Consider the following 115343-nt stretch of genomic DNA (forward strand, 5'->3'; position numbering starts at 1 on the left):
TGATGCTTGTTACAGTAGACGACAAAGAACAAGTCATAGATAGCATGACATGCTATTATTTCGTATACTTTTTATATGAATCTGCCGAACGCTATTTCCAAATAAAGAACAATACGACCATTAATATATATGATTTTTATATCGATGAAATAAAAGCGCAATTTAAAGGGAAATATACATATAAAATCAGCAAAGAAGGCAAGTTCGTATTAACAAACATCTATCCACCACATGATCTTTAGCAAAGATAACATCGCTGAATTGTGAGGGGGACTTTGATGCCTATGTACAAACTTCAATAATTCTGAAATACAACTTAAATTATGGTTTTCAGCATCATTATAGCATAGTGTTCCACGTAGCAAGCCATTGTTCCATTGTTCAAAAGAATAGTGACTTGGTAATAGAGCACGGCTCACGTTGATATCAGCAAAGGTTTGGCGATGGTTGAGGATAATCCCAGATAGGCAGAACATTATCAAGAAGAACGTAATGATAATTCCAACCCATTTATGATATTTACGCCATGTTTTGCGTTTCATATCTTGTTGTTTGTGATATGTCGTTTCTACTCAGTTCTAAAACGGGAGTACAAACTTATATAAAAATGCTGTATTTAGGGACTTTCTGAAGCATTATTTTAGTTTATAGGTTAACGAGTGGACAAGTAAGCAAGTTGTGTTTTTATCATAAACAACGTGTTTACTTGTCTATTCGTTCACGGAAAGCTGGTAAGTAATCTCGCACAGATGTTATAAAGGTACAGGTTTATGTGAAGATAAGTGTAATTTACAAAGACCTAAAGGTTAAAGAATCCACAGAATTTACCAAAAAAGAAGAGGAGCATATAGATACTCCTCTTTATTTTTTCTTTTATATTAATTCTTTACTGGCTTGTAGTAAATATACTTCTCTAAAACAATGCCTTTGAGAGGGAAGGTGTTGAAGTCTGTTTCTTTGAACTCCAAAGTATAGCCATCGTTTCTCATTACTTCAATTTTACGAATCACATTTCCAAAGTATAAGGTTAGCATACCTTTTAATGTATAGGTATATTCGCCTTTAGATTCTAAAATCCAATCACCTTCAGCATCCTTCTTTAATAACTGTATATTAGAACGGTCCAAGATGTAAAAGTGGTGTTCCTTATCCCCTAAATCAGTTGCATTATAGTTTAGGTTTTGCAGTAAATTAAAGTCTTTGCCTGTATTAGGATCAATAGGAATCCATCTTCCATCCTTCGCATTTACACGGAACTTTACCGTATATGTTTTTTTTGTATCAGGATTTCTAACAATAGCATAACTACCATTAGTAGTTGCTGCCCATTCACCTACTGGCATGTGAAGTTCTGATAGTTCATGATCTACGTGGAAGCCGCCATTGTTCTTGTTGTCGTTATTGTCATCACTTTTGCTACAACCTGTGAAGACAACCACTCCAAATAACATCAAACCAGCCCATAAGGCAGATTTCAAGGTACACAATTTTTCCATAATTTGTTTTTTATAAGTATAACATGAAGGTTCGTGAATTTTCAATTATGTTTTAAGTACATTTATTCATCATCTTTTTCTACATCAAAAGAACCGATCTTTCAGATGATTATCATCTGTGTATGATTTCTTTTCGTGAAAAGAAATATTTTTGTTCATGAAAATAAATATTTTTTCCATGAGAACAAATATTTTTATTCATGAAAATAATTCTCCAAAGATACTTAGACGTTATAAAAGTGACAATTTAGTGCTTATTTCTCATTCGCTGAACCTACCTTAATTTATATGTAACAAAGATAAGAAAAAGTGATAAATAAGTGAGAAGTTGTGTTTTTATTTTAAGTGATTTTATCTATAATGTTTAAAAAAGAAGCCCCAATTAACAGAGCTTTACGTAAGATTCAACTACTGTTAATTGGGGTAAATGTTATCTGTTTGGATTATGGTATGTCTTACTTTCTTGTAACACGAACATATCTCATCACCTTCTTGACCACTACTCTTCGCAAGTCACTGTCATTAAATTTTGTCTGAGTTAGTTCAAATTCATTGTTGTTCAAGAATCTAATCTGAAGTTGCTTGCGCATCTTACCGTCTATCTTCATAAAGAAGCCATCGCGGCGGAAACCATATACTCCCATATCGTCATCGCGTTTCCATCTGCCGTTGTCTTCTCTTTCTATAACACTCATCGTACCATCACGGTAAAAGTCAAAACGATGCAGCTCATCATCGAGATCGTCATCGTCATGACCAACAAGCAAACGCAAGTCAACACTTTCACCTGTCCTGAAGTCAACTGGGAGGAACTTGTAGTCATCATATCTGTCAATCATGAAGCCTACCTTATACTCTTTACGTGTTCTCGGATTGCGCACAATGGCGTAACTTCCCTTGTTGGTCAGTTCCCATGTACCTACAATCTGAGCATTGTTGGCAGGTGCAGCAGCTACTACTTTATTATTATCATTTACTTCATTATTGACAGCACTTGAACTGGAAAATGCAAACAGTCCACTAAGTACTAAACCAGCACATACTGTACGGTTAGGAAAAAACAATCTTTTCATTGCTAAACACTCATTTTTGGATTAATATGCAGCAAATATAAATAAAAATATTATAATAGCAATGGGGAAAACATTTCGTTTTAATTGAATTTATAGATATTGATGAAATCGCAACATCCAATTAACATATTTGCTCAAAAAGAAACAAATTCCCTTAATTGGGTGCTGACAACATAGGACCACGTTCTATCTCGCAGGCTTACTGCCCATCGTAAAGTATATATCTGAACCTGAAAGCAATGTTTCATGCTCAAGATAATAATGTGGATAAGGCTGCCCGTTTATGGCCATACGCAGGATGAAACGGTTATCAGCATCACTTTTGTCAGCACAAATCGTAACAGTCTTGCCATTCTCAAGCTGTATCTTGACCTTGCGGAAATAGGGTGTCCCTATCATATACTGCGTACTGCCGGGGCAAACGGGATAGAAACCAAGGGCAGAAAAAACATACCAGGCTGAAGTCTGACCATTATCCTCGTCGCCACAATAACCGTCGGGCTGTGCAGTATAGAGACGGTCCATAACCTCACGCACCCAAAATTGCGCCTTCCAAGGCTGTCCGCTGTAATCATAGAGATAAATCATGTGCTGTATCGGCTGGTTTCCATGTGCATAATTTCCCATGTTCATGATTTGCATCTCACGTATCTCGTGAATCGTGAAGCCGTAATAACTGTCGTCGAAAACAGGAGGAAGATGGAAGACACTGTCCAGCATCGCATTGAATCTGTCGTTTCCTCCCATCAGCTGCGCCAGTCCGACTGGGTCGTGGAAAACACTCCAGGTATAATGCCAGCTGTTTCCCTCCGTGAAGGCATCGCCCCACTTGAACGGATTGAAAGGTGACTGGAAACTTCCATCCTCATTACGTCCACGCATAAGTCCTGTCTCCTTGTCGAAAACCTTCTGATAGTTCATTGCACGTAGTTTGAAAGGCTTGAGCTCCTTGGCACTCTTTCCGAGTTTCAAACCCAGCTGATAGATACACCAGTCATCGTAAGCATACTCCAATGTGCGGGCAACACTCTCGTTAATACCTACATTGTAAGGCACATAACCTAAACGGTTATAATAGTCGAAGCCCCTGCGTCCTGTGGAACTGATCGTAGAATGCACTGCATTAGCACCATGCACGACGGCTTTCCAAAGCGTTTCAATATCATAGCCACGCAGCCCCTTGATATAAGCATCAGCAACGACTGAGGCAGAGTTATTGCCCACCATGCAGTCGCGATGCCCCGGACTTGCCCACTCCGGTAGAAATCCACTCTCCTTATAGGCATTGACCAAGCCGGCTTGTATCTTCTCATTCATTGACGGATAGACGAGGTTGAGCAATGGGAAGAGCGAACGGAAGGTGTCCCAAAAACCTGTGTCTGTAAAGAGATAGCCTGGTAGCACTTGACCATTATAAGGGCTATAATGAATAGGATTACCCTGTTCATCAAACTCATAGAACGAGCGTGGGAACAGTACAGAGCGATAGAGGCAACTATAGAAAGTACGAAGATGGTCAATATTCTCATCTTCTACCTCTATACGTCCTAACACATCGTTCCACTCCTTTCTACCTTCTGCCTTCACTTCTTCAAATGATTTCCCCTCAACTTCCTTGAGATTACGCTGTGCCTGCTCATCACTGATAAATGAAGAAGCTACCTGTACATTGACTCGTTCGCCCCGCTTGGTGCGAAATCCCACAACAGCCATAGCGTGATTGCAGGTAGAAGAGGTTAAACCCTCTGACAATTTACCATCCTCAATACTACCAATGTATGTAAAGTCATGGTCGAATCGAAGAACAAAAAAGTTCTTGAAACCTACGGGAACGCCTCCGCTGTTCTTCGTTGTATAGCCAATGATGGTGCGCTTATCAGGCATAATTGTCACAGAAGAACCCTTGTCAAACGCATCCACAACGAAGTACGCTTCCTCTGCCTGCGGATAGGTAATGCGCATCGCAGCAGCCCGACTGGTAGGACTTATCTCTGCCGTGACGTCATAGTCAGCCAGATAAACCTTGTAGTAATAAGGCGTAACGGTCTCAGCTTTATGAGAGAACCAGCTGGCACGACCTTCCTCATCAAAGACCTTCTTACCCACAACTGGCATGATTGAGAACTGTCCGTAGTCATTTATCCACGGACTGGGCTGATGAGTCTGCTTGAGTCCACGAATCTTATCAGCTCCGTAAGTGTAAGTCCAGCCATCTCCCATCTTTCCTGTCTGTGGTGTCCAGAAGTTCATACCCCACGGCAAGGCAATAGCGGGATAAGTATTACCCGTCGACAGCTCCGACTTTGATGCCGAACCAACCAGTGGATTCACGTAATCAACAGGGTTATGTACTGTGACAGAATGGCTGTTTAACACCATAGTCAACAGCAGGGAAACAACAAAAAGACTTCTTTTCATATACCAGTTTTATGTTTAGGTGTTTTATATATCAGGCTTAAAACCAGACTTTTAATAATGACAGGGTGATGTTTGAAAGCATGGAACAGCTTATACTGACACAGATAGTATAATGAAAATTACTTTGTTGCCGACTTCCATATCCATAGTTCTCCTATCTGAAATCTAACCAACAGTTTTGCCCCAGTATCCGTCAGCATGATACCTTTTGTTCCAGGCTGCAACAAGAACACCTCTCCCCTATTCAGCTGTTCAATGACAGTAGAGTCTTTCCGGCTTGTCTCATCAGGACGAGGTAAGACGTCAAGTTCATCCATATTGACTACTCCGAAACAAGAGAGCGTCAGCGTCACCTCACTGCTTCTGTTACTGATAAAACCAGCATCCCTCTTGTTCACGTTCTGAACAGATTGATTGCCTTTTTCAACAAACTCTGTTTGAGCCGTCTTAATGCCTTGTTCGTCATATTTTGGCTGTTCCTGCTTACCCTTATTACATCCACAAAGGGTTAAAGACGCTGACACAAGTAAAACAAACACTTTTCCTATCATTTACTTCAAGTCTTAATATGCAAATACAAAAGTACACTTTTCTGTGCATAACAGCAAGAGATGTGAAATAAAAAGGACGGATAACATATATAGAGCAGCTATAACTGCATATTAATCTATCCCTTTTTCATCACAACAAAATATTGGTATCTGACAAACTTTTCCATATAAGTTGGTCATTAGTGGCTTACTATAATGACCCTAAAAAGGTTCATCCGTTAAATGCGTGGACACTTTTCGTATAGCTTTAGCGGAAGAACCGAAGTTATTTATTAAATAAAACATAGCCAAGACGGTCTTGTCTACCTACTTTATTATCATTCTCCGACGCAGAAAACCTTTTCATGTTAATACTTTGAAAACCGCAGACAACAGATTGAAAAATCATGACATAATTTCGGATAAAATATCTACAGATAAAGGCAAAAACACGTGTAAAAAAACAAGTTTGCAACCAACAGTAAATCAGTCAGTTATAAGGTAGTACAAGAAAAGGTGCTTAATTGGACTTCAAAAGGGCGTCAGTTAGACCTCAAAAGGGCATCTATTGCAAGTCAATTGGGCGTCTTTTAGAAGCCAAGAGACCATGTATTGGCTTTGAGCTGCATGAAAATAGTTTACAAACATTGGTCGGTATGAGAATAAAACGTTTGTAGAACTATGACCTTCTCGAAACAGGAAAGAACTGCTACTACCTTCTCATGAACCGTGGTGAGATGAACAGGTTTATCGTCCTGTTAAGTATGACCTGCCGCTTCCGTGCGATAGTCCGCAAGTATAATGCTGGGAAACAGCCAGGCATCCAATGCTACATCGTTGGCGACACCATGGGCGACTTATTCCGACAAAAAAGAGAATCGCTACTTATGATAACCTTACGGAAAAAGAATCCTCTCAATAATGGAAAGGCTGTTGGGTGTCCTGCCTGAACACCTGATGATTGACATCTTCGGAACGATGGCTAACATTACAGGGACAATACGGACATGGAGAAGACGATAGCTATCGTAAATCTGCTGACGGAAAAATCCACAAAAGCGGATAGAGTCATTTTTTGACCCCATATTAAACCAACGATTCCAGAGCATATATGCTTAATACGATATGCACGGGATGGCGAATACCACAAGTGGGAAAGATCAGCGATTAATCAAATGACAACTTCTTCAAGCGAGTACGCAGTTCTTCTGCCAGACTCTTCCTTATGGAAAGGGTTATTTCACAGGTGTTGTCAAATTCTTGATCAATGATGCGAGGATTCATTTCCTTTATTATCCGCATAACATCATTCATCATTGGGTAAGTAAATGTATATTTTATTTCTTCTTCTATGAACTTTTCCTCTATAACACTGTTTGCTAAAGCATCTGCAGCTGCTTCACGATAAGCAACAATCAAACCGCCAGAACCAAGGTTTATACCTCCATAATAGCGAATAACACAAACAAGCGTGTTTGTCAAGCCATTACTGTCAATCTGTCCGAGAATCGGCTTACCTGCTGTTGAGGAAGGCTCCCCGTCATCATTTGCACGAAATTCCGTTCCTTCAAAACCTACTCTATAGGCATAGCAGCAATGGCGTGCATCATAATACTTCTTCCTGTACTCCTTTACGATTTCCAAAGCCTCTTCTACAGAGTCAACATGATGCACAAAAGCGAGGAACTTACTCCGCTTTTCAGAGTAATATCCCTCGCTAATTGTCTTCTCTTTTATTGTTTTGTATTTATCGCTATCCATTCAAAAAACATTAATCTTGTATCAATCCAGCTTATGGATTACAAGACCAGAACGTAGTTTAGGCTCAAACCATGTTGCCTTAGGTGGCATAATCTTACCACTATCAGCAATGTCCATAATCTGCTGCATAGATACAGGATAGAGTGCTAATGCCCAACGCATCTCACCACTGTCAACACGACGCTTCAACTCTCCAAGACCACGCAGACCACCAACGAAGTCAATGCGCTTGTCAGAACGGAGATCCTTTATACCCATCAGTTCGTCCAGAATCAGTCGGCTTGAGATGTCAACATCAAGAACACCAATCGGATCATTATCATCGTATGTTCCAGGCTTAGCAACCAGGCTATACCAGTTGCCATCAAGATACATTGAGAATTCATGCAGCTTCGTTGGACGATATTCATTCTGACCTTTCAACTCAACAGTGAAGTTCTTCTCCAAAGCCTTCAAGAACTCTGCAACTTCCATGCCATTTAAGTCCTTAACAACACGGTTATAGTCGAGAATCGTCAATTGACTTGCCTGGAAACATACTGCCATGAAGTAATTATACTCCTCATCACCCTTGTGGTTTGGATTGTTCTTGGCTTTCTCAGCACCTACCAGAGCAGCCGCAGCAGAACGATGGTGACCATCAGCAATGTAAAGGCTTGGCATCTTCTTGAATTCTTCAGTCACAGTCTTGATGTCAGCTTCATCTGTGATAACCCAGAACTGATGTCTGAATCCATCATCAGGTGCTACAAAGTCATATTCTGGCTTAGTTGCGGCATAACGTGTCAGCAACGTATCCAGCACCTTGTTGTCTGGATAAGCAAAGAATACTGGCTCAACATTGGCATTGCAGATGCGCACATGCTTCATGCGATCCTCTTCCTTATCTCTACGTGTCAGTTCATGCTTCTTGATATTACCCTTCAAATAGTCATCAACATAAGCTCCAACAACAAGACCATACTGCGTCTTACCGTTCATCGTCTGCGCATAGATATAGTAATGCTCTTTATCATCCTGTACTAACCACCCCTTGTCCTGGAACATCTGGAACTGCTCAACAGCACTGTTGTATGCTCTTGGGTCATATTCACTTGTACCAACTTCAAAGTTGATTTCCGGCTTGATAATATGATATAAACTCTTTTCATTATCACCAGCCTCAACACGAGCCTCTTCAGAATCCAAGACATCGTATGGACGACTGGCAACAGATTCAACTAAGTCCTTCGGAGGGCGGATACCTTTAAAAGGTTTGATTACAGCCATAGTGTATATTTTTAAAATCAGAAAAGGGCTGACTGCCACAATCTCTCATTGAAGATTAAGTCAATCAACCCTAATGTACTAATAATTTATTTATTTACCTGGAATGTTGTATCACCAGTTGCAAAGAAAGCATTAATCTGCTTTGCAGCTGCTATACCAGCATTTGTATTGGCTTCAGCAGTCTGAGCACCCATCTTCTTCGGTGTGGAGAAGTAGCGACCTTCAAACTTCTTGAACTCCTCATCAGCATCAGGCTTGATGTCGGTAACGAACTTCAAGTCCTCACGCTCAGCCATCAACTTCAACAATTCTTCCTCATTGATAACCTCCTTACGAGCTGTATTCACGAGAATAGCCTTCTTTGGAAGCTGATTAACCACACGGTAATCAATACTCTTTACTGTCTGTGGGGTTGCCGGGATGTGAAGTGACAGCACATCACAACTCTGGAACAACTCATCCTGCGTCTTGCAAGCATGAACGCCAGCAGCCTCGATAGCTTCCGCCGGGCAGAATGCATCGTACGCATATACTTCCATGCCAAAGCCCTTTGCGATGCGTGCAACATTTCTACCAACATTTCCAAAAGCAAGAATACCAAGTTTCTTACCCATCAATTCCGTACCAGCCTTGCCATTATAGAAATTACGTACTGCATATACCAACATACCGAATACAAGTTCAGCAACGGCATTGGAGTTCTGACCAGGAGTATTTTCTACAACAACGTTCTTTCCCTTTGCATAGGCTGTGTCGATAGAGTCGTAACCAGCACCTGCACGAACAACAATCTTCAACTGTTTGGCAGCATCAAGTACTTCAGGTGTAACCTTATCAGAGCGTACTATCATTGCATCGGCGTCTTTCACAGCCTCAAGCAATTCGGCAGTTTCTGTGTATTTCTCAAGCAGAACGACTTCATGTCCTGCACCTTTAAGTTCTGTCGTAATACCTTGCACAGCAGCTGGTGCAAATGGTTTTTCAGTTGCAATTAAAACCTTCATAGCCTTAATGTTTTGGTTAGATATAGTAAAGTTATCGTTTAGACTTAGCAATGGTATGATTATCACTGCCAAGTCTAATCATTGTTAATTTAATGCTTAGCTTCGAATTCCTTCATTGTTTCAACAAGAGCCTTGCAGCCTTCAACTGTCATTGCATTGTAGCAGCTTGCACGGAAACCACCAACGTCACGGTGACCCTTGATACCAACCATACCTCTTTCTGTAGCAAACTTAAAGAACTCATCCTGAAGTTCAGCATACTCATCGTTGAGAACGAAGCAGATATTCATGTAAGAACGATCCTCCTCACACTTAACTGTACCACGGAACAACTTATTGCGATCAATTTCACCATAAACAATATCAGCACGTTCCTTAGCAAGTTTCTCCATTGCTACTACGCCGCCATTAGCCTTGATCCAACGAAGATTCTCCAAAGCTGTGTAGACTGGCACTACAGGAGGAGTATTGAACATAGAACCCTTCTTGATATGTGTACGATAATCCAGCATTGTTGGGATTTCACGCTGTACACGACCAAGGACTTCATCCTTAATGATGATGAATGTAACACCTGCCATAGAGAGGTTCTTCTGTGCACCACCATAGATACAGTCGTACTTAGAGACATCTACCGGGCGGCTGAAGATATCTGAAGACATATCAGCAATCATACGAACTGGTACGTCCAAGTCTTTGTGGTACTCTGTACCATAAATTGTGTTATTGGTAGTTATGTGCAAGTAATCCAAATCTGTAGGAACGTCGAAGTTCTTTGGAAGATATGTATAGTTTTCATCTGCTGATGAAGCAACCTCAACAACTTCTCCAAACAACTTAGCTTCCTTTATTGCCTTCTTTGCCCAAACACCAGTATTCAAATAACCAGCCTTCTTTACCAAGAAGTTGAAAGGAATCATGCAGAACTCAAGTGATGCACCACCACCCAAGAAAAGCACAGAATAGCCTTCAGGAACATTTAACACTTCCTTTACCAAAGCCATTGCTTCATCCATAACCGGTTGGAAATCCTTTGAACGGTGGCTGATTTCTGCAATTGAGAGACCAATCCCGTTAAAATCTAAAATCGCACTTGCTGTTTTTTCGATTACTTCGCGTGGAAGGATACATGGTCCAGCACCAAAATTGTACTTTTTCATCTGATTGTTTAGTTTAAGTTCGACTTATGTTTTATAGTAATTATCAGTATTAAATGCTGTTAGATCTTTCTATGGTCTACGGTGCGAAGATACACTTTTATTTTTATACCTCCAAATAAAATCACATAATTTTTACATGACAAAAACAAGCAATTTCTATACATGTGAACGGACACAACAAGGTAAGGGGTGACACTTTGTCTATAGTGTCACCTAACCTCTTCCACAACGGTACGAATACCCTTGATTTTTTCGCCTTTAGTCAGTGAAATTATTTCTTTTATCTTTGTGCGTGATACCGCAACATAAGTAAAACGGTCCTTGACATCAATCTTTCCAATCTCGGAGGACTTCAACCCACCCTTTTTACAAAGGAAACCAACGATGTCCATTTTGGAAATCTTATCTTTCTTTCCCTTGCCAATATATATTGTTGCCATACGAGGCTGCGCAGGCTTCGGCAAAGAGGCTGGAATCTGATATTCTTCGTGTTCATTGCTGACATATTCCGGCAGGTATTCTCCAGGACCAAGTACAAAGAATGTTCTTCCCTCCTTGTCCCATCGTGCTGTACGCCCTACCCTATGCACATAGCTGTCTTCTGTTTCAGGCAGATGGTAGTGAATGATGTTGTCAACATCAGGAATATCCAATCCACGTGAAGCCAGGTCGGTACTGACGAGTATCGGTGCTGAGCCGTTTGAGAAGCGATAAAGGGCAGCCTCACGCTCACGCTGTTCCAAACCACCATGGAACCAACTAAGAGCAAAGCCATTCTCTTTCAAGAACAAGGCTGTACGCTCTACAGAATCACGATAATTCAAGAACACGATACTGCTCTTGTCACCCAAAGAGAGTAAAAGGTTCTTCAGCACTTCAAGTTTGTCCTTTTCCGGACTTATAACCGTATAGAGACGGATGCGGTCGGGAATGTTCTCTTCATCTGTACGGTAATCCAAATGAACGGTTCTACCCATAGATACAAAATTCGGAATAGACTCCGATTCTGTAGCCGACAGCAGGATTCTTCTTTCTATATTAGGCAGTTTACAGAGAACACTCATCATTTCATCTTGAAAACCAAATTCCAGACACTTGTCGAACTCATCTATCACAAGCCACTTGACCGTTTCTGCATTGACATTCGACTTATCAAGATGATCATTCAAACGACCAGGAGTGGCAAAGACTATCTGTGGCTTTACATCCCGAAGTACACGATGCTCTTCCATTGTAGGACGACCACCATACAGTGGCATGGAACGTAAGCCACTACCCATATCCTTGAGAACATTGGCAGACTGCAGTGCCAGCTCACGTCCAGGCACCAATACAACTGCCTGCAAATCATCAGAGGAAGCATCCAACCGTTGTATCAGCGGCAGAAGGTAAGCATAGGTCTTACCCGAGCCTGTCGGCGACATCACTACAACATCTTTACCTGTATGCAGCACAGCATCAGCCGTAGCCTCCTGCATAGCATTGAGTGTTATGCCAAGTTTATCAAGAACATCATTACGCATATTTACTTTTCCTTTCTTATCCTGTCAATTTCATCAAACTCCTTGCCCATATTCAAATTGAGATAAATAGTGTACAAAGGAGCTAACCATTTACTCTTAGCTTCTGGCGCAAGCTCTCTGTACTTCTCCATATAAGGCTTGGAACGCTGATACAATGTGATTATCTTTTCCCTATTTGAGCGGTACTTCTGCCTGTCCTTGTTTAGTTCTATCGCCTGATTGAAATAAGCAAGACCAATATTATAATAGGCATCCGCAAAAGAATCATTCTCTTTAATCAACTGAGTACAAAGCTGGATACATTCACCATATCTGCCAAGATTCAATAAAGCAGTGCTTTTGGCAAAACGAAACAAAAGACTCGTTGAGTCAGCTTTCAAGGCTCGCTCTGTTATCCCCAATGCTTTCTCATGTTCACTCTTCCTGGCGTAATACTCCACCAGACGGGGAAAGAAGAAAGCAAAATTCGGGTATTGCTCAAAGCCTGCCTGCAACGATTTCACATACATTGCAGTATCTTTCTTCACCAGATAAGCCTCTGCTTCATACTGTCTTACAAAATTAAGCATTGACGTATCACGCTCTGCCAAATCCTTGAAGCGCATAATTCTATCAGCATCGCTGAGCTTATATCCACAGAACATTGCCCAATAAGCCGCATGCGGAATCAGGGCATCGTGCTGCATATAATCATACCCTGTGAAGAGAGGATAACTGACCGACTGCAGGTAATCGCTATAATAATCAAAAGCTGTCTGATAGTCTTTTCTATGAACAAAATATGCACCGCCATTGAAAAGATTGGGGCGTATTGAATTCAGAAAAGCTGCATGCTTGACTCTATACTTTGGACGTACCCTACCCTTCGCATCCGGCTGGGCTTCGAGTGAATCAAAACGTGACATCGTATCACACAGTCTTCTTGTAACCGAAAAGAAAGCAGCCGTATCATACTTCTGCTTTAGATATAGTTTTTCGTTTCCCTGCTCATACTGCTTTACCAACGCATCGCAGAGTAGAAGCCATATCTTGCTGTTCTTCCTGGATACAGAGTCCACAAGCAGCCCACGGAGCGTATTCTCTGCCCTCGCAAGCTCTTTCCCCGCCTTAATCTGATCACGCACAGCCTGTAACTGCTTCTTCTGCGCAAAGCCAGAGAGAGAGGACAGCAGACAAATGCAGATTAAAAAAAACTTTATAGACTTCACTTTTTAAATTCTGTTACAAGAGGTTCAAGTTCTTCAGCCTTTACTTTGTCATTCAATATCGTGTAATCCAAATAGAGAGGACCTACCCAATCGACCCTGTTTCTACGTGGATCCCTTGCCCTCACACGTTCCAGATAAGTACGCGCTTCAGCAAAATACCTCATATATTCATCGTCAGATACGGTTTCCTTATTCTTTCTACGTGCAGCAACAGCATCACGTGCAGCCATTCCCAAGGTATTCAAACACACACCAATGTTATAGGCGACAGGAATGCTGCTCGGGTCAATCTCGTCAGCCTGCTTATAGGCATCAATAGCTTCTTCCCATCTCTCTGCGTGCATAGCTATTTCTCCCTTCAATATCCATGGCACTGTGGAATTTGTGTTTTCTTCCAGTATTCTATCTATAAAATCCTCGATATTGAACTTACGTGTAGGATTCTGATAGAATTTCATAATCCACGAGAAGTAAGTCTCATTCGTAGGGTCAGTGCGGTAAAGTCGTTGTATCACTGACAGATAGCGTAATGAATCCTCCTCATTCACCATCTTACCATACATACACTGAGCCTTGATTTCAGCTGCTGCCTGTGCCGATTCATCATACCGCATTGCTATATCAGCATATTCATCGGCTTTCTGCAAGTCACGTGCTTTCAAGTAATAATAAGCAATATAGTAAGCTGCTACACCCGACTCGTCTACATTATCTTTCACCAGCGATGATTTACGGGCTTTCAGATACAGTTTCAAGGCATCCAGCCCTTCTTGTCTCGTATAATTTCCTTTACTGAAATATTTACCCGCATCTATCAGCATCGGGTGCAGAAACGCAAGACGTTTCCTGTTTTCCTCCTCAAATTTAAGATTAACTTTTCCCTTTCGGTTAGGCATTCTGTCAAACTCATCACATTTCAATGAATACTCCACTCCATCAACAACAGATTTGAAGATGGCTACAGAGTCCCTATCCGAACGTTTCTCTACACGGGTAAAAGCCTCTTTGGCAAGGCGGTCAAAAGATTCAGCCTGCTTATGTACATCCTGTGCCTCAGCAACATCCCAACTTATGAAAGCTGAAATAACCAGTATCAGTAATCGTTTCATCAACAACAATTTAGTAAAACAAAATCCCCCCTTATATGACTTGACTAAAGACATTGTCATACAAGAGGGGCTATATTAAGAAGATTTACTGCTGAATACCAGCATCTGCTGCTGCAGCAAGTGTCTCAGGAGCCTGTACACCCTTTACGAAATAGTAGCATCCGTAAAGAGGATAAGCCCATGCTGCCTTCTGCTCTTTCATAACATCAAGACCCTTTGCTGTCTCAAGGTAAGAAATAGCCTTGTTATAAACATCGTTGAACTGTGCACGCGCAGCTGGTGACAACACACCCTTTACAGCTGCCACACGCTCCTGCGCCTTGTAGAACCAGCACTGACCGATTGAGGCATTGATAGCAATCTTTGCATTGTCATCCTTTGCCAGAGCCAAAGCCTTTGAAAGGTAATCAGCAGCTTTCTCATACTCCTTCTTCTGGCTTGCAAACTGACCGAGCATTACCAATGCTCCATAGCTGTTAGGATTCTTTGCCAAGGCTGCATTTACAATTTCCTCAGCCTTGTCCTGCATACCAAGTGAGCTGTAGATTGAAGTCAGCGTGGTCAGCACGGCGTCATTCTCCGGATCCTGTGCATAAATACCTGCAAGTTTCTCAGCATAGCTTACAGAGTCCTGGCGAGTCTTGAGCTGTGCACCCAGAATAGCCAGCTGCAACTGCTGAGCATCCTTTGCACGTTCCTTACTCTTCATTGCGTATGAAACGTACTTTTCAGCCTTCTGATACTCCTTGTTCTGATAAGCATAGTAAGTTGCGAAATAAGCAATCTCATTCAGGTTATCATCCTTGGACTTGTCAAACTTAGCAAACATCGGATCGTCAGCAGAATCAACATAACGAGAAAGATACTTGTAGGCATTGGCATCATCCTTGGCACCCTGGTAGAAGATACCGCCGTTGATGAGCTGTCCACGAAGTGGATAAAGCTGGTCAGCAAGACCTGTGTACTTTGGCTTAATCTTACCCTTGGCGTTAGGCATGTTGTCATACTTGACAATCTCTGCAGCAGCATCGAAAGCCTGACCTACAGCCTCATAGAGACCTTTCTCGTCCACAGGCTTATTGCCATCCTTACCCATCTGCTGGTTTGTCTGGTTCTCAAGCTGGACACCCTGCTCTGCGCTTACCTTCTTCATAGCAAGTTGATAGAGCTTGTCGTAAGCCTTTGCCTTTTCAGCATTGTCAGTAAGCTGTGCGAGGTTTGCCTTCAGGAGGTCTGCTGCCTCAGCATAGGTCTGCGCCTTCAGGATTGCCTTCAGTGGCTCGCTGTCGCCAGCGAATGCAGCAGATGTACTTAGTAACATCAATGCTGCGATCATTAACTTTTTCATTTCAGTTATCATTTTAAAAGGTTTGAATTCTTTTCTCTTTATTGATGAGTGGAAATTATGGAGTCTGGGAAGTCAAGCCAAAAACTGCCCGTATATGTGAATAAAGTCATACCTTCACTCCCTGACTTCTGAAACTTCATATCTTCCTTAGACTTAAAATGCCCGCAAAAGATTAATCGAAATCTGCCGGAGCCGTATCAGAATCCTTATCAGCATCGTCAACGGATTCCTCCGTTACTGCGGTTCTGTCGTTCTTGATTTCCCCATTCGTCTTTGCCCACTGCTCACGGCTTTCTTCCTCAACCTGCGACTCCATTTCAGAGCTCATCACCTTGCAGACAGATGCAATGACATCATTCTTCTTGGCGAGGTTAATCAGTCGGACACCCTGTGTTGCACGCCCCATGACACGGCACTCGGCAACGGACATACGAATGACGATACCACTCTTATTGATAATCATCAGGTCGTTCTCATCGGTAACGTTCTTGATGGCAACGAGCTTACCCGTCTTGTCCGTAACATTCAGTGTCTTTACACCCTTTCCGCCACGGTTGGTCAATCGGTAATCCTCAACCTGTGAGCGTTTGCCATAGCCTTCTTCCGACACGACCATAACCGTCTCATTGACAGGGTCGTTGACAACAATCATTCCGATAACCTCATCCTGACCATCATCGTCCAGACGCATACCACGTACACCTGTTGAGACACGTCCCATTGTACGGATATTTGACTCGTCAAAGCGGCATGCACGACCATTGCGGTCAGCAATAATCAGCTCGTTCTTGCCATTCGTCAGACGAACGTCTACAACCTCATCGCCTTCATTGATATTGATGGCTATCACACCGTTTGTACGAGGACGTGAGTAGGCACGGAGGGAAGTCTTCTTAACGATACCCTGCTTTGTAGCAAACACCACGTAGTGCGAATCGAGGAACTCATCATTGTCAAGACCACGGATGCGCAGGAAAGCATTTACAGAGTCGCCCGGCTCAAGTGAGAGCATATTCTGGATGGCACGTCCCTTTGAGTTCTTATCCCCCTCCGGGATGTCATAACACTTCATCCAGTAGCAACGTCCCTTACGGGTGAAGAACAGCATCGTCTGGTGCATTGTAGCCGGATAGATATATTCGGTGAAGTCCTTTTCACGTGTGCGGGCTCCCTTAGAACCGACACCACCGCGAGCCTGCTCCTTGAAGTCAGTAAGCGGGGTACGCTTGATGTAGCCAAGGTGGCTGATGGTAATGACAACAGGGTCATTAGGATAGAAGTCCTCAGCATTGAACTCATGCTCATCGGGGATAATCTCGGTACGGCGGTCATCGCCATACTTCTCCTTAACCTCCTGCAGTTCTTCCTTCATAACCTCCTTGCAACGTTCTGGATTATTGAGAATCTCCTGCAGGTCCTTGATTGTCTGCATAAGTTCCTCAAACTCCTGATGCAACTGATCGAGGCGCAGACCTGTAAGCTGTGACAGGCGCATATCAACGATAGCCTTTGACTGAAGCTCATCGAAATCAAAACGCTTCTCGAGATTCTTCTGAGCCTCTGAAGGAGTCTTGCTGGCACGGATGATACGTACAACCTCGTCGATATTGTCACAAGCCTTAATCAATGCCTCTAAGATGTGTGCACGTTCCTGCGCTTTCTTCAAGTCAAACTGAGCACGGCGAATCGTTACATCATGGCGATGCTCAACGAAGTACTTGATGCACTCACGAAGGCTCAACAGCCGTGGACGACCAGCAACCAATGCGATACAGTTTACAGAGAACGAGCTCTGCAATGCTGTCATCTTGAAGAGCTTGTTCAAAATGACATTCGCATTCGCATCACGCTTCACATCAACGACGATGCGCATACCCTGACGGCCAGTCTCGTCATTCACATTTGAGATACCCTCAAGTTTGCCTTCCTTTACAAGGTCGGCAATATATTCGATAAGCTGCTGCTTGTTGACACCATATGGAATTTCCGTCACGACAATCTTGTCATGGCTCTCATCGCTCTCAATCTCAGCCTTGGCACGCATAACAACACGACCACGACCAGTCTCGTAAGCATCCTTGACACCCTGAAGCCCATAAATATAAGCACCTGTAGGGAAGTCCGGAGCAGGAATAAACTCCATCAATCCGTCGGTAGAGATCTCCGGATTATCGATATAAGCACAGCAACCATCAATAACCTCACCGAGGTTGTGCGTAGGAATATTCGTTGCCATACCCACGGCGATACCGTTACCACCATTCACGAGTAGGTTAGGAATCTTCGTAGGCATCACGGCTGGTTCACGCAGCGTATCGTCGAAGTTGTTGACCATGTCAACCGTGTCCTTCTCGATATCATCCATGACGTGCTCACCCATCTTTGAGAGGCGGCACTCCGTGTAACGCATCGCAGCAGCAGAGTCACCATCGACAGAACCAAAGTTTCCCTGCCCGTCAACCAGCTTGTAGCGCATATTCCACTCCTGTCCCATACGCACGAGCGCACCGTAGACTGAAGAGTCACCATGTGGGTGATACTTACCGAGTACCTCACCGACGACGCGGGCGCACTTCTTGTAAGGCTGGTTGCTAAAGTTACCGATACCGCGCATACCGAAGAGGATACGGCGGTGAACAGGCTTGAAACCGTCACGGACATCTGGGAGGGCACGTGCCACAATCACCGACATGGAATAGTCGATGTAGGAGCTTTTCATCTCCTCCTCGATGTTGATCTTCATAATTCTGTCTTGATCAATTGTCTGATTTTCGTCCATTATATATTTTTTCTGTTATAAAATTCTATCATGCTAACAAGCCCCTCCCCATAAGGCTAAAATTGCCCACAATAGCCTTTATTTCTCCTCTGAGCCGTTTTCATTCTTTTTCAAGGTGTAAAGATACGAACATTTTTCCATACCACAAAGGGCTTAAAGCGAAAAAAAATGTCAATGACAAATTATTGCTTATACCACAACTTCGGATATATGAAAAATATAAACTTACCAACACCGTAGCTCCCGTACTTTTTGCAAAACATTTCAACATACATTCTGCCTTTACTTGACTTTCCATAAAATCACAATCACACGAATCACAAATCACATTAAGACTTATTCCACTATTTTAAAAAAGCACGTTAATAAAAGAATACATTATATATTATTATTTATTAATAAGGTATTATATTATATGGATTCTCTTTTCTTTGCATTGGAATTCCTTATTATGATTTTGTGATTTATGATTTGTGTGATAACAGAGCCTTATAAGATGTTTTTTCAGCCTATCTACTCACCAGTCAAAGCATATCTGAACATAGTACAGATATGGCTTTTAGCAGGCTTAGAAAGGGCTTCTACGCATAGGAAAGACAAATGATGACAGTAGTGTTCTCAGCGTAGGGAAGGGCTGCCAATAATAACGTAACATGCTTATGAGCAACGGATTACAACCGACAAAACGTTTTTTAACACACCCCTTTCTTGCAATCTTGAAGATTAATGATTATCTTTGCATTGTCAAAATGAAAGACCGCGGAAGAAATGAAAAACAACACAAACCGTCATCAGCTGTGAAGCTAAAAAAGACACGTCATCAGCTGTGAAGCTCCAAGACATACATATCTGCCCACACCGTCACATCAGCAATAACAGAACTGCCCTCACGCTGGAAACGAAGAACATTGTTCGCTGGCCTGACTTGCTGCAACTGATAGCCATGCGACTGAAGACCAGACACAAAAGCACGATAATACCCCTTATTCCAGAAGACAATCTGCAACGTCCCTCCCCTATCGTCAATGATGGCAAGGCTTGAATTATCCTTCTTGGCAAAGAGCCGATAAAAAGGCTGTTTTGACTGGTCAAAATCCGTATTAGGACTGACATGCCATCCCCATAGCTGACGAGAGCCATCAACCACAAACTCTGTCGGTATCCGCCTAAGCCCATACTTACTGAAAAGACAAGGCGCAACAGCCCGCTTCCCCTTCTGAACCTGATACTGCAGGAGTTCGAGCACAGGCATCTGAAGCAAAGGCAGATTCCCCTGCGCACGAAGACACAGAGGAATCGACAGAAGTACTGAAAATATGATTTTCCGCATTATGACAGTTCTTCCAACTCATTGAGCCAGTTGGTCGACATCGCATCTGAAGGCATACGCCAGTCGCCACGTGGAGAGAGGCTCACGCTGCCCACCTTCGGACCGTCAGGCAGGCACGAACGCTTGAACTGCTGCGAGAAGAACCTGCGGAAGAAGAGGCGCATCCAATGAAGAATAACTCCGTCGGCATAGACACCACGGAAAGCATTTTGTGCCATCCAATAGATTTTCGATGGGCGGAAACCGCAACGCAGGACATAATAGAGGAAGAAGTCGTGGAGCTCGTATGGACCGACAAGGTCTTCCGTCTTCTGGGCAATATCCCCCTTGTCGTCAGCAGGCTTCAGTTCTGGCGAGATAGGTGTCTCCACGATGTCGTTCAACGTCTGGCGTACCGTTTCATCTTCAGCAGTCTCGGCAGCATAGCTTACAAGATACTGTATAAGCGTTTTCGGAACACTGGCATTCACGGCATACATGCTCATGTGGTCACCGTTATAGGTACACCAGCCCAGCGCAAGCTCGCTGAGGTCGCCCGTACCGATGACAAGTCCGCCCAGCTGATTACTCAGATCCATCAGGATCTGCGTGCGTTCACGAGCCTGTGCATTCTCATACGTAGCGTCATGTACACTCGCATCGTGACCTATATCCTTGAAATGCTGCAATACGGAAGCCGTAATATCAATTTCACGGATTGTCACTCCAAGATTCTCCATGAGTGTCATGGCATTCTTATAGGTACGGTCAGTGGTGCCGAACCCTGGCATGGTGACACCTACAATGCCCTTACGGTCGAGTCCCAGCTTGTCAAAAGTCTTGGTCACAACGAGCAGGGCAAGTGTGGAGTCAAGTCCACCGCTGATACCGATAATAGCAGTCTTACAGTTGGTATGAACAAGTCTTTTAGCCAATCCGCTGACCTGTATATTGAAGATTTCATCACAGGCATCCTGCATGTTCTCCGTCTTGGGAATGAATGGATGCTGGTCGAAATGGCGTGTCAGCGTGAACTCACGCATAAGATTGAGTGGCAGCAGACAATCTACCCTTATACCCAACTCGCCAATCTGCCCCGTAATACCTGCCAGTCCTGCAGCAACAGGACGCTGTGCATTGACAAAGGTACTGTTTGTCCGACGTTCGCCACGTAATCTTTCCACATCAATTTCTGAAATAACCAGCTGTGGGTCAAGCTGGAAACGCTCCGACTGTTCTATCAGTGAGCCGTTCTCAAATATCAGCGCATTACCTCCATAGACAACATCCTGCGTACTCTCGCCAAAACCACTGCTGCTGTAGACGTATCCGCTGATAGTGCGTGCGCTCTGCTGGGCAATGAGTGACTTCAGATAGGCATGCTTGCCGATAAGCTCGTCACTGGTGGAGAGATTGAAGATAATCTCAGCACCAGCCAGCGCAAGATGATTGCTTGGCGGTGTAGGCGCCCATACATCCTCGCAGATTTCAATGGCAAACTTTGCTCCCTGTGACGTGCGGAAAATCTGCATCTCTGGCGTTACGAGAATACGATGACCGGCAAAGTGAATACGCTGAGGGCGCAGGTCCTGTGAGGAAGCAAACCATCGTTTCTCATAGAACTCGCTGTAATTCGGGAGAAATGTCTTGGAGACAATACCCAACAGCTTGCCCTGCTGGATGACCAGCGCACAATTCAGCAGCAATGGTCCGACGGCAACTGGTGCACCGACAATGGCAATAATATCAAGCTGACGGGTGAAATCAAGCAGGGACAAGACCGCCTGCTCGGCATCATCCAACAGCAGTTGTTGTTGGAAGAGGTCCTGACAAGTATAGCCCGTCAGAGAAAGCTCTGGGAAGACGATAATCTCAACGCCCTTGCCTTCGGCAATGGCAATCTGCTTCTCTGTTTCTACAAGATTGAATTTTGTATCTGCTACTTTTACTGCAGGAATAGCTGCAGCAACCTTTATAAGTCCATGTTTCATAAGACTGCGTTTTTTTATTTGATTGTTACCTGTGTGGCTCCATAGCCGTATTCACGGAAAGAAGCATCCTGATAAGGATAATGCTTATACTTGTAGTTCAGCTCATGTATGATGGCATGGCGCAACACACCCTCACCTTTTCCATGAATGAAGATAAGTTTCTTGCCACGATGAGCCTTATATTGCTCCAACGTGCGGCGGAAGACATCCAGTTGATATTCAAGAATATCTGCTGCAGACATGCCAGCAGTCGTTTCAAGAAGTTCATCGGCATGGAGATCAATGATAATCTTATCATCCTTGAGAATCTGCTTTGCAGGCTTCTTGTGTTCTACTTTATAACGTCTGGCAAGTTCGTCTGTCTTCTTGTCAATCTCTTCTTCTGAAAGACGGCTTGGGGAAGAATAGCCCACCTTCAGCTTCTCTGTGGGCTCGTCCTCGTCTTTCCTTGTTAAAGGTTCAAACATCGGGTGTTGAACCATTTTATCTTTCTCAATCAACGTATATATTAACGCTGGCTGTTCAAAGAAGTCGCTCTCATGGAAAGTATTGAGCCTGTAGAACTTCACGGCATCGATGTCCACCTGTATGTCACAAGTGGGCTTGAGCATGAAAGGCTTGTCTTTCTTATAGGCATGAAGCTGGACGCAGCCATGCAGCATTTCGTTGAGGTCGGCAAGCGTGAAATCTTCAATGAGCAGCTTCATATTCGGCTCTAACTCGCCCGCAGCCTTCAAAACCCATTTATCTTCCTGCTTTAAGGCGTATGAGAAATGAACGTAATAATTAGAGTCGTTGACAAGATAAGACTTGAAGCGGGTAGTCGTAAGATTTTTTATATCTGTCGGCGTAAAAGCAAGATAAACCGACAATTCATCACCTCCGACACGCTCTCTGACAGGAGCTTCAAAATTGACGGAAGGATCATCACCGGGGGCTATCTCGGCATCAACATCACGCCAGTTCTCATCCAAACCCTCCTCATCTGCATTTGCAGATGTAAGACGCTGCTTGATACTGCGGTTATCATCTCCTTTCTCCATCTTGCGCTGTTGCTGGTCGATACGCAGCTTCGCACGGTCAGTAGCAGCATCTTCAACAACAACAATCTCGTTGGCAGGTGTCGGAATCTGAAAACCATCCTCATCTTCTACCAACACTATCTTTCCTTTGAAACCGGCAATGACTCCACCGCCGGTATCGCTCAGAAATCTGACTTTATCGCCTATTTTCATCTTTTCTATACTTGAAGTTTATGAGGGAATGCACTATTGTTTTATCAATCAACTGCATTTCCTCCCTAATAAGGAATCGAACCTTGATTCCCAATCATTTTTTTCCAAGATATGAAGTTCAATTCTCCAACACTTAGGAAATAATAATATTATGGAATCAACAACGAAGAATCACCATAGCTAAGGAAACGGAATCCGTGACTAAGTGCATAATCATAAATCTTATGCCAGTTGCCGCCCTTTACAAACGCACTCACCAAAAGCAGCAGCGTGGATTGTGGCTGATGGAAATTAGTTACGAGTGCCTTGATAATCTTGTAGGAATAACCTGGGGCTATGATAATCTGAGTGCTTGAGTGCAGCATTTCAAATCCGTCTTTATCCAGATAGGCAAGCAGATGACGGATAGATTCTTCCGCTGTTATCACTCTTCCATCCACTTCTACCAATCCATCTGCATTATGCGGCAAGTCGTACGGCTCCCACTGATTGACATGAAGGTCTTTCTCTGTACTTTCAGGGTCCAACACAAGTTTGACACCCATGTAATAGAGGCTTTCCAATGTTCTGACACTCGTTGTACCCACAGCAATCGCACGGCAATCATGAGCCAGCAGTTTCTCCAAGGTCTGACGACGAACAACGATAAACTCCGTATGCATACTGTGCCCCTCTATCTCACGGCTCTTCACAGGCTTAAAAGTTCCTGCACCAACATGTAAAGTCAGCTCCTCACGGTCAATCCCATGTTCGTCCAAGGCTTTCAACACCCTATCGGTAAAGTGAAGCCCAGCTGTTGGAGCTGCCACAGAACCTTTGATTTTTGAATAAACCGTCTGATAGGTTTTCTTGTCGCTTTCCTCAGTTGCACGGTTGAGATAAGGAGGAATTGGGAGTTCTCCCACAGCTTCGAGGATTTCAGCAAATGATACGTTCGTATTATCCCACTCAAAGTTAATCCAGTGATTGGTACCGCCAGCCTGCTCCTGCATCTTACTGCGATTCATTGTTGCAGTAAGGGTCAGCCTATTTCCTTTGATTTCAAATGCACGTTTCAAAGTCCCTTCCTTCCACTTCTTGAGGTTGCCGACCATACAAAGCCAAGCACATTCATGATTCGTCTGGAACATGAGTTCATAGTCTGTCGGCTCTGCAGGTTCCATAAGAAACACCTCTATGAGCGCACCTGTTTCCTTACGGAAATGCATACGTGCCTGTATAACTTTCGTGTTATTAAAAACCATCAAAGCTCCCAGTGGCAGGTGCTCGGGAAGATTATAGAATGTGTCCTCCGACACTTCACCATGCTTATAGAGCAACAGCTTGCTTTGGTCGCGCTCAGCCAAAGGAAACTTGGCGATACGCTCATCGGGGAGAGAGTAATTATAATCAGAAATGCAAATATGCTTTGTATCTTTGGACATACTTTTTATTTATATAGATAAGACGGCACGGAAAGCCGCATAAATGAAAGTCAATATAAGTACGCTGATAACCACATCTATGTCAGCGAAACTATATCCCGTTCTCGTGTATCTTGTGGAGATATAGTGCAGTTTGTCGCTGCATCTAATATAGATGCGAAGGTATAAAAAATAAATGAAAACGGCGACTGTTGAACCGAATATCATTCCGAAAAACACATCGGAAGGATAATGAACCCCAAGATAAGGGCGCGTGAAGGAAACCATGAAGCTCCAACCTATCATCAAGACAGAGAAGATGCGGTCACGGACTAATAAGCTGAAAAATACTGCCAGCACAAAGGAATTGGCGGTATGGGATGAGAAAAAGCTGTATCCATCAGCCATATAATGGTTCGTTGCCATGATAAGTCCCTGTAACTCCGGGTTATTCAACGGACGTGGTCGGGCTACAAGCGGCTTGACAACACCAAGGTTAACTCCATTGACTATAAGCAGCCCCAATCCTACAACGCCGACAACAAGCAGAATCTTCTGCCAATTCTCATTGTTTTTGATAACCATGTAAAGTAAAGACGCATAGAGGGCTATCCACGTGTAAGCAGAAGTCAAAGTAAGAACAAAATAATCAACAAAGAGGTTGTCGCTTCCATTGAAAGCGAGCAGAATTGATTTATCAAGTTCTCGTAAAACGTCTAAATTCATCGTTTGATTATTATAATGAGAAACTATTTGTCTGACAAATACTTAAATTGCTTCAATATTCTCTGCCTTAACCCACCCCTGACGACCGTCACTTAACTGTATCTCTGTCCAGTGGCTCATGCTATGATCTGTTATTCTGACCTTAGAACCCTCATGGAGAATAAAGGCTTCTGCTGATTTCTGGTCTGGCGTCTTCCTGACGATAGCAGATGATGACATGATAATACCATGGTCTTCCGAATCCAGCAAGTAAACCTGCTGTATCGCAAAGAATGTATTGATAAGGAAGAAAAAGAAAAAAACGGGTAATACCACCTTCGATAACTTTCGAAGAACATCAATCTCAACAAAAAGATAGCCCAAGAGAGCAACAAGAGAAAGAAACAGACAGGCAAGGCTGAGAAATGCCCACCAATCTGAACTTAAGAAATTTACCAATGTCTTATACCATGTGACAAAGAACATTTCGGATTCTGGGGTCAGATTGTCAATCGTCTTTGATTGTGCCAACTGAAGATTGAAGCGAATATCCTCGTCACTGGGAGCAAGGCGTTGTGCACGCTCGTAGGAAAGAACGGCATGAGGGATTTTGTCAAGACGATAGTAGCTGTTGCCGAGATTATAATACAAAGCAGCAGACTCTCCTTGCTTCAACAACTTTTCATATCCCTTGACAGCCTGCATGTAATTCCCTTTCTGATACAGCTTGTCAACATCAGCCTTTGTCTGTGCAGACAGCTGCAAAGAAAATGCAGACATACAGATAATAAAAAACAGGAGGGAAAATGATTTCTTGGAAGATGTTTTCATACCCTTAATTGTTTCTTCCATATCAGCTATCGCCTTCATTGCAGCATCAAGTGTTCGCTTCATATTACCTTTCTCGTCTCCGGGAGCATAACGTTCAAATTCACATTCATCAATAGCTGAAATATACTTGTCAATCACTTCTATTGGCACATTAATTTTACTAAATTGTTCACTGATGTTATCACGTGACAACTGCTCTACAGGCAGATTCAGCTTATCACTTGCATAGCCCCATAATGTCTGCAGAACCTCATCGTAAAACTCAAGGTTCTTTTTCTTCAGCATCAAGAGTTCAGCTGCATGTAAACGGCTGGAAGCTATACGGTTTGCATTCTTTCCTCGTTTCAGAACCATATCTACATGGTGTGCAAAACGATCACGATAGTAGAAAGAAAGACAACCACCTGCACCCAAAAGTAAAATAAGAATGATATAGTATACTGCAGAACCGAAGAAGAAGTTACCAACCTTATCAAGTGACCTTTCACCAGTCTTCAAAGGTAATATATCTTCATTCGGTAAATCAACAGACAAAATATCTTTTGTCGTTCCGTCACCCCTTGACACTTTCAATTCCATAGGAGTCGTTTGAAGGGTGATATATTTCTTCTGCGATAAATCATAATAGCAGAACTTTACAGGAGGAATGGAAACAAGTCCCTCTTGATGAGGTACTACAACCTGATCAAAAATCATGTTACCCTCTGCGCCCTTCGTCGTTAGCTGAGTCTTGTCAGTTGCCTTGACATCATGCGCTTCAAAACCCTTAGGAAGCTGAATGACAGGCTGCTTAATCAACTTCAGGTTACCAGCTCCGCTGACAACAACACGGATTTTAATAGGGTCACCAGCCTTCACCTCTTTCTTATTTAACTGGGCTGAGAGATTAAAATGCCCTACACCACCAGAGAAGTCTGCCGGTCGTTTAGGCAATGGCAGCACCTTGACTGATAAGCCTGGCGCTACAATATCTTTCTTGAGATTTGTGCTTCCCCCATCAATACCAAAGGCTTCAAACGGATTGAAACTGTTTGATACTTGTACAATGCCGTGGAATGTCAATGGCGGGACTTTCAGGGTTCCCGTCATCTGTGGATACATTACATACTCGCTCCAGGTCACACAATTATATATGCGCTTGCCAATACGCTCTTTGTGGAAAGTCTTTTGTTGTGGCAAGTCAATTTCCTGTACATGAAAACCAGCCAGATCAGGCATCTTACCCATCAGCTGACGCAGATTCTTTGTCGTATAGACTTTATAGGTTAGCAATACCGGTTCTTGTTCATAGACGGTTGTCTTATTGGCAATGACCTTGATAAAAAGGTCCTTAGATGATATTGTTGTAGATGACGCACGAGGATCACCTTGCGAGCCATAACGACCACCATTTGATGAAGTACGAGAATTGTTCGTATTACCAGAAACCATAATCCTGACAGGTGTCGAAGCAAGTTCCTGATCATTTACAATTATATGTGCAGGCCCAATACTTATATTTCCTTTCTTTGTTGCTAAAAAGACATAGGTAAAAGATACAGAAGAAGAGCTGCTCGCATGACCATCAATAAATTGATAATTAGATTGTGAAGAAGTCGCAGGACCAAACACTTTCTCAAGACCACTTGACAATCTACCCAACTGAAATCTACGTACATCCTGTGTATATACAGTGTACTCAACTTGAAACTCCTCACCTACAGTCACATGCTTCGGAGCAGCCACCCGAACACGCTGTGCCTGCAAGACACAAACACTCAACAGCGAAAGTAACAAAATTATATATCGTTTCATATCTTCAATATTACCAGTTTTTATCAAGTTTTCTATCAGAAGGCTGGCGCATCGCCTTGGACAAACGTTCTTGCGTTTCCTTCTCCTGTTGCTTGACGGCATTGAGAAGCTGTTCTGCATTATCTTTGCTCATCCCCTGATTATCTTTCTGCTGATTATTCTTCTGATTATTATCTTTATTCTTATTCTGAGGCTGATTCTTTTTCTTGTCTTTGTCTTTGTCAGGTTTATTCTTACCACCAGACGATTGATTCTGTTGCTGTTTCTTCTGCTGGCGTTTGCACAATTCAAGATTGTATCTTGCATTCCTGTGGTCAGAATTACGACGCAAAGCATTCTTATAGGCTTCTATTGCTTTAGCATAATCTTTTTCATCTTGAAGAATAGTCCCCAGATTGCTATAGCTGCTTGACTTACGGACAGGATTTTTCTCTAACTCTGCAGCTTTCTCATAGAACTTTTTCGCTTCATCATTCTTCTTCTGGGTCTGCAGGCTTCTTCCCAGGTTATAATTGGCTATCGCATTGTTGGCTTCTTTGTCAACAGCCTTGCGATAAAGCACCTCTGCCTGCGCATAGTTCTTTGAGGAGAAAAGTTTATTACCTTCTCTTATAAGCTGGTTAGCTGTCTGTCCTTTGGCAGAAACAAACAGAAGTATCAGGCACATAATGAAATAAAGTCGTTTTACCATATTCTTACCAACGTTTCTTTCTTTCAAGTACCAAGACATCCACAATGAGTAGAATGGCTACAAGTAGAGCCAATGCCTGGAACTGTTCGTCAAAGTCACTGTAAATAACATTATTGATTTTACCTTTCTGTAGTTTACCAAGTTCTCTGCCGAGGACAGCATCTGCAACATTACTGTTACTTACATGAACATATACACCATGTCCGGCTGCAGCAATTTGTTTACACATATCCTCATTAAGACGTGTCTTCACAATTTCACCACTTGATTTCTTCAATTCTTCTCCGTCAGACATAGGAATAGTAGCTCCCTCTTTAGAGCCGACACCAAGGACAAACACCTTGATACCTTTACTTTGCGCCTGCCTTGCCATTTCCTCAGCACCTCCTTCATTGTCTTCGCCATCCGTTATCAAGATGATAGCCTTACCCACCTTTGATTTAGGTGTAAAGCTGTTAATGGAAAGTTGAAGAGCCTTACCAATATCAGTTCCCTGTGTGCCGATTAATGAGGGGTTAATATTATCCAGAAACATCTTGGCTGACACATAATCACTTGTAATCGGGAGCTGTACAAAAGCATCGCCGGCAAAGACAATCAGTCCAATTTTGTCCTCACTGAACTTGTCCATCAGATTCTCGACCAACAGCTTGCTCTTCTCCAGACGCGAAGGTACTACATCTTCTGCAAGCATTGAATTGCTTATATCAAGTGCTATAATTGTTTCAATACCTTCTCGCTGCCTATTAGTAGCAAGTTTACTACCCACCTGTGGACGTGCTATAATAAGCACAAGCAAGAACAACACCAGTTCTGCCAATGCAAATTTAACCCAGCCTCTCCTCTGACTTATCATCGGAGAAAGCTGACGCATAAGTTCAGTATTCCCAAACTTCTTCATCCGTTGCTTACACTTGCGGACTGAATATGAGTAGATTATTGCTGATAATGGGATCAGCAATAACAGCCACAAATATATGGGATTATCAAATCTAAACATTCTTCAATCAATCTTGTTAAACAAGCCTGTGACTTCTGTTTGAACGATTATCAGAAAGCCTTACGGCAAGCGTTTGAAAACTGTCCAACGAAGCAACAACTCAAAACAGAAGACTATCAATGCCAACCAGGCAAAAGGCATGTAAGCCTCATACAGATGGTCGTATGACTTAATGTTCATTTTCGTCTTCTCAAGTTTGTCTATATCCTGATAGATTCTCGACAACTCCGCCTGACTTTGCGCCCTATAGAATTCACCATCTGTTGACACCGCAATATCCTGCAATGTATTATAATCTATGGCTCCAATATCCTCTCCCGTCTCTCTGCCAAAGCCTATCGTATAAACTCTGATACCGAACTTCTTTGCAATCGTAGCAGCTGTCATTGGTGATATGGAACCAACATTATTGCTGCCATCAGTCAACAGGATGATGATCTTACTTTTTGCCTTTGAATCTTTCAACCGGCTAACGGCATTTGCCAAACCCATGCCAATAGCTGTTCCATCCTGCATCAAACCACTCGTAACCAAATCTGTACGAATGTGATGAAGAAGATTCAAGAGTGCAGCATGGTCAAGAGTCATGGGACATTGTGTAAAAGCTTCACCTGCAAAAATAGTAAGCCCGATATTATCACTGGGACGACTGCTGATAAATTCCGAGGCAACCTCCTTCGCCACCTCCATACGGTTAGGAAAAATATCATCTGTCAACATACTTGCCGAAACATCCATCGTCAGCATAATGTCAATTCCTTCCGTATCTTTATTATCCCAGGCATTATAAGTCTGAGGACGTGCCAATACAATGACTACCAAAACATAGACAATGCAACGCAAAGCCATAGGAAGATGAATCATCTTCACCTTCCAGTTTCTGGGAGCATGCTGATAAGCGAATGTATCGCTCATCCTCATTGTTGGTTCTTTTCCTTTACCGCGAAAGAAATACCATAATAAATAAGGTATCAGCAAAAGAAGCAAAAGAAGATATCCACTATTGGCAAATTCCATTTCTACATTCTATATATATCACATCAAAAGTGCATAAACTTCAGACGCAACGTAAACTAACAATGTTACAGAGACCACAACAAGCAAGCCCATCACCAGTTTGAGTATCTTGCGCAAACGAGTTTCTTTTACATCTTCCAGTGGTTCTACAACTACTTCTACAGGATTGTCAACCTTTGTACTATCAACAAAGTGCGTTATACTATCAAGGTAGAAATCCATATCGTTCACACTCGTTGAATACTTGGCAAACTTCACAAGATCAGCTGTATTGAAGACTTCCTGCAACTCTGCAACATCAGTCTCTTCACATAATCCAGACATACTTCCCAAAATCTCATGGGTAGTCATTTCCAACGCATTGAGTTTAAAACGTTGAGAGATATACGTCCTTAGAACATTGGTAACATCCGTATAGTATGTCTTCTGTTCACTATACGAATTCTTATTTGCAGCTATTTCTGCAAGGTCTGCTTTAGCTTGCTCATAAAACGACAACACACGTGCCTTCTTAGGAGTCCACCCACTCTTCTTATTACGAAGAACCATATAAAGATAGAAAGCAATACCAAGGAGCAGAAGTACAAGAACAGCTAACAATATCACTGGCAACCATTCACTCCAAGAGAAGGGTACCTTCTGCACATCATCAGGCGGCATTGGCATATTCTTCACTGTATCAACAGCTACTGATTGAATCTCTAAAGCAACTGTACCTGTCATCTTTGTCGTTCCACCAACAACCACCTTCTGTGCAGGAATCGTACAGCGTTTAGCATCCCATGCCGTCAATGTATATATTCGCCGGATTTTCAATCCATTATTTACTTCTGCCGTATCAGATTCTTCACTGAGTACTTCAACATTTGGAAATATCTCTTTCTTGCGAGCATATTCTGGAAAAGAAATCCTTGTCCCTTTAGGCGCACATACGGTAATACTATAGTGTGAGCGTCCACCGATTAATATCCGGGAGGAATCCACACTTGCCGTCACCTGTACCTGTGCATGACTAACAACCGCCAGAACAAGTAATGTTATTATGACTATATATTTTCTCATCGGCTTCTCTTTGAAAACAATGTCATCAACATCTTCACATAATCATCATCCGTTGCCACATCTATACTGTCCACATGGCTTTGATTCAACATTTCATGCAGACGCTGTTCACGCTCTTCCCAATACACATTATGTACCTTCCGCAAGCGGGCATCATGCGTATCAATATACATCTCGTGTCCGGTCTCAGCATCCACGACTTTCATCAAACCGACATCCGGCATTTCCTTCGCACGACGGTCATATACCTGAATCGCCACAACATCGTGTTTCTTATTGGCTATACGAAGTTCCTGACTGAAATCCTTTCTAGTATAGAAATCACTGATTAAAAAGGCTGTACAACGCCGTTTCATCACCTTGTTGAGGTATTCAAGACTTACACCGACATCCGTTTTCTTGCTATCAGGAGTGAAAGTAAGCATCTCACGAATAAGATAAAGAATGTGCTTACGCCCTTTCTTCGGGGCTATATACTTCTCAATATGGTCAGAGAAGAATATGACACCAATCTTGTCGTTGTTCTGAATGGCTGAGAATGCCAATGTAGCTGCTATTTCCGTCACACACTCCCGCTTCAGCTGCCCCGCAGTTCCAAAGTCGAGTGAACCGCTGACATCGACAAGCAACATCACAGTAAGCTCACGTTCCTCTTCAAAGACCTTGACATAAGGACGATGAAAACGACCAGTCACATTCCAGTCTATGTCTCGCACATCATCACCATACTGATACTCCCGCACTTCCGAAAAAGCCATACCACGTCCCTTGAAGGCAGAATGATACTGCCCAGCAAAGATGTTCTGGCTCAGTCCCAAGGTCTTTATTTCAATCTTACGGACTTTCTTTAGTAACTCTGTAGTATCCATATACAACGATAATTGCACTTCTTCTTAAACTCTGCTTACCATACTGAGATTAAGGAACCTGCACCTTGTTGATAATCTCACTGACAATATTCTCAGTTGTAAGGTCAGTTGCTTCCGCCTCATATGACAAACCAATTCTGTGACGAAGCACGTCATGCGCAACAGCACGCACATCTTCAGGAACAACATAACCACGGTGCTTGATGAAAGCATAGGCACGACTTGCCTTTGCAAGGTTGATACTTGCACGGGGACTTCCACCGAAAGTTATCATCTGCTTCAGCTCCGGCAACTGATAACGTTCTGGATAACGTGTTGCAAAAACGATATCAGTAATATACTGCATAATCTTATCATCAATATACACATCCTTGACCACCCGGCGTGCTTCAAGAATCTCCCCGGCGCTGACTACAGGATAAACCTCTGGCATACTCTCCTGAAGATTCTCACGAATAACGAGTTTCTCTTCCTCTAAAGTCGGATAATCAATAACAACTTTCAGCATGAAACGGTCTACCTGTGCCTCTGGCAACATATAGGTACCCTCCTGCTCTATCGGATTCTGAGTAGCCATTACGAGAAAAGGGTTGGGAAGAGCAAAAGTAGAATCACCAATTGTTACCTGATGTTCCTGCATGGCTTCCAGCAATGCACTCTGGACTTTAGCTGGAGCACGGTTAATCTCATCTGCAAGTACAAAGTTTGCAAATACAGGACCTTTCTTCACATGGAAAGCCTCATCCTTCTGTGAATAAATCTGCGTACCAATAACGTCTGCAGGCAAAAGGTCTGGAGTAAACTGAATACGGCTGTAACGTGCATCAACAAGCTGCGAAAGCGTCTTGATGGCAAGAGTCTTTGCCAGTCCCGGCACACCTTCAAGAAGGATATGACCATCGCTAAGCAATGAGATAAGTAATGAATCTATCAGATGCCTCTGACCAACTATCACTTGGTTCATACCCGTCGTGAGATTGGTTACAAAAGAACTCTGACTTTCTATCCGCTCGTTCAACTCTCTAATATCAATTGATTCTGACATTATCTTACAATTTATATTGTACTATTATTTCTAATTTCAACGATTCACAAAAGTACAACATAAAAGCCTATGAGGCGAAGAATAGTGTCTAAATTATATTAAAAAAGTCCTTAAATCATAATTTAAAGACTTTTTTAATACATGATTACACCTGCATAACTCTGATGTAATTTTTTATATCCGTTGAAAAAGATAAATAAATGCTTACTTTCTATACTCTGGTCTTAACTCTACCTTTGGAACTTTCATCGTGTCACCAGCCTGCATCGTCTTGCGCCCATTGAGCACCTGGAAATAGCCTATCATATCTGCACCAAGGGTCTTACGACTGTACTTCTCCATCGTCTGTCCTTTCTTCAAAACGACAACACGGTCTATCCCGATGATATTATAGGCACCATAACGGATACGGGGGTCACTGTTCATTGCCGCAAAGGAATCAACTGTCTCTTTCTTACGGTCGGATGCAGTCTGTCGGGCTTTTGCAGCAGTCGTAACAGTGTCCGCAGGAACTGTCTTGGATCCAAGTTCTAATTTATCATCAGAAGAATTTACCTGCTCTGCTACAACTGAACCTTTCCGTGATTTCGTTCCACCAAATCTTACCCAAAGAAAGACTCCAAGGCAGGCAATCACAATAACAGCAATCAAAGCAACCCGCTTCAACATACCGTTTGCAGAGCCGTCAATATCGCCGTCTTCATCATTTATCGTATCAATCGTTTCAGAAAGACTTGGACTTTCCTCTTCCTTATGAGTTTCAACTTCTACAGGTTCTACACTATCTTGCACAACAGAAGTTGCAGTCTTCAGAGACTCAGGCTCAACCATGACAGGTTCTTCCTTCTTCTCTGCAACAAATTCCTGTACGCCTTCTTTATCTTCACCGTGAACCTGAGACCTCACGTTTAAAGCCAAAGCCTCTTCTTTCCCGACATCAGAAAATTCAACATCCTCGTCTATAGGTTCATTATTTGAACCAGCAACGGCATCATCCTCAACGGCTGATATATTATTTGAAGTAGCTCCAGGATCATCCCCAACAGCAGGTTCTTCTTCCACAGCTGGAACATCATTTTGCAGATTCTGAACAGGTCCTGCAGGTTTCACCTTAACATTTTCAGTCTTTTCAACATCATCGGCAACGTCTTCAGCAGCACCTTCGAATGGAAAATCATCAGCCAATTCAGTCTTTCCCCCCTCTGTTGTTTCCTCTGCAGGGACACGTTCCAATTCTTCTGTATTGACACCATCATTGATGACAACCGTCTCAAACTGCGAGAAAGGCTTGTTTACAAGTTCCTTCATCGCTGTGTCCGGGGTAAAAGTTATCTTGTCATGACCTTTAATTAGAACCCGCTCACCCGTATTGACATTGACACTCTCACGAGGCTTGACGGATTGAACCTTGAAAGTACCAAGTCCCTTGATTTTTACCTGCTTGCCATTCTTGAGCTCAGAACTGACAATAGTAAAAATAGCATCAACAAAAGCCGTAGCATCAGCCACTGACAGTTTATACTGCTTAGCCAATGCACTTGTTATCATCTGTATTGCCGTCTTAGCCATTCTCCATTCCTCCCTTTCTTACATGTCCTTTTATCGTAGCTGCGGGCTTGAAGTTCAGCACCAATTTTGGAGGAACAAGCATGCGCAAACCTGTTGAAGGATTTACCATTACACGCTCCAGACGTTTCTTAACCTCAAACGTACCGAAACCAGAGACAGGAACAGCGTCACCCGTCTCGAAGGATTTGCCCATCAGTTCTACAACGGTCTTCACCATCTTCTGGCTTTCCTCCTGCGTATAGCCGGTTTTTGCTGCCAATGCTGCTATGAATTCCTTATTATTCATCCGTCTTTTCCTTATTAATTCAAAAAATCAGAAATCAAGATTCATTATCATGATTTATTCTTTCCCAATAACCTATACTCAAAGTTTTGAACCCTACCTGATACATTTTCGTGCTGACAATCGAAGAACATCTCAAAGGCAACCGTAATCGTCTTAGATTTCAGTAATCATAACTTTGAGCAATGAATTATAACTTAACGACCTCACCGTAAAGGTCAAACTCATCAGAGTCTGTTATACGGACATCATAGAATTTTCCCACACGCAACGACTTCCCTCCCGATGAGACCAGGACTTCCGGGTCAACCTCTGGTGAACAGAATTCTGTACGCCCGATATAATATTCACCTTCCTTACGGTCGATGATGACCTTGAAAGTCTTGCCAATCTTCTCCCCCTCCAGTTCTTCTGAGATACCCTGCTGGATAGCCATCAGTTCGTCAAGGCGAGCCTGCTTTACCTCCTCAGGAACATCATCTTCATAATGTCTGGCACTGTAGGTTCCTTCTTCTTCTGAGTAGGCGAAGGCACCCATACGCTCAAACCTGGCTTCGGTGACAAACTCTTTCAGCTCTTCAAAATCCTCATCAGTCTCACCAGGGAAACCTACGAGCAACGTTGTGCGAAGATGAATGCCAGGCACACGGCGGCGTATCTCTGCTATCAATTCAAGTGTTTCCTGCTTAGTCACATGGCGACGCATACGGTCGAGCATGTGGTCGGAAACATGCTGGAAAGCAATGTCCAAATACTTGCAGACATTCGGTTTTTCAGCGATTACATCGAGAAGGTCAAGTGGGAACTGATTAGGATAGGCGTAATGGAGACGTATCCACTCAACACCTTCTATATCCGCCATACGGGAAATTAACTCGGTAATATGGTGCTTGCCGTCAAGGTCAACACCATAGTAAGTCAATTCCTGTTCAATAATCTGGAATTCCTTTACACCTTGTGAAACAAGGTTCTTAACCTCACCCAGCACATCCTCCAAAGGACGTGAATGATGACGTCCTGTAATCAGAGGAATAGCACAATAAGCACAATGGCGGTCGCATCCCTCAGCAATCTTCACGTAAGCATAATGGCGGGGAGTTGTAAGATGGCGAACACCATTGCACGCCGGCACATCAGCCTTGCCAAGTTCCGTCAGCAGCTGCTTGTAGTTGAACTTTCCATAGAACTTGTCAACCTCAGGAAGTTCTGCCTCAAGTTCATCCTTATAACGCTGTGAAAGACAGCCCATGACATATAGTTTATTGAGCTGTCCGTTCTTCTTCCTGTTTATGAATTCAAGAATCGTATTGATGCTCTCCTCCTTTGCTGCCTCGATGAAACCGCACGTATTGATAACGGCTATCTCACCTTGGGGACGTTTCGAGTCGTGTGTACAATGATAACCATTAGCCTCAAACTGCTTCATGATAAGCTCAGAATCCACAAGATTCTTCGAGCAGCCCATGGTTATAATATCTATCTGATTTTTTTTCATTCGTTTACGTGTGATGGGTGGTGGGGGTTAGGTGATGGGTGGTGATGGGTGGTGATGAATAGTAGATGGATATGGAGGATTTAATGGAGGATTTAATGGAGGATTTAATGGAGGATTTAATGGAGGATTTAATGGAGGATTTAATGGAGGATTTAATGGAGGATTTAATGGAGGATTTAATGGAGGATTTAATGGAGGATTTAATGAAGGATTTAATGGAGGATTGGTGATGACCGATGATGAATTGATGGAGATGAATCTCAAATTATAAGAGTTGTCAACAGAGTATTCCTCAGCGATTTAACATCAGAATTCATCAACACCCAACATTCAACACCCAACATTCAACACCCAACACCCAACACTCTACTTGAACAGACTATCAACAAACTGCACCTTATCAAAGAGCTGCAGGTCTTCCATTCCTTCTCCCAATCCGATATACTTGACAGGAACTTTCAACTGGTCACTGATACCTATCACAACGCCACCCTTTGCCGTTCCGTCAAGTTTCGTGATGGCAAGCGAAGTAATCTGTGTCACGGCAGCAAACTGGCGTGCCTGCTCAAAGGCGTTCTGCCCTGTACTTCCGTCAAGAACCAACAGAACTTCATGCGGAGCCTCTGGGACAACTTTCTTCATTACATCCTTGATTTTCTTCAGCTCGTTCATCAAGCCTACCTTATTATGCAGACGACCCGCTGTATCAATAATCACAACATCTGCACCATTTGCCTTGGCACTCTGCAACGTATCAAAAGCCACGCTTGCGGGGTCAGCACCCATCTGCTGCTTTACGACAGGTACACCGACACGGTCACCCCATATCTGAATCTGCTCGACAGCTGCGGCACGGAAGGTATCGGCAGCACCAAGATAAACTTTCTTGCCAGCCTGCTTGAACTGCCAGGCGAGCTTGCCGATAGTTGTGGTCTTTCCCACACCATTGACACCAACAACGAGAATTACATACGGATGTGCTCCCTCTGGCAGCGTCCATTCACCATTGTCACCCGTGTTGTTTTCGGTGAGCAATGCCGTAATCTCACTCTTGAGAATATCATTCAGTTCGCTTGTCGACACATACTTGTCACGTGCAACACGTTCTTCAATACGGCGGATAATCTTGATGGTTGTATCTACACCCACGTCAGATGTAACGAGAATTTCTTCAAGGTCATCCAAAACCTCATCATCAACTTTTGACTTTCCAGCCACTGCGCGTGCCAGTTTTGAAAAGACATTCTGCTTTGTCTTCTCAAGACCCTTGTCAAGCGTTTCCTTCTTCTTTTTTCCGAATAAACCGAATAATCCCATATAATTAGCTAATTTGATGCAAAGATAATAAAAAGTTGACGAAATAACAAATTTGCATCACTTCAATGCTATTAACCACTAATTGCGGACTGACTAATGCTTACCCTCGATGCAACTAATGCCTGATTTAATTCCAACTAACGCCCCTTTTAATCACTTAGCATCTCTTTAACATTTCTGACAATGATTTGAAGATAAAACTTTAGGTTCTTCCGTTAAATGCGTAGATTGGAAACAAAACAAAGACTTATACACCTGCATGGTAATGACTATCCAAAAGCAGACGGTCTCACAAAAAGGGATAAAACACAAGATAAAAAGGTAGAAAAGGCAAACAGATACCATGTCTTTCCGTCTTCTACAAATGACTTATTCCCACAGCAACCAACGTTTGTAAATTATTTTCATGCGGTTCGAAGCTAACACATGGTCTTTTGGCTTCTAAAAGACGCCCAATTGACTTGCAATAGATGCCCTTTTGAGGTCTAACTGACGCCCTTTTGAAGTCCAATTAAGCACCTTTTCTTGCACGACTCCATAACCAACTGATTTACTGTTGGTTATGAACTTGCTTTTTACACGTGTTTTTACCTTTATCTGTAGGTACTTTACCCGAAATTATGTCATGATTTTTCAAACTGTTGTCTGCAATTTTCAAGGTATTAACATGAAAAGGTTTTCTGTGTCGGAGGATGATAATAAAGTAGGAAGCCAAGACCGTCTTGGCTATGTTTTTATTTATTAATAAGGTATTATATTATATGGGATTCTCTTTTCTTATGCTGCAAATCCTTGTTGTGATTTATGATTCGTGTGATTGCCTCCCTTATATGTCACTTGCCCGAAAGTTTCTTTTTTTATTTTTTGGACATTGTCTCTTACAGAGGCAGATGGAAGGCTGACCAGCTTTTCTCATGCATCCGTTTGCCTATCTTTCTGCAGGACAGCCTGTTGCAAGATGATTTGCAGAACTTGTACCCCCTTGTGCCCGAAAAACATTGCTTTTTCTGGTAAATCATGGTTAACTTTGCAAACAGAAGAAAAGAAGCTCCAAGCCCCTCCCCCTTGCCCTCCCCCAAAAGGAGGGAGTAGATAGCGAGACACCCCTAATGTTATGGTTACATTTCTCAAACGCAAAGACAAGCTCTGCCAAACTTATAACATAGCGTTCTTGAATAATCACCTTTCACCTCCCCAAAAAATAAAGCAAACGAGGGTAAACTGAAACGTTAGCAGAGATGACAGGAGGATATCTACCAGACACTAACAAGCATTATCGATGTTTATGTTTTACATACCAGCCATGAACAAATGCAACATAGAGTATCAGTGCAACAGCCAACAAGACAAGGCACAGCCACAATACATAAGAAGGCTCACATCCGAGAAGACCGAATGAAATCACCAAGCCCACTCCGATACCTGTTTCCCAGGCAAGAAGGAACGTACTCTGACTTGTCCCACGCTGGCAGTGGTCGGACATCTTGATAAAAAAGAGCAGGAAACGACTACCTATTATTCCCACACCAAAACCAATGAGAATAGGCGCAATGTAGCTGACACTCGCCTGGTTTCGTGTAAGCAACAACAGAACAGCTATCCCCATTGTTATCATCCCTGTTGTTGCCTCACTGCGGAGATCGGCATCAGCAAAGGCGAAACGCTCAGCAAGAATGGCAACGAAAAAACCCAACATGATAAGTCCGTAAAAACGGGGGGATTGTTCTATAGTCATCAGAAGTCCTACCGCAGAAGTAACAAGAGCTATGTTTATGAAAAGCCAATGACTGCCTTTCAGTAAGAACCGATCAAAGGAAAAGCGAGAGAACTCCTCACTCGGCATACGGAAAGGGAAGTTTATCAAACTGACAAAAACGAAAGAAACAAGCAAACAGACACACGACAGGAGAAGCACTGTGCCAAAGTTCATGTAATGATAGACAAGAATACCTGCCAACGGACCAAGAGAGAGAGCAAAACGGCCGAACCATGTCGCTGCATGATTAGCTTCTGTCCTGTGAACAGCCTCAACGGTATCAATAATCAGCGTACTGAGCAATACGAGTTGTGAAAGTCCAAAGAAAGCTCCCTGTAAAAAACGTAGTCCTACGAGCAGCATATAATCGAAGGAGTTATAAGGCTGTTTGCTCAGTTCATAGAGCACAGCCGTTACTGCCAACAAGAACAGTATTGAAATACTAAATACCCTCTTACGACGATAACGTTGCACCAGATAGCCCGAAAGGCAGCCAAAAAGATATATCCCGACAAAGAAAACACCCAGCACCAATGCTATCTGCGACATGGAATATCCTCTGCTCATCATCCGCAAAGGAATAACAGGGATAAGCATATAAGAGGACATGACCAGCAGGAGGTTTGCCATAGCCAATAACCAAAAGTGCTTATTCCACAAACGAACGTGAACAGGTATGTTTTGAGTATCCATAATTCTATATTTTATTCCGAATCCAAAATCTGTAATTTATGATTACTGATATTTATCAGGATGTAGTATTCATAAAGACATTCCAAATATAAAAAGCCACTGTTAATATGGCTGTTTAACGAAAAAAATACTGTTCGCATGCTTTGTACATCACCATGAAACATTACTTACAAAAGCACTGACTGTGCCTTCCAATATCCTAATACAACCTCACATTTATTTTAAAAACTATTTTATTCTATCAAAATCAGCAAGGAAGACGATTCATATTTCCGAAATAAAACTATAAATACTGAATTGCCGATAATATCAATACGCCTCCGCATCCGATGGGAAAGTACTCTCCTTCACACATTTAATATACTCCTGTACACCCTCTGTCATACATTTGTTGACATTGGCAAAATGGCGCAGGAACTTAGGCTTGAAACCCTGAGTCATACCAAGCGCATCGGCATAAACGAGAACCTGACCATCCGTGCCATTACCAGCACCGATACCAATCGTGGCAGCTTTGACCATTGACGTAACCTTCGTCGCCAAGGCTGCAGGAACCTTCTCAAGGGTAATTGCACTTACTCCAGCGGCATCAAGCGCAAGGGCATCTTCTATGAGTTTCTCAGCCTCAGCCTCATCTTTAGCACGAAGACCGTATCCCCCAAACTTATGGATGCTCTGAGGAGTAAGACCAAGGTGACCGACAACAGGAACACCCGCCTCTACAATTCCTTTAACTGTATCGACAATTTCCTTGCCCCCTTCCATCTTGAGAGCACCTGCACCAGTTTCCTTTATGATGCGTATAGCATTACGGATACCCTCCTCACGGCTTATCTGATAAGAACCGAACGGCATGTCGCAGACAACAAGACAACGCTGGCATGCACGCACAACAGAACGTGCATGATAAATCATCTGTTCAACGGTAATCGGTGTCGTATCTTGATTACCTGCCATCACATTCGATGCAGAGTCACCAACGAGAATACTGTCAATTCCCGCAGCATCAATAATTCCTGCCGTTGTAAAATCATAGGCGGTCATCTGGCTAATCTTCTCACCTGCCGCCTTCATTTCCAAGAGTGTCTTTGCAGTTACCTTCTTCTTATCTGTTGTTAAGTATCCCATATTCTCCAGTCTTGAATTCAAAACTATGACACACTCTGTCTGTTAACAGTTTGGAACATAATCCTTCGTATGCCTTACCATGCACTGTCACCGGGCTACGTTTGTTTCAATATACGAAACATGACACCCTCCAACAGGACACAACTTTCAGTTTCGAACTTTAAATTTTAACTTTTCTTTTCGGGCTGCAAAGTTACTCCTTTTTAATCGTCTGACAAAGTAAAACCTTCATAATTGCTAATTACCTCCTTCGTATAAGCCTCTATTTCTGCCACAGAATTGGTAGTTGCAAGACCTATAACACGTGCACCAGAGGCAATCCCGGAGCGTAATCCATTGAAACTGTCCTCAAAAACGACGCACTCCTCTGGTAAGACTCCAAAATAGGCTGCTGCCTTGAGATAACAATCAGGTGAAGGTTTACTCTCAGTAAAGTCTTCTGAGGTGAGAATCTCATCAAAATATCCTTTGAACTCTGGATGCCTTTTATAAACATTCTGCATCTTCTCAAGATTAGAACTTGTGACAACCGCAGTCTTTAAACCTTTATTTCTAAGTTCCTTTACAAAGTGCTCGAAACCAACTATATAATCATACGACATGTTATGCTCGTATTCGTTCAGAAGATCTGTAATCTCCTTTTGCATGGTTTCTTCCCCAGCAAAATACTTATCATAAATCTGCACCAATGTCTGTCCCTTTATTACATACTCAAAATCAGGAACATCAGGACGATACTTATTACCCATATCATGCCAGAACAAAGTATATAAAGGCTCTGTATCCAATACAACTCCATCCAAATCAAACAAACACGCTTTTATCATTCTTTCCTTTTTATTATATGTGTATAATGCAAAGTTACAAAAACTTTTCGTAACTTTGTCGCCTATATATGACAAAGAAGTTATTTACAATATTCGTGTTTTCCGCAATCCTGATGTTCCTGATGACAAGTTGTGGACGCAAATCATCAACACCGAAGAAACTGGAGATTCCAACGGCTGTGGTATCTATTGACACCATAGCACACTTTTCGGATGCTATTCAATGTCACGTTCATATTGAATTCACTTATCTTAAAGACAACAAATATGCAGCTGTCAATGATTCTTTATTGAGAATGGGGCTTCTGCAGCCAGATTATTTCTCCTTATCTTACGACAGACTTTCTCCCCAAACAGCTATCCCTGCCTTTGCTCGTCAGTATGTAAAGGAATATATGGAGATTGCCCAGCTTGTTCGTCAGAGAGAGAAGGGAAAGAGCCAGCTCATCGGTGAACTGACCATCAAGACTGAACTGAAAGCTGCTGCGGATGATTATATTACCGCCCTATCACATATCGCCATCAACAATGGTAACGGACAGCTTACGAAGTACATGATTGTACGCAACTTCAGTTCTAAAGACGGACATCTTATCACACTGCAGGAGCAGTTCGGCAAGGACTATAAAGAGAAACTGACAAAGGAAATCATCGAACGTCTGACCGACCGTGAGTATCTTGACAAGGATGATATTGCAGGACTACAGGCAAAAGGTTATTTCACAGGTATAGCCCCCTATCCTGCTGACAATTTTATCCTCACCGATGACTCTACGGTATTCATCTATACCCCCGGTGAAATCAGCCAGAAGGAAGTGAGAGTAGCTATTGACAACTAATCCGCCCTTTGGGTTTACACCCCAGCTTATCTTCACTCCAACAACTCCTATCCTATTTGAAAAGATTATGATAGAAATAATTAAGAAATACTTTCCACAACTCACCCCAAAACAGGGAGAACAATTTGCAGCACTCGATGCACTGTACCACGATTGGAATGCCAAGATTAATGTCATTTCACGCAAAGACATTGACAATCTCTACGAGCACCATATCCTTCACTCACTGGCGATAGCCAAGCGTATTAACTTCCGTGAAGGCACAAACATCCTTGACTTCGGTACAGGAGGCGGTTTCCCCGGTATTCCGCTCGCCATCTTCTTCCCCGAAGCCAACTTCAAACTTATTGACGGAACAGGCAAGAAAGTGAAAGTTGCACAGGAGGTTGCCGATGCTATCGGGCTTGACAATGTCCTACCGGCCCACTTACGTGGAGAAGAGGAGAAAGGCAAGTTTGATTTCATCGTATCACGTGCTGTCATGCCACTGCCTGACCTGATGAAGATTGTCAAGAAAAACATTGCACATGACCAGCACAATGTCCTACCGAACGGTGTCATTGCCCTGAAAGGTGGAAACCTTGATGAAGAACTGAAACCATACAAGAACATTGCCGAAAAGACAGAACTTTCGCAATGGTTTGATGAAGAGTGGTTCAAGGAGAAATACCTTATTTACGTACCGGGATAATTCTTTCCTCACGCATGAACGTACATCACCGCTCTATTTCACCCATTTTACCCACAATAATCACTTATGCTTAAAATCCAGACTTTTGAGGTTAATCCACTCCAGGAGAACTGCTACGTTGTCAGTGACGAGACAAAGGAATGTGTCATCATTGACTGTGGTGCGCTTACTGAGAGTGAACAGAACGCTATCATAGATTATGTCAAAGAAGAAGGGCTTACCCCTGTACATAATCTTGGCACACATGGGCATCTTGACCATCACTTTGGCGATGCCGCCCTCCTTGCCGCCTTCAATCTTCAACCAGAGGTTGCGGAAGGCGATGCCGTATTTATGAACAACCCCAAACAGGCTGCTGCTCAGATGCTCGGAATGGAACTGGAGCATAATCTGCCTGCCGGAAACTTGAAACTTGCTGAAAGTCAAACCATACCCTTCGGCTCTCATATCTTCAAGATCATCCGCACTCCGGGACATTCAGGCGGTTCAGTATGCTTCTATTGTGCAGAAGAAAACGTCCTCTTCACTGGCGACACATTGTTTAAAGGAAGTATTGGCAGAACCGATTTTCCCGGTGGCAGCATGTTCCAGATTATCAGCAGTCTCCGTGAACTCGCACAGCTCCCTGACACAACCGTGGTTTGTCCGGGGCATGGACCGCAGACATCCATAGGATTCGAGCTTGCCCATAACCCTTATATGGACCGATAAAAAAACAAATCATACAACCCATAAGAATGAAAACAAGAAGCTCACAACCCGAAAAGATACTTCTCGGCATCGACCCCGGCACTAATGTCATGGGCTATGGCGTGCTGCGTGTCTGCGGGAACAAAGCCGAACTTGTTGTCATGGGAGTCATTGATATGCGCAAGGAAAAGGATGTATATCTCCGATTAGGCAGGATTTTCGAGCGTGTGACAGGTATTATCAATGAATACCTGCCTGACGAAGTGGCCGTCGAAGCCCCTTTCTTCGGAAAGAACGTGCAGTCTATGCTTAAACTCGGACGTGCACAAGGGGTTGTCATAGCTGCAGCCATCCAGCACGACGTACCCATTCAGGAGTACGCTCCATTGAAAATCAAAATGGCAATCACGGGAAACGGCTCTGCCTCCAAGGAACAGGTGGCAGGTATGCTACAGAAACTCCTGCACCTACGTGACGACCAGATGCCTCATTTCATGGATGCAACCGATGCCGTTGCTGCTGCCTACTGCCATTTCCTACAGATGAACCGACCTGAAACAGATGCCAAACATTATGGTTCATGGAAAGACTTCGCACGTAAGAATTCTGACAGAATAAGATAAACAGGAAGGCTCATTCACCTGCTTATAACAAACAGAGCTGGTCATATTACTTAATCCAAGAAGACGCACATAGCATCAAAGATATAATTTAGGATAACACAAGTATTTAAATTTGGAGCATATGAAAAATAAAATCATAGCCCTTTCATTCCTTTTCGCATCTGTACTTACGGTGAATGCCCAGCAGGAGCGTGTATCGAAACAATTATATTCAAGTGCCTACAAGATTGCTGTCGATACAAAAGAAGACGTGAACGTTCGTAAGGTAGCTTCGTTCAAAGTTGATGCAATCACCTATCTTAACACACGCACTTTATCAGCCATTGCTGACACCACAAAACAATTATCCAGCAAGGAAATTGCTCATCTCAACGCCCAGCTTGATTCTATGGCTTATTACATGCACGAGTATATCAATCTGTTTACAAAGGAATATGCACGTACTGACAAACAACGGAGCAAAGACCGTATTATCAAGATATTCCGTGATGCGAGTATCAATCATCCTCTCTATAATGACCCGGACAAGAGCCTTGTCTTAGCTTACTTCAACAGCGAGGATTATCTTACCCAGTTCTCCCTCGATACAAACTGGATTGCAGCACTCGCAGAGGTAAAGAAGAAGCTGGCTGAATAAAACTGAAAGAAGACAAAGGAGTGAGTGGTAACTAACTCTGGAATTAAAGCACATAACAATGCAAGACAAACAATTGAGATATCCGTTTGAGGAGAAATTCAAAGAAGACCTGACAACTTATCTACAAGGTAAAAAACTTGTAGACATGATACTGCCCGACACGACTGACATTGAAGAGAAATGGTTGGGTATTGCCGAGACATACCTACCCGATGGCATGCGGGAGTTTGCAGCCTACCCCACTGTTTCCCTTGGCTGGATGATGTACGTCGGTATGGCAATCGCAAAATACTGGGACGAAGACTGGGAACTATATAATAAGGTGGAAAATCTATACACCTATCTGCGTGACCGCATTGATTACGACCACATGGATGACTATATCTGCGAGAAAGTCCTGCTCCTTTCAACCGACGAGCACAATGAGCTCGCTTCCGTTGTTGGCGAATGTGCAGCCCGAACAAACAGTCTGCTTCGCCATCTGCCCATTGCCCCCAGCAGCAGTGATGCATTTCATGCCTATGTCGCTGCACTACATCAGCTTTACTTCATGGGGGCAGCCCTGCAATTAAGGCGCATGGGCTATCACATGACGAAGATTTAACCCTAAGCAATCATGTACCCTATAGGACTAATCAAGACAGCTTACAGTTGCATCTTGATACGCTCTCATGAAGTAAATTAAAGGAATTAACCACCAACAATGTCAAAATAATTTCAACAAAGAAACCGATGCTGAATTGCATTCAGATCAAGCCTTGATAGCCCTTCAATAGGTGCTTAATTGAAGCCTAACTAAGCCTTAATTGAAGTCCTATCAAGCACCTTTTCTTCCACCACCTCATAACACACTGATTACCTAATAGTTACAAACGAGGGCAAAAAGCATCTTTTCCTCGCATTCTAAATAAAAGCAACAAAGAATAATGTAAAGATAATTCACAATCATAAATGCGAAAAAACATTTCAACACTTTACCTAAAAGACGAAAGACTTTACCTCAACCATTATCCCTTCTTTCACTCATTCCAATTCAGCCGACAGCACTGACATCAGCTATAAAAGACGCACCAAATCCCTGTTAATCAATGGCAGATGACAGGCTTACAAACACCTCCTGTCCTATCTGGATTAAATTTCTTTAAGATAACAGTTCTATCCGTAGGCACGAAGTTGTCCGGGAAGTAAGTTTGAAATGGTCGTTGATGCGAAGACCAGCTACCCAGAGAAGGGTGCCGGTAGCATCAAGAAGAACAAGCTGGCTACGCTTCTCAAAGCGATTGCGCTTGAGATTGGTAAGGAAATCACTCACAAGCTGGCTACCCCGCATACCAAGCGGTACGAAGCGGTCGCCCTCTTCGGCACGACGTAAGGTCAAAGGAAAACGGATGGAGGCTGCATCAAGGTCGGCAACATTGCAATCCTTTGAAAAAGATGGCGTGAGAGATGGCGACAGACTACGCTCTGTCAGTCGGACAGCAAGACTGTCATCATAGACATAACGCCCCGTTTCGGGAATGAGAAGTGTGCGAGGTTCTTCCGTTTCAATAGGCGAAACAAGGAAGAAATCACGGTCGTGCGTAAGCTCATAGGTCGAGGAAGTCCACAGCTGTCCCGTCTGTCCATCAAGATGCGAAGCCATCTCCGTAATCTGAGAAGAAGTAAAACCAAGTGGTTTCAACACGTGGAAAAGAAGATAAGAGGGGGACGCAAAAGAACGGACTACAGACAAATCAAGTTTGAAAGGATGGCTTATGGGACTAATCAACCCCATCTGATTCTTCTTACTCATTGGTCCAACAAAGCTGACCGCCTTCTCCAAAGCCCCTTTGAGTGCCTCCTGCACGATAGCATCCACTGCTGATAGATGGCTTGCAGTAGTAAGGACAGCATCAGTGACCGAGGGATTTATCTCCGCCAGTTGCGGCAGGATATTCAACCGCAGCTTGTTACGTACAACGTCATCAACAAGGTTGGTGCTGTCGGTTACAAAGGAGACGGAATGTTGACGGAGGTAATCTTCTATCTCCTGACGTGTCACACAGAGCAGTGGACGGATGATGTCATTCTTCCGTGGACGGATACCCAGCAGTCCGTTAAGCCCTGTCCCACGGACAAGATTAATGAGAATCGTCTCCACAGAGTCCTCCTTATGATGCCCCACACAGATACCATCAGCCCCCAAAGCCTCTTTCAACTGATAGAAATAAGTATAACGCAGCTCACGGGCTGCCATCTCAATGCTCACCTTATGCAGTTCAGAATAGGCATAAGTATCAAAATGAGCCCTGTGAAACGGGACACCCTCACGCTGGCAAAGTTCCTGACAGAAGGCTTCATCACGCTGACTCTCTTCTCCACGCAGGTGGAAATTGCAGTGAACTGCCTCAACACGATAGCCTAATTCCTTGAGACACAGCAGCAAGGCAACACTGTCAGCACCGCCAGACAGGGCTACCAAATAAAGAGCATCTGCCCGCAGCAGATGCTCAGAAACTATGAATCGCTTAATTTTATTCAACATAAAGGACCAGTCCCTTCAAGTATTCGCCTTCGGGATGATAGATATTGATTGGGTGATCAGCAGGCTGATGAATCTGATGCAGGATGCGCACCTTGCGTCCTGCCTGTGCAGCAGCCGTGAAGACAGCCTGCCTGAAGTTATCCTTTGTCACCACCTGCGAACAGCTGAAGGTGAAGAGGATACCGCCCGGCTTAATCCTTTCAAATCCCTTGACGTTCAGTCGTGTATATCCTCGCAGTCCGTTCTTCAATGCGTTACGGTGCTTTGCAAAGGCAGGAGGGTCGAGAATGATAAGGTCATACTTACCATCATGATCGTCAAGATACTTGAAAGCATCCTCACAGATAGCCTCATGGCGTGAATCATTAGGGAAGTTGAGTTCGACATTCTTGTTAGTCAACTCAATAGCCTTGGCAGAACTGTCCACAGAATGCACCACTTCCGCTCCGCCACGCATAGCATAAACAGAGAAGCCTCCAGTGTAACAGAACATATTAAGCACACTTCTGCCTTTGGCATAATACTCCAGAAGAGAGCGGTTCTCACGCTGGTCGATGAAGAAACCCGTCTTCTGACCCTTGAGCCAGTCAATGTGGAACTTCAATCCGTTCTCAATTGCGATATTATTGTCGGTCTCACCATAGATAAAACCATTCTCCCGTCCAAGTTCAGCCTTATAAGGAAGGGTTGTCTCACTCTTGTAATAGATGCTGTCCAACTTGTCCCCCATCACCTTCACAAGTGCTTTCGCAATCAGCTCACGGCACACGTGCATACCTACAGAATGAGCCTGCATGACAGCAGTCTTGCCATATACGTCGACAATCAGTCCCGGAAGATTGTCGCCTTCACCATGAACAAGACGGTAGGTTGTATTCGGGAACACACGCAGCCCATCCCCTTCTTCACGGACGACACCGACGGACTGGCGCACATGCAATGCTGCCTTCAGGCGGCTTTCCCAAAACCTATCGTCAATCTCAACGTCATGGAAAGAAAGAACCCGGATGGCTATGGAACCGATCTGGAAATGTCCAACGGCAATGAACCTGTCGTCATGCGTCATGACACGCACAATATCGCCCTCCTCAAGTCCCTCTTCAATCCTGCTGATAGCACCTGAGAAAATCCAAGGATGGAAACGGAGAAGACTGTCCTCCTTGCCCTTTTTCAAATATACTTGCTTATACATAAAAGTTCTTTTTTTGATTTCATTACTTTCAACAGTCCGCAGATTCGGAATTATTTTCATGAAAAAAATTATTTATTTACATGAAGAAAAATATTTATTTTCATGAAAATAAATTCTTATCACCATGACAATAACTTGTACAGAACCGTCAGACGGCTGTCACCTCTGTCTCTTTTCCCGTTCCGGCAGGTACTGGTTTCACCTTTGGAGGGACTACAACGAGTTCATAATTACCCGTATGCTTCAATTCATGCAGACGTTCATAGAGCTTGATACACGTCCAGGCATCCGTAGAGGCATAGAGTTTCTGCTTGTCATTCAGTATCTGGTTCTCCCAGTTCGACAACTGCTCACGTTTCGTGATGCGCTCATGGAAAACGTTGGCATAGAGCTTCTGAAGACTCATATCCTCAATCCCCAACGACTTCACATAATCCTGAAGGTCAATAAAATAGCCGGGCTTGAAGTCAACACGCTGGTGCAGCATCAGCATATCATCACCCAGTGAGAGTCCCACCTTCGGCACCGTTGTATCTTCAAGAAAACGTTTAACACAGTCAGGCACGCCAATAAGGTTCAAACGAAAGAGGAAACAGACTTCACGGTCGCACGCCTGCAGGAGAGCAACCTTGCGGCGCTGCCCTTTCTTAAAGACAGGGCGTGTCTCGGTATCGATGCCGATGATGTCCTTTGACAACAGGTAACTGACAGCCTTCTCAGCCTCAGCTTCATTCAGGACAACGACAATCTTCCCCGGGAAAGTAACCCTTGGCAACTGTGATATTTTACTTTTGTCGAATCGATTGTATAATACTGTACTCATTTCGGATTGCATACTAACTTGCAAAATTAAAAAAAAAGTTTGAAAACCTGTACTTATGTGGCACGAATTTATTACTTTTGCAAGGATAAACGAATAACGATAAATGGCAAAGAAGAAAACAGAACGTAAAAGCAAGACATTCACCGAGGCTATCGGACTAAATAATATCATTAACGACAAGACAGGATTTGTTGCCGGACTCATCCTCTTAGGTGTTGCTGTCTTTATCTGCGTCGCCTTCTTCAGCTACTTCAGCACAGGTGCAGCCGACCAGAGTCTGGTTACTGACCTTCGTCCGGGCGAGGTGGAGAACTCGGGCAGAGTGTTCCAGAACGCATGCGGTTCGCTCGGCGCATTGCTTTCATACGGACTTATTTCCCGCTGTTTTGGTATCCCAGCCTTTATTATCCCAGCCTTTATTGCACTGTGTGGCATCCGCATGATGGGAGCCTACAAGAAACTGAGCCTTGCCAAATGGTTCATGGGAATGGCGTTGGTAATGGTATGGCTTTCGGTTACATTTGCCAAAACTCTCACACCACTGATGGGTGACCGCGTGTATAATCCGGGCGGTGACCACGGTGCTTTCTGCGTGCAATACATGGAAAACCTTATCGGTGCACCAGGTTTGATAGCTATACTGATTATCGTCATGCTGGCATACCTCACCTATCTCACCTCTGAAACCATCACCGTGGTGCGCAAGATGATGAACCCGTTTGGCTACATCCGTGACAAAGTGAAGTTCACGGTAGTACATGACAGCAAAGGACAGGATGACGATGATATTTACAACAACGAGACTGTAATAGATGATGAGCCTGTAGAGCCGATAGAACACGTTGACCCTACACTCGCCGAACCTATTGACCTGCCGACAGAACCGACAACTGTTCTGAGGGAGGCAGACTCGCTTTATTCGCCAAACGGTGACATCAAGGGGAAGAAACCCAGCCCTGCAACAGCCCCGGACTTCAAAGTAGATGAGCAGAAAGGCGATGAAAAGGCAAGCGGAAAGACTGTTGCCAACAACAACCTACCGCTGACTCCGATTAATCCTCGTGAACCCTTCACCAACTGGAAGTTCCCGACGCTGGACCTGTTAAAGGAATATGCGTCTGACTCCAAGACCAACTACGTCAGTCAAGAGGAGCTGGAAGCAAACAAAGACCGCATCATCAAGGTACTGAACGACTTTGGCGTACAAATCCGCAGCATCCGTGCAACAGTCGGCCCTACCATCACCCTTTATGAAATCACCCCTGCACAGGGTGTCCGCATCTCCAAAATCAAGAATCTTGAGGATGACATTGCACTGAGTCTGGCGGCTATCGGCATCCGTATCATAGCTCCGATGCCGGGCAAGGGTACGATTGGTATTGAGGTACCGAATGCCAAGCCGAACATTGTGTCGATGTTCTCCATCCTCAACTCCCGTAAGTTTCAGGAGTCTACGATGGAATTACCTATCGCATTGGGCAAGACCATCACCAATGAAGTGTATATGGTCGACCTCGCCAAGATACCCCATCTGCTCGTTGCAGGTGCTACCGGACAGGGAAAGTCTGTAGGTCTGAATGCCATCATCACTTCCCTACTCTACAAGAAACACCCGAATGAACTGAAGATAGTGCTCGTTGACCCTAAAAAGGTGGAGTTCAGCGTTTACTCTCCGATAGCAAAACCATTCATGGCGGCCGTCGAGGAGAACGAGGAAGAGCCTATCATCACTGACGTACAGAAGGTTGTAAAGACACTGAAAGGTCTATGTGTGCTCATGGACGAGCGTTACGACATGCTGAAGGCAGCCCGGGTAAGAAACATAAAGGAATATAACCAGAAGTTCCTCAGACATGAACTGAACCCGGAAGAAGGGCATGAGTTCATGCCATATATCGTCGTCATCATTGATGAGTTCGGTGACCTGATCCTCACAGCGGGCAAGGAAGTGGAGATGCCTATCACACGTATCGCTCAGCTGGCACGTGCCATCGGTATCCACATGATTATTGCAACACAGCGACCTACCACGACGATTATCACAGGTAACATCAAGGCAAACTTCCCGGGACGCATTGCTTTCCGCGTCGGAGCCATGATGGACTCCCGAATCATCCTCGACCGACCGGGTGCACAACAGCTTGTAGGACGTGGCGACATGCTCTATCTCAACGGTGCTGACCCTGTCCGTGTGCAGTGTGCCTTTGTGGATACTCCTGAAGTCGAGAACATCACAAAGTTCATTGCCAACCAGTTAGGTCCTGTCCGTCCGCTGGAGATACCAGAACCATTGTCTGAAGACGACGTAAGCGGCGGTGGCTCATTGGATGCACACAGCCTTGACCCACTCTTCGAGGAGGCAGCCCGCGCCATTGTTGTCAGCCAGCAGGGTTCGACGAGTATGATACAGCGTCGCTTGTCTATCGGTTACAACCGTGCCGGACGTCTGATGGACCAGATGGAAAAGGCGGGCATCGTGGGTGCAGCAAAGGGATCAAAGCCACGTGAGGTACTGGTAAGCGATGAGGTAAGTCTCGACAACCTGCTTACACTTCTTCGTGGATAACCTCTGGAGCAAGAAGACTGCAAAGCCACATACAGGGCAGAAAGCACCCCCATGCACCTGCCTGCAAGCATTAATCACAGATTAACAGGCGCTGTATTCCTACTCACAAAACCCTATACAGAAAGATATTAGAATCATTAAAACGATAAGATCATGAAGCAGATTAAATATTTATTATTGTTTGTTGCCATCTTCATGGCACACGGTGTTTTCGCCCAGAACGCCAATCAGGCTAAGACCTGCCTTGACAAGGCTACAGCCATTGTATCCAATCAAGGAGGTATTACCGCCCGTTTCACACTTTCCAACCAAGGTGCTGTAGGCAGAACATCCGGCACTATATCTGTGAAAGGTGCCAAATTTGTTGCCACCACCCCACAGTCAACCGTATGGTTCAACGGCACGACACAATGGTCTTACATGAAGTCTACCAACGAGGTGAACATTTCAACACCTACTGAAGCCCAGCGCCTGTCAATGAATCCCTATTCACTGATGACAATGTATCGACAGGGTTACAACCTGTCTATGACCAATGAAAGCGGTGCTTACGTAGTTCACATGAAGGCTACCAACGGAAAACGCAGTGTGTCAGAGGCGTATGTTACTGTCAGCAAGGGCTATCAGCTGCAGAAAATCAGAATGAAGCAGGGCAAAAAATGGACAACCATCACCATCTCCAGCATCCAGCGTAAGAACCTGTCGGACAACATCTTCACCTTTAACAAGAAGAGCCATCCATCAGCAGAGATTATAGACTTGAGGTAAATGACTTACTGGGAAGCCATACTAACCCTGCATACACACTTCCGCCTCTCGAACAAGAGGGCGAAGACATGGCAAGCCAACAATGTAGCAAAGTATCTTTACTACGTGTTGGCTGTTTTCCTTTATGGCTATATGGCTTGGATAGGAACAGAACTTGCAAGGCTCACAGCCATGGAGAATCTCGGCGGATATCGCTTCATCTATGCTTTGCTGCCGCTTCTGCTTTTCTTTGACTATATCTTCAGATACACAACAGACCACCGGCTGCTGATGTACATCCGCCCTTACCAACTCCTACCCCTTCCCAAACACACCTATACAGATTACCTGATTATCCGCCAGCTCGTACACATCAAGAACACTTATCTGCTCTTCCTCTGCGTTCCTTTCGGTATCAAGACCATCGTTCCCGAACTGGGTGCACTCGCAATGACAGGCTACACCATCGGGCTCTATCTTCTCCTGCTTGTCAACGGACAGTTCTTCCAGTTGACCCAAGTGCTCACAGCACGCAGACTATACTATTGGCTGATACCGATTCTTGTATATCTTTCCATCGCAGCAACAGCCTTTTTCTTCCCGTCAGCACAAGATTACATCCATCGTTGTGCCCGGATTGGCAATGCAATGATGAAAGGAGACGTGTGGATATATGTAATGGTTATCCTGCTTCTGGTTCTCTTGATATTATTGAACCGTAAAATTCTGTATCGCCACATCTATAAGGAACTTTATGCCACAAGCCAGACGACAGGCAGCCAGAACAGTTTAAGCCTTTCCTTCTTTGAGCGTTTCAACCAGATAGGCGAATATCTGAAGCTCGAAACATGGGCTATCCTTCGCAATAAAAGACTACGCCTCGTCTTCATCCTCGACACGGTTTCCATTGCGCTCTTCTGTGTGCTTATCCTCATCAACCCCGAAAACGACCCGATAGAGACCCATTCCTTTCTATACTATTGCTTCATCATCTATGGATTGGCATTCCTCACAAGAATCATGTGCTACGAAGGCAACTACTTCGAGTGTCTGCTGATGCAGAGGCACAGCATCCAAACACTCCTACTGGCAAAGTATTACTTCTACTCTGCCCTATTGCTTATTCCGCTGCTTATCTTTCTTCCTGCAGTCATCCTTGGGAAGATAAGCATGTGGGAAATCCTCGCCTATACACTGTTCTCTGCCGGAGTATGCTACCGTATTCTCTTTCAGATGGCGATATATAATAAAGTGACATTCTCCATGAATACTACACACACGGGGAAAACCTCAAGTTCTCCTCATCTTCATATTATCGTCACAGCCGTTGTTATCTTGAGTGCATTACCTATTATTTCACTGGGTACATGGTGGTTAAAACTACCAGCTCTGTCAAATACTATTCTTTCTATTCTCGGCATTATCTTCATCGTCACGCATCGTCGATGGATAACAGGGATCAGCAGACAAATGAAAGAGAAACAACACGAACAACTGGAGGGATTCAAGAAAAGCAGATGAGGTAAACCCAAATAGGTTCATCAGAGAACAAATACATCTCTGAAAGACTTGCAAGGATATCAAGATGTTTATGCCCATGCCTATGAAAACAGAGAAGGAGGAGGCATCTTCTGTCTTGTTTTTTCATACCCATGTTTTTTACAGCTTGAAACTGAATAGGTTTTCAGTGTCAGCGGAATGAAAGTAAAAGAGTTTTTGCTATTTTAACTTAACTTATTTACAGCATCACCTGTTAAGAAGTGTTTTTCCTTTTTAACGAATAATAAAAACCTCCCAGTTCTTGAAGTAAAAAGCTAACTTTGCTTGTAATTATTATATATATAGATATTTATAAAAACTAAAAGCATAAAACTATAGTTACAATGAAAAGTTTAAAAGATATTCTGCCTTGGGAAGAACGTCCTGAAGGATGCAAGGATGTGATGTGGCGTTATTCAAAGAACCCAATCATCGATCGTTATCATATTCCAACATCAAACAGTATCTTCAATAGTGCTGTTGTTCCTTTTGAGGATGGCTTCGCTGGAGTGTTCCGTTGTGACAACAAGGCGGTGCAGATGAACATTTTTGCTGGTTTCAGTAAGGATGGTGTGAACTGGGAAATCAATCACGAGCCTATCAAGTTTGAGGCTGGTAACACCGAGATGATTGAGTCAGAATACAAGTATGACCCACGTGTTACATGGATTGAGGACCGTTATTGGATTACATGGTGTAACGGTTATCACGGTCCAACCATCGGTATTGCCTACACTTTCGACTTCAAGAAGTTCTATCAGTGTGAGAATGCTTTCCTTCCATTCAACCGCAATGGCGTACTCTTCCCAGAGAAGATTAACGGAAAGTATGCGATGTTGAGCCGTCCAAGCGACAATGGTCACACACCTTTCGGTGACATCTACATCAGCTTCAGCCCAGATATGAAGTATTGGGGCGAGCATCGTTGCGTGATGAAGGTTACTCCTTTCCCAGAGAGTGCATGGCAGTGTACAAAGATTGGTGCTGGTTCAGTTCCTTTCTTGACAGACGAGGGTTGGTTGCTTTTCTATCATGGTGTAATCACTACTTGTAACGGTTTCCGTTATTCAATGGGTGCAGCTATCCTTGATAAGGACAATCCAGAGAAGGTTCTCTATCGCACTCGTCCATATCTTCTTGCACCAAACGCACCTTACGAGTTGCAGGGTGACGTGCCAAACGTTGTCTTCCCATGTGCTGCTTTGCAGGATGGCGAGCGCGTAGCAGTTTACTATGGTGCAGCTGACACAGTAGTTGGTATGGCATTCGGCTATATCAAGGACATCATAGAGTTCACAAAGAACAATAGTATTTTGTAGGTGATGGTTGATGGGTGTTGGGTGTTAAATGTTAGGTGGTGATGATTTGTTAGGTGATAGGTGTTGAATATTGAGTGGTAATGAATTGTTTAGAAGTAAATAATGATACCCTCATCACTATTCATCATCACCCATCACCTAACAAATCATCACCACCTAACATTTAACACCCATCACCTATCACCCTCCCCCATCATTCCCTCAACACCCAACATCCATCACCCAACACCCAAATGAAGCATAAATTCTTATTAGTACTACTTCTTTCCTTGTCTTTCCTTTCGCTGAAAGCGGCTGTCAAGGGTGAGGAAGAGCCTGTCGACCTTGTCAATCCTTTTATTGGAACATCTAATTTTGGTACTACCAATCCGGGAGCAGTATGCCCTAACGGATTGATGTCAGTTGTACCATTCAACGTAATGGGTTCCGATTTGAACAAATTTGACAAGGACGCACGTTGGTGGTCAACTCCTTACGAATATCATAACGTCTTTTTCACGGGTTATTCTCACGTCAATCTCAGTGGTGTGGGCTGCCCGGAGGTAGGCTCGTTGCTGCTTATGCCAACGACGGGAAAGCTGAACGTTAATTATAAGGAGTACGGAAGTACATACGACAAGGAGGTTGCTCATCCCGGTTATTATTCCAATCACTTGGTAAAGTATAATGTGAAGACAGAGGTGACAGCCACTCCTCGCAGTTCTGTTGCACGTTTCACATTCCCGAAAGGAGAAAGTCATATCTTGTTAAACCTCGGTGAGGGTTTGACAAATGAGACAGGTGCAACGGTGAAGAAGGTGAGCGACACAGAGTATGAGGGTATGAAGCTGCAGGGTACATTCTGTTATAACCCACAGGCAGTATTCCCAATCTACTTCGTGATGCGCATCAGCAAGAAACCAACGGAGACTGGCTACTGGAAGAAGCAGCGTCCGATGACAGGCGTTGAGGCTGAATGGGATGTTGACAATGGCAAGTATAAGCTCTACAAGACCTACCACAAGGAACTCTCAGGCGATGACATCGGTGTGTGGATGAACTTCGATACCGAGGCTGATGAGCAGGTGGAGGTACAGATGGGTGTGTCATTCGTAAGTATGGCAAACGCCCGTGAGAATCTTGAGGCCGAACAGCGTGGAAAGAACTTCGACGCCATTCATGCAGAGGCTCGTAAGAAGTGGAATGATGACCTGTCTCGCATCCTCGTTGAGGGTGGCTCAAAGACAGAGCGCACGATCTTCTATACTGCTCTTTATCATGTTCTTATCCACCCGAATATCCTGCAGGATGTCAACGGACAGTACCCTGCTATGGAGAGCAATGAAATCCGCACGGTAAAGGAGGGCAATCGTTATACAGTCTTCTCTCTCTGGGATACCTATCGCAATGTGCATCAGTTGCTTACGTTGGTTTATCCAAATCGTCAGCGTGATATGATTCGCTCGATGATTGGAATGTACGAGGAGCATGGCTGGATGCCAAAGTGGGAACTCTTCAGTCGTGAGACTTACACGATGGAAGGCGACCCAGCTATTCCTGTTATCACTGACTCTTGGTTGAAAGGTCTGCGTGGTTACGACATCAACAAGGCTTACGAGGCCTTCCGCAAGTCGGCGCTGACAAAGGGAAGTGAGAACCCTCTGCGCCCAGATAACGATGAATATATGGAGAAAGGATATGTTGCCTTGCACGAGCAGTTCGACAATTCCGTTTCTCATGCACTCGAATACTATATCGCTGACAATGCCCTCTCACGTTTGGCTACGGCCTTGGGCAAGAAAGATGATGCTCGCCTGTTCCACAATCGTTCCTTGGGCTATCGCCATTACTTCAGCAAGGAGTTCGGTTTGTTGCGCCCACTGATGTCAGACGGCACCTTCTATAAGCCTTTCGATCCAAAGCAGGGCGAGAACTTTGAACCATCTCCAGGCTTCCACGAAGGCAATGCTTGGAACTATACTTTCTATGTTCCGCATGATGTCATGGGACTTGCAAAGTTGATGGGAGGACAGAAAAACTTTGTCAACAAGCTCCAGAGCGTGTTTGACAAGGGTTATTACGATCCGGCAAATGAGCCTGATATTGCTTATCCTCACCTCTTCTCTTATTTCAAGGGTGATGAGTGGCGTACACAGGTACAGACCCGCAGACTCTTGAAGGAGTATTTCAAGAACGCACCAGAGGGTATCCCTGGTAATGATGACACCGGAACCATGTCTGCTTGGGCGGTGTTCAATATGATTGGTTTCTATCCTGACTGTCCGGGCGACCCATCTTACACGCTCACCTCACCCGTCTTTGACAAGGTGACAATCCGTTTGGATAAGGCACAGTGGGGCAGAGATAACCTCGTGATAGAGACTGTTCGTCCAAATGACGAGGCTGTTATCGTAAAGAAGATGGAATTAGGTGGTAAGCCATTAAACCGCTATCGCATCACGAATGATGAGCTGTTGAAGGGCGGAGCATTGAAATTCTATCTGAAGTAAAATAGTGCTATCGGACGAGGCTACCACGCATCTGTAAGTCATTAATGTCTTATTACATTATATATAATGACAATAATGGACTTCTCTTGCCGTTTTTAACTATTGTGCGGAGGCTTAGCACGAGTTGTGCGGATGCTTAGCACACATGGTGCGGACGCTTGGCACGATGCAAGAAGATGCTGATGTGGAAGGCGGTCTACTATTAGGAAGATATTGATTGACCATAGGTAAGAGGACAGACTGCCGACAACTATCGAGGTAAGAAATATTAAGTATAATCAAATAATAAATATAAAACCGACATTTATACTCACGTTATGAGAAAAAAAGTTCTTTTGAGTGCAGTTTCCCTGTTGTTTGCAACAGCTGTTTCTTTGCCTGTTGCAGCTCAAAACATCATCCCACAACCTGAGAATATCAGCCTTATGAAGGGTCTGTTCAAGCTGAATAAGGGTACGAAGATTGTGACTAATCTAAGAGGTAATGACTTTAAGGTGCTTAATCAGTACACTTCCGAGGTGCTGAAGCATCCTTTGGCTTACGCAAAGTTCCCTTCTAAGCAGGGCACTTTCCGCCTGATTTGTAAGGGAACAGCCCAGCAGGCAGCGCAGGCAATGGACAGTGTTCGCCTGCAAGGATATGAGTTGGAGGTTACACCAAAGGGTATCACCATTCAGGCACTGACTCCAACGGGCTTGTTCTATGGTTTGCAAACTGTTCGCCAGCTCGAAAAGGATGGTCAGATAGCTTGTGTAAAGGTGAAGGATACGCCACGTTTTGCTTATCGTGGTTTGATGATTGACTGCTCTCGCCACTTCTGGACAAAGGACTTCTTGAAAAAGCAGATTGATGCGATGGCTTATTTCAAGCTCGACCGCTTCCACTGGCACCTCACTGATGGTGGTGGATGGCGCATGGAGGTGAAGAAATACCCCCGCCTGACAGACGAAGGCTCTTATCGCACACAGTCGGGTTGGACAAAGTGGTGGATGGATAACGACCGCAAGTATTGCCATAAGAATACACCGGGAGCCTACGGTGGCTATTACACACAGGAAGATATCAAGGAAATTGTGCGCTATGCTGCATCACGCCACATTGAGGTAATCCCTGAGATTGAGATGCCTGGCCATAGCGATGAGGTAGTTTATGCTTACCCAGAGTTGTCATGTACAGGTAAGCCTTACACACAGTCAGACCTCTGTGTAGGCAAGGAGGCAACCTATACCTTCATGGAGAACGTGCTGAAAGAGACAATGGCACTCTTCCCTTCTAAGTATATCCACATCGGAGGTGATGAGGCAGAACGCCGCACATGGAAGACTTGTCCTGATTGTCAGAAGATAATGAAGGAGAATAACTTGAAGGATGTAGCCGAGTTGCAGAGCCATTTCACCCATCGTATGGAAGTATTCTTGAACAACCATGGTCGTAAGCTCCTTGGCTGGGATGAGATTATGGAAGGTAAGTTGGCTCCTAACGCAGCTGTGATGTCATGGCGTGGCACAGAGGCTGGTATTGAGGCTGCAACAAGCAAGCATCATGTCGTGATGGCTCCACAGCAGTTCTATTATCTGAATATGTATCAGGACAATCCGATGGAACAGCCAAAGGCGCAGGGAGGTTATACTCGTTTGGATAAGACCTATAACTATGAACCAATCCCTGCAGAGTATAAAGGAAGCAATCTTGAGAAATATATGGATGGCGTTCAGGCGTGTGTATGGACCGAGTTCATTGCTGAGCCAAGCCATTTAGAGTATATGCTTTATCCTCGTCTGTTAGCTTTGGCAGAGACAGGTTGGACAAAGAAGCGCACAGGTTATGACAACTTCCGTAAGAGAGCAGTCGTAAATGTTGAGCGTCTGAAGCGTGCGGGCTACAATGCCTTTGACCTCTCAAAGGAGAAGGGTTCACGTATGGAGAGCCGCAGTGTGACACTGCACGAGGCATTGAATAAGCCAGTGACTTATCTTGGACGCTATGCAGGGAAGTATCGTGCCGAAGGTGACAGTACGCTGACCAATGGTTTGCGTGGTGACTGGGGCTATCTTGAGGGTCGTTGGCAGGGCTTCATCGATAGTACCGGTGTGGATGTAGTGGTTGATATGGGTCAGGTTACGGACATCCGTGACGTACGTGTTGACTTTATGCACCTCTATGAGTCTGTTATCTATACGCCAGTAACTATCGAACTGATGGTATCTGACAATGGTAAGGACTTTAAGACGATTGACACTGTAAGCCCAGGTATTAAGTCGTCAGAGGACTATCTCGTTTATCCTTACAAGTGGAAGGGTGACGCTAAGGGACGTTATGTGCGTGTGAAGGCACTCTCTCGTGAGAAGGATGCATGGATCTTCACAGACGAAATCATTGTCAACAAGATTGAAAGAAGCTGTGGAAAGGGATAGAAAGGATGTACTTCTCTCTTAGTATCATGGGTGTGATACTCCAGTATCATCCTGATGAAACTTCAGTTTCAAACTGGTGAAACTCCGCCTTATGCACTGAGAAAGGGAGAGAAAACAACAATAAAAATAAAACAACTTAGTATATGAAAAAAAGGTTCTTAACTTTAATGGCGTTTGCTGTGACCAGTCTTTTTGCCTTTGCGCAGGACTATACGCAGTATGTAGACCCATTTATTGGAACGGGCGGACACGGACATGTATTCCTTGGTGCTAATGTTCCATTCGGTAATATTCAGGCTGGTCCTACACAGAAGAAGCAGGGTTGGGACTGGTGTTCAGGTTATCATTACAGCGACTCAACGGTCATCGGTTTCGGACAGATGCACCTTAGCGGTACGGGTATTGGTGACTTGGGGGACGTTTCGCTCCTTCCTGTTACCAATTCAGCACAGCGTGAGGTGAAATTCTCGCATCGTGCTGAGCATGTTCGTCCTGGCTATTATTCAGTGATGTTGGCTTCTGGGGTTCGTGTAGAGCTTACCGCAACCCAGCGTGTAGCTTTCCATCGTTACTCTTTCCCTGCTGATGCAGCGAAGGGTTACGTTGTTCTGAACCTCTCTCAGGGTATCGGATGGGACAAGATGACTTCTTGCAACTTCAAGCAGGAGTCTGCTAAGACCGTTAGCGGTTACCGTATGTCAGAAGGATGGGCTAAGGATCAGCGCGTTTACTTTGTTGCTGAGTTCTCACAGCCTGTGAAGTTGGAATCAAATGAGCGTGATACAATTGGTGTCTTTGCTGTTGACAATGTTGAGCAGCCAGTTCTCGTGAAGGTAGGTATCTCTGCTGTGAGTGTTGAGAATGCTCGATTGAATATGCAGAAGGAGCTTTCAGGCTGGGATTTCCGCAATACCGTTGCTTTGGCGAAGGATGAGTGGAACCGGGAATTGAGTAAGATTGCTATCAAGACAGAGGATGAGCGTGCAAGAAAGATATTCTATACAGCAATGTATCATTCAATGATTGCACCATCAGTGTTTGGTGATGTAAACGGTGAATACCGTGGTGCAGATGGCAAGACCTATAAGGGTGACTTCACTGACTATACTACCTTTTCACTTTGGGATACCTATCGTGCAGCACATCCTTTGATGACAATCATCCATCCAGAGAAGCAGAGAGACATCACACAGACTATGCTTAACATCTTCAAGCAGCAGGGTAAGTTGCCAGTATGGCATCTTATGGGTAATGAGACTGACTGTATGATTGGTAATCCAGGCATTCCTGTGCTTGTTGACATTGCACTGAAAGGCTATGATGTAGATAAGAATGCTGTCTTTGAGGCTGCTAAGGCTTCTGCTATGCTTGATGAGCGTGGCATGGGATTGTTGAAGAAATATGGTTATATTCCTTGTAATCTCGACCCAGAGCATGAGACAGTTGCAAAGGGATTGGAGTATGCCTTGGCTGATGCTTGTATAGCAAAACTTGCAAAGCAATTGGGCAAGACCGCTGATTATAAGTACTTCACCAAGCGTAGCCAGTCATATCGTGACTTCTATTTTGATAAGAAGACGAAGTTTATGCGTGGTGTAACATCTGATCGTAAGTTCCGTGAACCATTCAATCCATTCAGCACTGTACACCGTCAGGACGATTATGCAGAGGGTAATGCATGGCAGTATGTATGGTTGGTACCACACGATGTGCATGGTCTTGTATCTGCTTTCGGTGGTGAAAAGCCATTTATTTCAAAGCTCGATTCCCTCTTCATCGTTAGTGGTGATATGGGAGCAGAGGCTTCACCAGACATTACTGGTCTGATTGGTCAGTACGCACACGGTAATGAGCCAAGTCATCATATCCTTTATATGTACAACTATGTGGGTCAGCCTTGGAAGGGAGCGGACAAGATTCGCTATGTACTCAAGAACTTGTATCACGACGACTTCGATGGTTTGAGTGGTAACGAGGATGTAGGTCAGATGTCTGCATGGTACATTCTTTCCGCTCTTGGTATCTATCAGGTAGAGCCAGCAGGTGGCAAGTACATCTTCGGTACACCGCTCTTCGATGAGGCTTCGGTGAACGTTGGTGATGGTAAGACCTTCCGTGTTGTGGCACATAACAACAGCGAAGAGAATATCTATATTCAGAGTGCTAAGTTGAACGGTAAGCCTTATACCCGTTCTTACATTGACTTCAAGGACATCAAACGTGGTGGAACACTTGAGTTTGTGATGGGTAGCAAGCCTTCTCAGTTCGGTGCTAAGCCTGCTGACAGACCATAAGAAAAGGAGATTTGATGTAAGGAGTTAAAGGAGTTAAGACAAATGTGTCGTAGATTTATATTGTTTATGGATCTACGATGATAGTAAAACAATCTTGTTATGACTAATATAGCATTTGTATTAACTCCTCTTTCACTTCTTTAATTCTCTAAACTCCTCTCTTTTAAGAATAAATCTTTAATACTAATAAATAACTATGCCTAATTTCAATGATGTTGTTTCTCAGTTCCGTATTGAGGGAACTGTTGAGAGTGTAAATCCTATTGGGAACGGACTTATCAATGAAACACTGCGTGTATCAACTGTAGATGCCAACACCCCTGATTATATTCTGCAGCGTATAAATAACGCCATATTCACCGATGTGGATTTGTTGCAGCACAATATCGAGGCTGTAACGGCTCATATCCGCCATAAGCTGGAAGCACAGGGAGAAAAGGATATTGACCGTAAGTGTCTGCGTTTTGTTCAGGCTACAGACGGTAAGACCTATTACAAGGATGCTGATGACCGCTACTGGCGTATGAGTGTGTTCATTCCAAACGCTATTACGAAAGAGGAAATAAACCCAGAGAGCGCATTCTGCTGTGGTGAAACCTTCGGTAACTTCCAGAATATGTTGGTTGACTTGAAGGAACCATTGGGAGAAACCATCCCTGACTTCCATAACATGGAACTTCGTCTGCGCCAGTTGCGTGAGGCTGTTAGTGCTGACAAGGCTGGCAGAGTGGCTTCTGTGAAGGATATCCTTGCTGAGTTAGAGCGTGATGCTGACGAGATGTGTCTCGCTGAGTGTCTCTATCGTGAGGGAACACTACCTAAGCGCATCTGTCACTGCGACACAAAGGTGAACAACATGATGTTTGATGCAGATGGTAAGGTGCTCTGTGTTATCGACCTCGATACCGTAATGCCAAGTTTTATCTTCTCTGATTATGGCGACTTCTTGCGCACTGGTGCTAATCACGTGGCTGAGGATAGCGACAATTACGATGCCGTTGGGCTGAAGGAGGATATATTCTGTTCGTTCACAGAGGGTTATCTCAGCACTGCAGGCAACTTCCTTACACCTGTAGAAACCACTCATCTGCCATACGCTGTGGCACTCTTCCCATATATGCAGTGCGTTCGTTTCCTTGCTGATTACATCAATGGGGACATCTATTACAAGACAAAGTACGCTGAGCACAACCTCGTTCGCTCACGCAATCAGCTCTTGCTCTATCGTGACGTACGTCGTCATGACCAGATGATGGCTGATTTTGTGAAGAAAACATTGAAGCAATGAAACAACTCGAAGTAAAACTTTTGGAGTGTCAACAGGTTAAGGCTGTTGACATTCCAGCCCTTTTCAAGGATAATGGCGTATCTTACAATAAGATAGATACCGTAGACTGGGCAGCAGAATATCCTTATTGTCCAAGTGTAGAGTTTGCCATTGCCCATAAAGGTGATGCCATTCTGCTGCATTATCGGGTAGAGGAAGACTGCGTGCGTGCTGAGGCAGGCACCGACTTAGGACCAGTTTGGCAGGATTCCTGCTGTGAGTTCTTCTGCAGCCCTGATGAAGAAGGAGGTTATTACAACCTTGAAAGCAACTGTATCGGTACAGTATTGCTTTGCAATGGTAAGGGACGTGAGAATCGTACTCACGCACCAGCAGCTGCCTTAGAGCAGATTGACCGCTGGGCATCTTTGGGTCGTGAACCTTTCGAGATGAGAAAGGGACGACAGACATGGGAGCTTGCGCTTGTTGTTCCTGTTAGTTCTTACTTCCGTCATACATTAGAGAATCTCTCAGGAAAGACCATCAGAGCCAATTTCTATAAGTGTGGTGACAAGACATCTCAACCTCATTTCCTCTCATGGAATCCAATCGCCTTGCCTTCTCCAGACTTCCATTGCCCTGCTTTCTTCGGTGAATTGAAGTTTCTGTAATTAAGATAAACAGAAAATGTGTACTATAATATAGGAATGCAAGTGTATTCCTATATTATAGTACACATTTTTTATTGCTACCAGACAAACGCTTTCTTTATAAGTTTTTACTTGTATCTTACGATGATTTATAAGAATAATAACGAACGGCTTTACCTCCTTCTACCAATGTGTTGATGCCTAACACATGTGGTGCGGATGGTAAACACAAATGGTGCTGAGGGCTAACACCAATCTATAAATTGCGGATGAAGGGAGCAAGTGGGGCTAATGTGACCTGTTCGGACTTATGGTTTGCAAGACAGCAATAAGTTTTAATGTCTTGTATAACAAATAAGGGGAACTACTCATTCCCCTTTTCTTTTTCCAACAACCATGCTTTTCGGGCTATTCCACCAGCATATCCGCCCATTTTTCCATTGCTTGCCACAATCCTATGGCAGGGAATGATAATCATTAGTGGATTATGATGATTGGCATTACCTACAGCGCGGGCTGCCTTATGACGACCAATCTGACGTGCTAAATCAGCGTAGGAGAGTATTTCTCCGTAAGGGATTTGCTGCAAACCCTTCCATACAATTTGCTGAAAGGGAGTGCCGTTTAAGCGTATGGGCAGGTCGAAAACCTTTCGCTTTCCAGCGAAATACTCGGTCAGCTGACGGCAAGCCACAGTCAACAATGCGTTTTGCTGTTCTTTGTCTTCCTCCCATGTGGCAATGATTCGTTCATCGACGGAATCTTCCCATTGACAATAAACGACAGCATCTCCTTCCTCGGCAATCAACAGGTTACCAAGGGGTGATGGGTAACGACAGAAGCGCATAGGTTATTCCTCCACAATCTCAGCATCCTCAATGTCGTCTGTAACCAACTTGTTGCCAGTTACAATCTTCGCTTCTTCAGCTTTCTCGAAAGCTCTGCGGACAAGATACATACGGATAATCAAGGCGAATTCCAAGACTCCATAGTACATGAATGCCCATCCAATCACCAACAGCGGAAGTGCTGCTGCCTCCATTGGTTTGCTAATCAGCAGAATGGCTACTACCAAGATGACTGTAGGGAAGAGCCATAGATAGAAAGGAACGCGAGCGTACTGGCGTGAACGAGCGAGGTTCATAAACTGGTTGATAGCACCGAGGATTAGCAGTGCAGCAAGGATATAAACCACTCCAGTCATGAACGTGTTAGGTATGACGGCAAGGATGATACCTAAGATGATACTGCCAACACCTGCGATAGGGAAAGAAGGCGACTTGAGGCTTTCCTCTGTTTGCTCGCTTTCTTGCTGTTCTGCTTTTGCAGCTTTCTTAGCCACTTTCTCCTTTTCAAAATAGTAAGCGATGCAAGAAATGAGTCCTGAGAGCAGGAAGAGTACACCCACAGTGATGGTCATCCACGTCATGGTTTCCTCACGATACTTAACGAGAAGGAAACCTGTCACGAACACGATAATAGCCCTTATGGCTGAGATTTGAAGTATTTTCATAAGTGCAAAAATACAAAATAATCTCTATTCCAATGTGATAGTCCTTGACTTTTTACTATTTTTGCATTAAGAAACGATGAAGTTATGACATTATTATATCTTGTAAGGCATGGTGAAACAGTGGATAATGCACATCACATCATGCAGGGACAAACACCCGGACAGCTCAACGAGAACGGTATCAGACAGGCTGAAGAAGTTGCTGACAAGCTGAAAGATGAAGCGATTGACGCTTTTGTTTCAAGCGATTTGAGGCGCAGCATTCATACCTGTGAACTGATTGCCCGACCGCATGGAATGCCCGTTACGACAACTCCTTTGCTGCGTGAACGCGACTGGGGGTCGTTTACAGGGAAGTATATCCCGGAACTGGCAAATCTCAATGACCCCTCTTTATGGCCGGATGACATAGAGAGCCTGGATGCTTTGAAGCGTCGTGCCAAGGATTTTATGGTATGGCTGAAAGAACAATATCCCGGTCAGAAGGTGCTTGCCGTCGGCCATGGCATCATCAACAAGGCTATCCAGAGTGTTTACTACAATAAGCCAATGAACGAAATCAAGCCAATGAGCAATGCCGAGATTAGGATGATTGAGCTATAAGGCTTATTAGCCCTATTAGGCTAATAAGGCTAATAAGCCCAAAACCAAAAGCGAAAAGGAGCTTCACATCACGTGAAACCCCTTCCCTTCATTTAAATAACTCTCTTTTTGTTACATCTCTAATTTGGTCTGAATGCAGCTTTTACTCATAGGTTTGCCTGCTGCGTTACAATCTTAACACCTTAACTGCTTAACTTTTTCTTCTATTGAAATTTAGTGCTTAGTATTTAAACCTGCTTGAATAATTATATTTTTTCTTTAATATTCCATGTTTCTTTTATCGGTGTCCGCCGAAGGAACTATTTCCGTTCGACACATTTCCGCCACCTGAACGGCTGCCACCGAATGTCGATCCGCCACCAAAGCTCTGGTTAGGTGCGCTGAACGAGCGGCTTGGCTCGCCAAAGGAGCTACTTGGCTCATAACTTCTTGTTGCATTGCCGAAGTTCCTGCTGCCCCCGAAGTTGCTGTCGTAGTTAGGACGGGTAACCGTTGTACGGGTTGAACTCTTGCGAGGCGCATAGTACTGGTTGCTGCGTGGTCCGTCAAAGTTACCGCGCTGCTGGTTGCCGAAACTACGCGAATAGTCGTTCTGATAGCTGTTGCCATGGCGATAGTAGTTGTAGCCACCTCTGTTGAAATCGCCACGTAAGTAGCCGTCTCTCATACCGTAGCGGTGCCTGTCAGTCCTGCCATAGAAAATATCCCTGCCATTATACCAGCTCCTGCCTCCGTTCCTGCGCCAGCTGTGTGCACCGTTGTATACACTGTAGAAGCCCGGGCGTCCGAAGTAATAATAGTCGCGGCGAGGATAGCGGGCATAAATACCGAATCGCCAGTAGCCAGCATCCCATCTCAGCGGACGGTAGAAGTAAGCTGCCTCAACGTATGCACGGTATTGCCAGTCGAAGAGGATATAGCTCAAGTCCAAGTTACGATGTGACCAGTAAGTTCCATAGAGGTCGTCCACCGTGTTGACACTCATGAGGTAGTCGAGGTTAATCTCGTAGGCAGCCTCATACTGTTCCTCTGTCAGATTCAGCTCGTAAGCCATCTTGTCGGTCAGAAAGAGTGCCTGTGCTCGAGCCTGCTCATAACTCATTGCGCTTGTTGATGCGCTTAGAATGAGCGATGCGATGAGGGTTAGTACTATCTTTCTCATAATCGTTACCTTTAATTATGTTCTTATTCAAGTCGCAGGATATGCTTTGGGAAGCATTATCCTTGCTTTCATGTTGCAAAGGAACAAAGAAAAAAAGAGTTGGTGAAAGGATTTTCCCTATATAGGGGGAGGATTTTCCCTAAAGGTGTGGAACGTTTCCCGTATATGTGAATAAAGATGTAGCTGACGGACGACTTAAATCGGTTTAAGTCAGAGATTTATACAGAATGATGTATTAATATGAATTTCTTTTCATGAAAATAAGAAATTATTTTCGTGAAGAAAAATATTTCTTTTCATGTAAATAATTCGACAGGATGTAGTTTCTGTTGCAGACAAATGTGTATATACGGATGAATCAAGTTGAGACTTATGGAATAATGGACATCATACCATATCTGTTTAGTGGATGAAGCAAGCGACTCAGTCTACCTGTTAATCCTGTTTCTTGAACTATGCCTGTAGTATGGAATGATTACCTGCGGTTCAATTGCGTCTTTAGCTTTGTTTTCTTATAATGTGTAAGCAGTTGCATGGACATAAGTTTGTTGATAAACTTTTTTTTATTATCTTTGTAGCTGATATTAACTTTACGATGATGAAGAAGTTTCTTTCAACCTTGGTTGTATTGTTAGTCACATCGACATTACAGGCGCAGTATCAGGAACCTGTGCGACGTGACACGTCAAGGTTGCAGCCGTTGCATGGCTTGGAATATAAGGTGGAAATGCAGGGGAGCCTCTCGAAAGGCAGGACTCCGCTCTGGCTGAATGCCAATAAATATGGATTAAGTTCGTTGGAAACGGCGAATGGTTATGTCCGTGGTGGGATAGAACGTCCATTGAGTACGGATGAAGGACGGAAGTTCGGCTTAGGCTACGGATTAGATGTTGCCATTCCTATCAACTATACCAGCAAGGCTATTATTCAGCAGGCATACGTAGAAGGACGATGGCTGCACGGAACGCTGACTGTTGGAGCTAAGGAAGAACCGATGGAACTGAAGAACAATGAACTCAGTTCGGGCTCGCAGACATTGGGAATCAATGCCCGTCCTGTTCCGCAGGTGCGATTGGCATTGTCAGATTATTGGACCTTGCCATTTGGTAATGGCTGGATGCACCTGAAAGGACACGTTGCTTACGGAATGGTGACCGACCAGAATTGGCAACATGACTTCACGCAGCAGCAGTCGAAGTTCACCGACCGGATGCTTTATCATTCAAAGGCAGGTTATCTGAAGATAGGAAATGAGGAGGTTTTCTGTCCGTGGTCGCTCGAGATGGGACTTGAGATGGTCAGTCTCTTCGGTGGAACTTCTTATCTGCCTGACGGACATGGTGGAATGAAAGTTTCGGAGAATGGTAAGGGAGTGCGTGACTTTTGGCACGCCTTTCTTCCCGGTGGTGCCGACAATGGCGAGACAACCTATCAGAATGTGCAGGGCGACCAGTTGGGTAGCTGGGTGATGCGTCTCAACTATGACGGCGACTGGCATGGCATTTCGCTCTATGCCGATAAGTTCTTTGAGGACCATTCTTCCATGCTTCAGCTTGATTATGATGGTTATGGTGAGGGTGATGAGTGGCAGATGAAGAAGGAACGTCGTTACTTGATTTACGACTTCAAGGACTGGATGTTGGGTTTTGAGTATCGCTACAAGCCCGATAACTGGTTGAATAACATCGTTTTTGAATATCTCTACTCTAAGTATCAGAGCGGTCCTATCTATCATGACCACACTAAGACAGTGGGCGATCATATCGGCGGAAAGGATAATTTCTACAACCATTATATCTTGCCAGGTTATCAACATTGGGGACAGGCGATGGGTAATCCGCTCTATCGTTCGCCTATTTATAATGAGGATGGAACTATCTTCTTTAAGGATAACCGCTTCGTTGCATTTCATTTAGGATTGGGCGGTCACCCTACTGAGAACTTCAAGTGGCGTTTCCTCGGTACATGGCAGGAGGGATTGGGCACCTACGAAATGCCTTATACAAAAAAACGACATAACGTAAGTCTGATGGGAGAGGCTACCTATACGCTGCAGGGGACAAAGATGCCTGAATGGATGAGGGGTATTGATGTGCGGATGGGAGTCGGTGCCGACTTCGGTTCAATCCTCCGTGGCAATAATTATGGTATGCAGTTGACAATTACGAAACGAGGTTTGTTGGGAAAGAAATAGCCTCTTTATTAAGAATATAGAAAGAAACTGAATATGAATAGAATAAAGATGTTATCCTTTGTCTTGCCATTGATGGCACTACTATTCTCCTCTTGTTCGTTGGAAACCGACAACGAAGCAGGAAAGCTGGAGGGAATGTGGCATCTTGTAAGGGTTGAGACGTTGGCTACAGGTACGAGTGAGGATTTAAGTAATCAGGTTATCTTCTGGTCGTTTCAAGCAAAACTCCTCGAGTTGGACGACAAGACAGGTATGCACAACAGCTATCTCTATCGCTTTAGTATTGACAACAACCAGCTGACTTTGTCCTCTCCCTATCAGTTTGACCGTGAGAACGGTGACCGTCCGCTAACGGCTTATGAGGCAACGCTGAACCTCTATGGTATTAAAAGTCTTACCCCAGTGTTCAGAATTGAGAAAACCGGAAAACGGAAGATGATACTCAACGATGGAAGTGTAAGACTCTACTTTGACAAGTTCTAAATGATTCTCACAGCCTTTACGGCTATAAAACAATAAAAGGCAGGCTTGCGCCTGCCTTGTGTGTATGTATAATAAACTTTCCCTTCCTCTTTATTATTCCCCTTTTTACTCTTGCACTGTAAACGGAAGTAAACCCTTTCTTCTTATAAATATGTTGAGTGTATAATGAAAGGCTGCATAGATAATAATATCTATTGCGATAATCCAAGTGACAAGAAGATGATTCAGCAGCGAGATGTTGATTATTATGAAGATTGCTGACAATGAGATGACGGAAAGCAATGTCTGATGCTGTGACAGTCCTGCACGGATCAGCTTGTGATGGATGTGGTTCTTGTCAGCCTTGAAGAGTGGTTTGCGATGTAGCAGACGCACGATGATTATTCTGAAAACATCGAATGTCGGTACGAGAAGCAGGGTTACGGAAAGCAGCATGGCTCCCCTCTGGTAGGGCATAACGTTAGGGTTGTACATACAGAACTTAATCATTAGTACACCAAGAATATAGCCAAGTGTCAGACTGCCGGAGTCTCCCATGAAAATCTTTTGGTTCTTTTCTTCTTTTCCCCAGATATTATGGTAGAGGAAAGGAATTAATACGCCCATCAAGCCCGCAATAAGGATGCAGTAGACCCATATCTGTTCACGTTGAAAGATATAGAAAAGACCAGATAAAGCAATGAGGGTAAGACTGGCCGAAAGTCCGTCAATACCATCAATCAAGTTGATAGCATTCATGATAAATACCAGAACACCAACCGTTAATATCATTCCTATAATAGCAGGAATCTCATAGATACCTAAGAAGCCATAGAAGTTGTTGATGTAAAGATAGGACATCGGTAACAAGCTGGCAACGATAATCTGCATGAGTAGTTTTACTCTTGCTTTCACTCCGAAGATGTCGTCAAGGACTCCCGTGATATAGATAATGGTGATGCCCACGCCAAAAAAGATACTCCATGGGCTGACACCGATCTTATTTCCTTTGCTTGTATAGACCCAGACCAATAAGGCTACGATGGTAGCAATCAGCATGCTGGGCATAAAAGAGACGCCTCCTAAGCGAGGAATAGCATTCTTGTGTACTTTTCTATCATCTGGTGTATCATATAGTTTCCTCTTCTTGCAGAACGAGAGGATTTGCGGAATCATAATGAATCCGCAAACAGCACTCATGGCAAATGCAAAAAGACTTATCAAAGTATATGTCAACATTTTGCTTGTATTCTTGTGCTTAATAAAACTCAATAATTGTAATTATATTGTATCTGGGTGTCAAAAAAGTGTAATAGCCATGTTTTAATGGTTGTATTGCAAAATAATCTTACAACAAGAAGTAGATTGTGTGTGTTTTTTTGTATCTTTGTTGTCATTAAGTTTGGTAAGTATTACCATCTCTTTTTTATATGAAGATATCCATTATAACGGCAACTTATAATAGTGAGAAAACATTGCAAGACACCTTAGACTCTGTTTTGCGTCAGGATTGTAGTGATATAGAACATATCCTTGTGGATGGTGCTTCGACTGATTCGACAGTTGATATCATTCGCAACTATGCTTCTACGACAGATAGATATACTGTAAGATGGGTTTCGGAGAAGGACCATGGAATCTATGATGCTATGAATAAAGGAATAGCAATGGCGACGGGCGATGTCATAGGAGTTCTTAATTCTGATGATTATTTTACGTCAGATGATGTTTTGTCAAGATTAATAAAGCCTTTTTCTGACGCAGCAGTTGAGGCTGTGTATGGCGATATACATTTTATTCATGATAAGAAGCCAGAAAAGATAACTCGCTATTATTCTTCTAAGATGTTTTCTCCCTTCTGGCTTCGTTTTGGCTTTATGCCAGCCCATCCGTCATTATACGTGCGCAAAGCGGTATATGAATGGGTCGGTTTTTATAAACTTGATTATAAAATAGGAGCCGACTTTGAAATGGTAGTCCGAATGTTTCATGTGCATAAAATCAAGGCACATTATATTAATATGGACTTTGTCACGATGCGTAATGGTGGTGCAAGTACGAGTGGTGTTCAAAGTCATAAGCTCCTATTGAAGGAGGATGTCCGAGCTTGTCGCGAGAATGGTATCTATTCTAATACATTCTTAATCGCTTTAAAGTATTTCTATAAGATATTTGAGTTTAGAATTTAAAAACTTTTCTTATAGAGAATAGCTCCTTTGGTAGAATCTTATTGAAAGGACAGAAAGTCCGTTCTTTAAGGACGATAGAAGAAGAATTTTGCCTTGATTTTGTAAAGATATTTCGATAGAAAATCAATAAAAGTTGTTTTGCGTTGCGAAAGCGGCTCTTTTACAACGCAAAACCTACGCTTTTACCGTGCAACTAATCAACGAAAATGAAGAAATATCGAAGTTGGTGTAAACTGACTGATAATGAGCAGGAAACGAAATAATTTGCATAGAAGTGCTCTTTTCAAAAAGAGTTATAATATGCAGATTTAGGCAGAAGTTCAGTTACCAGAGCGTTACCCGATTTTGCCATAGGTAACGATGGAGTAATATTCGGTAACTGAATTATTTTTACTCGTGTGGCTGTTGCTGCGGTCGGCAGTTTTCTGCATAAGAGAGAAACGCTTTGAAATTGGTAATTTTGCCACAAAACATCAAAGCGTATGAAAACAGAAAAAATGAAGGTGTTGCTCTACCTCAAAAAGAGCGGTCTGGACAAGTCGGGCAAGGCTCCGATTATGGGACGGATAACCATTGGGCGTTCCATCGCACAGTTCAGTTGCAAGCTCTCCTGCAATCCTGACTTGTGGAATCCCCGTGAGAGCAGAATGGACGGAAAAAGTCGTGAGGCGGTGGAAGTGAATGGCAGGTTGGAGAATTTGCTGCTGTCCATTCAGTCAGCCTATCAGTCTTTGCTTGCAAGAGGTTGCCCATTTGACGCAACCGATGTGAAGAAACAGTTTCAAGGAAGTGTGCAGACACGGTGCATGCTCATCGAAAGACTTGATATGCTCATAAAGGAGAAAGAAAGTCATGTCGGTGTAGACATCAGAAAAGAGTCAATGGCAAGCTATCACTCCACGAGAATCCACTTGCAGGAGTTCATCCAAAAGAAGTATAAGGTTTCTGACTTAGCCCTCTCACAACTGACAGAGAACTTCATCCATGAGTTTCAGCAGTACTTCTTAGGGGAGTGTGGATTTCAGGAAAGCTCATTCTACAATGTCGCCACCCATTTGAAGACGGTATGCAGGCTGGCTTACCGTGAGGGATTGGCAGACATCCTGCTTTTCGACAAAGTCAAAATCAGCAAGGGTAACAAGAAACTCCCCAAAGCACTTGACAGAGGGGCATTTGAGAAGTTAAAGACTCTCCACTTTGAGGACTTGGAGGAGGAAATGGAAACGGCAAGGGATATTTTCCTCTTTGCCTGTTATACGGGTGCTGCATATTGTGATTTGATGGAACTGGACAAGTCCCATCTTGTGCGTGATGACGAGGGTAGCCTTTGGCTGAAGTTCAACCGCCAAAAAACAGGTGTGCCTTGTCGTGTCAAACTGCTGCCTGAAGCCATATGGCTGATGGAGAAGCTCCACAGCGATGAAAGGGAAACATTGCTCCCTTTCATGGGATATGCCACTTACCAATCTTATTTGAAAGCCCTGCGGCTTCGTGCTGGCATCTCGTTTCCTTTTACCACACATACGGCAAGGCACACATTTGCCACGCTCATCACGCTTGAACAGGGTGTGCCTATTGAAACGGTAAGCAAGATGCTGGGGCATTCCAACGTGAGCATGACCGAGCGTTATGCAAAGGTAACACCGCGGAAACTCTTTGAGGAATTTGACCGTTTCCTTTCTTTCACTGAAGATATGCAGTTGGCTATCTGACCATTTCTTTCATTCAACATTGTTTTATCGTTAAATAAAACATGAACAATTCAATCAAGACCATTATGAGAAGTACATTCAAGATACTGTTCTATATTAACAGACAGAAAACAAAGGCAGACGGCAATACCGCCATTCTCTGCCGTATCACCATCGACGGAAAGAACACAGCCATTACCACAGGCGAAGAGTGCCATCCTGTCGAGTGGAACACCAAGCAGGGTTTGACAACCAACAAGAAGACAAACCAAAGAATCAAAGAATTCAGGGATTTGGTGGAAAAGACCTATCGGGACATTCTTGTAAAGGATGGAGTGGTAAGTGTGGAGCTTATCAAGAACCGCTTACAGGGTATTGCCACCAATCCGACCACGCTCCTTGCCATGAGCTGGGCGGAACTCCAAACAGTCAAGGAAAGTGTTGGCAGATCAAGGGCAGAGGGAACTTACCTGAATTTGTTTTATTCTGACAGAAATCTCCGTGAATTTGTAGAAAACAAAGGAGTACAAGACATATCCATCGGAACAATTACAGAGGACTTGTTCGAGGAATACCGTTTCTTTCTCAAAAAGCGTGGACTGAAAGCATCCACCATCAACAGCAACCTCTGCTGGCTGAGCCGACTGATGTTCCGTGCGGTCAGCAAGAGGATTATCCGCTGCAATCCGTTTGAGAATACCAAGTATGAGAAAGAGGAAAAGAAGATACGCTTTCTGCAAAAGAGCGATGTGATGAAACTTATGGCAATGAAGATGAACGACAAGGAAGCGGAGCTGGCAAGACTGATGTTTGTCTTTTCATGCTTCACAGGCTTGGCTATCTCAGACATGGAGAATTTAGAAAACAAGCATATCCAAACGACAGCGGACGAACAGATGTATATAAGAAAGGAACGTCAGAAGACCAAGGTTGAGTTCATCGTGCCGTTACATCCCATAGCGGAAGCCATCATCAGTCATTGCCAGAAAGAGCAGGAAAGAAGTGAAGAATATCTGCTGGTGAAAGAAAAAGGGGATCACCTTGTCTTTCACCGTGATTGCAGCCGCAGTGTCATGGATGCCAAACTGAGTATTGTGGGAAAGGCTTGCGGTATCTGCCAAAGACTTTCCTTCCACATGGCAAGACATACATTCGGCACGATGAGCCTAAGCGCAGGTATTCCCATTGAGAGCATAGCCAAGATGATGGGGCATGCCTCCATATCAAGCACTCAAGTTTATGCGCAGGTGACGGACAAAAAGATATCAGAGGATATGGACAGACTCATCGCCAAACATCAGGAAAAGAACAAAGAGGATGATAAGGTAACGGTAAAGGAAACTATTACCATAGGTACAATGGCTATTGCCAACACAGGCAGAAACAAAAGCATGGAGGAAACGGCATGAATACGGAAGATGGAATAAAGACCAAGGCTGCAATCCGTCTGGACACGGGGCGCAGCTACTTCGAGTGGGGAAATGGTATGCAGGTTATCCGCAGGGGAAAAGGCGAAGTAGCCATGACCGAGGGCGAGCTTGCAAGGTTCTTCGGAGTTACATGGAGAAAAGTCAATGGCAGACTTCGGACGATAACCGAAGAATCCGTCCTGCATCCAGAAGAAAGGGACGCAGACGAAAGGAAAATAGTCACGGATAAGGAGGTAAGGGGCTACGCACCGCTCTACCCATTACCTACAATTATCGCCCTTTCCTTCTTGCTTGACAGCGTAGAAGCCCACCTGTTCAGAAAGCATGTGTGCAGTGAGTTGATGCATCCAAGGAGTTCTGTCATTCCTATCATCATATATGACAGGGGTGTCAATAGCTGAATATGTACCAATCCTTTTTCTTTCACTGTTATCTTACTACATTACTACAAAACAAGGTAACACAGTGAAAGAGAAGGTATTACGTTGTAGTTGGTAGATGACTATATGTGCAACTACGGTATGACTACATACTACCAATCCATGAACGGAAAGGATATGTTTTTTAGCCGTGGAATGCGGTCAGAGGGGATTGTGAACTTTCGGATATGGCTATGTAGATAAGATTGACAAATACAAGAAGGTTTTTCTTAGCTGTCGTGCATATTCCTTGAAGGCAACAATTCTATTGCCACAAATAGTCGTAATTATGGTTACTAAACATCTCATTTTCCCCTCGCTCAAAATATATTGTCTTAATAATGAAACCTTCCCTTGCTTTGGACATCGAATACGGAAAGAGAGATTGGTCAACAAATCCTATAGAGTTTACATATCTGCCCAGCGGAGTGTCTATGTATTTGTATTCCTGATGAAGCGACAACTTTTCTCTGCTGATTTGCCTGATGGTATCAATTATATGGAAACTTCTGTCATCAACCAAAAATGCTGAAACAGGCTTGCCTATTTTCCATTCAAAATCATAGACAAGTAAGGGTTTGGGAATGAACTTGTCGTAATAAAAAATTTGTTTTCCCTGCTCGTGGAGGTAGAAAACGGCATTTTTCTTGCCATTTACATAAACTTTCCTGTATTCGTCTCCCTTAATGATGGTGTCTTCCCTGACAGTATATAGATAAATCTGATAGAAAAAAGGACGGAAAGGGTCTGTCACTATTTCTTTCCATGAAGTGCCTTCAGGGTAATAGATGTACTCATATTCTTCCCTGTCGTTTCCACACCCGGAGAGACAAAGAAATTCCACGAGTCCCAAAAGCAATTCCAAAATAAGCAACATGACAGAGAGTCCCTTAGTCCTTATCATCGTCCCTAATTATTTTATGCGGAAACTATCTTTTATCGTATCCACCATGTCTAATTTCTCCCATGTAAACAATTCCACCTGAATGTTTTTTATTCCATGATACCTGCTTGTAAATGTTTTGTTCACAACTTCATTTTTCCGTCCCATGTGACCATAGGCTGCCGTTTCCGTGTACATCGGCTGGTTTAGTTTAAGCTGCCTTTCAATGGCTTTAGGGCGCAGGTCGAACATTTCAAAAATCTTCTGTGCAATTTCTCCGTCCGACATTCCGACATTATTGTGTCCATATGTATCAACCGATACGCTGACAGGAGCAGCCACACCGATGGCATAAGCCAGCTGCACAAGAATTTCGTCCGCAACCCCTGCTGCTACCATATTTTTGGCAATATATCGTGTCATATAAGCAGCACTGCGATCTACCTTGCTTGGATCCTTTCCAGAGAAAGCACCTCCGCCATGTGCTCCTCGTCCCCCATATGTATCCACAATTATTTTTCGCCCAGTAAGCCCCGTATCCCCATGCGGACCTCCTATAACAAATTTTCCTGTTGGATTTACAAGATACTTTATGTTACTGTTGAACAGCTTTTGTATTTTGGAATCACATTGGGAAATGACACGAGGCATAAGAATGTTAATCACATCGTTCTTAATCTTGTCCAGCATCTTCTTGTCGTCCACGTCAAAATCGTCATGCTGAGTACTTACCACTATTGTGTCAATGCGCAGAGGTTTTTTGTTCTCGGTGTATTCTATTGTTACCTGACTTTTTGCATCGGGGCGTAAATAAGTCATTTCCTTGCCCTCCTTGCGTATGTCGGAGAGTGTTCTCATAATGAGATGTGCCAAATCAAGAGAAACTGGCATATAATTTTCGGTTTCATTGGTAGCATAGCCGAACATCATACCTTGGTCTCCTGCACCCTGTTCGTCCGTATCTTTATTGGAAACGCCTCTGTTTATATCATCGCTCTGCTCGTGAATAGCCGTGAGGATACCGCATGAATCACCGTCAAACTGATATTCAGCTTTTGTGTAACCAGCCTTGTTTATTGTTTCGCGGGCAACATTCTGAAGGTCGATGTATGTACTGGAACGCACTTCACCCATAATGACCACCTGCCCCGTCGTTACGAATGTTTCTATTGCACAGTGAGCATTTCTGTCATAAGCAAGGAAATAGTCAAGCAACGCATCTGAAATCTGGTCTGAAATCTTATCGGGATGTCCTTCTGAAACGGACTCCGATGTAAATAAATGTCTCATCTTTTTATCTTATATTGTTTAATTCTTCTAATATAGCGTATGTGGAACGCAGCGTCATGAAATCCGTATATTCTTCTGCTGTACCATTTTTCATTTCCGTCATTTCCACGAACATCTTTATCTCGTTAAAATATCCCTGTGTGTAAATCTGATTGTTTGCCAAAATGGGATTGAAGTTGTTTCTTGATAAAAGACACTCGTTGGATAATTTGGTGGGGAGCACTTTTTCGATTGGTACTCCACCTATGGTACATACTGATGGCACAAATGACAGTCGCTCCATCTGGTCTATTTCATACGTTCCGTCCTGCGTGTTCACTCTGACATTTTCACTAGCATCTTTCCAAGAATAAAGTGTGGATAATTCCAAAGTACCAATAATATTGTCATGTTCCAGCATCAGCAGGTAGGTCACACCACCTTTTTTTGTACTTTTGACTTTATGCATCGCCAGTATCTTAGCCCCTCCAAAAAGAAAAACGACCAAGTCGATAGGGTGTATAAACAAATCGTATATCTCATTGCCTTCGGGGTACAATCCCGTTTGGTAACGTAGGCTGTAACTATTTAATTCCCTGCCTTTTATTTCCTTTCTCAATCTGGAAACAAGCGGAGAATGTCTTTTTTGCATTCCGACAACTGTGGTATTAAATCCAAATAACCTTTGCTTGTCAATAAGGCTGTTTAGTTCCTTTAAACACATACAGGGAGGTTTTTCTATAAAAAGAGATTTCCCCGATTTTATAACTTCTGATGCAATTTCAAAATGTGACGCAGGTGTGGCTGACACAAACACTCCTGCGACTGTCTCGTCATTGAGAATATCCTTTATAGATGTTGTCCCTATTATGCCCTTGAATTTTTTCCCTATCAGTTCTGCCTTTTTCGTGGAAGAACAGCACACATACTTCACGTTGACTTGTAGAAATTGGATGACGGGGAAAAGGTTGTGGATGGTGTGGTTTCCAAAACCAATTATAGCATAGTTCTTCTCATAACAGTCGGAGAGATATTTATTATCCCTTCTGCGCTTGTAAAGTCTGATGATTTTCTGAATGTCTGTCATTTAGGCTATATTAATCCTTTGAAATATTTGCGGTACGTGCATTTTTCATCAGCAGTCCACTGATATTTCCCGTAAAACGCTTCGATAAGTTTTTTAGGGAAAAACCTCTCGGCTGCACGGAGAAGTATTATGTCAAATTTACGATGGTAGTTAATCCAGCATTTGTTGCAGTCATGGGAATACTCACATTGAATCTTAGCAGTCCTTTGTGAATTGAAGATTTCGTCAAGAGTATTGTTGTGAACATTGCCGAGAATCACATCCAGATTTTGGCACAGGGGAACATTCCCATTGGAATGGATTACCAGTTCATTGTATATACTGTGGCATCTTAGGCGCAGATTTCCTTTTTTCCATTCATCGTACAGAGCCACAAAGTCAAAATTTTCCTGTGTTTTATGGATAGATTGCGGAATCTTTTTTATGTAGTCATTTCCGACCTCCATTAGGTCCTCGGTGGTATCAAAGAAATCCATCGTATTGTAAATGCCTATTCTGACATCAATGTTATAGTGTTTGGCAAGCTGAATAACATAGTCCATGTCCTCAAACGTGTTCCATGGAGTAAGGCAGAACATGAACGATATGGGAACAAAGTCCTTACAGCTTTCCACCACCTGAATGACCTTGTCATATCCGTCACGCCCTCTTAGAGTTTTATATGTTTCCTTGTTCCCATCTAAGGAAATATACAGATGTTTGGGCTTGTATTTCTTTACAGCTTCGATAACTTTAGAGGGTGCAAGGCAATTTGATAGCAGGGTGTAGTTTGTATGGTTGTTGTGAAACCAGTTCAGTATTGCATCAGCTTCAGGATGTAAAATAAATTCCCCCCCCTCCAGACCGACGGTTGTCCGTTTTGTTACGCACTTGCTCGACATTATCCGAATGATGTCCGATAATGACAAATGCTCTATTGGCTTTTTCCAAATAGAGCAATGTTTACACCGTGACTGACAAAGTGATGTGGAATAAATCATCAAGGATGATAAAGTCTTATGTGTAGGTACTGTTATGTTTTTTACAAATGCACCTCCAGTTACGAGATAGTCTAAAACGTTATACATTGATTATGTTTATAGTATTCTCCGCATACCAAGTTAACTTGGTATGCGGAGAAAAAGAATTATTCAACGATTATCTTTTGCTGTTTTGTCTTGTTATTTTCACTATAACTTATAACGTATGTACCGCTATGAGGCAATGTCGCCTTGTATGAATAAGAACCCTTGTACTTATTCTGTTTATAAGAGGTAACAACATGCCCATAAACATCTGTTATAGTCATCGAGAATTGACAATCATTCTCAAGGGTGTAGCTTATGCTAAGAGTGTTCCCTGAGACCTCTACACCAAAGCTGCTGCCATTTTTTGTAGGATTGGCTGAATCCTCTTGAACCACAGGAGTTAAATCCATACCGCTGAGCAATCCTTTCACATATAGCATCGTGTTTGCATAAGGAGAAACCAGCTCGCTTTCCGTAATGACCACAGGAGCGGTCAGCACAGGCTTAGCCCCAAATTTTGTCTCTTTTTTGATTGTTGGAATTTGTGGTACCAAATCTTCCAACAGTTTAGTCATAAAGATGTTGCCTTCTCCCAGTTCCTTATATACCAAGAATTGACTGGACGGAACAGATGCGCAATAAGATTTAAGCTGACGATAACTGTCATATTCTCCTAATTGTTCAAAACTGCTATAAGGAGATTGGTTTATATCCTTATCCCAAAGTGCAACTAAACTCTTGAACTTGCTTTCTGTTCCAGCAGGCAGCAAGGCAATTCTGCTTTCAATGAGACCTTGCTCCAAATCGGTAAACGAAACCTGTGCTACTTTTGCATCGGCACTTAACTGTGGTTTTGTTCCCAACGAAGTGTCTTTACGGTAATATTCTACGATTTCCCCATAGGAATTACCTCTCACTCCGTTTCTAGGATGGAAAGTTCGTGCCAAAGCACCAGGCTTACTTTCCCAGTCATATCCATGCAAATTGCCATCAGCCCCATCCCGAACAGAAGCATGTGTATATTCTCTTTTTCCATTCCGCACGATAGCCCATAAAGCAACTGTCCCGTTTTCAGCATTTGCACCAACCCTTGTAAGTCCTCTTGACGCATAGAATTTGTCAAAAGCCCTCAACGGGTCAGGGTCGTAGAAGTTAGAATGCGTCGAAGGAGGCCATTCCCAATAGGATGTTATTCCTCCAGACCAGCTTATACAGTTATAGGTTCGAGACTCGGGAGCGGACATAATCGCATCGTCTTCCTTCAAGTAAGGAAAAGAGCCAGCATATGTAACGTTATTTACGCTGCTTTTTTTACATTTTATGTAAACATTGCAAAGAACTTCTGGCTGATAAGAGCTGTACTGCGACAACAAAACGGCATTGCCTGCTACTGAGTACTTTTTGTTAATTCGCGCCCATCTTCCCCAATCAAAGTCTCCATTCCCTTGATAATCATCATTGTAAGCGATAATTCCAGATGGATTTCCGTAAGATTCTATCCAAACCATCGGATCACCTCCCTTGGAGCATACAAAAGTGTTATATACTTGATCTGTTCCTTGATTACATACTATTCCCAAACTAAACAAAGGGACATTGCTGTAATAATTTTCTCCGTTGATATTGACATTAGCAAGTCCGCTTGTGGCATTGAGCCATGAACGTACTCTGACGTAGTAAAGTCCCGTCTCAGGAATGTTGACATTCAAGGAAGCAAGGCATTGATTGTTGGAATGTGCATTCCATGTGTATCGCTCAGGATTGTTTGCACTGAACAACTCAAGAACATGGTCATAGTTGTCAATTCCGTTTGTCGCTATAAATATTTGCTGTCCTCTCTGGAAAGAAACTGTCTTGAAAAAAGAGTACTTTATTTTGCAATTTCTAATGTATTCAAAATCATACAAAGGAGAGTCGTAGGAAACACTTCTTGCTTTTGCAAACAAAGGTATAGCCAATGTGTCTCTGCCACAGAAATTCAAAGACGGTTCTGCATTACTGAGTGCATTCTCATGAGATAAGGTCTTAAGTTCTACCTTATAGTCATTGTAATTTTGAGACGAAATGGTAGAATTTCCCAAATCCTTAGAAAGTCTGACAAATTCAACCTCTGGAACGTCAGGAGCAGTCCCAACAATAGAGATGGTGTTCTTGCCTTTTCTCAGGAACACCTTTGAAGACTTCTTCAAGCCTATCGCCTGCCAGTCGTTTGACACAGGGGCTAAGACATCATCTTGCAACTCGTTGTTTACCATTACTTTGTAAACAGATAGTGTGCCATCTGCTTTCTTCGTCCCTAACACCCAGAAGTTGGCATAATGAAGCCCCGAAACTGGAGCTTCGACTTCAAAGGTGGTGAAAGTCTGAGCCTCTGTAATTGATTTTGTACACTTGAGAATCTTCACATCGCCACCTAAGCTTGGATTCTTCTCGTAATAACTAATGCTCTCCACACTTTGTGAGAAAGCAGTAACTGTTGTTGCAAATAAAATTAACAATGTAGTAATACCTTTTTTCATAAGTTCTTTATTAAAAGGGTTTATACTAAATTAGACGGTGTAAATTTAGGGAATTTGTGTGACATTTCCAAGTTTTTAGTATGATTTCTGAGAAAAATACTGCGTTTTAGGCACATATAAACAGAATTACGAAGAAAGAAGTTTGTTAATGCGTTTGATGGCACTGTGTTTCATTCCTATAAAAAAAGAAAAGGTCAAGGAGAAATACCTCCTGACCCAAACATTATGTTACAAAATATTTCTATAATTAAGGCTGTATCTTTCCCTTAAATATTTCATAACATCTACGCAATGGAATTTTCTTCTAATAACTTCTCCAAATCCGAAGCCTTGTATAGTATTTTCCCTGCGAATTGCGTGTAGGGGATAACTTTCCTGTCCCGATAGTCCTGCAAGGTACGAGGGCTGATATACAGCCGTTCGCATACTTCCTTGCCTGTCAGGAAATGCTCACCGCCAAACAGCGGTTTGTGTGTCTGTGCCACTTCCTTTATCCGTCTGTTCATTCCTTCAAGTGCGGACAGCACCACCTGCATATCATCCGCTTCCATATTCAAGTCCTTTACTGATTCCATAATACCCTTGTCTTATTTGTTATTCTTTAATCTGTCTGTTTTTGTCTTCTCCGATTTAGTCTGCAACAGCCGCTCCACGTCCTCACGCCTGTAATAGCACTTATGCCCTATTTGCGTAAACGGCAGCACACCTGTATCCCGATAGTGCTGCAATGTACGCTTGCTGATATTAAGCAACCTGCATACATCGCCGTTGTGCAGCCAATCGGTGTGTCTGCTCTGTTCTCCGAATGCCTTGTGGCAGGTCTCGGCAAGACTGAGTATCTCGTTTCTCAACCTTGCCCAATTTGAATCCGTAATGATAAAATATCCCATAGTTTTATTGTTATTTTGTTTGTAATTCTGTCTTATTGGTATTGACAACACCTTTGTCTGTTCTACGTTTCACTGCACGTTTATGCCTGCAAAGGTATGATGAGTTTGTCACACTTCAAAGCAGCAGGGAACAGCAGGGAAATATCGGGAACTTCAAGGAAAAACTAACGCATTTTATCGGCAGCCGTTTGCGCATTCTTTCCCTGTTTTCTTCTTTCGCCGTCTGTTTGGCGCAAAGATAGGGCGGTGCATGTCCTATTCTATCATACTTCTTTTAAGTGGCACCTTGTAGCACTCTTGGTGTGGACAAAAGCTACCCTATTTCTGTGCTGATTCTTATTGTTTGCAATATCGGTGCAGAATACCGCAAACGTGTGCAAAAGGGTACACTTCTACCTCTATCTTTCCTTGCTATTTTATCCCCTGTTTTGATTTAATTCGGGCTTAAATCAGTTATTTCTTTTCCTGTCTCTTCAAAAATCCGTGCGAACTTTATTGCGAATGAACGCAACATTATGCAAGCACTCTCCGAATGCTTGGAACTTTCCAGTTCTCTTCATAACTTCACTCTCGGAAACCAAACCAAGCATATAATGAAAAGGAATGCAGATAAAGGCAATTCAGTGGACGAAAATAATACGCCCAAGCAAAGGAAGACTTCCTCCAAAAATGGTGAGATAGAAACCTATCTCTCCTCTTATTATGAGTTTAGGTACAACACGGTGTTGGGGCGAACCGAATACCGAAGTAAGGAAGATGCTCACTTCTCAAAAGTGGGTCGCTATGAAAGCAACACGCTCCGCAGGGAACTTGACAACGATGTGGGGATTATCACATCTTCCGACAACCTCTATTCCATTATAGAGAGCAGCTTCTCTCCACGTGTCAATCCCATACAGGAGTATTTCAATGGATTGCCCTTGGTGGATATTGGTAATAGCAGAGGTAATTATAGTGGCAATAGCGATAGTTGTAGTCATGGCAGTAGTGGTAATGGTAATAATGAACACAATAACCATTGTGATATTTCTTCCCTTTCACTGAAAGCCATTCCCGAATTGGCAAGTTGCGTAGTTGTGCGCAACTCTGACAAGTGGCTGCCATACCTTACCAAATGGCTCGTGGCAGTGGTCGCCAACGCCATGGACGACCGTGAATGCCGTAACCATACCTGTCTTGTACTGACAGGCGAGCAGGGCAAGTTCAAGACAACTTTCCTTGACTTGCTCTGCCCACCTGCCCTGCATGGTTACAGCTACACGGGAAAGATATATCCGCAAGAGAAGGACACGCTTACCTATATAGGGCAAAACCTCATCGTAAACATTGACGACCAGCTCAAAGCCCTCAACAAGCGTGACGAGAACGAACTGAAAAACCTCATCACCTGTCCGATGGTCAAGTACCGTATGCCTTACGACAAGTATGTGGAGGAACACCCACACTTGGCGAGTTTCGTTGCATCGGTAAATGGTAACGATTTCCTTACCGACCCCACAGGCAGCAGACGGTTTCTGCCCTTTGAAGTGCTTTCCATAGATATTGAGAGAGCAAAGGCTGTTTCTATGGATAATGTCTATGCGGAAGCGAAAGCCTTGCTGAGCATAGGTTTCCGCTATTGGTTTGACGATGAAGAGATAACGGAACTATACAGGGAGAGTGAGGATTTCCAAGTACAGACGGCAGAAATGGAACTACTGTTGCGCTGTTTTGAGAAACCTACGGAGGATAGTCCCAACTGTACCTATATGACTACCACAGAGATAATCACCTACTTGGGACTTTACACGCATCATCCCTTGTCCTTAAAGCACATGGGCGAAGCCCTGAAAAGGGCAGGCTTTGAGAAAGTGAGCAAGAGGCGAGAGGGTGGCAGTCCCATCTATGTATATAAGGTAAGGAAGATATTGCCTTGTCCTTTATTAGGCAGTTGCAACTATCAGATGTAGTAGGCACATGTAGTAGGTTGGTAGTATAACTTGGGACTAAAAAATAATATTGGAAATCAACTACTTATGTCAAAATAGTATGTAGTAAGAAGAAAGATGAAAAAGTTTGGAGGGGAAAAACTTCTGAAAAAAGATTTTCTTTCAATAAGCATTCACCTACCATTCAAATATCATTCAAATACACCATTGTCATTCAAACACAAATTATTCAATCCATTCAATTAAAACATATCACAATGAAAGAAGAAGATTTATCACGCATCAAGCAATACCCCATCGTGGAGTATCTTGAAAGTAAAGGCATCAAGCCTGTACGCAGAACATCAGTCTATGCGTTGTACCGCTCACCGCTGCGTGCAGAAACACATCCGAGTTTCAAAGTGGACACAGAGAAGAACCTTTGGATAGACTATGCCGAATGCAGGGGCGGAAGTATCATCGACCTCTGTATGCGTTTGGAGGGCTGCACGCTATCGGAAGCCATCCACCACTTGGGGCAGAACGCTCCCGATAATACAGTATATAGTTCTCACAAAGACTTCTCACAAAACAATCTCCAACCAACGATGGCTGCAAACGAGACAAGGAAACTGATAAGTATATCAGACACCCTACCGCCACATTTGCAGGAGTATCTTACAAAGGTACGCTGCATTGATTTGGAAAAGGCAAAGCCTTTCCTTAAATGTATCAGCTATGAGGTAAGGGGCAGGCGCTATCAATCCATCGGCTTTGCCAATCAATCAGGAGGGCATGAACTTCGGGACAATGGCACGTTCAAGGGAACGATAGCTCCGAAGGACATTACTCCTATATTCACCGACAAGATAATAAACCAAATACAGCCAACTTGTGTGTTCGAGGGATTTATGGATTTTCTTTCTTTTCTTTCAATGAAAGAAGAAGTAACAAGTGCCTGCCTTGTGCTAAACTCCGTGAGCAATACCGCCAAAGCAATTCGGTATATGAATGCGCAGGGAATATCTTCCATTCGTACCTTCCTTGATAATGACGATGCTGGGCGGAGGGCTGTTCAAGATTTCATAAAGGCAGGCTTCCATGTTGAGGACATGAACATACATTACAAAGACTTCAAGGATCTCAACGATTTTCATGTCAGTCGTGTCCGTGAGCGACAGAATCATAAAGAGCAGATACTGGCACACATGTCGGTTACAGAACAAAATCAAAGCAATAAATCAAAACAAGTCAAACATAAAATGAGATAGAGAAATGAAAAAGAAAACAATGATGAATGACAAAGACCTTTCATGGTTCTTGGAATGCCAAGATGATAAAATGGACAATGAGGTAATCCCACAGACGGAAGCACAACCCGTTCCTGTGGAGGAAATAACAACGGACGTAGAAATAAATGAGGACAGTGTTACTCAAGGAGAAGCGGATATCACTTCTGGGAAATCCGAGCATACACGGCATACTGAGAATATGGCTGTTCAAAGACGCATCAGCTCCAAAATGAGGAAGAAAACACTCGAAGCCTACAAGCAAGCCTATCTTGTGCCAACCAAACTGTGCAACCGAAAGGCGGTCTATCTGAGCCGAGAAACGCAGGAGCATGCCGACTTCATCGTGCGCAGGTTAGGCGACAGGGGCAGCAACCTTTCAAGTTTCGTGGAGAACATCGTGCGTCTCCATTTGGAAGAGTACGGTGAGGACATAGATAAATGGAGGAGATTATAAATCACAGGAAAAGGGTCGAGGACTTTTGGGAAAAGGGGCTATTATTCCACTCAAAACTCTCAACCCTTTTTTAGAGAACATAGCAACAGAAATTTGTCAAACATACTGAATGATGAGAACACCACGAACACAGTTAAACACGGAATGCACAGCATTCACTTTCAAGCAGCAAAACGCCTTGTGCGTAAACGTTTCGTTAGCTGATATTGCAAGACGTCAGTTTGTACCCACAAACTGCCCTTGCTCCCCTCGTCAGACTATCGGGGAGATAAGACCGTAATCACTCCGTTCTCATCGGTCAGTATTTAGGAATTAAGGTAATAAATCATCTACAATGATAAACTTTCAAGGAAACTTATATGAACAGATATAAAGGAAAAGCTGCCCGATGGCAGCAACAGGATAAAGAAGAACAGCGGATGAACAAAACGGAGTTCATCAAGGTAAGATGTACCAGTGAAGAGAAGAAACGTATCAAATCAAGGGCGGAAAGCACGGGACGGAAATTCTCCGATTATTGTCGGGAAATACTCCTTAACGGAGAAGTAACAGCCGTTCCCAAGATGACAGACAATGAGAGGGAAGCCATTGCCATTCTCCAACATACAGGAAGGTTCTATGGGCAGATTTCCAATCTCATCAAGCTCAAGGACGAGGATTGGCTACATATCACCAAGAACCTTTCGCTATGTGCCAAAGAGGCATTTAAGCGGTTTTACGACCCGCATTTTCGGGTGGATGATGAAATATATAAGGTCTTAAATCTAACAAGAAATGATAGGTAAATGCAAGGCGATAGCGCACGGAAGCACAGCTTTGGACTATATTTTCAGGGAAGGCAAACTCGGTAGTCGGCTTGCATTCCACAATCTTTGCAGCAGAGATCCAAAGACTATCTATGAGGAAATGAAAGTGGTCAGTAACTACAACAGCCGTTGCAGGAACAAGTTTCTCCGTATCGAAATTGGCATCGCACCGCAGGACGAGAAAAAGCTGTCTGTGTCCGAATATATGTGGATAGCACATTTGTTTGCCAAGCAAATGGGACTTGACAACCACCAATGGGTGGCAGTAACGCACAAGGACACCGATAATAGACACATTCACATAATTGCTAACCGTATCAGTCTGTATGGAGAAGTCTATGATACCACCTTTGTGAGCAATAGGGCTGCAAGGGTGGCAGAGGAAATCAGCAGGGAGAAAGGCTTGACCATTGCAAAAGAGGTCAAGGCAGAAAGGAAACACCAAAAGGAAAAAGCCAGCCCTACAAGAGAGCAAACAAAGCAGCAGGTGCAGAAGATTTGCTACACCTTGCTTGACAAGTACAAAGGAACAGGTGTCACGGGGCATTCCATGTTCCTTTATGAATTGAACAAAAACGGCATTACCATAAAGCGTATGAAGAACAAGCAGGGCAAGGTATATGGCTTGAAGTTCTCATACGCAGGGCAATCCTTCAAGGCTTCCGAAATCGGCAGGGAGTTCGGCTACCATTCCTTGCAGAAGAACTTTGAAACAACCAACAAGGAAGAATCAAGGAAACCACATCTAACAGTACAAGAGCCTACAGAAAAGAAAGAACAATCTGATACAGGCTACCAACTTGTACCTCCAAGCCGCTCCTCTATCTCACGAGACAATGATACCTCACAAGTGCAGAATCCCATTGGTGCAGTGGCAGACACCATCGTTAGCGCAGCCGATGAAGTGGTGGAAGGGTTAGGCGATTTAATTACACCAAGTACACAAGGCAATGACTTAACCGAAGCTGCATGGCAGCGCAAACTCAGATACCAAGCTAACAGAAAGAAGAAACGTGGAAGGGGAATATAAACATAGCATACAAAAAGTGCATAATAAAGAATATCTCATCAAAAACGCTTGCTATTCGGTAACAAAGTATTATCTTTGCAAACAGAATAACAAGCGTTCTTTGTTAGGCAGAAAACAGCGAAGCCAAGTAGTTCGCTCGTTTCCAAATCGTTACCAGTTTAGTTGTACAAACAAGGTAACTTCTTTATTTTCAGACAGATATATTTTTATAATTATCTTGGAATGCAAAAGAGCCGCTTTTGGAATGTGAAAACATAGGTTTTGCAATGTGTTGATAGATAGTGAATTATACGATATACGCTTGTGAAAAATATTTATAATTTATTGACAGATTCGGCTTATATCAAAGCTGCTTGCAAGTATCGAAACGCTATTATTCACAAAAAGCTAAAACCTTTTCTTCAAATAATTCGTAGTCGGAATAGAAGTCTTTAAGAAGTTTTTTTCTGTTTTCTTCATACTCCTCTTTGTCGAAAGTGTTTAAGTACGTCGTTATTTCTTCCGCAAGGTTAGTTGTGTCTGTGATTGCTAATCCCAATTTGTAGTTCTTGGTATATTCGCCTTGTATCGTGTCGGCGGTTGTTATCATAGGCTTTCGGAAGAATATGGAATTGTAGAAACGGTTTGATAATGCCGTATCGTGCGACAACTTGCGAGGATAGAAAATATTCATCATCGTGCTCTTGTTGATAATTGAAGATTCGTCTTTCTTATCATAATAGCCCGAGAATATTACATTCTTATAGTTTCCTTTCTTTGTAAATTCCTCTAACCGAGGAGCGTCTATACCTCTGCCGACAAAAGATACCAAGAAGTTTTCTCGGTTGCCCAATGCTTCAATAACAGCGGCATTCTGTTCGTAATCCCTGATACCACCTATTGTTAAAACGTTGATTTCCTTGTTATTAATGGTGTATGACAAATCATTATCATTGATAGCTTGCTTCAATATGTTTATATCAAGGTTGTGACTTAACACGGAATCGCAGACGTTGGGTAAGCATTTTATGAAGCCTGGCGATGAAACAACGTGCAATGCTGCCAACTCCATAAGTTCTCCGTATATACCTTTGAAGTTTTGCTCAATAGATAAATCGCGATAATCCAGTATGAATTTATTCTTGTAATGCTTCTTTAAGAATGACTTTAAGAAGATTGCTACTTGAGGACCAAAGACAATTAGCTTGTCGTATTGCTCTTTTTTGATAGTCTTACGCAAAAACCTAGAATAGTCCCAATAGTATAATAGCTTGGCAATTTTATTTGCCTTGTCGTCTATCTTGCGTGTGTATCTGTATGCAGCTTCTTCTTTGAGTCTTCTCTTGTCGGGGTATATGATGTCGTATTGAATATTGTTCTTGTCTAATACGTCAGTATAAATCTTGACGTAAGGACAAAAATAAATATTAGTTGCTAACAGTAGTCCAATCTTCATAATAGATTCTGTTTATAGATTTAACAGGATATTGACAATTCTTTCACAGGCTTTTCCGTCTCCATAAGGATTAATAGCCTTTGCCATTTGTTGGTAGTGGTTGTGCTCTGTCAATAGTTTGCTTACGTTGCTAACAATCTTTTCTTTGTCAGTTCCAACAAGAATGACGGTTCCTGCCTCAACTGCTTCTGGGCGTTCGGTAGTATCTCGCATTACCAACACGGGCTTTTTAAGACTCGGAGCTTCTTCTTGTATTCCGCCACTGTCTGTTAGAACAATGTCTGCCTTCTCCATCATATATATGAAACTAAGGTATTCCAAAGGCTCTATGAAGAACATATTGGAGAAGTGGGATAGGTCGTTGCCCAAGACTTCATATATGGACTTGCGCACATTAGGGTTGAGGTGCATAGGATATACGAAGTCTACATCAGGGAATTGAGTTGAAAGTGCTTGAATAGCTTGTGCGATATGAATGAAGCCATTGCCAAGATTTTCGCGTCGATGCCCAGTTATTAAGACCATACGTCTGTTGCCTTGCAGTCTGTCAATGTCGTAACCAAAAGTCTTTATTTCTTCTTTTAGCTTAATGTTCAGCTGTTCGTCAGACTTTATTTTATTAACAACCCAATACAAACTGTCGATGACTGTATTTCCTGTAATATGAATTGAAGTTTCGTTTACTCCTTCTTTTATCAAGTTGGTAGAACTTGTTGAAGTAGGGGAGAAGTTGTAGTTTGAAATTCTACCTATCAGCTGGCGGTTTATTTCTTCAGGCCATGGGCTATATATATTATAGGTACGCAATCCTGCCTCAACGTGCCCAACGGGTATCTGCTGGTAGTATGCAGCTAAAGCGGCAGCCATAGAGGTAGTTGTATCGCCGTGAACCAATATTAAATCGGGTTGGGTTTGTTTGAAAATATCTCGTAATCCCAACAGCACCTTACTTGTAATATCATATAGGTCTTGACCCTTCTTCATGATATTCAAGTCGTAATCGGGTTTTATCTTGAATATAGATAACACTTGGTCAAGCATTTCGCGGTGCTGACCAGTTACACACACGATTGTTTCTACTTTATCGCGGTGTTTGTTTAATTCTAAAATAAGCGGTGCCATCTTTATGGCTTCCGGGCGTGTTCCAAATGTTAGAAGTATTTTTTTCATAATATATTCTCCTTTATAGCATCCAAATAAGCATGGCCATATTTTAAATCTGGCTCAACATAATTGCCTTCTCCCCATTCATTCCAAGACTTCAAGAACAGGATTTTATGTTCTTGTGTTTTTGATTCAATTATATTCAATGCTTGTGCGATATGTTTTTTGAAGTTCTCTGGTGTTGAGTTTACATAAATTCCTTCGCTGTTTCCTGCGCGTGGTGTTCTGTCCCAGCCCGGTATAATCATTGGATATACATTATCCCATTTATCTTCAGGAGCAAAGAAGTTACTTACGACCTTTGGATATTCTAATTTGAGCGAAGGTAAGAATGGCAGCTTCTTGTGCAAAAGTTGTTTAACGATGCGCATGGTTTTGCCTTGATAGCACATTTCGCCTCGCGATTTTCCATAAGAATTGATACCATCAAACCCTAAGGCAAGTATATTGTTATACACTTCTTTGCTATCCTTTAAATTTGGTATGACACGAGTTAAAGTTCCGTCAGCATTGCGTTTGATAGTCGATGTGTTAGCTATCTGTGCAACAAAGTAAATCCCAGGCAATCCATTTTCTTCTGCCAACTTTCTCCATATCTCCATAAAGATGCTTATATCTTTAAAGTGATAGGGGTCATAGATTACGAAAATAGGCTTTCCGTCAATCGTAATATACCTTTTATCTTTAAAGGCAGGAAGTACATAATTAAAATGTTCAGTGTAGTCTTTCTCTCCGCCGTACTCCATTGGAGCTATAACCTTGTTCTTTCCGTCTTTCTGCCACGTTTTTGTTGTCCATTCATGGTTTGCCCAGCAAAGGCAGAAAGGAAAGTCTGGCTTACCCGATTCCAATACTTCTTGGAAAGGACGTTGAAGCAGTAGTTTGTCTCTTCCCATCCAATAATGATAATAGCAAAAGCCTTCAATGCCATATTCCCTTGCTAAAGCTGCTTGCTGCTCCCTGATTTCAGGCAGGCGTAAATCGTAGAAACCAAGGTCTGCAGGTATATGGGGTTGATAATGTCCTCTGAATTGTGGTTTTGCTTTTGCAACATTTGTCCACTCAGTAAAGCCTTTACCCCATGCCTCGTCGTTTTCAGGAATAGGGTGAAACTGTGGTAAATAATATGCTATAACTCTTACTTTCATTATTTATTTTGTTTTTTAAGAGGAAACTTCTCGAGTAATGCTTCGTGATATTTCAAGTAATAATAAAGTAAAGCGAGCACAATTATGTTTAAGTTTCTTGTGTCTGAGTACGAAAACAGATACATTCCGCCTTGCGCACTTATGCAGACTGTGAAATATAAAAGTAATAGTTGGTGCAGTTTTATCTTATTATTATTTGTCTTGTTTTTCTGAAAAGAATAGATAACGAAAAAGTTGAAAACTATAAATATTATCACTGCGAAGAAGGGACCAAAGTCAATGGTGAAGTCGCCTACAAACGTAGAAAAGACTTCATCGTTTATTTTTAGTTTTGAATAGATTTCTCGACGTTCAACGTAGTTCATAGAAGTCTTGGAATCTACTAACCTTTTAAATAGATTTAAAGTTCTGTCTCCATATCTAAGTCCGTTATCGTCTAAAGCATGGTTGTTGAAGTATATATTTCCTTGTCCAATATACCAGTTGATAAAAGTTGCTACTCCGGCTTTTTCAGAGCCAAAGCGACTGATGGTAATTGCTGCTACAGGCAATGTAATAATGGCTATAAATACGATTCCTATTTTCTTTATAACCTTATTAAGTCTTTTTGAAAGGTATTGTTTGAATAGGAAATATCCACAGATTATGGTTAGAAAGGCTAAGGCAACTCCACTTCTCTGCCCTCGCATAACAGGCATAATTAAATTAATAACATTCGCAAAGAGTAAGCCATAGATGATTTTATGGTTTTTCTTATTCATCGTCATAAAGTAGAATAACAGAAAAATACCAATGTCAGAGAAAGAATTAAAGAGGATTGCAGGTATATTGCGAATAGCTCCACCTACGTTCGAGGCATTGTCTATTTGTTCCATATAGGCTTTTTTTCCTGCTTCTGCATCTGTAAATATAGACATTAGCCCATTACGGAAATCAGACACGATACCTGGTAGGTTCAAAATAGCAACGACAATGATAATGGTTGCTATTATTCGTAAGATGTTTGACTGCGGATATTCTATGCTGTCGGTTGAATTGGTATGGTGGTAGATAGCCGGTGTTAGTGCTATCATCATCATCACGTATAAATATAAATAAGGGAAAAGCGTTAATGGTTCATAGTTTGTAAGTTGTGGAATAGAATCATCGTTAATGGTCATAATGGAAAAGACAGCATAGATGATGTACATTACAATAATAAAGCTACCAGCGTCAAAGTTCTTGTTTTTGCGTTGATACCAAATAAAGGTTATAACCCATAAGATTATGAGAAATAAGGATAGTATATAATTATTTTCAATTACCGACATAAGCGCTTTGTTATAAATGAATGAACATAACTATATATAACCTTCTTTTCCGATTTGTTCGTTCCTAATAGTAAAGCAGATACTATAAAGAAAGTAGGGGAGTAAAGGAAAATAAAAAGTACTCGTAGAAAATTGCTATCAATATTTTGTTGTAGTAGGTGACTACTCCCAACTCCAAGTATCAATATTGTGATTCCTGGAAGTAATAAAGTTGTAACATAAGAATTTATAGAGAAACTGCGATAATATTTGCGTAGACAAAACAATCTTATAGTATGTGCGACTACTGATACAGCAATCATAGAAATTAGGGCAAAATAAGAAGGCAAATGGAATGTGAAGAAAAGCCACGAAATAGGTAAGCATAGTAGAGTAATACTTTCTACTTTTAGGTGGTATTCTTTAACTTTACCTGTTGCTTGAATAATTGCTGTAATCGGATTATTCATCGAAAGGCAAACTATATAAATAATGATAAGGCGCGCAAATAAAATAAAGCTCTCATCTGTAATATTCAGCCACCAATTCAAAATGTTTGGCATTTCTAAGATAATGGGTGTGCCAATAGCTAAAAGAGCATAGAGTATAAGTTTGTTGCCAACAGAAAAGAGCTTGTTAAGGTAGCTGAAGTTTTCTTCAGCATACGCTTTTATCATTGCAGGGCGCAAAGGAATGATGATACTGTTGCACAATGCTCCAAAAGCATTATTAATTTGTAAGGCAACACCAAATGCAGCATTTATTGTTGCACCAAAGAATATATTCAACAAGATAATATTTCCTTGCTGCATTCCTATATTAGCAACATTGCCAAATAATGTCCAACCAGAGAAAGAAAGTAACTCTTTATATAGTTTTCGGTCTGTGGTTTTGTGGTAATGACATTCTTTATAGTGTGCTTTTCCATACCACATATATATCGTGAAAATAATGATACTGCTAATTAACAGGCACATACCATAAAAAGAAAGATTATCTATCATAAACTTTCCAATAAGTATGGCTGCTCCTAATCTAAGTAAACATTCGACAGTGGATACGACAGCATAGACACCTATATCTTCGTGAGCAAAGATAGCTGCAGTATATGGAATTTGAAATAAAGAAAAAATAAATGTGAATATGGTAAATTGATACAACCATATAACAGCTGTCATTCTTGCAGCTGGAATTACTAATTGAGTATTAACGAACCACAATCCAATCGTTTCAAATAGTAGGATAATGAGAATAGAAAGTATTGCAATGATGTTAATACACGAAGAATAAATCTCAGTTTGTTTTTGAATATCGTTTTTCCCAATATAAAAAGAGAAAAATCTTTGAACTGAAAGTGAAAGTACACCTGTTAAAAAAGAAGCAACTGTTACTACACCTGCTATCGTGTTGAAAATTCCATAATCTTCAACTCCTAACCCTTTGATGATAACACGTACAATATAAAGGTTTAGAAATGTAATAACCAACATACGAACAAACAAAAATAGTGTGTTCGATGCTATATTTTTGGTTTTTGCTGATTCTTTTATATAGGGCATATTAAAGTTAATGTAGTATATCCCTTATTACGTAAACTGACAAAATAATAAACGCAGATATAAACATTTCGAGCACAAATAACATTCTTTTAGGCCCTGAAGGCTTTACAGGAACTTCTGCGCCTTGTATCGTTGTAAAGACAGGAGTGTGCTCTTGCAGCTTCGCATCGGCAGCTTTAAGTTGTGCCATAAGAGTTGTGTAAGTATTGTATTTCAGCTGCATATCGTTTTCCAAATCGTTTTGTTTTAGTTTTACACTTTCCAATACAACATCTATGTCGGCATCACTTATTTGCCCATATTCCTTACGAACCTTTTCGTATTCTTGCTTAGCTTGATTTACAAGGCTTTGATAATGTTCGACATCATTTCTTAATTTTTTTGTTCTGTATTCAATAATATATTCTTGCAGTTGTTTTCTTGTAGCATCTGCAAGCATTTTTGCTACCATAGGGTCTTGTGCTATCGTGGCAATACTTATAATACCAGTTTTTTTGTCTGTGCTTATTTTTATATTATCTCTCATTCCCTTTACAAGCTCATCATCGATTTTAGATAATTGATACGGGTCAAATTTATCTGGTACTATATTTAAGGTGTTATTCTTAGGTGCTAATTTTACTAACAACCATGAATAAAATTTATTCCACCAAGCTGTTTCTGTATGAAGTTTAAGATAATTATAATAGTCTGTTTTGATTTTCTTGTCAATAGTTTGTACTTTTACCTTAAATAGAGTTGTTGCAAAACCATTATCTTTCATTAAGTCTGGATAGAGCAAAGGAGAAATTGCGTCAATATTTTTCCCTGTTGGCAAATCAAAACCAAATGAAGAAGCAATATCACTTAAACCACTTGCGTCTACATTCGAACTTGTTTCTGGTGCCATAGCCGTTTCGCTTGTGTATGTTCTTGGTACACAAAGGATAATATAAGATGACAATACAATTGTAATTGGCAAAATTATAAGGAAAAGTTTTTTATGTTCTCTAATCCTTTTTAATACCAATCGTAAATCTATTTGTTTTACATTCTCTTCGTTTTCCATTAGCTTGAAGCTTTAAATATATGGTAGTATTAAACTAAATGACTTTTCTCCTTACTTCAGCAAGTTTGCAATCGTGGCAATGACGGCTGCGATGCTGGCTGCACTTGAACCGACGCTGAGGGTTTCAGCAAGGCTCATCTTGCTCTGTACCTTTGTCGGAACAATGATTTCGCAACCAGGGCGTACCTTGGCATTATGTCCTACCTTCGCTAACATGCCGTTCATATAAAGGATATAAGTGTTGCTCTTCTTGGCATCACTGGCAAAGCCACCTGCCTGATCAATGTAATAAGCTACATTCTTGCCTTCAACATAGCCGACAGAGTTAGGGAACATAACAGCACCATTGATCTTGACTGTTCCGTTATATTGTGGGATAACGATACGGTCGCCCTCACGCAGAACGATGTCGGCATCACTTCCTGGATTAGCAATCGCCTTATCTAACTCGATACCAACAGGATATACGTCAGGGATTTGGAATTTCTCCTCTAACTTCTTATTATTCTGCTCTACTGCCTGAAGCACACCAGCATCCTTGGTCTTCACGGCTAAGTTGACCATATTCTTACGTTGCTGTTCCAACTGCATCTTGTAAGCATTCTCCATGCGTATACGTTCGCTTGGCGTGGGGCGACGCTCTAAGCGTGCACCTTTAATATAGCCGAGGTCAGTTGCACCGCCTGCTGCCTTATATATGTCGCTCAGACGCATCTTTCTTGAGGTCAGTGTATAGTTTCCTGCGAATAACACTTCCCCCTCAATGCTAACATTCTGTTGGTTAGTCGTACCCGGACTCTTGCGGACATACACTTCATCGAAAGGCTCAAGTACGAATCCCGGTGCACCATCAATGACGAATCCGTCACGCAACGAGAAGGAATAAGTGCGTGCAATGATGGAATCTGGGGCAAGTGCCTGCGGATTGGTGATGCGACGTGACACATCCACCCTTACCGTTGATGCCGTCTGTTTCAATCCTCCTGCCTGCAAGATAAAGTCTTCCAACGACTCATTGTCAGCGTATTGGTAGATACCTGGATAGAGTACCTCACCATGAATGGTTATTGTTCGCTGTTCCTGGGCATCCGTGCGAGTAGGAATAAAGAGCACATCCTCATTCTGCATTGGTATGTCAGCAACACGCCCTGTAAGGATACCATCCACATCAACAGAAATCACTTCCAGCGTGCGGTCAGCCTTCTTACGATGCAATACGGCATGTGGAGCGAATGCCACTTCAGTCAGTCCGTCCGCTGCTTCAATCAATCCACGCACGCTGTTGATACGTCCACCAACCTCGTACATACCCGGACGGAACACAGCTCCCTTGATTTCAACCATGTTCTCATATCTCGGAATAACAGAATCTACGCTGATAGAGTCCTCATCTGACACACGGAAGTTTCGCATATCAAACTCGTTGACATTGAAGATAGAGTATTGGCGACCTGTCTTTCTACGTACACGAACCGAACGGGTATAGGCATCACCAGAGAAACCACCAGCATAACCGATAAGCGTACCAAGACTTTCGCCACGTTTCATTTCATAGAACATCGGACGTTTCACCTTACCACTAATCTGTGCAAGCATTTCGTAAGGACCAACAACGATAACATCGTTATCTGCCAGACGCACGTTGCCGCTCAGATGTCCCCGTCGAAGGAAGTCATACACGTCAACAGTACTGATGAGCGAGCCTCCTCTGTACACTTTAATGTTACGCAATGTACCCAAATCACCGATACCACCTGCCATATAAAGTGCGTTGAATACCGTGGCAAAGGCTGACAGGGTGTAGGTTCCTGGTGTCTTCACCTCGCCAACAACGTTCACCATAATCGTATGTGTCTGACCTACAGAGAGGCGAATACTCGAACTGCTGTACCGCTTGCCCAGCTTTTCACGTATGCGGTTGTTAGCCTGTGCTACGGTCAACCCACTCACCTGAACAGGACCAAAACCGTCCAGGGTGACGAAACCGTCAGGTGCGACGGTCGTCTGATACGATTTCTGTGAAGCTCCATATACATCGATAAACACAGCATCACCAGGGCCTATACGGTAGTTGCTGGGCAGCGCCATGTTCATGTTTGGTTCAAAAGAAAGGCTCTTATTATTGAAGATGTCACGCCCCCAGACCTTTTTACGGTTACGGCTCAGCTGCTTCAGTAAGTTCTCATATAGTATTACAGTATCTTGTGGCATCCACTCATTCATTTCAGCCTGCATCTTCAGGTATTCGCCATCATTCTCATCGTATGTGTTTGTCCATGAGCGATTAGGCGAGATGCGTCCTTCAGAGTATCTGCTCACCTCCAGCTCATTTGCGTTGTAGTCGTCAAGTGTCGCTTCTGCAATCTGTCTCTTACTCTTTCCCGGAGTTGTCTGTCCGTTGTTAGTACGACTGCGGTCAGTCGTGTTGCTTTCTTTCGTTGCCCCAAAAGCAGCATTTCCTTTCTGCATTTTCAAGAACGTATCTCTCACACGTCGTATCTGTGAGATGTCTACGCCGTTCTGCATGAGCTTTGTGACAATCTGTGCCTGTGGAGTCCCCTTCTTATGCTCTTTCTGCACGAAGTCCATTACCTGTGTATCCGTCATGGACGACTGTGCAAAGCCATTCAAGGCGCATATCGTGAGCAATACGAGTAGAATATATTTCTTCATTTTTTTATTTAGAATTTTTTTCCAGTAACGATATTGAGAACAGTTTTGATGATGATAGTCAGGTCAAGCCACAATGTGCGGTGCTCCAGATAATGGATGTCCATTTCCATTCGTCGGAGCATCTTCTCCATCGTATCGGTATAACCATTGTAGAGTGTTGCCTCTGATGTCAGTCCCGGCCGCATCTCATAGATGAGCTGGTAGCGGTCAGTATGTTCCATGATTTTATCGATAAAGAACTTACGTTCGGGACGCGGACCTACGAATGACATGTCACCTCGCAGTACATTCCAAAGCTGCGGCAGTTCGTCCAGATGATGTCCACGCAGGAACCGTTCCAGCCGGGTAGAGTTCGTGCTGTCACACTTGGCAACAAGCTGCGGTCCTTCTTCCTCAACGACACTGCTCATTGTACGGAACTTGAAGATGGCAAAGGGGCGTCCTTTATATCCGATACGAATCTGTCGGAAGAATATCGGACCGTTGCCCTGATAAGTGACAAGGATGCTTATGACGAGAAATACCGGTGAACAGATAATGATGCCTGTAAGCGCAGCTGCTATGTCGAAGGCTCGTTTGAAGCAGCGTTGCAGTTTACCCATCGCATCATGACTCCCGTTTTCTCTCATTTTATTATTTGTTCTTTAGTCCCGTATTGCTATTATAACTCGATTTCTGTTATTTTGTTGCAAAGATACGGTTTTTTATTTATTTTTCAGTCAGAAATGCCTATCTTTCCGCCGTTCACTGTACCTTTGTAAGGAAAATAGGGCTGTTTATGCGCAAAATAATTCATATAGATATGGATGCCTTTTTTGCTTCGGTGGAGCAAAGGGACAATCCCGACCTCCGTGGGAAGCCGGTAGCTGTGGGTTTCGACGGACCTCGTGGCGTCGTCTCCACTGCCAGCTACGAGGCACGTACCTATGGCGTACGCTCTGCTATGTCAATGGCACAGGCAAAACGGCGTTGCCCGCAGCTGATAGTTGTTTCTTCGCATTTTGACAGGTATAAAGAGGTTTCACGACAGGTTCATGCCGTTTTCCATGAATATACTGATTTGGTCGAGCCCATCTCACTTGATGAGGCTTTCCTTGATGTGACGGAGAATAAAAAAGGGATAGAACTTGCCGTTGACATTGCTAAGGAAATCAAGCAGAAGATATTTGAGCGTACTTCGCTGACTGCCTCGGCTGGTGTCAGTTACAATAAGCTGTTAGCTAAGATAGCCTCTGATATGCGCAAACCGAATGGAATTTTCACGGTGCATCCCGAACGTGCGCTCGATTTTATCGGGCGGTTGCCTGTGGAGAAACTGTGGGGCGTAGGTCCGAAGACAGCAAGACGGATGCACGACATGGGTGTATTTACAGGTGAGCAGTTACGGCAGATTTCGCGTTCACACCTCGTGCAGGTGTTCGGCAAGATGGGTAATGTCTACTATGATTTCTCACGTGGCATAGACAATCGTCCCGTCATTGTTGAGTATGAACGTAAGTCAGTGGGGTGTGAGCGCACTTTTCTTGAGGATTTGCACATAGAGTCGAAGATTATCATCGAACTCTATCATGTCACTTTGGAATTAGTTGAACGAATCAAGAAGAACGACTTTAAGGGTAGAACGCTCACACTAAAACTGAAGTGGGATGCCACAACGCAGATAACACGCAGCCTTACACAGGAGAAAGTTCTCCGAACAAAAGACGACATCCTGCCCCTTGCCAAGCAGCTGCTGAAGGATACAGAATATCATGACCACCCGATCCGCTTGATGGGACTGTCTGTTTCATCGCCCGATTCAAATGACAAATACGAGCAAAGCCGTCCCAAATGGATTGAAGGCTTGCTTCCTTTCAAGAGATAAGAATATGACAAGTCACGATTTTATGTAGTGTTTAGAAGAGTTTTTAGTTATACGAGGAGAATGATGTCCCATAAGATTAATACGCTTCTGGAAAGTCTTTTCACACACGAATGGCCAGAGACAAAGGGCAGTCTCAAGGATAAAACATATAGGATGGTTGTTACTTTAAGCCTTATATTTCCTCGCACAGGAATGTCTTGAAAATTATTTACATAAAATCGGGTAATACACCTAAAATAAAGGCGACAAACACGTGTAAAAAGCAAATTTGCAATTAACAGAAAATCAATCAGTTACAAGGGTGTAAAACAAAAGGTGCTTAATTGGACTTCAAAAGGGCGTTAGTAAGAGTCTTAAAGGGCATCTTTTACAAGCCAAAAGGGCGTTAATTGAAAGCCAATTAACGCCCTTCTCATTTTCAGTATTAGAATTTTCTTTACAATGTTTGGTATAATCTATTCATATTCTCACGGATGACACGAATCTATATGAGAAATATAAAAGTCTTACACAGAGGCATGGAGACTTGTTAACATCCTAACTTTACCTTGTCCGAAGTTCCTTTGATAAAAGGCTTACAGGTAGTTCAAGTATCAAACAATATGTATTCAGGCACTGAGGAAAAGGAGAAAGGAAGACTGCGAAAACTCCTCCACTCATAATTTGTACAGATTACATTTGGTGGTTTGATAAGAATGTATTACTTTTGCATCGGTTTTCAGAATGGAAACTAAGGGGTGCTTGCCTGTTTGGGCTTGCTGAGATTATACCCATTGACCTGATACGGATAATGCCGTCGTAGGAAGATTTCCCCTTTTTATTTTATCTTAATATCATCAACCTGGGATATGAAAAGAATTATCCTGTTTACTGCTGCACTGACCTGCGTGGCAGGTATAAAGGCGCAAACAATGACTGACACGCTGAAACAACAGCTGCTTGACGAGGTCATTGTGGCGGGTGTGCGTGCATCAAAGAGTGCTCCATACGCTGTGTCTAACATCAAAAAAACTGAACTTGAAGCGTTCTCTAAGAGTGGACGTGAAATGCCATTCCTCCTTGCTCAGACTCCGGGCGTATTGGCTTGGGGCGAGAACGGACTCGGAACGGGTACGGCAGCGATGCGCATTCGTGGTGCTGCGGGTAGTAGAATCAATATTACGTTAGACGGAGTATCGCTCAATTCACCTGAGGACCAGACCGTTTTCTGGGCAAACATGAACTCCTACGCTTCGCTCATGGGCAGTGTACAGATACAGCGTGGTATCGGAACATCAACCAATGGTGACGGTGCTTTCGGTGGTTCGGTGTCGTTGGCGACGAGTGCACCAAGCCGACAACCAAGCGTGGAGGTGAGTGGTTCATACGGCTCATACAATACGTATAACGCTGGTGTGAAGTTCTCTACGGGTCTGCTGTTCAATCATCTTGTCTTCGACGGAGCTTATCACGAGACTGCGACAGATGGATATATACATGGTACAAGCGGTCGTTCGGGTTCTTATTATGGTGGTCTGACTTGGTTGGGCGACAACTTCCGCATCAGTTATAAGAACATCGGCAACTTTGAGAAGACTGGTCAGGCATGGAACGGTGTCGTTACGGGTAGCAATGACTTGAGCCTGATGGATGGCACTTACGGTGCAAAGACAGGCATCACAACCTATAAAGATATGTATGAAAGAGGTTTGGGCAAGTTTAATCAACTTTATGAATATCTGCAGACCGATGCCAAGGGGGCTTTCATCAAAGATGCAAACGGCAACTATCAGACAGCCCGTTACACGATGCGTGACGGCTCATTCTGGAACAAGACGACGGATAATTTCTATCAGAATCACAACCTCCTATCGTTTGTTTTCCAGCCATCAAGCCACTGGAGTCACAACATAACACTGCATTACACCTATGGTTACGGTTATTACAGCGAATTCAAGCATAACACAAAGTTTGCGAAATTCGGCTTGGCATTCACGGACAGCAATGGTAAGTTTATCAAGAAGTCTGACTTCGTACGCCGTAAAGGCTTGTCACAGCACACATACGGCATCGTTTACACCAGCAACTACAAGGACGAGAACTGGGATGTAACGGGCGGACTGAACCTTCAGCAGTTCCATGGCAGCCACTTCGGCTACCTCACTTATATAAAGAATGAGGAGGCGGATGCGAAGTATCGTGCTGGTGGAAAGGATTATAAGTATTACGACTCTGACGCACATAAGTATGATTACAGCGGATTCTTCAAGGCAAAATACAACTTTGCAGACTATTGGAACGTGTTTATGGATTTGCAGATTCGCCACGTGGAGTATATGACAGATGGTCAGAACGACCGTTTCTATAAAGCGGGAAGTGGCTATCAGAACCAGCTCTTGGACATTAGCGAGCGTTATGACTTCGTCAATCCGAAAGCCGGCATCAGCTATTATCGTGGCGGTCACAAGGCTTACGCATCTATTGCGTACGCTAATCGTGAGCCAGAACGTAACAACTTCACCAACAACGGTAGCTATCCCGCACCTTCGCCAGAGCGTATGATGGATATTGAAATGGGCTATCAGTTCAACGGAAAGAACTGGCGCACAGGTGTAAATCTCTATTATATGGACTATAACAACCAGTTTGTACAGACGGGTGCACAGAGTGATATTGGTGAGAATCTGACCACAAACATCAAGAACAGCTACCGAATGGGTGCTGAGATAGAGGCTGGATGGAGCCCACTGTCATGGTTGACCGTTGAGGGTAACGCTGCCCTGAGCCGCAATATCATCAAGGACTTTGACGAGATGGCAAGTGTAGACTGGGAGTCTTCATTCCGTAAGATTCATTACAACCACTCTACTTTGGCGTTCTCACCATCTGCTATCCTCAATGGTATGCTCAATCTCCATTACAAAGACTTTGAGGCTGTATGGCATACAAACTTCGTAAGTCGTCAGTATCTGGATAATACTGAGAACATGACGCGTTCGCTGCCATGCTATTCACAGACGAATGTCAACCTTAGCTATATCCTCCGTCCTACCAAGCACATTGTCGGTTTGAAGGAAGCTGTCTTCGGTGTGAACCTCAACAACATCTTCAACCGTCATTATGCAGCCAGTGGATGGGTGTACAGCTCTATCCTCGACAACGACGGTCATCCTAATGAGAACCGCTATACACAGATTGGTTTCATCCCAATGGCAGGCTTTAATGTGATGGGGAATGTTACGTTGAAGTTCTAACAGCCTCACCCTCAGCCCCTCTCCGAATGGAGAGGGGAGTAGATACCGAGCTTTCCCTACTTATTGATAATATATTTTATCAGTCTCTTTATTCACCTTTTATTCTATTGTTGCATATAAGTTTTAGCAAATATCACATTTCACTCCCCTCTCCACTCGGAGAGGGGTTGGGGGTGAGGCTTTTTTATCATTATGACATTAGACATGCTGGGCTGCATCGTCGGCCTAATTTACATCTACCAGGAATACAAAGCGAGTATATGGCTTTGGTTGACGGGCATTATCATGCCTGTCATCTATATGTTTGTCTATTACGAGGCTGGGCTGTATGCAGACTTTGGAATGCAGATTTACTATACATTGGCAGCCATCTATGGCTTCTTGTATTGGAAATTCGGACGGGAAAAGGATGGCGAGGAAATCCCTATCACACGTTACCCACATCGGTTGATATTCCCTTCCCTACTCGCTTTCCTACTCATCTGGGGCGCACTCTACCTCATCCTCATCAACTTCACCAACTCCAACGTACCAGTATTAGACAGCTTCGGCAACGCACTCAGTTTCATCGGACTATGGGCATTGGCAAAGAAATACATCGAACAATGGTGGATATGGATTGTTGTTGACATCGAGCTGGCAGGGCTTTACTTATATAAAGAGATTCCTTTCACCGCAGGACTCTATGCCTTTTATGCCGTTATTGCTGTGGCAGGATACTATAAGTGGAAGAGAAGCCTCCCCCAACCCCTCCAAAAGGAGGGGAGTGCCTAACGGAATAAAGGTTCCTTCAAAGTTCTCCAAAACTACTTTCATAGGTTGAAGGAGAAGTTACTACAACAAATAAAGAAATACAGCGCATCTCGAAAGAGGATTTATAACAATATAGAACAGCAAGGCAATGATTATCAATGACAAAGAGAATAACAAGGAACAACGAAATTCCCTATCACCCAACGAGCATTCCGTCAGGCTTCCCCCTCCTCTGGAAGGGTTAGGGGAAGTTTCTTCCGTCAGGCACTCCCCTCCTTTCAGAGGAGTGGGGGGAGGCTTTTTGGAGGGGTTAGGGGAGGACTCCTTTTCCGCCGTCATCCTTGCTGCAGGCGACTTTCCCAATCACGTTCTTCCTCTTCGCATCCTACGTACTACGGAGAATCTGATTGCATGTGACGGTGCTTTGGAAGAATTACTTGAATATGAGATAGAACCGACAGCTGTGGTAGGTGATGGCGATTCGCTTTCCGAAGAACTTAAGCAACGCTATGCGCACATCTATCATCCGATTTCAGAGCAGGAGTTTAACGACCTCACCAAGGCTACCCTCTTTGCCCGTTCACATCTGAAGATGGATGCGTCTACACATACTCGTCCCTGCTTCTGTTACCTCGGAGCAACAGGGAAACGTGAGGATCACACGTTGGGCAACATATCCCTCATGCTCTATTATTATCGTCAGTTAGGCATCAACCCCGTAATGATAACCGACTACGGGTATTTCGTACCAGCATCGGGTACAACTCGCTTTGACTCTTTCCCCGGACAGCAAGTCAGTATCTTCAATGCAACCTGCAAAGAGCTGATTAGCAACGGACTCAAATGGGACATCTATCCATTCACCGAACTATGGCAGGGAATCTTGAACGAAGCTCTCTCAAACGAATTTACTATCCATGCGGACGGAGATTACCTGATATACCGCACCCATAAAATATAACAACTTGAATTCTACAAACCGACAAAGCCATATCTTCATCCCCTTACGGAGATGTCGATATGGCTTTCTTCATGGCAGAATTTTGCCCGATCCAGTTGTTAGTACTTCTCACAACTAACACAGATAACCCCTTATGAACAATTAGTATTTGCTGCCAAAGGGCTTCACTTTTAGTTTCTACTTTATTCCGTTGGAAGAATACACAACCTATAATCACGCCTTAACGAATAAGGCATCTGCTTCCCATAACCCAATCTTATAAGAATAGTCGGGTATTCATTGGATATCTGAAGCAACTTTGCCATATCCCTAGCAAGCCCTGCCTCTTCATTAGGCTGATTGAAATAAGCATTCGCTATGTTCATTTTCGTAGAACGCAGGAGCAGTCGTTCCAAGGTTCTACCGAGTGCTATCCACTGTTCAACTGTGTCGTCTTTCGTCGTAAACAGCACAAAATGGGAAGAAGAAGCTATCTTTTCCCGATCCCCTTTATTCTGTATTCTCTCATTAACAGCCTTCGACATAACAAATTTAGCTATAAAAAGAGGTACATTCGGAGCCCCGAAAGTAGCATAACTCAAGCCATCCCGTGTCTTATTCTGATGTTTCTTATTATAACGCATCCACTCTGCAAGCTCAGTTTTAAATGCTTTATCATTCATCTGCAGCCTATTTCCAGCATAAATCATATCGGCTATCCTGGCATAATCAAGTGTTCCATTCTTATAAAAATGTACGTTGACAGACGGTTCCACAGCTATGCTTTTAAGCTGAAAAATACTATCCTCTGGGATTATCTTACCGTTATAAACGCTTCTATTCGTCTGTCTTACAGCAATCTGAGGGAATAATGAGGTACCAGTCTGCACATTCTCATCCTTTGCAATCAGGATCCGAATAACCGAATCATTGGTAACTCGTACTTCCGTCCGATACCCTTTCTGCTGTGCTGCAACGCAAAGATTCTCTGTAGCACAGCCCAGACTGATGAATAACTCACGATGACGGGGATCAACAGCAATCAATTCTCGTGAGAAATTAGGATATATATCAATCTCCGACTCTCCTATCCTAAACAGCCAAGGCTGTGTATTATGCCCCGACGGAGCCTTGGTTGCATTCTCAATCATAAACAGATAATCCGCATTCTGCGCCATAACATCACTCATAATACCCATAAAATAATTAATACAACTACCAATCTTTTCATTCATGAAAACTTTTTATCCATAAATCAATTATCATTTCTATACCCTGCACAAGCTGGTCCCACCCCTCATCTGTCTGCAGACAAATACCATTATACGTCTGACACTGGTCTTCCATCAATGCCAAATAACTGATTGAAGCCGATAGAATGCTGGCTAAGGCAGCCACTTTGGTGTCAGAACAACCCGTCAATGCACTTACCATCCTGATTATATTGCAGCCATTCTCCTCTCGCTTATCTCTAAGTTGCTGGATATTCACATTATTACTATACAATTCCCACCGATACAACCGCCTTAACGTTACATCATTTCGGAGCTGCTCTATCTGCCTGCAGAACATACTTTTAATACTCTCACCCACCGCTTCCCGATTAATATCATCAATATCTGTATTAGCCCAGTAGTCCTTCTGGAGTAAATACTGCGTAACCAATTCTTCAAGTCCGCCAAAATACCTATAAATAAGCATCTTAGAAACACCAGCTTCGGCAGCAATAGCATTGATTCCAACCTTCTCGAAGCCTTGATTCTCTATAATACTCCCAACTGCTTCGAGGATTCTTTGCGCTGTCTGTTCCCTATTTCTCATTCTATCCTCTGCATTGATGTTATCAAATTATAATCGCAAAGATAAGTTACCTAATGGTAACATAAGCATATTCTGCTTGAAAAAAACTTCTTCTTTATATTATTTAACAGACGAGCAGGTAGAATCTATAAGAATACTATGGCAGTTATATCCCTAACCATCAGAGGAAGGAAAAGTAAACAACAGCTTTCCATTTCTCATCAAATGTCCTGATTTTTCATCACACTACTTCTTAACAATGCTTTCTCGCATTGCAATTAAGGCTGAATTGACGTCTAACTGATGCTCTTTTGGCATGTTACTAACGCCCTTTTAAACCCTGACAAAGCATCTTTTCTTACTCGCCTCTGCAAGCATTTGATTCTCTGCCAGTTACATAGTCATTCTTGAAAGTACATTTTTGGACTTTTAAAGCAAAAGTACACTCTTCCATTGTAATGATTTTTCAGAGCAGAATAGAGATTGTTATCAGTAAAGAAATTAAGACTTCAGTCAACAAAAAAGTCTGCCACAAACCCGTAGCAGACTTTTCCAACAATTTATCTTATGCTTTTAACTTAAAAGAGTTCTCAATACTTGCAATCTCAGCAAAGAATCCTTTGTCAACCTTCAGCCGGTCTTCAATCTTCGTACAACTGTGAATCACCGTACTGTGGTCACGGTTTCCGACGAGCTTACCGATACGGCTTGCAGGCATCTTCGTGTACTTCTGTGCCATATACATGCTCACCTGTCGTGCCATTACAATATCTTTCTTGCGCGAACGTGAGTTGACAGCTGTCGTCGTAACATTATAATGCGAGCATACCTTATCTAAGATGTCATCAATGGTCAGCGGTTCATCATCAATCTTCACCGCACGTTTGATAACACGCTCTGCCAGTCGCATATCTATGTTACTGTTGTAGACAACACTGTAAGCCAAAAGCGAGTTTATCACACCCTGCAGGTCACGCACGCTACCATTGGCAGTCTCGGCGATGAAACGCACTACATCCTCTGGAATATTGAGTCCGTCACGCTTGATTTTGCTATGAAGAATATCCACACAAAGCTGTACGTTAGGCTTCTCCAGCTCAGCTATCAGACCGCAGGAGAAACGTGTCAGCAGGCGGTCGTTCATCCCCTTCAGATCTACTGGAGGGCGGTCACTTGCGAGGATAATACGCTTTCCGTTGCGGAAAAGGTGGTTGAAGATGTGGAAGAAGGTATCCTGCGTCTTCGTTGCAGTAGCCCATTCCTGTATATCATCTACTATCAGCACATCAATCGTCTGATAGAAGTTTATGAAGTCATTGGTAGTATTCTGGCGTACAGAATCGGTGTACTGTACCTGGAACAGTCGTGCAGAGACATACAACACACGCTTCTGCGGATAAAGCTGCTTTGTTCTCAATCCGATAGCATTCACAAGGTGGGTCTTTCCACAGCCGGAAGGACCATAGATAAACATCGGATTGAACTGTGTTGTATTGGGGTGTTCAGCAATAGAAAGACCGATGGAACGGGGCAACTTGTTACTGTCACCCTCCACATAGTTGCTGAATGACTTATGAGAATCAAGCTGTGAATCAAGGTCCTGTGGCACTGCATCCAGTACAGTAGGGCTCTGATTGCCACGGGCTGTAGGACGTTGTGAGGATATATCCTCCACTGTATCCGGCTGCAAGTCCTGTGACAAGTGATGCTCCTGGTCAACCATGACACGATACGTCAGCTGTACGCCCTGTCCGAAGACACGCGTCAAGACCTTACGCAGCAAGTCTACGTAATGTCCCTCCAGATACTCATATACGAATTGGCTTGGGACCTGAACCAACAGTGTCTTGGATGCCGGCTTGTACGATTGGAGTACAATCGGACGGAACCAAGTATCGAACTGCTGCTCGGTCACATTCTCCTTTATGAGCTGGAGACAATTATCCCAAAGATTTTTAGGACTGACGTTCATAATTGGTGTCTATCTTCTGATGTCTTTCTGTGAAATAGTGGGGTTGCCGACTATTCCTGATTAATTTTCTTTTGCAAAGATAGCAATTTATTTATAAAGGTGGCTTGGAGCAAAATTACATAACAAATAAGTAAAAACTCGTAAGAGGCTATATCTGTGCACTTTGCATCTGCTACCCTACCCTGCCTATATACTGACTCAGTTGTGTAATTCTAAGTTTCTGATAAACAACAGGTTTGAGAGGGATAAAGCCTGCCACCCATCAAAGGGTGAAACAAACGCAAGGGAAAGGCAAAGGAGCTGATTTACACAAGTCTTCCCAACACATCCCCCACGTGTGAAACATTGACGACGTTATTTAGACTATATTTAAATTACTTACTCTTTCTTCCAAAGATAGAGAAGTGAACATAGCGTTTTGGATGCGCCTTGACATTGGCAAGGAGACTGTCAGCAGAACGCATCGTATTGTTCAAATTATTGTACAAAGACGGATCATTCAACATCAATCCCATTGTACCTTCATTGCTGTTGAGTTTGGCTGTAAACGAGTTCATACTCTCCAAGGTTGCATTTACTTTAGACATAGTCCCCTCTACATCCAGTCCTTCCACCTTATTGTTCAATGTTGCCAACACACCATTAGCCCCACGGATAGCCCCACGAGCTTCAGTAATGCCGCCATTAGCGTTCACCATCATTCCATTGGCATTATCCACCACCTTGTTTACTTTGGCTGTCAAGGCAGGCAAGGAACCGTTCACCTGTGCCAGCAGCTGATTAAGCTCACGTGTAGAGGTTGTAAGGTTAGCCGTAACCTGATTCACGTTATGCACCGAACTCTGTACTGCAGGATCGGCAAGGAGCATATTCACGCTGGCAAGGATACTGTCCAACTTAGGCAACATCTTCTGCAACGAGGGCACCATTCCCTTCAAGTCACCAATGGCACCATCATTGATGCAGCCATCGATCACCCCATTTGCAGCCAGAACCTTGTCACTCTTGCCAAACTTCAGGTCAACTTTCACGTTGCCCATGATGTCACTGATAATCTCAGCCCTTGTTCCTTCAGGGATTTTCAATGTCTTGTCAATATCTACATCAACGGTAATCGGCTCACCGGGGTTGGCATAATCATACTTAAAGTTCTTGACCGAACCCACCTTGAAACCACTGGCATAAACAGGGGTAGACGCAGACAGTCCGGTGATGTCATTGAACTTCATTTGATAATGCGTATTGGTTGAGAAGAACGACAAGCCCTTCAGGAACTGCATACCAAAGAACAACACAATGATTGCAAGTATGGCTACAAGTGCAATCTTCACCTGTGGTGTAAAAATCTTATTCATATATGTCAAATTACTTTTTCCTCTTATTCTTCAGAAACTCCTCGATAGCTTGATTTACATCCATACGAACGCCATCCTTATAGGCTATCACGAAAGCCTGCGGAAAGTCTCTTAACAGCCTTTCGCGCAACCGGGCTATCTCATTATAATTCGTACTGCTACCTATCGTATACTTATACCAGTTCCCCTCTTGCGTACACTCTATATCCGTCCGACCACGGAACTGCGGACTACCTGGCCGCAAACTCCTGTTGGCAGCGAGCACCTGTACCTTGAACAACGGCATACTCTTTGGCGTGTCGCTCTGATTGTCATTTCTGGGGATAAGCTCCCGAATCGCATCTGCTATCCTCTTCTTTGCGGCCTGGACTTTAGATAGATGCGGTTCAGGGCGAGACCTGTCCGAAGAATTGGATGCAGGTGGTACTGAACGAGATCTGCTTGAAGAATTGGATGCAGGTGGTACTGAACGGGATCTGCCTGAAGGATTGGATGGAGGCGGAACAGGACGAGGTCTGTCCGCAGGAGGCGTAGGAATTACACGGTCAACCGTGATTTTCCTGTTCTCAGCAGGACGGTAAGGCACTACGATATGTGTGTCATACATACTCTTATACTGCACAAAGGCATTATAAATTCCCCTTGCCATGGAATCAATACCGCCGGAAGAATTCAAGTATTCCTCTTCATCAGCGGCTGTGATAAAGCCCAACTCTATCAGACAGCCCGGCATATAGCTTTCACGCAACACGAGAAAACCTGCTTGATGGACACCCTTGTCAACACGTCCTGCAATGGAACAGACTGAATTCTGTATCAATCGTGCCAGCTCCACACTCTTCTCCATGTTCGCATTCTGCATGAACTCGAACATAATATAGCTCTCTGACGAATTGGGGTCAAAGCCCTGATAAGTCTGCTGATAGCCTGTCTCCATTGATATTACACTGTTCTCGCGCATTGCAACGTCAAGGTTGTCCTTCGCACGGTGCATACCTAAGGTGTAAACCTGGAAACCCTTTACATAACGACCGGATGCCACAGAGTTCGTGTGAACTGAGATGAAGAGGTCAGCCTTTGCCTTATTGGCTATATCGGCACGTTGATGCAACGGGATGAAAACATCCCTCTTGCGGGTATAAACCACATTCACGTCGGGGAGATTCTGCTCAACATAGCGTCCGAAAGCCAAAGCTACATTCAGATTGATGTCCTTCTCCTTCGAAATGGCACCGACAGCACCTGCGTCATGACCTCCATGACCAGGATCAATAACAAGTGTGAACCGTCCGTCCGCAGCCCATGATATACCTGCGAACAAGACAAAGAAAACAAAGAGAAGCGTTATTTTCTTAAACATACTTAATTATTTAGAGGACAAAGGTACGGCTTTTCATCGGGAAAGCATGGCTCTACACCTTGGTTTTATCATTTATTAAGTGTAATTCCACGCCTGCACCGTCACTGTCAGCACCCATCGGCGGATTGAGCTTCACCAGTTTCAGGTCGATGCTTTCTATTTTCGGGAATTGCCCACACAGTTCTTCAACGATGGAACCAGCAACTGCCTCAAGCAGTCGGACTGGTCGGTTCATCACTTCCCTGACGACATTGAACACTTCTGCATAGTTCAGCGTATCAACAACATTATCGCTTTCCATAGCTCCAGCAAACGGATAGCCTAACCGCAGGTCAAGGACATACTCATTGCCGACTATGCGCTCCTGCTCGCCCACTCCAATGCGTGCATGGAAGTGAAGACCTTGCAGAAGAATATAACTTGTCATTAACTTCATCATAAACAAAGGGGCAAAGCTATAAAGCAGCCCGAATTAACCATCTAACTTTTAAACACATCATACATAGAGATGCACGGTTATACGAACAGAGAACTGTTTTTTCAAACGCACAAGCCGTATATCCCTACTTACGGGTGACTACAATATCGCCACGCACCTGCATAACAAACATTATTGCTGTCCGATAAAACTTAAATTACATACCATTCTATTGTCGGACTCCTAACAACAAGTTGATTCCATCCCGGCAACATATTGCAGTGTACTCAGCACCCAACACCATTGGTGTTTACCAACAGCACAACATGTGCCAGGCATCAGCACATCGGCTGAAAACGGCAAGAGAAGTTCATTGTTGACATCATATAGGACACTAAAGACTAACTGATGCGGGGAATATTTATCAGACAGCACAGTTGAACATGTACAAGCTGCCTGTTCTTGTTCTGCCGACACGTCTGTTTCAAAGTTACAGGGAGTCTTCTATCACCTGCAAAACATC

General features: G+C 43.2%; 94 protein-coding genes, 1 pseudogene and 1 riboswitch (1 of these 96 cut by a window edge). Of the genes and pseudogenes, 34 read left to right on the top strand and 61 right to left on the bottom strand.

Annotation, left to right across the window (positions count from 1 at the left end):
• Positions 1-242, top strand: partial view of a hypothetical protein gene (locus tag ADJ77_RS10105; RefSeq protein ID WP_234398093.1) — the final stretch only. It extends 247 nt beyond the left edge of the window; only the last 242 of its 489 coding nucleotides appear in the window; its start codon lies off the left edge, out of view; the stop codon is at positions 240-242.
• A gap of 84 nt (positions 243-326) precedes the next feature.
• Here ADJ77_RS10105 and ADJ77_RS14270 read toward each other — a convergent pair.
• The 5 genes and pseudogenes from ADJ77_RS14270 to ADJ77_RS10125 form a co-directional block, all read right to left on the bottom strand.
• Positions 327-542: pseudogene (locus ADJ77_RS14270) on the bottom strand (PepSY domain-containing protein); the annotation flags it as partial.
• Between the two features lie 336 nt (positions 543-878).
• Complete coding sequence (locus tag ADJ77_RS10110; protein ID WP_042740911.1) at positions 879-1496, bottom strand: hypothetical protein; 618 nt, start codon at positions 1494-1496, stop codon at positions 879-881.
• 455 nt (positions 1497-1951) lie between these two features.
• On the bottom strand, positions 1952-2569 hold the full coding sequence (locus ADJ77_RS10115) for a hypothetical protein (RefSeq protein WP_025078183.1): 618 nt from the start codon (positions 2567-2569) through the stop codon (positions 1952-1954).
• 186 nt (positions 2570-2755) lie between these two features.
• Positions 2756-4987, bottom strand: coding sequence for a GH92 family glycosyl hydrolase (locus ADJ77_RS10120; protein WP_025078182.1), 2232 nt, complete (start codon positions 4985-4987; stop codon positions 2756-2758).
• 119 nt (positions 4988-5106) lie between these two features.
• A complete protein-coding gene (locus ADJ77_RS10125) occupies positions 5107-5538 on the bottom strand; it encodes a hypothetical protein (RefSeq protein WP_025078181.1) in 432 nt (143 codons plus the stop codon).
• Between the two features lie 701 nt (positions 5539-6239).
• Here ADJ77_RS10125 and ADJ77_RS13855 point away from each other — a divergent pair.
• The gene (locus tag ADJ77_RS13855) at positions 6240-6467 is read left to right on the top strand and encodes a hypothetical protein (RefSeq protein ID WP_042740910.1); all 228 of its coding nucleotides are present in this window, start codon (positions 6240-6242) and stop codon (positions 6465-6467) included.
• A 217-nt stretch (positions 6468-6684) separates the two neighbouring features.
• Here the strand turns inward: ADJ77_RS13855 and ADJ77_RS10130 are convergent, their stop codons facing one another.
• The 24 genes from ADJ77_RS10130 to rimO form a co-directional block, all read right to left on the bottom strand.
• Positions 6685-7278, bottom strand: a complete 594-nt coding sequence (locus ADJ77_RS10130; protein WP_025078180.1) for an IMPACT family protein — start codon at positions 7276-7278, stop codon at positions 6685-6687.
• A gap of 21 nt (positions 7279-7299) precedes the next feature.
• A complete protein-coding gene (locus ADJ77_RS10135; protein WP_050696373.1) occupies positions 7300-8547 on the bottom strand; it encodes a DUF1015 domain-containing protein in 1248 nt (415 codons plus the stop codon).
• Between the two features lie 86 nt (positions 8548-8633).
• Positions 8634-9551, bottom strand: a complete 918-nt coding sequence (locus ADJ77_RS10140) for an NAD(P)-dependent oxidoreductase (protein ID WP_025078179.1) — start codon at positions 9549-9551, stop codon at positions 8634-8636.
• 89 nt (positions 9552-9640) lie between these two features.
• Entirely contained in the window at positions 9641-10711 is a 1071-nt protein-coding gene (gene serC / locus ADJ77_RS10145) for a 3-phosphoserine/phosphohydroxythreonine transaminase (RefSeq protein ID WP_025078178.1), read from the bottom strand.
• Between the two features lie 209 nt (positions 10712-10920).
• Positions 10921-12234, bottom strand: coding sequence for a DEAD/DEAH box helicase (locus ADJ77_RS10150; RefSeq protein WP_025078177.1), 1314 nt, complete (start codon positions 12232-12234; stop codon positions 10921-10923).
• Positions 12235-12236: 2 nt separating this feature from the next.
• Positions 12237-13442 (bottom strand): tetratricopeptide repeat protein, encoded by a 1206-nt coding sequence (locus tag ADJ77_RS10155; protein ID WP_025078176.1) that lies wholly within the window; start codon positions 13440-13442, stop codon positions 12237-12239.
• Complete coding sequence (locus tag ADJ77_RS10160; protein ID WP_025078175.1) at positions 13439-14551, bottom strand: tetratricopeptide repeat protein; 1113 nt, start codon at positions 14549-14551, stop codon at positions 13439-13441. The genes ADJ77_RS10155 and ADJ77_RS10160 overlap by 4 nt, the downstream gene beginning before the upstream one ends.
• A gap of 85 nt (positions 14552-14636) precedes the next feature.
• Positions 14637-15899: a tetratricopeptide repeat protein gene (locus tag ADJ77_RS10165; protein WP_025078174.1), complete on the bottom strand. Its 1263-nt coding sequence runs from the start codon at positions 15897-15899 to the stop codon at positions 14637-14639.
• A gap of 172 nt (positions 15900-16071) precedes the next feature.
• On the bottom strand, positions 16072-18678 hold the full coding sequence (gene gyrA, locus ADJ77_RS10170; protein ID WP_050696374.1) for a DNA gyrase subunit A: 2607 nt from the start codon (positions 18676-18678) through the stop codon (positions 16072-16074).
• Positions 18679-19498: 820 nt separating this feature from the next.
• A complete protein-coding gene (locus tag ADJ77_RS10175; RefSeq protein WP_025078173.1) occupies positions 19499-20008 on the bottom strand; it encodes a hypothetical protein in 510 nt (169 codons plus the stop codon).
• The gene (locus tag ADJ77_RS10180; RefSeq protein WP_025078172.1) at positions 20008-21978 is read right to left on the bottom strand and encodes an NAD(+) synthase; all 1971 of its coding nucleotides are present in this window, start codon (positions 21976-21978) and stop codon (positions 20008-20010) included. The genes ADJ77_RS10175 and ADJ77_RS10180 overlap by 1 nt, the downstream gene beginning before the upstream one ends.
• Positions 21979-21992: 14 nt before the next feature.
• Positions 21993-23213 (bottom strand): DUF2027 domain-containing protein, encoded by a 1221-nt coding sequence (locus tag ADJ77_RS10185; RefSeq protein ID WP_025078171.1) that lies wholly within the window; start codon positions 23211-23213, stop codon positions 21993-21995.
• Between the two features lie 149 nt (positions 23214-23362).
• Positions 23363-24637 carry an S-adenosylmethionine:tRNA ribosyltransferase-isomerase gene (locus ADJ77_RS10190; RefSeq protein ID WP_025078170.1) on the bottom strand — a complete coding sequence of 425 codons (1275 nt, stop codon included), beginning with the start codon at positions 24635-24637 and terminating at the stop codon, positions 23363-23365.
• 9 nt (positions 24638-24646) lie between these two features.
• Positions 24647-25342 carry a phosphatase PAP2 family protein gene (locus ADJ77_RS10195; RefSeq protein ID WP_025078169.1) on the bottom strand — a complete coding sequence of 232 codons (696 nt, stop codon included), beginning with the start codon at positions 25340-25342 and terminating at the stop codon, positions 24647-24649.
• A gap of 42 nt (positions 25343-25384) precedes the next feature.
• Positions 25385-27946, bottom strand: coding sequence for a BatD family protein (locus ADJ77_RS10200; RefSeq protein WP_025078168.1), 2562 nt, complete (start codon positions 27944-27946; stop codon positions 25385-25387).
• Between the two features lie 10 nt (positions 27947-27956).
• Complete coding sequence (locus ADJ77_RS10205; RefSeq protein ID WP_025078167.1) at positions 27957-28637, bottom strand: tetratricopeptide repeat protein; 681 nt, start codon at positions 28635-28637, stop codon at positions 27957-27959.
• 4 nt (positions 28638-28641) lie between these two features.
• Positions 28642-29637 carry a VWA domain-containing protein gene (locus ADJ77_RS10210; protein WP_025078166.1) on the bottom strand — a complete coding sequence of 332 codons (996 nt, stop codon included), beginning with the start codon at positions 29635-29637 and terminating at the stop codon, positions 28642-28644.
• A 60-nt stretch (positions 29638-29697) separates the two neighbouring features.
• On the bottom strand, positions 29698-30654 hold the full coding sequence (locus ADJ77_RS10215; RefSeq protein WP_050696375.1) for a vWA domain-containing protein: 957 nt from the start codon (positions 30652-30654) through the stop codon (positions 29698-29700).
• An 18-nt stretch (positions 30655-30672) separates the two neighbouring features.
• Positions 30673-31716 (bottom strand): hypothetical protein, encoded by a 1044-nt coding sequence (locus ADJ77_RS10220; RefSeq protein WP_050696376.1) that lies wholly within the window; start codon positions 31714-31716, stop codon positions 30673-30675.
• Positions 31713-32585, bottom strand: a complete 873-nt coding sequence (locus ADJ77_RS10225) for a DUF58 domain-containing protein (RefSeq protein WP_050696377.1) — start codon at positions 32583-32585, stop codon at positions 31713-31715. Before ADJ77_RS10225 ends, ADJ77_RS10220 begins: the two co-directional genes overlap by 4 nt.
• A gap of 49 nt (positions 32586-32634) precedes the next feature.
• Complete coding sequence (locus ADJ77_RS10230) at positions 32635-33630, bottom strand: AAA family ATPase (protein WP_025078165.1); 996 nt, start codon at positions 33628-33630, stop codon at positions 32635-32637.
• Positions 33631-33834: 204 nt separating this feature from the next.
• The gene (locus ADJ77_RS10235) at positions 33835-35199 is read right to left on the bottom strand and encodes an HU family DNA-binding protein (protein WP_025078164.1); all 1365 of its coding nucleotides are present in this window, start codon (positions 35197-35199) and stop codon (positions 33835-33837) included.
• On the bottom strand, positions 35192-35485 hold the full coding sequence (locus ADJ77_RS10240; protein ID WP_025078163.1) for an HU family DNA-binding protein: 294 nt from the start codon (positions 35483-35485) through the stop codon (positions 35192-35194). Before ADJ77_RS10240 ends, ADJ77_RS10235 begins: the two co-directional genes overlap by 8 nt.
• 187 nt (positions 35486-35672) lie before the next feature.
• Positions 35673-36977: a 30S ribosomal protein S12 methylthiotransferase RimO gene (gene rimO / locus ADJ77_RS10245; RefSeq protein ID WP_025078162.1), complete on the bottom strand. Its 1305-nt coding sequence runs from the start codon at positions 36975-36977 to the stop codon at positions 35673-35675.
• Positions 36978-37042: 65 nt separating this feature from the next.
• On the opposite strand from rimO, the gene ADJ77_RS13530 reads away from it, so the two are divergent.
• Entirely contained in the window at positions 37043-37207 is a 165-nt protein-coding gene (locus tag ADJ77_RS13530) for a hypothetical protein (RefSeq protein ID WP_154663397.1), read from the top strand.
• Positions 37208-37343: 136 nt separating this feature from the next.
• On the opposite strand, the gene ftsY is transcribed toward ADJ77_RS13530, so the two are convergent.
• The 4 genes from ftsY to ADJ77_RS10270 form a co-directional block, all read right to left on the bottom strand.
• Positions 37344-38294, bottom strand: coding sequence for a signal recognition particle-docking protein FtsY (gene ftsY / locus ADJ77_RS10250; RefSeq protein WP_050696378.1), 951 nt, complete (start codon positions 38292-38294; stop codon positions 37344-37346).
• A gap of 1273 nt (positions 38295-39567) precedes the next feature.
• Positions 39568-40743: an MFS transporter gene (locus ADJ77_RS10260; protein WP_025078160.1), complete on the bottom strand. Its 1176-nt coding sequence runs from the start codon at positions 40741-40743 to the stop codon at positions 39568-39570.
• A gap of 309 nt (positions 40744-41052) precedes the next feature.
• Entirely contained in the window at positions 41053-41871 is an 819-nt protein-coding gene (panB, locus tag ADJ77_RS10265; RefSeq protein WP_025078159.1) for a 3-methyl-2-oxobutanoate hydroxymethyltransferase, read from the bottom strand.
• A 203-nt stretch (positions 41872-42074) separates the two neighbouring features.
• Entirely contained in the window at positions 42075-42698 is a 624-nt protein-coding gene (locus ADJ77_RS10270) for an HAD family hydrolase (protein WP_050696380.1), read from the bottom strand.
• Positions 42699-42766: 68 nt separating this feature from the next.
• Here ADJ77_RS10270 and ADJ77_RS10275 point away from each other — a divergent pair, with 68 nt between their 5' ends.
• From ADJ77_RS10275 to ADJ77_RS10300, 6 genes are all read left to right on the top strand, one after another.
• Positions 42767-43537 (top strand): RsiV family protein, encoded by a 771-nt coding sequence (locus tag ADJ77_RS10275; RefSeq protein WP_025078158.1) that lies wholly within the window; start codon positions 42767-42769, stop codon positions 43535-43537.
• 67 nt (positions 43538-43604) lie between these two features.
• Entirely contained in the window at positions 43605-44228 is a 624-nt protein-coding gene (gene rsmG / locus ADJ77_RS10280; protein WP_050696381.1) for a 16S rRNA (guanine(527)-N(7))-methyltransferase RsmG, read from the top strand.
• A gap of 66 nt (positions 44229-44294) precedes the next feature.
• Positions 44295-44939, top strand: a complete 645-nt coding sequence (locus ADJ77_RS10285; RefSeq protein WP_025078157.1) for an MBL fold metallo-hydrolase — start codon at positions 44295-44297, stop codon at positions 44937-44939.
• A 26-nt stretch (positions 44940-44965) separates the two neighbouring features.
• On the top strand, positions 44966-45541 hold the full coding sequence (gene ruvC, locus ADJ77_RS10290) for a crossover junction endodeoxyribonuclease RuvC (RefSeq protein WP_025078156.1): 576 nt from the start codon (positions 44966-44968) through the stop codon (positions 45539-45541).
• A 121-nt stretch (positions 45542-45662) separates the two neighbouring features.
• The gene (locus tag ADJ77_RS10295) at positions 45663-46178 is read left to right on the top strand and encodes a hypothetical protein (RefSeq protein WP_025078155.1); all 516 of its coding nucleotides are present in this window, start codon (positions 45663-45665) and stop codon (positions 46176-46178) included.
• A 58-nt stretch (positions 46179-46236) separates the two neighbouring features.
• A complete protein-coding gene (locus ADJ77_RS10300) occupies positions 46237-46782 on the top strand; it encodes a hypothetical protein (RefSeq protein WP_050696382.1) in 546 nt (181 codons plus the stop codon).
• Between the two features lie 537 nt (positions 46783-47319).
• On the opposite strand, the gene tilS is transcribed toward ADJ77_RS10300, so the two are convergent.
• The 3 genes from tilS to ADJ77_RS10315 all read right to left on the bottom strand — a co-directional run bounded on the left by tilS (position 47320) and on the right by ADJ77_RS10315 (position 50717).
• A complete protein-coding gene (tilS, locus tag ADJ77_RS10305; RefSeq protein WP_025078154.1) occupies positions 47320-48702 on the bottom strand; it encodes a tRNA lysidine(34) synthetase TilS in 1383 nt (460 codons plus the stop codon).
• Positions 48692-49894: a class I SAM-dependent rRNA methyltransferase gene (locus tag ADJ77_RS10310; RefSeq protein ID WP_025078153.1), complete on the bottom strand. Its 1203-nt coding sequence runs from the start codon at positions 49892-49894 to the stop codon at positions 48692-48694. The genes tilS and ADJ77_RS10310 overlap by 11 nt, the downstream gene beginning before the upstream one ends.
• A 148-nt stretch (positions 49895-50042) precedes the next feature.
• Positions 50043-50717, bottom strand: a complete 675-nt coding sequence (locus ADJ77_RS10315; RefSeq protein WP_050696383.1) for a 3'-5' exonuclease — start codon at positions 50715-50717, stop codon at positions 50043-50045.
• Positions 50718-50820: 103 nt separating this feature from the next.
• On the opposite strand from ADJ77_RS10315, the gene ADJ77_RS10320 reads away from it, so the two are divergent.
• The 9 genes from ADJ77_RS10320 to ADJ77_RS10360 all read left to right on the top strand — a co-directional run bounded on the left by ADJ77_RS10320 (position 50821) and on the right by ADJ77_RS10360 (position 66023).
• Positions 50821-53283 carry an FtsK/SpoIIIE family DNA translocase gene (locus ADJ77_RS10320; RefSeq protein ID WP_025078152.1) on the top strand — a complete coding sequence of 821 codons (2463 nt, stop codon included), beginning with the start codon at positions 50821-50823 and terminating at the stop codon, positions 53281-53283.
• A 153-nt stretch (positions 53284-53436) separates the two neighbouring features.
• Positions 53437-54051 carry a LolA-like putative outer membrane lipoprotein chaperone gene (locus ADJ77_RS10325; protein ID WP_050696384.1) on the top strand — a complete coding sequence of 205 codons (615 nt, stop codon included), beginning with the start codon at positions 53437-53439 and terminating at the stop codon, positions 54049-54051.
• Complete coding sequence (locus ADJ77_RS10330; RefSeq protein ID WP_025078151.1) at positions 54052-55551, top strand: DUF5687 family protein; 1500 nt, start codon at positions 54052-54054, stop codon at positions 55549-55551.
• A gap of 362 nt (positions 55552-55913) precedes the next feature.
• Positions 55914-56888 (top strand): glycoside hydrolase family 130 protein, encoded by a 975-nt coding sequence (locus ADJ77_RS10335; protein WP_050696385.1) that lies wholly within the window; start codon positions 55914-55916, stop codon positions 56886-56888.
• A 179-nt stretch (positions 56889-57067) separates the two neighbouring features.
• Positions 57068-59377 carry a GH92 family glycosyl hydrolase gene (locus tag ADJ77_RS10340; RefSeq protein ID WP_262499342.1) on the top strand — a complete coding sequence of 770 codons (2310 nt, stop codon included), beginning with the start codon at positions 57068-57070 and terminating at the stop codon, positions 59375-59377.
• 317 nt (positions 59378-59694) lie between these two features.
• Entirely contained in the window at positions 59695-61791 is a 2097-nt protein-coding gene (locus ADJ77_RS10345; RefSeq protein ID WP_050696386.1) for a glycoside hydrolase family 20 protein, read from the top strand.
• Positions 61792-61934: 143 nt separating this feature from the next.
• Complete coding sequence (locus tag ADJ77_RS10350; RefSeq protein WP_025078149.1) at positions 61935-64085, top strand: GH92 family glycosyl hydrolase; 2151 nt, start codon at positions 61935-61937, stop codon at positions 64083-64085.
• A 196-nt stretch (positions 64086-64281) separates the two neighbouring features.
• The gene (locus ADJ77_RS10355; RefSeq protein ID WP_025078148.1) at positions 64282-65373 is read left to right on the top strand and encodes a phosphotransferase enzyme family protein; all 1092 of its coding nucleotides are present in this window, start codon (positions 64282-64284) and stop codon (positions 65371-65373) included.
• The gene (locus tag ADJ77_RS10360) at positions 65370-66023 is read left to right on the top strand and encodes a carbohydrate-binding family 9-like protein (RefSeq protein ID WP_025078147.1); all 654 of its coding nucleotides are present in this window, start codon (positions 65370-65372) and stop codon (positions 66021-66023) included. The genes ADJ77_RS10355 and ADJ77_RS10360 overlap by 4 nt, the downstream gene beginning before the upstream one ends.
• Positions 66024-66366: 343 nt before the next feature.
• Here ADJ77_RS10360 and ADJ77_RS10365 read toward each other — a convergent pair whose 3' ends face one another.
• Together ADJ77_RS10365 and ADJ77_RS10370 are read right to left on the bottom strand one after the other, a co-directional pair.
• Complete coding sequence (locus ADJ77_RS10365) at positions 66367-66849, bottom strand: methylated-DNA--[protein]-cysteine S-methyltransferase (RefSeq protein WP_025078146.1); 483 nt, start codon at positions 66847-66849, stop codon at positions 66367-66369.
• A gap of 3 nt (positions 66850-66852) precedes the next feature.
• A complete protein-coding gene (locus ADJ77_RS10370; protein ID WP_025078145.1) occupies positions 66853-67515 on the bottom strand; it encodes a DUF308 domain-containing protein in 663 nt (220 codons plus the stop codon).
• A gap of 84 nt (positions 67516-67599) precedes the next feature.
• On the opposite strand from ADJ77_RS10370, the gene ADJ77_RS10375 reads away from it, so the two are divergent.
• Positions 67600-68118 carry a histidine phosphatase family protein gene (locus ADJ77_RS10375; protein ID WP_025078144.1) on the top strand — a complete coding sequence of 173 codons (519 nt, stop codon included), beginning with the start codon at positions 67600-67602 and terminating at the stop codon, positions 68116-68118.
• Between the two features lie 277 nt (positions 68119-68395).
• Here the strand turns inward: ADJ77_RS10375 and ADJ77_RS10380 are convergent, their stop codons facing one another.
• Positions 68396-69280: a hypothetical protein gene (locus tag ADJ77_RS10380; protein ID WP_025078143.1), complete on the bottom strand. Its 885-nt coding sequence runs from the start codon at positions 69278-69280 to the stop codon at positions 68396-68398.
• 598 nt (positions 69281-69878) lie between these two features.
• On the opposite strand from ADJ77_RS10380, the gene ADJ77_RS10385 reads away from it, so the two are divergent.
• Together ADJ77_RS10385 and ADJ77_RS10390 are read left to right on the top strand one after the other, a co-directional pair.
• Positions 69879-71474 carry a capsule assembly Wzi family protein gene (locus ADJ77_RS10385; protein WP_025078142.1) on the top strand — a complete coding sequence of 532 codons (1596 nt, stop codon included), beginning with the start codon at positions 69879-69881 and terminating at the stop codon, positions 71472-71474.
• A gap of 33 nt (positions 71475-71507) precedes the next feature.
• On the top strand, positions 71508-71957 hold the full coding sequence (locus ADJ77_RS10390) for a lipocalin-like domain-containing protein (RefSeq protein ID WP_025078141.1): 450 nt from the start codon (positions 71508-71510) through the stop codon (positions 71955-71957).
• A gap of 105 nt (positions 71958-72062) precedes the next feature.
• On the opposite strand, the gene ADJ77_RS10395 is transcribed toward ADJ77_RS10390, so the two are convergent.
• A complete protein-coding gene (locus ADJ77_RS10395) occupies positions 72063-73175 on the bottom strand; it encodes an MraY family glycosyltransferase (RefSeq protein ID WP_025078140.1) in 1113 nt (370 codons plus the stop codon).
• A gap of 191 nt (positions 73176-73366) precedes the next feature.
• Between ADJ77_RS10395 and ADJ77_RS10400 the strand changes: the two genes are divergently transcribed.
• The 4 genes from ADJ77_RS10400 (at position 73367) to ADJ77_RS10415 (ending at position 77647) form a co-directional block, all read left to right on the top strand.
• A complete protein-coding gene (locus ADJ77_RS10400; protein WP_025078139.1) occupies positions 73367-74125 on the top strand; it encodes a glycosyltransferase family 2 protein in 759 nt (252 codons plus the stop codon).
• Between the two features lie 482 nt (positions 74126-74607).
• Positions 74608-75837 (top strand): site-specific integrase, encoded by a 1230-nt coding sequence (locus ADJ77_RS10405; RefSeq protein ID WP_025078138.1) that lies wholly within the window; start codon positions 74608-74610, stop codon positions 75835-75837.
• A 65-nt stretch (positions 75838-75902) separates the two neighbouring features.
• Positions 75903-77225, top strand: coding sequence for a site-specific integrase (locus tag ADJ77_RS10410; RefSeq protein ID WP_176729573.1), 1323 nt, complete (start codon positions 75903-75905; stop codon positions 77223-77225).
• Positions 77222-77647 (top strand): hypothetical protein, encoded by a 426-nt coding sequence (locus ADJ77_RS10415; RefSeq protein WP_004344869.1) that lies wholly within the window; start codon positions 77222-77224, stop codon positions 77645-77647. Before ADJ77_RS10410 ends, ADJ77_RS10415 begins: the two co-directional genes overlap by 4 nt.
• A gap of 283 nt (positions 77648-77930) precedes the next feature.
• Here ADJ77_RS10415 and ADJ77_RS10420 read toward each other — a convergent pair whose 3' ends face one another.
• The 7 genes from ADJ77_RS10420 to ADJ77_RS10450 form a co-directional block, all read right to left on the bottom strand.
• Positions 77931-78569, bottom strand: a complete 639-nt coding sequence (locus ADJ77_RS10420; RefSeq protein WP_025078137.1) for a hypothetical protein — start codon at positions 78567-78569, stop codon at positions 77931-77933.
• Between the two features lie 9 nt (positions 78570-78578).
• Positions 78579-79838 (bottom strand): methionine adenosyltransferase, encoded by a 1260-nt coding sequence (metK, locus tag ADJ77_RS10425; protein ID WP_025078136.1) that lies wholly within the window; start codon positions 79836-79838, stop codon positions 78579-78581.
• 4 nt (positions 79839-79842) lie between these two features.
• Positions 79843-80904 carry a Gfo/Idh/MocA family protein gene (locus tag ADJ77_RS10430; protein WP_004344873.1) on the bottom strand — a complete coding sequence of 354 codons (1062 nt, stop codon included), beginning with the start codon at positions 80902-80904 and terminating at the stop codon, positions 79843-79845.
• Positions 80905-80909: 5 nt separating this feature from the next.
• A complete protein-coding gene (locus ADJ77_RS10435) occupies positions 80910-81971 on the bottom strand; it encodes a radical SAM protein (protein ID WP_025078135.1) in 1062 nt (353 codons plus the stop codon).
• Between the two features lie 59 nt (positions 81972-82030).
• Positions 82031-84430, bottom strand: coding sequence for a T9SS type A sorting domain-containing protein (locus ADJ77_RS10440; protein WP_025078134.1), 2400 nt, complete (start codon positions 84428-84430; stop codon positions 82031-82033).
• A gap of 284 nt (positions 84431-84714) precedes the next feature.
• Positions 84715-85005: a helix-turn-helix domain-containing protein gene (locus ADJ77_RS10445; RefSeq protein ID WP_004344878.1), complete on the bottom strand. Its 291-nt coding sequence runs from the start codon at positions 85003-85005 to the stop codon at positions 84715-84717.
• Positions 85006-85017: 12 nt separating this feature from the next.
• Complete coding sequence (locus tag ADJ77_RS10450) at positions 85018-85320, bottom strand: helix-turn-helix domain-containing protein (protein WP_009752272.1); 303 nt, start codon at positions 85318-85320, stop codon at positions 85018-85020.
• Between the two features lie 515 nt (positions 85321-85835).
• On the opposite strand from ADJ77_RS10450, the gene ADJ77_RS10455 reads away from it, so the two are divergent.
• From ADJ77_RS10455 to ADJ77_RS10475, 5 genes are all read left to right on the top strand, one after another.
• Complete coding sequence (locus tag ADJ77_RS10455) at positions 85836-87269, top strand: VapE domain-containing protein (protein ID WP_004344881.1); 1434 nt, start codon at positions 85836-85838, stop codon at positions 87267-87269.
• A 236-nt stretch (positions 87270-87505) separates the two neighbouring features.
• On the top strand, positions 87506-88498 hold the full coding sequence (locus tag ADJ77_RS10460) for a toprim domain-containing protein (RefSeq protein WP_025078133.1): 993 nt from the start codon (positions 87506-87508) through the stop codon (positions 88496-88498).
• Between the two features lie 4 nt (positions 88499-88502).
• On the top strand, positions 88503-88973 hold the full coding sequence (locus ADJ77_RS10465; protein WP_004344884.1) for a DUF3408 domain-containing protein: 471 nt from the start codon (positions 88503-88505) through the stop codon (positions 88971-88973).
• Positions 88974-89332: 359 nt separating this feature from the next.
• On the top strand, positions 89333-89758 hold the full coding sequence (locus ADJ77_RS10470; protein WP_009752275.1) for a plasmid mobilization protein: 426 nt from the start codon (positions 89333-89335) through the stop codon (positions 89756-89758).
• The gene (locus ADJ77_RS10475; protein ID WP_009752276.1) at positions 89748-90809 is read left to right on the top strand and encodes a relaxase/mobilization nuclease domain-containing protein; all 1062 of its coding nucleotides are present in this window, start codon (positions 89748-89750) and stop codon (positions 90807-90809) included. The genes ADJ77_RS10470 and ADJ77_RS10475 overlap by 11 nt, the downstream gene beginning before the upstream one ends.
• Positions 90810-91182: 373 nt before the next feature.
• Here ADJ77_RS10475 and ADJ77_RS10480 read toward each other — a convergent pair whose 3' ends face one another.
• Genes ADJ77_RS10480 through ADJ77_RS10515 form a run of 8 tightly spaced genes read right to left on the bottom strand, consistent with a single transcriptional unit; the run spans position 91183 to position 101754 of the window.
• Complete coding sequence (locus ADJ77_RS10480; RefSeq protein WP_025078132.1) at positions 91183-92244, bottom strand: glycosyltransferase family protein; 1062 nt, start codon at positions 92242-92244, stop codon at positions 91183-91185.
• Positions 92245-92256: 12 nt separating this feature from the next.
• Positions 92257-93414, bottom strand: coding sequence for a non-hydrolyzing UDP-N-acetylglucosamine 2-epimerase (gene wecB / locus ADJ77_RS10485; RefSeq protein WP_050696387.1), 1158 nt, complete (start codon positions 93412-93414; stop codon positions 92257-92259).
• A complete protein-coding gene (locus ADJ77_RS10490; RefSeq protein ID WP_050696388.1) occupies positions 93411-94556 on the bottom strand; it encodes a glycosyltransferase WbsX family protein in 1146 nt (381 codons plus the stop codon). The genes wecB and ADJ77_RS10490 overlap by 4 nt, the downstream gene beginning before the upstream one ends.
• The gene (locus ADJ77_RS10495; protein WP_025078131.1) at positions 94556-95866 is read right to left on the bottom strand and encodes an O-antigen polymerase; all 1311 of its coding nucleotides are present in this window, start codon (positions 95864-95866) and stop codon (positions 94556-94558) included. The genes ADJ77_RS10490 and ADJ77_RS10495 overlap by 1 nt, the downstream gene beginning before the upstream one ends.
• Positions 95857-97404: an MATE family efflux transporter gene (locus ADJ77_RS10500; protein ID WP_025078130.1), complete on the bottom strand. Its 1548-nt coding sequence runs from the start codon at positions 97402-97404 to the stop codon at positions 95857-95859. Before ADJ77_RS10500 ends, ADJ77_RS10495 begins: the two co-directional genes overlap by 10 nt.
• A gap of 7 nt (positions 97405-97411) precedes the next feature.
• Positions 97412-98452, bottom strand: a complete 1041-nt coding sequence (locus ADJ77_RS10505; RefSeq protein ID WP_025078129.1) for a Wzz/FepE/Etk N-terminal domain-containing protein — start codon at positions 98450-98452, stop codon at positions 97412-97414.
• A 51-nt stretch (positions 98453-98503) separates the two neighbouring features.
• Positions 98504-101125 (bottom strand): SLBB domain-containing protein, encoded by a 2622-nt coding sequence (locus tag ADJ77_RS10510; RefSeq protein WP_050696389.1) that lies wholly within the window; start codon positions 101123-101125, stop codon positions 98504-98506.
• A gap of 8 nt (positions 101126-101133) precedes the next feature.
• Positions 101134-101754 (bottom strand): sugar transferase, encoded by a 621-nt coding sequence (locus tag ADJ77_RS10515; RefSeq protein ID WP_025078128.1) that lies wholly within the window; start codon positions 101752-101754, stop codon positions 101134-101136.
• Positions 101755-101903: 149 nt separating this feature from the next.
• Between ADJ77_RS10515 and dinB the strand changes: the two genes are divergently transcribed.
• The 4 genes from dinB to ADJ77_RS10535 all read left to right on the top strand — a co-directional run bounded on the left by dinB (position 101904) and on the right by ADJ77_RS10535 (position 107936).
• Complete coding sequence (dinB, locus tag ADJ77_RS10520) at positions 101904-102989, top strand: DNA polymerase IV (RefSeq protein ID WP_025078127.1); 1086 nt, start codon at positions 101904-101906, stop codon at positions 102987-102989.
• Positions 102990-103712: 723 nt separating this feature from the next.
• A riboswitch (TPP riboswitch) is annotated at positions 103713-103811 on the top strand.
• Positions 103812-103837: 26 nt separating this feature from the next.
• Positions 103838-106222, top strand: a complete 2385-nt coding sequence (locus ADJ77_RS10525; protein ID WP_050696390.1) for a TonB-dependent receptor — start codon at positions 103838-103840, stop codon at positions 106220-106222.
• A gap of 192 nt (positions 106223-106414) precedes the next feature.
• Positions 106415-106996 (top strand): nicotinamide riboside transporter PnuC, encoded by a 582-nt coding sequence (gene pnuC / locus ADJ77_RS10530; protein WP_025078126.1) that lies wholly within the window; start codon positions 106415-106417, stop codon positions 106994-106996.
• Between the two features lie 127 nt (positions 106997-107123).
• The gene (locus ADJ77_RS10535) at positions 107124-107936 is read left to right on the top strand and encodes a thiamine diphosphokinase (protein ID WP_025078125.1); all 813 of its coding nucleotides are present in this window, start codon (positions 107124-107126) and stop codon (positions 107934-107936) included.
• Positions 107937-108118: 182 nt separating this feature from the next.
• Here the strand turns inward: ADJ77_RS10535 and ADJ77_RS10540 are convergent, their stop codons facing one another.
• The 6 genes from ADJ77_RS10540 to folB form a co-directional block, all read right to left on the bottom strand.
• On the bottom strand, positions 108119-109150 hold the full coding sequence (locus ADJ77_RS10540; protein WP_234398089.1) for an Acg family FMN-binding oxidoreductase: 1032 nt from the start codon (positions 109148-109150) through the stop codon (positions 108119-108121).
• Complete coding sequence (locus ADJ77_RS10545; RefSeq protein WP_025078124.1) at positions 109143-109736, bottom strand: TetR/AcrR family transcriptional regulator; 594 nt, start codon at positions 109734-109736, stop codon at positions 109143-109145. Before ADJ77_RS10545 ends, ADJ77_RS10540 begins: the two co-directional genes overlap by 8 nt.
• A 544-nt stretch (positions 109737-110280) precedes the next feature.
• Entirely contained in the window at positions 110281-111687 is a 1407-nt protein-coding gene (dnaA, locus tag ADJ77_RS10550) for a chromosomal replication initiator protein DnaA (protein WP_025078123.1), read from the bottom strand.
• A gap of 374 nt (positions 111688-112061) precedes the next feature.
• The gene (locus ADJ77_RS10555) at positions 112062-113042 is read right to left on the bottom strand and encodes an MlaD family protein (RefSeq protein WP_050696391.1); all 981 of its coding nucleotides are present in this window, start codon (positions 113040-113042) and stop codon (positions 112062-112064) included.
• Positions 113043-113052: 10 nt separating this feature from the next.
• Positions 113053-114402 (bottom strand): N-acetylmuramoyl-L-alanine amidase family protein, encoded by a 1350-nt coding sequence (locus tag ADJ77_RS10560; RefSeq protein WP_025078122.1) that lies wholly within the window; start codon positions 114400-114402, stop codon positions 113053-113055.
• Between the two features lie 52 nt (positions 114403-114454).
• Positions 114455-114838, bottom strand: a complete 384-nt coding sequence (gene folB / locus ADJ77_RS10565) for a dihydroneopterin aldolase (RefSeq protein ID WP_025078121.1) — start codon at positions 114836-114838, stop codon at positions 114455-114457.
• Positions 114839-115343 lie beyond the last annotated feature (505 nt).

It is taken from the genome of Prevotella fusca JCM 17724 (genome assembly GCF_001262015.1).
GTDB lineage: Bacteria > Bacteroidota > Bacteroidia > Bacteroidales > Bacteroidaceae > Prevotella > Prevotella fusca.

What these genes read in the sequence shown, in the direction of transcription:
- ADJ77_RS10110 (WP_042740911.1), bottom strand. Translation starts at nt 1,496, where the DNA reads ATGGAAAAATTGTGTACCTTGAAATCTGCCTTATGGGCTGGTTTGATG.
- ADJ77_RS10115 (WP_025078183.1), bottom strand. Translation starts at nt 2,569, where the DNA reads ATGAAAAGATTGTTTTTTCCTAACCGTACAGTATGTGCTGGTTTAGTA.
- ADJ77_RS10120 (WP_025078182.1), bottom strand. Translation starts at nt 4,987, where the DNA reads ATGAAAAGAAGTCTTTTTGTTGTTTCCCTGCTGTTGACTATGGTGTTA.
- ADJ77_RS10125 (WP_025078181.1), bottom strand. Translation starts at nt 5,538, where the DNA reads ATGATAGGAAAAGTGTTTGTTTTACTTGTGTCAGCGTCTTTAACCCTT.
- ADJ77_RS13855 (WP_042740910.1), top strand. Translation starts at nt 6,240, where the DNA reads ATGAACCGTGGTGAGATGAACAGGTTTATCGTCCTGTTAAGTATGACC.
- ADJ77_RS10130 (WP_025078180.1), bottom strand. Translation starts at nt 7,278, where the DNA reads ATGGATAGCGATAAATACAAAACAATAAAAGAGAAGACAATTAGCGAG.
- ADJ77_RS10135 (WP_050696373.1), bottom strand. Translation starts at nt 8,547, where the DNA reads ATGGCTGTAATCAAACCTTTTAAAGGTATCCGCCCTCCGAAGGACTTA.
- ADJ77_RS10140 (WP_025078179.1), bottom strand. Translation starts at nt 9,551, where the DNA reads ATGAAGGTTTTAATTGCAACTGAAAAACCATTTGCACCAGCTGCTGTG.
- serC (WP_025078178.1), bottom strand. Translation starts at nt 10,711, where the DNA reads ATGAAAAAGTACAATTTTGGTGCTGGACCATGTATCCTTCCACGCGAA.
- ADJ77_RS10150 (WP_025078177.1), bottom strand. Translation starts at nt 12,234, where the DNA reads ATGCGTAATGATGTTCTTGATAAACTTGGCATAACACTCAATGCTATG.
- ADJ77_RS10160 (WP_025078175.1), bottom strand. Translation starts at nt 14,551, where the DNA reads ATGAAACGATTACTGATACTGGTTATTTCAGCTTTCATAAGTTGGGAT.
- ADJ77_RS10165 (WP_025078174.1), bottom strand. Translation starts at nt 15,899, where the DNA reads ATGAAAAAGTTAATGATCGCAGCATTGATGTTACTAAGTACATCTGCT.
- gyrA (WP_050696374.1), bottom strand. Translation starts at nt 18,678, where the DNA reads ATGGACGAAAATCAGACAATTGATCAAGACAGAATTATGAAGATCAAC.
- ADJ77_RS10175 (WP_025078173.1), bottom strand. Translation starts at nt 20,008, where the DNA reads ATGCGGAAAATCATATTTTCAGTACTTCTGTCGATTCCTCTGTGTCTT.
- ADJ77_RS10180 (WP_025078172.1), bottom strand. Translation starts at nt 21,978, where the DNA reads ATGAAACATGGACTTATAAAGGTTGCTGCAGCTATTCCTGCAGTAAAA.
- ADJ77_RS10185 (WP_025078171.1), bottom strand. Translation starts at nt 23,213, where the DNA reads ATGAAAATAGGCGATAAAGTCAGATTTCTGAGCGATACCGGCGGTGGA.
- ADJ77_RS10190 (WP_025078170.1), bottom strand. Translation starts at nt 24,637, where the DNA reads ATGTCCAAAGATACAAAGCATATTTGCATTTCTGATTATAATTACTCT.
- ADJ77_RS10195 (WP_025078169.1), bottom strand. Translation starts at nt 25,342, where the DNA reads ATGAATTTAGACGTTTTACGAGAACTTGATAAATCAATTCTGCTCGCT.
- ADJ77_RS10200 (WP_025078168.1), bottom strand. Translation starts at nt 27,946, where the DNA reads ATGAAACGATATATAATTTTGTTACTTTCGCTGTTGAGTGTTTGTGTC.
- ADJ77_RS10205 (WP_025078167.1), bottom strand. Translation starts at nt 28,637, where the DNA reads ATGGTAAAACGACTTTATTTCATTATGTGCCTGATACTTCTGTTTGTT.
- ADJ77_RS10210 (WP_025078166.1), bottom strand. Translation starts at nt 29,637, where the DNA reads ATGTTTAGATTTGATAATCCCATATATTTGTGGCTGTTATTGCTGATC.
- ADJ77_RS10215 (WP_050696375.1), bottom strand. Translation starts at nt 30,654, where the DNA reads ATGGAATTTGCCAATAGTGGATATCTTCTTTTGCTTCTTTTGCTGATA.
- ADJ77_RS10220 (WP_050696376.1), bottom strand. Translation starts at nt 31,716, where the DNA reads ATGAGAAAATATATAGTCATAATAACATTACTTGTTCTGGCGGTTGTT.
- ADJ77_RS10225 (WP_050696377.1), bottom strand. Translation starts at nt 32,585, where the DNA reads ATGGATACTACAGAGTTACTAAAGAAAGTCCGTAAGATTGAAATAAAG.
- ADJ77_RS10230 (WP_025078165.1), bottom strand. Translation starts at nt 33,630, where the DNA reads ATGTCAGAATCAATTGATATTAGAGAGTTGAACGAGCGGATAGAAAGT.
- ADJ77_RS10235 (WP_025078164.1), bottom strand. Translation starts at nt 35,199, where the DNA reads ATGGCTAAGACGGCAATACAGATGATAACAAGTGCATTGGCTAAGCAG.
- ADJ77_RS10240 (WP_025078163.1), bottom strand. Translation starts at nt 35,485, where the DNA reads ATGAATAATAAGGAATTCATAGCAGCATTGGCAGCAAAAACCGGCTAT.
- rimO (WP_025078162.1), bottom strand. Translation starts at nt 36,977, where the DNA reads ATGAAAAAAAATCAGATAGATATTATAACCATGGGCTGCTCGAAGAAT.
- ADJ77_RS13530 (WP_154663397.1), top strand. Translation starts at nt 37,043, where the DNA reads ATGGATATGGAGGATTTAATGGAGGATTTAATGGAGGATTTAATGGAG.
- ftsY (WP_050696378.1), bottom strand. Translation starts at nt 38,294, where the DNA reads ATGGGATTATTCGGTTTATTCGGAAAAAAGAAGAAGGAAACGCTTGAC.
- ADJ77_RS10260 (WP_025078160.1), bottom strand. Translation starts at nt 40,743, where the DNA reads ATGGATACTCAAAACATACCTGTTCACGTTCGTTTGTGGAATAAGCAC.
- panB (WP_025078159.1), bottom strand. Translation starts at nt 41,871, where the DNA reads ATGGGATACTTAACAACAGATAAGAAGAAGGTAACTGCAAAGACACTC.
- ADJ77_RS10270 (WP_050696380.1), bottom strand. Translation starts at nt 42,698, where the DNA reads ATGATAAAAGCGTGTTTGTTTGATTTGGATGGAGTTGTATTGGATACA.
- ADJ77_RS10275 (WP_025078158.1), top strand. Translation starts at nt 42,767, where the DNA reads ATGACAAAGAAGTTATTTACAATATTCGTGTTTTCCGCAATCCTGATG.
- rsmG (WP_050696381.1), top strand. Translation starts at nt 43,605, where the DNA reads ATGATAGAAATAATTAAGAAATACTTTCCACAACTCACCCCAAAACAG.
- ADJ77_RS10285 (WP_025078157.1), top strand. Translation starts at nt 44,295, where the DNA reads ATGCTTAAAATCCAGACTTTTGAGGTTAATCCACTCCAGGAGAACTGC.
- ruvC (WP_025078156.1), top strand. Translation starts at nt 44,966, where the DNA reads ATGAAAACAAGAAGCTCACAACCCGAAAAGATACTTCTCGGCATCGAC.
- ADJ77_RS10295 (WP_025078155.1), top strand. Translation starts at nt 45,663, where the DNA reads ATGAAAAATAAAATCATAGCCCTTTCATTCCTTTTCGCATCTGTACTT.
- ADJ77_RS10300 (WP_050696382.1), top strand. Translation starts at nt 46,237, where the DNA reads ATGCAAGACAAACAATTGAGATATCCGTTTGAGGAGAAATTCAAAGAA.
- tilS (WP_025078154.1), bottom strand. Translation starts at nt 48,702, where the DNA reads ATGTTGAATAAAATTAAGCGATTCATAGTTTCTGAGCATCTGCTGCGG.
- ADJ77_RS10310 (WP_025078153.1), bottom strand. Translation starts at nt 49,894, where the DNA reads ATGTATAAGCAAGTATATTTGAAAAAGGGCAAGGAGGACAGTCTTCTC.
- ADJ77_RS10315 (WP_050696383.1), bottom strand. Translation starts at nt 50,717, where the DNA reads ATGAGTACAGTATTATACAATCGATTCGACAAAAGTAAAATATCACAG.
- ADJ77_RS10320 (WP_025078152.1), top strand. Translation starts at nt 50,821, where the DNA reads ATGGCAAAGAAGAAAACAGAACGTAAAAGCAAGACATTCACCGAGGCT.
- ADJ77_RS10325 (WP_050696384.1), top strand. Translation starts at nt 53,437, where the DNA reads ATGAAGCAGATTAAATATTTATTATTGTTTGTTGCCATCTTCATGGCA.
- ADJ77_RS10330 (WP_025078151.1), top strand. Translation starts at nt 54,052, where the DNA reads ATGACTTACTGGGAAGCCATACTAACCCTGCATACACACTTCCGCCTC.
- ADJ77_RS10335 (WP_050696385.1), top strand. Translation starts at nt 55,914, where the DNA reads ATGAAAAGTTTAAAAGATATTCTGCCTTGGGAAGAACGTCCTGAAGGA.
- ADJ77_RS10345 (WP_050696386.1), top strand. Translation starts at nt 59,695, where the DNA reads ATGAGAAAAAAAGTTCTTTTGAGTGCAGTTTCCCTGTTGTTTGCAACA.
- ADJ77_RS10350 (WP_025078149.1), top strand. Translation starts at nt 61,935, where the DNA reads ATGAAAAAAAGGTTCTTAACTTTAATGGCGTTTGCTGTGACCAGTCTT.
- ADJ77_RS10355 (WP_025078148.1), top strand. Translation starts at nt 64,282, where the DNA reads ATGCCTAATTTCAATGATGTTGTTTCTCAGTTCCGTATTGAGGGAACT.
- ADJ77_RS10360 (WP_025078147.1), top strand. Translation starts at nt 65,370, where the DNA reads ATGAAACAACTCGAAGTAAAACTTTTGGAGTGTCAACAGGTTAAGGCT.
- ADJ77_RS10365 (WP_025078146.1), bottom strand. Translation starts at nt 66,849, where the DNA reads ATGCGCTTCTGTCGTTACCCATCACCCCTTGGTAACCTGTTGATTGCC.
- ADJ77_RS10370 (WP_025078145.1), bottom strand. Translation starts at nt 67,515, where the DNA reads ATGAAAATACTTCAAATCTCAGCCATAAGGGCTATTATCGTGTTCGTG.
- ADJ77_RS10375 (WP_025078144.1), top strand. Translation starts at nt 67,600, where the DNA reads ATGACATTATTATATCTTGTAAGGCATGGTGAAACAGTGGATAATGCA.
- ADJ77_RS10380 (WP_025078143.1), bottom strand. Translation starts at nt 69,280, where the DNA reads ATGAGAAAGATAGTACTAACCCTCATCGCATCGCTCATTCTAAGCGCA.
- ADJ77_RS10385 (WP_025078142.1), top strand. Translation starts at nt 69,879, where the DNA reads ATGAAGAAGTTTCTTTCAACCTTGGTTGTATTGTTAGTCACATCGACA.
- ADJ77_RS10390 (WP_025078141.1), top strand. Translation starts at nt 71,508, where the DNA reads ATGAATAGAATAAAGATGTTATCCTTTGTCTTGCCATTGATGGCACTA.
- ADJ77_RS10395 (WP_025078140.1), bottom strand. Translation starts at nt 73,175, where the DNA reads ATGTTGACATATACTTTGATAAGTCTTTTTGCATTTGCCATGAGTGCT.
- ADJ77_RS10400 (WP_025078139.1), top strand. Translation starts at nt 73,367, where the DNA reads ATGAAGATATCCATTATAACGGCAACTTATAATAGTGAGAAAACATTG.
- ADJ77_RS10405 (WP_025078138.1), top strand. Translation starts at nt 74,608, where the DNA reads ATGAAAACAGAAAAAATGAAGGTGTTGCTCTACCTCAAAAAGAGCGGT.
- ADJ77_RS10410 (WP_176729573.1), top strand. Translation starts at nt 75,903, where the DNA reads ATGAGAAGTACATTCAAGATACTGTTCTATATTAACAGACAGAAAACA.
- ADJ77_RS10415 (WP_004344869.1), top strand. Translation starts at nt 77,222, where the DNA reads ATGAATACGGAAGATGGAATAAAGACCAAGGCTGCAATCCGTCTGGAC.
- ADJ77_RS10420 (WP_025078137.1), bottom strand. Translation starts at nt 78,569, where the DNA reads ATGATAAGGACTAAGGGACTCTCTGTCATGTTGCTTATTTTGGAATTG.
- metK (WP_025078136.1), bottom strand. Translation starts at nt 79,838, where the DNA reads ATGAGACATTTATTTACATCGGAGTCCGTTTCAGAAGGACATCCCGAT.
- ADJ77_RS10430 (WP_004344873.1), bottom strand. Translation starts at nt 80,904, where the DNA reads ATGACAGACATTCAGAAAATCATCAGACTTTACAAGCGCAGAAGGGAT.
- ADJ77_RS10435 (WP_025078135.1), bottom strand. Translation starts at nt 81,971, where the DNA reads ATGTATAACGTTTTAGACTATCTCGTAACTGGAGGTGCATTTGTAAAA.
- ADJ77_RS10440 (WP_025078134.1), bottom strand. Translation starts at nt 84,430, where the DNA reads ATGAAAAAAGGTATTACTACATTGTTAATTTTATTTGCAACAACAGTT.
- ADJ77_RS10445 (WP_004344878.1), bottom strand. Translation starts at nt 85,005, where the DNA reads ATGGAATCAGTAAAGGACTTGAATATGGAAGCGGATGATATGCAGGTG.
- ADJ77_RS10450 (WP_009752272.1), bottom strand. Translation starts at nt 85,320, where the DNA reads ATGGGATATTTTATCATTACGGATTCAAATTGGGCAAGGTTGAGAAAC.
- ADJ77_RS10455 (WP_004344881.1), top strand. Translation starts at nt 85,836, where the DNA reads ATGCAAGCACTCTCCGAATGCTTGGAACTTTCCAGTTCTCTTCATAAC.
- ADJ77_RS10460 (WP_025078133.1), top strand. Translation starts at nt 87,506, where the DNA reads ATGAAAGAAGAAGATTTATCACGCATCAAGCAATACCCCATCGTGGAG.
- ADJ77_RS10465 (WP_004344884.1), top strand. Translation starts at nt 88,503, where the DNA reads ATGAAAAAGAAAACAATGATGAATGACAAAGACCTTTCATGGTTCTTG.
- ADJ77_RS10470 (WP_009752275.1), top strand. Translation starts at nt 89,333, where the DNA reads ATGAACAGATATAAAGGAAAAGCTGCCCGATGGCAGCAACAGGATAAA.
- ADJ77_RS10475 (WP_009752276.1), top strand. Translation starts at nt 89,748, where the DNA reads ATGATAGGTAAATGCAAGGCGATAGCGCACGGAAGCACAGCTTTGGAC.
- ADJ77_RS10480 (WP_025078132.1), bottom strand. Translation starts at nt 92,244, where the DNA reads ATGAAGATTGGACTACTGTTAGCAACTAATATTTATTTTTGTCCTTAC.
- wecB (WP_050696387.1), bottom strand. Translation starts at nt 93,414, where the DNA reads ATGAAAAAAATACTTCTAACATTTGGAACACGCCCGGAAGCCATAAAG.
- ADJ77_RS10490 (WP_050696388.1), bottom strand. Translation starts at nt 94,556, where the DNA reads ATGAAAGTAAGAGTTATAGCATATTATTTACCACAGTTTCACCCTATT.
- ADJ77_RS10495 (WP_025078131.1), bottom strand. Translation starts at nt 95,866, where the DNA reads ATGTCGGTAATTGAAAATAATTATATACTATCCTTATTTCTCATAATC.
- ADJ77_RS10500 (WP_025078130.1), bottom strand. Translation starts at nt 97,404, where the DNA reads ATGCCCTATATAAAAGAATCAGCAAAAACCAAAAATATAGCATCGAAC.
- ADJ77_RS10505 (WP_025078129.1), bottom strand. Translation starts at nt 98,452, where the DNA reads ATGGAAAACGAAGAGAATGTAAAACAAATAGATTTACGATTGGTATTA.
- ADJ77_RS10510 (WP_050696389.1), bottom strand. Translation starts at nt 101,125, where the DNA reads ATGAAGAAATATATTCTACTCGTATTGCTCACGATATGCGCCTTGAAT.
- ADJ77_RS10515 (WP_025078128.1), bottom strand. Translation starts at nt 101,754, where the DNA reads ATGAGAGAAAACGGGAGTCATGATGCGATGGGTAAACTGCAACGCTGC.
- dinB (WP_025078127.1), top strand. Translation starts at nt 101,904, where the DNA reads ATGCGCAAAATAATTCATATAGATATGGATGCCTTTTTTGCTTCGGTG.
- ADJ77_RS10525 (WP_050696390.1), top strand. Translation starts at nt 103,838, where the DNA reads ATGAAAAGAATTATCCTGTTTACTGCTGCACTGACCTGCGTGGCAGGT.
- pnuC (WP_025078126.1), top strand. Translation starts at nt 106,415, where the DNA reads ATGACATTAGACATGCTGGGCTGCATCGTCGGCCTAATTTACATCTAC.
- ADJ77_RS10535 (WP_025078125.1), top strand. Translation starts at nt 107,124, where the DNA reads ATGATTATCAATGACAAAGAGAATAACAAGGAACAACGAAATTCCCTA.
- ADJ77_RS10540 (WP_234398089.1), bottom strand. Translation starts at nt 109,150, where the DNA reads ATGAATGAAAAGATTGGTAGTTGTATTAATTATTTTATGGGTATTATG.
- ADJ77_RS10545 (WP_025078124.1), bottom strand. Translation starts at nt 109,736, where the DNA reads ATGAGAAATAGGGAACAGACAGCGCAAAGAATCCTCGAAGCAGTTGGG.
- dnaA (WP_025078123.1), bottom strand. Translation starts at nt 111,687, where the DNA reads ATGAACGTCAGTCCTAAAAATCTTTGGGATAATTGTCTCCAGCTCATA.
- ADJ77_RS10555 (WP_050696391.1), bottom strand. Translation starts at nt 113,042, where the DNA reads ATGAATAAGATTTTTACACCACAGGTGAAGATTGCACTTGTAGCCATA.
- ADJ77_RS10560 (WP_025078122.1), bottom strand. Translation starts at nt 114,402, where the DNA reads ATGTTTAAGAAAATAACGCTTCTCTTTGTTTTCTTTGTCTTGTTCGCA.
- folB (WP_025078121.1), bottom strand. Translation starts at nt 114,838, where the DNA reads ATGAAGTTAATGACAAGTTATATTCTTCTGCAAGGTCTTCACTTCCAT.